A 113,213-nucleotide genomic window follows, 5' to 3' on the forward strand; every position below is an offset into this window, starting at 1 on the left:
AACTCGCCCAGGCGATCAAGCGCGCCCGTTTCCTCGGCCTGCTGCCGTACGTCGTGGCCTAATAGAATATGTGACCCCCGGATTTCTGATCCGGGGGTTGCCTCCCTTCCGCGATGGGCGCGGATCGGAACGGTTAAAACCCATGTTGAGACGTTTCTGAATTCGATTCAGCAACATCCTCTAACTGCTTGATGAAGCAGGACAGCGACCTTGAAACGACTCGATCTTAAAACGCTGCTGACCGGCGCCCTCGCCGGCTTGACCGCTGCCCTGCTGGTGCTGGGTGCAAGCGTGCAGCCGTCGTTTTTCAGTGCGCTCCTCTATACTGCTTCGGCACTGCCGATCCTGCTTGTCGGGCTCGGCTGGGGCAATGTCGCCGCAATTGTGGCCGTCGTTACCGCAGCCGCGCTCGGCGCGGTGTTCATCTCGCCGTCCTTTGCGCTGATCATGACGCTGGTGACGCTGCTGCCGGCCGGCTGGCTCAGCCACCTCGCCAACCTCGCCCGTCCCGCGTCCGAGCTCGGCGGTCCGGACGACCTGCTCGCCTGGTATCCGCTCTCCGATATCCTGCTGCATCTCTGCGGCCTGGTGACGTTCGCCGTCATCGTCATCGGTGTGATAATCGGCTACGGGCCGGAGATCACCGATCCGATTGTCGATCTGCTGATTACCTCTCTCAAGCAGCAGCAGCCGGAATTCATGCCCGATCCGGCGGCGACCGCGCAGACCAAATCGCTGATCCTGCTGATGCTGCCGGCTTTGCAGGGCGGCATGTGGGTGACGATGCTGTTCGCAGCCTATTATTTCGCGGTGCGCATCGTCGCAGCATCCGGCCGCGGCCTTCGTCCCCGCGAGGACATTCCCTCGTCGCTGCGCATGAACCGCAACTCGATCTTCATCTTCCTCGCCGGGCTTGCCGCCTGCTTCTTCGGCGGCGTTCCGGCGCTGATCGGCGCGACCGTGATCGGCACTTTCGGCGCCGGCTTCATGCTCTCCGGCTTCGCCTCGCTGCATTTCCGCACGCGTGGAAAGGACTGGCGTTTGCCGGCCCTCATTCTCTGCTACCTGGCGTCCATGCTCATGCTGCTGCCAGCTCTGCTCATCCTGGTCGTGGGTCTTAGCGATACGCGCAAGGCGATCGCGCTGACCCCGACGAAAGATGCCGATGCCCCCAAACAACCCGATACGAAAATCTGAAACACAAGAAAGGACAAGAAAATGGAAGTCATCCTTCTCGAACGCATCTCCAAGCTCGGCCAGATGGGCGAAACCGTAAAGGTTCGCGACGGTTTTGCCCGTAACTACCTGCTGCCGCTCGGCAAGGCGCTGCGCGCCAACGCCGCCAACAAGACCCGCTTTGAAGCCGAGCGTGCGACGCTCGAAGCCCGCAACCTCGAGCGCAAGTCGGAAGCCCAGAAGGTCGCCGACGTTCTCGACGGCAAGTCGTTCATCGTCGTGCGCTCCGCCGGCGAAACCGGCCAGCTCTACGGCTCGGTCGCTGCCCGCGACGTCGTCGAGATTCTCGCCGCCGAAGGCTTCAACATCGGCCGCAACCAGGTTCACCTGAACACGCCGATCAAGGCAATCGGCCTGCACAAGGTCGAGCTGCAGCTGCATGCCGAAGTCGAAATCAATATCGAGCTGAACGTTGCCCGTTCCGCCGATGAGGCTGAGCGCCAGGCGAAGGGCGAAGAACTCACCTCGGTCGACGCGATCTACGGTGTCGACGAAGACGCACTGCGTCCGGAAGATTTCTTCGATCCGGAAGCCGACGGCATCGACGAAGACGAAGCATAAGTCGCGCCGGACACGATCCGCGTGAGGGAAGCCCGGCCGTTGCGCCGGGCTTTTTCGTTTCATCCGCTTGATGGGAAACAACCGGGGAGATCACCTTTTACCGGGGGATTTCCTGATGTTTTTGCTGCGTGCCCGATGTCGTCGCGCTATCATGTCCATCTCCGGAACGAATGAGCTGAGTCGGCTCCGTGCCGTGTCCTCAGGGTGACACTCCCGGTATTTCTCGCTTGTGTCGCCCCCGGACTGTGGAGAAGTCGAACAACGTGCACAGCGTTCGGGATTTAGGCGATGCGGGCCTCCGCTCCTTTTGCAGCCCCTTGATTTTCTCCATCCGGAACTGCAAATCCGGAGTTGGAAAAAGACAGAACGGATGATGATGAACGACGCCGCTCGAAAGATTGCAGCTGTTGCTCCCTCGGAGCAGCATTATCGCGAAGCACCCAACAACATCGAAGCCGAGCAGGCGCTTCTGGGTGCAATCCTGATGAACAACGACGCCTACTACCGCGTGTCGGATTTCCTCAAGCCGATCCATCTCTACGAACCGCTGCACCGGAAGATCTTCGAGGTCGCCGGCGACATTATCCGCATGGGCAAGATCGCCAACCCAGTAACGATCAAGACCTTCCTCAAGGCCGACGAAAAGGTCGGCGACATGACGGTTTCACAATATCTTGCGAGCCTGGTCAGCAACGCTGTCACCGTCATCAATGCTGAGGATTACGGAAGGGCGATCTATGACCTGGCGCTGCGCCGGGCGCTGATCACGATCGGCGAAGACGTTGTCAACATCGCCTATGACGCACCGCTCGACATGCCGCCGCAGTCGCAGATCGAGGATACCGAACGTCGTCTTTTCGAACTCGCGGAAAACGGGCGCTATGACGGCGGCTTCCAGTCCTTCAACGATGCGGTGGCGCTGGCGATCGACATGGCGGCCGTCGCCAAGGAACGCGATGGCGGCCTTTCCGGCATTTCCACCGGCATCCACTCGCTGGACGCCAAGATGGGCGGCCTGCAGCGTTCGGACTTGATCATCCTCGCCGGACGCCCGGGCATGGGCAAGACCTCGCTTGCCACCAACATCGCCTACAATATCGCCGCCGCCTACGAGGGCGAGGTGCAGTCGGACGGCAGCATGAAAGCCAGGAATGGCGGCGTCGTCGGCTTCTACTCGCTCGAAATGTCGTCCGAACAGCTCGCCACCCGCATCATCTCCGAGCAGACGGAAGTCTCCTCCTCGAAGATACGCCGCGGCGACATCAACGATGCCGATTTCGAAAAGCTCGTCGCCTGCTCGATGATGATGCAGAAGGTGCCGCTCTATATCGACCAGACCGGCGGTATCTCGATCGCCCAGCTTTCGGCGCGCGCGCGCCGGCTCAAGCGCCAGCGCGGCCTCGACGTGCTGGTGGTCGACTACGTGCAGCTGATGACCGGTTCGGGCAAATCGAGCGACAATCGCGTCCAGGAAATCACCCAGATCACCACCGGCCTGAAGGCGCTCGGCAAGGAGCTCAACGTTCCGATCATCGCGCTGTCGCAGTTGTCACGTCAGGTCGAAAGCCGTGACGACAAGCGGCCGCAGCTTTCCGACCTTCGTGAATCCGGTTCGATCGAGCAGGACGCCGACGTCGTGCTCTTCGTGTTCCGCGAGGAATATTACGTCAAGAACCAGGAGCCGCGCGATCCCCACGATCCGAAATATCCGGAATGGGAAGCGCTGTTCGACAAGGTGAAGGGCACGGCCGACGTCATCATCGCCAAGCAGCGCCACGGGCCGACGGGCACGGTGAAGCTCGCCTTCCAGGCGGAATTCACACGCTTCGCCGATCTCGCTGATCCCTCCTTCATCCAGTATGAAGAGCACTGATCGCCGGCGATGCTGCAGCATCGGGCTTTCCCTGGACAAGATCGACCTTTAATCTGGCCGGAGAATCCTTCTCCGGCCTCTTTTCGATGTGGATCATGAGCGAATTTCTCGACGTCCCCGAAGACGACACCTTTGCCTCGGCAGGCCTGCGGCTGACCGTCGACCTGACCGCGCTGACTGAGAACTGGCGCGACATGGCGCATCGTTCGGGCGCTGCGCGCGCCGCAGCCGTCGTCAAGGCCGACGCCTACGGCCTCGGCATCGAGGATGCCGGCGAAGCGCTCTACACGGCAGGCGCACGGGATTTCTTCGTCGCGACCGTAGATGAGGGCGTGACACTTCGCCTCTATACGCCGGATGCGCGCATCTTCGTGCTGTCAGGCATATGGCCGGGCACGGAACGTCGATTCTTCGACAATGACTTGGTGCCAGTGATTTCCTCCGACGAGCAGCTTGCCTTCTGGATGGCGGTGCTTGCCGATTATGGCGATTACCCTTGCGCGCTGCATGTCGACACCGGCTTCAACCGGCTGGGGCTGCATATCGACGATGCGATCGCGCTTGCCGACGACGTCTCGCGGCCAGCAAGCTTCGCACCGGTGCTTGTCATGAGCCACCTCGCCTGCGGCGATGATCCCACTCACGTCATGAACCGGCAACAGCTCGAATCATTCCGCAGGGTTACCGCCGCCTATGAAGGCATCGATTCAAGTCTTGCGGCCTCGGCCGGCATCTTCCTCGGTGAGGATTACCACTTCGACCTGACCCGGCCGGGCATCGCGCTTTACGGCGGCGAAGCGGTCTGCGGCATGGCGAACCCGATGCGGCCGGTCGCCACCGCGGAAGCGCGCATCATCCAGGTGCGAACCGTCGGGGCCGGTGAGACCGTCAGCTACGGTCGGGCGCTGCAGCTTCGCCGCGACAGCCGGCTAGCGATCGTCTCTGCCGGTTACGCCGACGGTTACATGCGCAGCCAGTCGAGCGGCGGCGTGCCGCTGCGCCAAGCCGTGCCGCAGGGCGGGCAATGCTTCATCGCCGGACACAAGGTCCCGGTCGCCGGCCGGATCACCATGGACCTGACGATCTTCGATGTCACCGACCTGCCCGAAAACGCCGTGCGCGCTGGCGACTATGTCGAGCTGTTCGGAAAGAACATGCCGCTCGACGACGTGGCGCGGGCGGCTGGCACGATCGGATACGAGATTCTGACCAGCATGGGGCTACGCCACGAGCGGCGCTACGTCGCCGAAGAATAAAGCTCGCCCCTCAACGGCTGCTTAGCGCAAGGCGGACACCGAGCGCCACAAAAAGCGCGCCGAGACCGCGGTCGAGCCATAGCCCGACCTTTTGATTGTGCCTGAGCGCATCGGCAAGCCGTCCTCCGACAAGGACGAGCGGCGGCTCGATGAATGCGGCCACAACGATGATGAGGCCACCATGCAGCATGAGCTGCGCCCATGCCGACCCCGCCCCCTCTACGACGAATTGCGGCAAGAAGGCCAGGAAGAATATCGCCACTTTCGGATTGAGGAGCGACACCAGGATTCCCTGCCGGTAGATGCTTGCGGTCGGCAATTCTTCACCGGCCGCCTTGATCAGGCCGCTGCCCCCACCGGCGCGCAAAGCCTGGATGCCCAGCCAGACGAGATAGGCAGCGCCGAGCCATTTGACGGTTGAGAAAGCGACGGCAGAGGCGGCAAGCACGGCTGAAAGGCCCAATGCCGCCATCAGCACATGCAGGCAGGCGCCTGACCAGACGCCGAACAATGCGGAAAAACCCGCGCGTTTCCCTCCTCTCATCGTGTGGCCGAGGATGAAGGCGATGTCGGGGCCCGGCGAGAGGTTGAGCAAAACCGCCGCCGATAGAAATGCAAGCCAGTGCGCGCGCGAATAGTCGAACATCTTCCACCATAGCTGTGATCAGAGGTGAAAAGCATAGGCACGGCGAAGGCTGATGGGGAAATCATTAGTTTTGATCCGTCGCGATAGCCATTATCTCAAGCACGACATGATTCGATGAAGCCCTCGAGTGCTTCATTGTAGAACGCGACTGAAAGAAACATTTGATGGCGAAGGCCAGGACACAATTCATCTGCCAGAGTTGCGGCGCGGTGCATAACCGCTGGGCCGGCAAATGCGACAATTGCGGCGAATGGAACACCATCGTCGAGGAAGACCCGATGGGCGGCATCGGCTCCGGCCCCGGCAAGACGCCGAAGAAGGGCCGGCCGGTGGCGCTGACGGCGCTCTCCGGCGAGATCGAGGAGGCGCCGCGCATCCATACCGCCATGTCGGAACTCGACCGCGCGCTCGGCGGCGGCTTCGTGCGCGGCTCGGCGGTGCTGATCGGCGGCGATCCCGGCATTGGCAAATCGACGCTGCTGATGCAAGCGGCCGCGGCCCTTGCGCGGCGCGGCCACAGGATCATCTACGTCTCTGGCGAGGAAGCGGTGGCGCAGGTTCGCCTCAGGGCGCAGCGCCTTGCGGCAGCCGATACCGACGTGATGCTGGCGGCCGAAACCAATGTCGAGGATATTCTGGCGACGCTCGCCGAGGGCAAACGCCCGGATCTCGTCATCATCGATTCCATCCAGACGCTGTGGAGCGAGCTTGCCGAATCCGCGCCGGGAACGGTGACGCAGGTGCGCACCTGCGTACAGTCGATGATCCGTTTCGCCAAGCAGACGGGTGCGGCGATGGTGCTCGTCGGGCATGTGACCAAGGACGGGCAGATCGCGGGGCCGCGCGTCGTCGAGCACATGGTCGACGCCGTGCTCTATTTCGAAGGCGATCGCGGCCATCACTACCGCATCCTGCGCACGGTCAAGAACCGCTTCGGCCCGACCGACGAGATCGGCGTCTTCGAAATGTCCGACAGAGGTTTGCGCGAAGTCGCCAATCCATCCGAACTCTTTCTCGGCGAGCGCAACGAAAAATCGCCGGGTGCGGCCGTCTTCGCCGGCATGGAAGGCACGCGGCCCGTTCTCGTCGAGGTGCAGGCGCTGGTGGCGCCAACCTCGCTCGGCACGCCTCGCCGTGCCGTGGTCGGCTGGGATTCGGCCCGGCTGTCGATGATCCTGGCGGTGCTGGAGGCCCATTGCGGCGTCAGGCTCGGCCAGCACGACGTCTATCTTAACGTCGCCGGCGGCTACCGCATCTCCGAACCGGCGGCCGATCTCGCGGTCGCCTCGGCGCTCGTTTCGTCGCTCGCCGGTATTGCCCTTCCCGCCGATTGCGTCTATTTCGGCGAAGTCAGCCTGTCGGGCGCCATTCGACCGGTTGCGCACACCGCCCAGCGCCTCAAGGAAGCCGAGAAGCTGGGCTTTTCCACAGCGCTGCTTCCTTCCGCCTCCGCCGAGCTGCCGAAGGGTTCCGGCGGGCGATGGAACGAGGTCGAAAGCCTGCCGGATCTGGTCGCGCGCATCGCCGGATCGAAGGGAGCGCTGCGTGTGGAAGACGAGGTTTGATCCTTTCATTGCCGGGAACGGTGATGATATAGGAAGCACACGATAAGGCACGACACGGCCGCCAAGCGGCAGTCCTGGAGTTGATATTACATGCCCATTACGATTTTCGACGGTATTGTCATCGGCGTCGTGCTCTTCTCCGCCGTACTGGCGATGGTCCGCGGCTTCTCCCGCGAGATTCTTTCGATCGCAAGCTGGGGCGGTTCGGCCGCCGCCGCCTACTACCTCTATCCCTACCTGCTGCCCTATGCGCAGAAATACACCGATGACGCCCGCATCGCGATCGCCGGTTCGGCCGCGGTCGTCTTCCTGATCGCCCTCATCGTCATCTCCTTCATCACCATGAAGATCGCCGATTTCATCATCGACAGCCGCATCGGCGCGCTCGACCGCACGCTCGGCTTCCTGTTCGGCGCGGCGCGCGGCCTGCTGCTGATGGTGGTCGCCGTCGCTTTCTGGAACTGGCTCGTCGATGTCGACCACCGCCCGGCCTGGGTCAACGAGGCCAAGTCGAAGCCCTTCCTGGATTCGATGGTGGTGAAGCTGAAGGCGGTTCTGCCGGAGCAATTTGCCCAGATGATCGAGGCAAGCTTCCGTGATAAGATGCAGTCTCCGGCACAGGGCGGCGAAAGCGCCACGCCGCCGACCACCGATCAGGCTCCGGCGGAAGACGCGCCTGCAGCCGGCACACAGCAGCCGGCGAATTGACACAGTGTTCAAGAGCTTGACCCGCCGTCCGGCAATTGCCATTTGAGCGGGACGTGAAATAAAGGTCCGGCCGGGTATTCAGCTCCGCCGGACCTCAGCCGTTTCAGAGCCGGCGAGCGGGCTTTGGCAGCGGATGTCGTTCAGCATGACGTTATCGGAAAGCTGCCAAGTTTCCGATATATGATACTGGAAATGCCGATCCATTCTTGTGAGAGCAGAGGCCCGCAGAAATGAACCAGTCCCATTCCTTCCCGACCGACGATCCGCTCGACGGAGATACGCTGCATGAGGAATGCGGCGTTTTCGGAATTCTGGGACACCCCGATGCCGCCGCCCTCACGGCTCTCGGCCTGCACGCCCTGCAGCATCGCGGACAGGAAGCAGCCGGCATCGTCTCCTTCGACGGCAAGCGCTTCTATCAGGAGCGCCATATGGGCCTCGTCGGCGACCATTATACCAATCCGATGACGCTCGCCCGCCTCCCCGGCAGCATATCGATCGGCCATACGCGCTACTCCACAACCGGCGAAGTGGCCATGCGCAACGTGCAGCCGCTCTTTGCCGAACTTGAGGAAGGCGGTATCGCCATTGCCCATAACGGCAATTTCACCAATGGCCTGACGCTGCGCCGTCAGATCATCGCCACCGGCGCCATCTGTCAGTCGACCTCCGATACGGAAGTCGTCCTTCATCTCATCGCCCGCTCCCGCCACGCGTCCACCTCCGACCGCTTCATCGATGCGATCCGCCAGATGGAAGGCGGCTATTCGATGCTCGCCATGACGCGCACCAAGCTGATTGCCGCGCGCGACCCGACCGGCATCCGCCCGCTCGTCATGGGCGAACTGGACGGCAAGCCGATCTTCTGCTCGGAAACCTGCGCGCTCGACATTATCGGCGCCAAGTTCATCCGCGATGTCGAAAACGGCGAAGTCATCATCTGCGAAATCCAGCCTGACGGCTCGATCAGCATTGATGCGCGCAAGCCCGGCAAGCCGCAGCCGGAGCGCCTCTGCCTGTTCGAATATGTCTATTTCGCCCGGCCGGATTCGGTCGTCGGCGGCCGCAACGTCTATACGACACGCAAGAACATGGGCATGAACCTTGCCAAGGAAGCGCCGGTCGAGGCCGACGTTGTGGTGCCGGTGCCGGACGGCGGCACACCTGCGGCGCTCGGCTATGCGCAGGAAAGCGGCATTCCCTTCGAGTACGGCATCATCCGCAACCATTATGTCGGCCGCACCTTCATCGAGCCGACGCAGCAGATTCGCGCCTTCGGCGTGAAGCTGAAGCATTCCGCCAACCGGGCGATGATCGAAGGCAAGCGCGTCGTGCTGGTCGATGACTCCATCGTGCGCGGCACAACGTCGCTGAAGATCGTGCAGATGATCCGCGAAGCCGGCGCGCGCGAAGTTCATCTCCGCGTCGCAAGCCCGATGATCTTCTTCCCCGATTTCTACGGCATCGACACGCCCGATGCCGACAAGCTGCTCGCCAACCAGTATGCCGATGTCGAAGCCATGGCCAAATATATCGGCGCGGATTCGCTCGCCTTCCTGTCGATCGACGGACTTTATCGCGCCGTCGGCGGCGAGGACCGCAATCCGGCCCGCCCGCAATTCACCGACCACTACTTCACCGGTGACTACCCGACCCGTCTGCTCGACAAGAACGGCGAGTCTATGGGCAACAAGCTTTCGATGCTTGCCAGCAACGGCTGAGCCGCTTGCCACTTTGACTTTCGCTTCCGAGGGGCCTAATTGCGCCCCTCACCTTCGCAAGCCAATCCGGAACCGGACAGATGAACATCAATCTTGAGGGCAAGATCGCACTCGTCACCGGTGCGTCGCGCGGCATCGGCTATTTCACTGCGCTGGAACTTGCCAAAGCCGGCGCCCATGTCATTGCCTGCGCCCGCACGGTCGGCGGGCTCGAGGATCTCGACGATGCGATCAAGGCGGTCGGCGGCAATGCAACGCTGGTGCCCTTCGACCTCGCCGATATGAACGCGATCGATGCGCTCGGCGGCTCGATCTTCGAGCGCTGGGGCAAGCTCGACATCCTCGTCGCCAATGCCGGCGTACTCGGCGTCATCTCGCCGATCGGCCATATCGAGGCGAAGGTGTTCGAAAAGGTCATGACCATCAACGTGACGGCGACATGGCGGCTGATCCGCTCGGTCGATCCGCTGCTCGCCCGCTCCGATGCCGGCCGCGCCGTCATCCTGTCGTCCGGGGCCGCGCACAAATGCCGTCCCTTCTGGAGCGCCTATTCCGCCTCCAAAGCTGCCGTCGAGGCGCTCGCCCGCACCTGGGCCGGCGAGACGCAATCGACGCCGCTGCGCGTCACCAGCGTCGATCCGGGCGCGACCCGCACGGCGATGCGGGCCCAGGCCGTGCCCGGTGAAGATCCCCAGACGCTGCCGCATCCTTCCGAGGTCGCCAAGGCGATCCTGCCGCTGCTCGGTCCCGGCGTGACCGAGACGGGCAAGCTGTTCATTGTCCGCGAGAACAAGCTGGCCGATTACCGCCTGCCGGAATAGACCGACGCCTCAATTGGCAACGGCCGGGAATAAGTGAGCAAAGCCTGCTTCCGACGGGCAGAGCGCATTGAGATCCACCGCCCCCTGAATGCCGTTCACCATGCCGTTGTCGGCAAATTGCCAGATCGACCAACGACCGCAGCCTTCCTGCGCCGGCTCCTTGAATACGCTTCGCAGCCAAAGGTAATGCTCGGGGAAGCGGGCCTCATTGCCTTTCAGATATTGATCGAAGAATTCCTGGGTCACGTAAAAGATCGGCTTTTCCGGAAAGGTGCCTTTCAGCTCGGTGACGAAGGCACTCACTTCCGTCGCCACTTCCTCGAGCGTCGGGACCTTGTTGCAATTGCCGACAAACTCCAGATCAACGGCGATCGGCAGTGTTCCCGGCGCCTTCGGCACGGTCGCCAGGACATTCTGCGCCTGATCCCTGCCCGGGCGGCAGAATGTGAAGAAATGATAGGCGCCTCTGACCACTCCGGCATCTCCGGCATTCTGCCAGTTCTCGGCAAACTTTGAATCCCTGTGATCGCCGCCTTCAGTCGCCTTCATGATCGCGAAACGCACGTTCGGCTGCGCGGCCACCGTCTTCCAATCGATATCGCCCTGGTGATGGCTGACATCGATGCCCTGGATCGGATAACGAGCTAAGGTTGGATTGTTGAAGCGAAGCATGCCGAAATCGTAAGCGAAATATGCGACGGATGCGACCATTAGAATTGCGGTCGCTCCAATCGTCCACCGAACCACGGTCCCCACTCATTCCTCCCATATTTTCAGTAGCTTCCCAGCTGGCTATGCGCGATTTGCGTCGGGAGAATGGCGGCCAAAGCCCGCGCGCTCGTTCTTGCAAAAGGATTACCGACGCGTCGTTCCAGTTGCCGCCGGATCATTCCTCGCCCCCTTGACCAAACGTCATTCGCGCGCCATAAAACGCGGCATGAAAACGGTTATCTGCATTATCTGCGGAAAGATTATTCGCTAGCGCAAGCGCTGGCCTGGCCGTTTTCATCTCCCAAATAGTCAAGATGCGAAACGCCCCGGCCCGCCGGTTGCGATATTTTCTGATCGTGCATCTGGGAGAGTGAAATGGGCGGCACGCCGGAACTGAAGCTGTACAACACGCTGACGCGGGAGAAATCGGTGTTTGCGCCGATCGATGCCGAGAATGTCCGCATGTATGTCTGCGGCCCGACCGTCTATGATTTCGCCCATATCGGCAATGCCCGGCCGGTCATCGTTTTCGACGTGCTGTTCCGGCTGTTGCGCCATGTCTATGGCGAAAACCATGTCACCTATGCCCGCAACATCACCGACGTCGACGACAAGATCAATGCGCGGGCGCTGAGAGATCATCCCGGCCTGCCGCTGAACGATGCGATCCGCGCGGTCACCGAAAAGACCGAGACGCAGTTTCACGCCGACGTCGCTGAGCTCGGCTGCCTGGAGCCGAACGTCGAGCCGCGCGCCACCGACAATATCGCTGAGATGACCGAGATTATCGAGAAGCTGATCTCCAACGGTCATGCCTATGTCGCAGCCGGCGAAGTGCTGTTCGACACCAAATCGATGGCGGATTACGGCCAGCTTTCGAAGCGCCCGCTCGACGAGCAGCAGGCCGGCGCCCGCGTCGCCGTCGACGCGCACAAGAAGAACCCCGGCGATTTCGTGCTCTGGAAACTGTCTAGCCATAACGAGCCCGGCTGGGAGAGCCCCTGGGGCCGCGGCCGGCCCGGCTGGCATATCGAATGCTCGGCGATGAGCCGGCGTTATCTCGGCGATGTCTTCGATATTCACGGCGGCGGGCTGGATCTGATCTTCCCGCACCATGAAAACGAGATCGCCCAGTCGCGCTGCGCCCACGGCACCGAGGTGATGGCGAATGTCTGGATGCATAACGGCTTCGTGCAGGTCGAAGGCCGCAAGATGTCGAAGTCCGAGGGCAATTTCGTCACCATCCACGATCTGCTGCACACTGAGGTCTTCGGCGGCCGCAAATGGCCGGGCGAGGTGCTGCGCCTTGCCATGCTGATGACGCATTACCGCGAGCCGATCGATTTTTCGATCAAGCGGCTGGAAGAGGCCGAACGCCTGCTCGCCAAATGGCCGGCGACGGAGCCCGGCGACGCCAAGCCGGACGAGGCCGTCATGAACGCGCTGGCCGACGATCTCAATACCGTCGCGGCGGTGCAGGCGCTGCATGCGCTGGCGCAGGCCGCCCATACCGATGCCGCCGCCGGCGCCACCTTCGCCGCAACGGCCGCCCTCCTCGGGGTGCTGCCGAAGAAAGCCGAGATTGACGAAGCCGTCGCCGCGGCGGTCGACGCGCTGGTCGCCATGCGTCTTGAAATGCTGAAGGCGAAGAATTTTGCCGAAGCCGACAATATCCGCGACGAACTGACGGCAAAAGGCATCCAGCTGAAGGACGGCAAGGATCCGGTGACCGGCGAGCGGGTGACGACGTGGGAGGTGAAGCGGTGAGAGTGGTGTGTTGGGATAAGACCCCTCCCCAACCCCTCCCCACAAGGGGGAGGGGCTACGGCGCCGCACTGCTCCGAAGCGACTTCACCGCAATTGCAAACATTCGAGACGTAAACGAAGACGGCGCCACGAGAGAGCCCTCCCCCTTGTGGGGAGGGTTGGGAGGGGCTTTCTCTTTCTCATCGACGTCGCTGCAGGAGGACCTGCCATGACCACCTATACCGGCGGCTGCCAATGCGGTGCGATCCGCTTTCGTGTCAGCGGCGAACTCAAGGATTCGTCGATCTGTCATTGCCGCATGTGCCAGAAGGCGTTCGGGGCTTATTATGCGCCGCTCGTCTCGGTGCGCGGCGCCGATTTCCAATGGACACGCGGCGAGCGAAAGAAGTTCCGCTCTTCCAATTTCGTCGAGCGTGGTTTCTGCGGTGACTGCGGCACGCCGCTGACCTATGAAGCGCCAGACGGAATGGCGATTGCGGCGGGCGCCTTCGACGATCCGTCGTGCCTGCCGCCGACCATTCAATGGGGCGTGGAAGGCAAGATCGGCTTCGTCGATCACCTGCACGAACTGCCGGGAGAGCGGACCGAGGCCGATCTGACGGCAGGCTCCTTCCTGCACGAACTCGTTTCCTATCAACATCCCGACCATGACACGCAGGTCTGGCCACCGGAGGATCGCGCTTGAGCGAAATGAAGCAGCAGGCCGGCGGATGCCAATGCGGCGCGGTTCGTTATCGCGCGCGCGGCGAACTCGGCTATCCCCATGTCTGCCATTGCCGCATGTGCCAGAAGGCCGCCGGCAATTATTTCCTGCCGCTTGCCGCCGCCATGCGCGAGGATTTCGAGCTGACGCGCGGCGCACCGAAATGGTTCCGGTCTTCGGATCTGGTGCGGCGCGGCTTCTGCGGCGATTGCGGCACGCCGCTCTTCTACGATATTCCGGAAGCGGATTTCATCAACATCGCGCTGGGCTCACTCGATGATCCCGATGCGGTTCGGCCGGTGATGCAATCCAATACCGGCCGCAAGATGTCCTGGTTTCACACGCTGGACGGCCTGCCGGTGGAGCCGCAGCCTGAAACGCCCGACCGCGAGAACGCGATTGCAGCAAGCAACCATCAGCACCCCGACCACGATACGAAAAGCTGGCCATTCGGAGAACACCTATGACGGATAGGATAAGAACAGGCGGATGCCAGTGCGGCGCCGTGCGCTTCCGCATCTCAGGCAAGCTGGGGCGACCCTCTATCTGCCATTGCCGCATGTGCCAGAAGCAGTTCGGCGGCTTCTTTTCCGCGCTGGTCACCGCACCCGAGGAGGGAATGGAGTGGACCCGCGGCGAGCCGAGCTACTTTCAGTCCTCCGTCAATATAGACCGCGGCTTCTGCAGCGATTGCGGCACGCCGATGACCTATCGTCATCCTGGTGGCCTGGAGCTTGCGATCGGCACCTTCGACGACCGCAGCGATCTCGCGCCGCAAATCCAGGTCAACTACGATGCCCGCCTGCCCTGGGTCGAGACGATCTTCGAAGCCCCAGTGCATAAGGACCCGGATTTCTATACCCGACAGGAGGCGATCATCTCGTTTCAGCATCCCGATCATGACACCCAAGTCTGGCCCGCGAAAGGCGTGAAGATATGACCGAGATACTGCGCACCCTCTATCCCGAAATCGAAGCCTATGCCTCCGGCCATCTCGATGTGGGCGACGGCCATGTGATCTACTGGGAACGTTCGGGAACGCCCGGCGCCAAGCCCGCCGTCTTCCTGCATGGCGGCCCGGGCGGCGGCTTCTCACCCGCCCATCGCCGGTTGTTCGATCCCGCTCTCTACGACGTCTTGCTGTTCGACCAGCGCGGCTGCGGCCGGTCGACGCCGCATGCTGAGCTCAATGCCAATACGACCTGGCACCTCGTCGCCGACATCGAGCGGCTGCGCGAGATGGCCGGCGTCGAGACCTGGCAGGTATTCGGCGGCTCCTGGGGTTCGACGCTGGCGCTCGCCTATGCCGAGACCCATCCCGAGCGGGTGTCCGAGCTCATTGTGCGCGGCATTTATACGCTGACCAAGGCGGAACTCGACTGGTACTATCAGTTCGGCGTCTCGGAGATGTTCCCCGACAAGTGGGAGCGCTTCATCGCTCCGATCCCGCCGGAAGAGCGGCATGAGATGATGCAGGCCTATCATCGCCGCCTGACGCATGCGGACAGAAGCGTGCGCCTTGCGGCCGCGCAGGCCTGGAGCATCTGGGAAGGCGAAACGATCACGCTGCTGCCGGAACCCTCGACGAGCGGCAAGTTCGAGGAGCCGGAATTCGCCTATGCCTTCGCCCGCATCGAGAACCACTTCTTCGTCAATGCCGGCTGGATGGACGAAGGACAGCTGATCCGCGACGCCGGCAAGCTCAAGGATATTCCCGGCGTCATCGTGCATGGCCGCTACGACATGCCCTGCCCAGCCAAATATGCCTGGCTGCTGCACAAGGCCTGGCCAAAGGCGGAGTTCCATCTGATCGAAGGCGCCGGCCATGCCTATTCGGAGCCCGGGATTCTCGATCGGCTGATCCGGGCGACGGACAAGTTTGCAGGGAAGACGGACTGATTGCCCTAACAGGGCAGCCCCTCACCCTAGCCCTCTCCCCGCGCGCGGGGAGAGGGGACGTGCCTTGCGAAACGGTGCGGCATGTCCCTTCTTCCCGTCAGAACGGGGAGAGGTGGCGGCAGCCGGATGAGAGGCAGCATACGCATTCCAACAACGCCCGCCCGCCGGGAGGAAACGACATGAAAGAACGCATCTACCTCTTCGACACGACGCTCCGGGACGGGCAGCAGACGCCTGGCATTGATTTTTCCGTCGAGGACAAGATTGCGATCGCCGCCATGCTGGACGAGTTCGGCTGCGATTATATCGAGGGCGGCTATCCCGGCGCCAATCCGACCGATACCGCCTTTTTCAGCGAGAAGCGCACCAGCCAGGCGAGCTTCGTCGCCTTCGGCATGACGAAGCGGGCGGGCATTTCGGTCTCCAACGATCCGGGCCTTGCCGGGCTGCTGCAGGCGAAATCCGACGCCATCTGTTTCGTCGCCAAGAGCTGGGATTACCATGTCGCGGTGGCGCTCGGCTGCACCAACGAGGAAAATCTCGAATGCATCGCCGAAAGCGTCAAGGCGGCGGTCGGCGCCGGCAAGGAGGCGATCGTCGATTGCGAGCACTTCTTCGATGGTTTCAAGGCCAACCCGGCCTATGCGCTCGCCTGCGCCAAGATCGCCTTTGACAGTGGCGCCCGCTGGGTCGTGCTCTGCGACACCAATGGCGGCACGCAGCCGCCGGAGGTGCGCGCCATCGTCGAGGCGGTGATCGCAGCCGGCGTGCCCGGCCGCTGTCTCGGCATCCATGCCCACAACGACACCGGCCAGGCGGTCGCCAATTCATTGGCTGCGGTCGAAGCCGGCGTCCGGCAGATCCAGGGCACGTTGAACGGCATCGGCGAGCGCTGCGGCAATGCCAATCTGGTGACGCTGATCCCGACCCTGGCACTGAAGAGCGCCTACAACACACGTTTCGAAACGGCGATCGACGAGGAGCGGCTGCTCAACCTCACGCGGCTCTCGCATGCCTTCGACGAGCTGCTCAACCGCTCGCCCGACCACCAGATGCCCTATGTCGGCGCTTCCGCCTTCGCCACCAAGGCCGGCATCCACGCATCGGCGCTGCTGAAGGATCCGAAGACTTATGAACATGTGGCGCCGGAAAGCGTCGGCAATTTCCGCAAGGTCATGGTCTCCGACCAGGGCGGCAAGGCGAACTTCATCAATGCGCTGAAGCGGCGCGGCATCACCGTCGCCAAGGACGATCCGAAGCTCGACCTCTTGATCTCGATCGTCAAGGAACGGGAATCCATCGGCTATGCCTATGAGGGCGCCGATGCGAGCTTCGAGCTGCTGGCGCATCGCACGCTCGGCACCATCCCGGAATTCTTCACCATCGAAGGCTTCCGGGTGATGATCGAGCGCCGCTTCGACAGTCTCGGCCGCGTGAAAATCGTCTCGGAGGCGGTGGTCAAGATCACCATCGACGGCCAGACGCTGATGTCGGTTGCCGATGCCGAAGGCCCGGTCAACGCGCTCGACCTGGCGCTGCGCAAGGATTTCGGCAAATACCAGCACGAGATCGACGATCTGGTGCTTGCCGATTTCAAGGTGCGTATCCTCAACGGCGGCACGGAGGCGATCACCCGCGTGCTGATCGAATCCACCGACAGCGACGGCGTGCGCTGGTGGACGGTCGGCGTCTCGGAGAACATCATCGACGCCTCGTTCCAGGCGCTGATGGATTCCGTCATCTATAAGCTGATGAAGAACCGGCAGCTGGCGGGCAAGATCGCGGCGGAATGAATCTTTTCCGCCGGTTCGGCGGCGCTGCCGGCGCCGCCGGCCTTTCGGCCGCTGAGGTCCGGGCTGATCGTCCGCTCGTGTTCGTCATCGCCTGGTCTTTGCTAAATGCTCTCACCATTCATTCAACGAAATGAATTGGCCTATTCACGGCGCTTAAGCTAGGCCGGATCAGAAGAAGAACAAAGATGGAAACACCCGATGTCGACCGATGCATCCGTTCCCTTGGCCAAGAACGAAGATAGTCCGCGCGGTTTCGCTTTCGCGCTGACAGCCTATCTGCTCTGGGGCTTCCTGCCGTTCTACATGAAGGCGGTGGCGCATATCTCTCCGGCCGAAGTCATCGCCCACCGCATCGTCTGGTCGCTGCCGCTGGCCGGCATCGTGCTGATCGTGCTCGGACGCACCGGAGATATAAGCGCAGCATTGCGTTCGCCGCGCATGCTGGCGATGGCGGCGCTGACGGCGGCGCTGATCACCGTCAACTGGGGCACCTATGTCTGGGCGATCGGCGCCGGCCATTCGCTCGACGCGGCACTCGGCTATTTCATCAATCCGCTGTTCAGCATCTTCCTCGGCGCGGTGTTGCTGAAGGAAAAGCTGCAGCCGCTGCAGATCGCGGCGATCGCGCTTGCCGCACTTGCCGTTGCCATTCTCGCCTTCGACAGCGGCGGCATTCCGTGGGTGGCGCTGACGCTGGCGGTCAGCTGGGGTTTTTACGCCTTGCTCCGCAAGACGTTGCCGCTCGGCCCCAATCAGGGTTTCTTCCTGGAAGTGCTGATCCTGAGCGTGCCCGCCCTCCTCTACATCCTCTATCTCGAACTCGGCAGCGGACAGGGGCACTTCTACCGCACCGGCTTTGCCGACACGACCCTGCTGCTCGGCTGCGGTGTCGTCACTGCCGTGCCGCTGATGATCTATGCCAATGGCGCCAAGCTGCTGAAGCTCTCGACGATCGGTATCATGCAGTATATCGCGCCGACGATGATCTTCCTGATCGCCGTGTTCGCCTTTCAAGAGCCGCTCGGCACGGCGCGCATGATCGCCTTCCCGCTGATCTGGGCGGGGCTGTTCTTCTATAGTTGGTCGATGCTGAAGGCCGGCCGCGGGCGCTAAATCTCGCGCCCCACCTACATCTTCGAGATTACCGCGTCCTCGCCGTCGCGATCGGCGGCGAGCTGGGCCGCCTGGGTCATGATCGCCGGGATGATGCCGGAAACGTCGTCGACAATGAGCGGCTGCACCCGGTGGGCGGTGTGCAGGAAACCTTCGTCGGTCATATGACGCATCAGCTCCATCATCGGGTCCCAGAAACCGTTGATGTTGGCAAAGACCATCGGCTTCTCGTGGCGGCCGAGCTGGGCCCAGGTCATGATCTCGACGATTTCCTCCAGCGTGCCGATGCCGCCCGGCAGCGCGACGAAGGCATCGGAGCGCTCGAACATCGTATGTTTGCGCGCATGCATGTCAGGGGTTACAATGAGTTCGTTGAGCTGACCGAGCGAATGGCGAGTCGCTTCCATATCGATCAGGAACTCCGGGATGATCCCCGTGACCTGACCGCCGCCTGAAAGCACCCCGCTTGCAACCGCGCCCATGATGCCTTTGGTACCCCCGCCATAGACGAGGCGCAGGCCGTATTCGGCGATCTCTCTTCCGAGAGCGCGCCCGGCCGCCATGTGGGAAGGATCGCGTCCCGGCCTCGAGCCGCAGTAAACGCAGATGGATCGAATCGATACAGATTGTTCGGTCATGGAGGCGAAACAACTATTTCATTTCAATGCAGTCAAGAAAATTGACTGAAAAGCAGCATGCCTAGCTTGCCTAATTGCTTTGAATGCTTGTGAAAAGCAACGGGAATCGCTAGCAATTTTCGGTACTACGGCAAATTGCCGCCTTGGGAGACATAATGATGAAGAACCGTGCCGGCTTGCTGGCCCTTGCAGTGCTCGTAATCGCAACCCTACTGATGGTATTCGTAGTCATGCCGCGCATCGGCGGCGATGCATCCAAGGTCGGCGACGCCATCAACCAGGCGAGCACGGAGCTCAAGAACACGGTTAACGAAGCGGCAAAGACCTCGCGCTCCACTGCCGGCGACGCGGCTGCGGTCTCCGATCAGCTGGGCCGTCTTTCGGCCGACGCCGGTGCGGCGCTCGGCGCGCTCAAGGCGCTGTTTGCCGATGGCAAAGGCCCGGCCATCGATGTCTTCACCGCCGCTAAGACGAAGGCCATCAACGCGCTCACCGCAATCGCCGGCTTCACCATTCCCGACGGCGTCGATCCCGCAACGCAAGCCGTTGTCACGAAGGCCAAGGAAGGTGGCGCCAAGGCGCTCGCCATCGTGCAGTCGCTGCCGGAAAGCCGCACCGATGCGCTTGCCGCAATCGCCAGGGCTGAGGCGGCACTGACCGGCGCGCCCGAGCCCGCCGCGGCGGCAGCGAATGCCGGCCCGAAACTTCCCGCCTTCGACGTCCTGCGTGTCGAGCCTGACGGTTCGACCGTTATCGCCGGTTCCGCCGAGCCGAACGGCAAGCTCGAAGTGCTTGACGGCGAAAAGGTGGTGACGACGGCCGATATCGGCCCGAGCGGCGATTTCGCCGCCGTCCTCGACGATCCGCTTCCGGCCGGCGACCACCAGCTCGTGCTCAAGGTGACGGGCAAGGATGGCAAGACTACGCTTTCCGAAGAAGTCGCAACCGTTTCCGTGCCGAAGGATGGCAATGCCGCCAATCTGCTCGCCATGGTCTCCAAGCCCGGCACCGCAAGCCGCATCATCACGGCGCCGACGGGCGGAACCGAAGTCGCCGACGCCTCCAATCCAATGGCGCCGCCTGCCGACACGACCGCGGCCGGCGAAACCGCTGCCGCTGCAGCGGGCGCTCCTACCGCACCAGCTGTAGCGCCGGGTGAGCTGGCGCTGCAGACCCCTGGCCTGCCCGCCGCCGGCGGTGGCACGGATGGGGCGCCGGCCGTTCCGGGTGCGGCCGGAACCGACAAGGCCACTGCGCCCGATGTGATGGTCAACGCCGTCGAAATCGAGGGTAACAAGATATTCATTGCCGGTACGGCGCGCGCCAACGCCAAGGTTCTCGGTTATGCCGACGACAACCTTGTCGGCCAGGATACTGCCGGCCCCGACGGCCATTTCGTCATCGAAGGCGTTGCGACCCTCTCGGTCGGCGACCATAAGATCCGCGTCGACGTCGTCGATCCCACGGGCAAGGTGATTGTGCGCGCCGCGGTGAACTTCAATCGCCCGGCGGGCGACCAGGTGAGGGTTGCCGCTCAAGTCGGCCCCACCGATGCAAATGGCGCTTCTCCGATGGTGCCGCTCGACGAAGGCGAACTCGGCAAGCTCAAGACCGAAGTCGGCAAGGCGTTCGGCCTGCTGAAGGGACTGTTTGCCGATGGCAAGCTGCCCGGCGCCGAACAACTTGCCGCGGCACGCTCGGCAACGGAATTCGCTTTGCGCTCAGTCGCCGACTTCCGCCCGGCGGCCGATGCGTCCGACCCGTTCAAGCAAGCCTCCGGCGCGGCCTCGCAGACTGCTTCCAATGCCTTGAAAATGCTGCAGGGGCTGCCGCAGGACGCGAAGTCGGTCGGCGCCGCGCTCGACGGGCTCGGCGCGCTGATCGCCGAACTCACCACAGCACCCGCGCCGGCTGCACCCGCGTCGACAACACCGGCTGCAAACGAGGCTGCCGGCAACCAGCCGAGGACGATCGAACAGGCGCCGCTGACGGCCAACAACGCGGCGGTCATCATTCGCCGCGGCGACACGCTGTGGCAGATCTCGCGCCGGACCTATGGCCTCGGCGTGCGCTATACGACGATCTACATCGCCAACGAGGACAAGATCATCAATCCCGACCGCATCCGCCCCGGCCAGATTTTCGGCCTGCCGAAGGATGCCTTGCCGAATGCCGAGGAGTTGCACCGCAAACGCCTTTCCAACCGGCAACTCTAAACATCACAGAAGAACCTGATCGGGCCGGGCGGGATAACCGCCCGGCCTCATGCATGTCGCCCGCAAGGGTGCAGTGGTTTCGGGACAACGACATGCATAAAAACAAAGGGCTAAAGCACGTCGCCTGAATCAAATTTGATGCGACGCGCTTTAGCTTTTCCTGAACCCCGCATTTGTTGTATTCATCCGCCCGGCACCCTATCTGGCAGTGATTGGGAAGCGCTCGAGCAAGTCCCATTCGCGCTTTGCCGGCATCGACCCACACGACCGCGGCAATCCCGACCGGGCTGGAGACACGCATGGCAAACGGCAAGACTGTCTCGGAATCCCACCTGCTGCGCACGCTTCTCAACCTCTGGCCCTACATGTGGCCGGCCGGCCGGCCCGACCTCAGGATGCGCGTCGTCTGGGCCTCGGTCTATCTGCTGATCTCCAAATTCGTCCTGCTGCTCGTCCCCTATTTCTTCAAATGGTCGACCGATGCACTGAACGGCAGGATGGATCTGGCCGGTTCGGTGCCGCCGCTGCTTGCCGGCGCCATCGCGCTTGTTATCGCCTATAACGTCACCCGGCTGATCCAGCTCGGCCTCAACCAGCTGCGCGACGCGCTGTTTGCCAGCGTCGGGCAGCATGCGGTTCGTCAGCTCGCCTACAGGACCTTCGTGCACATGCATGAGCTGTCGCTGCGCTTCCATCTGGAACGCAAGACCGGCGGTCTCTCGCGCATCATCGAGCGCGGCACCAAGGGCATAGAGACGATCGTGCGCTTCACGATCCTCAATTCGGTCCCGACCGTCATCGAATTCCTGCTGACTGCCGCGATCTTCTGGTGGGGTTACGGTTTTTCCTATCTCGCCGTCACCGCCTTCACCGTCTGGGCCTATATCTGGTTCACCATCCGTGCATCCGACTGGCGCATCGCCATCCGCCGGTCGATGAACGACAGCGATACCGACGCCAACACCAAGGCGATCGACTCCCTCCTCAATTTCGAAACCGTCAAATATTTCGGCAACGAGGAGATGGAGGCCAAACGCTTCGACAAATCGATGGAGCGCTACGAGAAGGCGGCGACCGATGTCTGGACCTCGCTCGGCTGGCTGAACTTCGGCCAGGGCGTCATCTTCGGTATCGGCACGACGATCATGCTGGTGCTGTCGGCACTGGCCGTGCAGCGCGGCGAGCAGACGGTCGGCGATTTCGTCTTCGTCAATTCGATGCTGCTGCAGCTTTCCGCGCCGCTCAACTTCATCGGCTTCGTCTACCGTGAAATCCGCCAGGGACTGACGGATATCGAGCAGATGTTCGACCTCCTGGAGGTGAAAGCCGAAGTCAAGGACGCGCCCGATGCAACTGAGCTTCGGATCGGCCAGGGCGCTATTGCCTTCAAGGACGTGCACTTCGCCTATGATGCAGCCCGCCCGATCCTCAAGGGTATTTCCTTCGAAGTGCCGGCCGGCAAGACGGTCGCCGTCGTCGGCCCTTCGGGTGCGGGCAAATCGACACTGTCGCGGCTGCTCTATCGTTTCTACGATATTCAGAGCGGCACGATCACGGTCGACGGCCAGGACATCCGCACGGTGACGCAGAAGAGCCTGCGCTCGGTGATAGGCATGGTGCCGCAGGATACCGTGCTCTTCAACGACACCGTCGCCTACAATATCCGCTACGGCCGCACGTCGGCCAGCGACGGCGAGGTCTTTGCCGCGGCCGAGGTGGCGCAGATCGCCCATTTCATCGAAACGCTGCCAGAAGGTTTCGAAACTAAAGTCGGCGAGCGCGGGCTCAAGCTTTCGGGCGGCGAGAAGCAGCGGGTGGCGATCGCCCGCACCATCCTCAAGGCGCCGCCGATCCTGATCCTCGACGAGGCGACATCGGCGCTCGACACGACGACGGAACGGGAAATCCAGACGGCGCTCGATGTGGTTTCAAAGAACCGGACGACGCTGGTCATCGCCCACCGGCTGTCCACCGTCATCGGCGCCGACGAGATCATCGTGCTGAAAAGCGGCGAGATCGCCGAGCGCGGAACGCATGCCGCCTTGCTTGATAAAAACGGTCTCTATGCCTCGATGTGGAACCGCCAGCGCGAGGCTACACAGGCCGAGGAGCTCCTGAAACAGGTGCGCGAAAGCGACGATATGGGCGTGATCGCGCGTCTTGCGCCGGCGAACTGATTGGGGAACCAGACGCCGGTACAGGCTTTTGTTGTTCAGAACCGCGGCGGGCGAACGGGGGCCGAGGCCGCAGCATTGCCCCGGAGGCGGTTTTTCGCTAACCAGCAAAAAACGACAACGCAAGGAGACCGGCAGCCATGAGCCTGTTCAACACGGTTCGCAACACGATCGTCCCCGTGCACAAGGAGGGTTATCCCTTCGTGGCCGCCTTCTTCGTCGCCTCGCTGATCCTCGGATGGATCTTTGAGCCGCTCTTCTGGATCGGCATGATTTTCACGCTGTGGTGCGCCTATTTCTTCCGCGATCCCGAGCGCGTGACCCCGCAGGACGACGATCTGGTGATCTCTCCGGCCGACGGCAGGGTCTCGGCGATCCAGATGGTCACCCCGCCGGCCGAGCTCGACCTCGGCTCCGAGCCGATGCTGCGCATCTCGGTGTTCATGAACGTCTTCAACTGCCATGTGAACCGGGCGCCGATGCGCGGGCGCATCGTCAGCATCAACTATCGCTCCGGCAGCTTCGTCAACGCCGAACTCGACAAGGCGAGCGAAGACAATGAGCGTAACGGGCTGGTGATCGAAACCCGTCACGGCCAGATCGGTGTCGTCCAGATCGCCGGGCTCGTGGCAAGGCGGATCCTCTGCTGGACAAACCCCAACGAGCCGGTCGATGCCGGCGAGCGCTTCGGGCTGATCCGCTTCGGATCTCGACTCGACGTCTTCCTGCCCGCCGGTGCAGCACCGCGGGTCTCGCTCGGCCAGACGGCGATTGCCGGGGAAACTGTCATCGCCGAATTCGCCTCGGCCAAGGGTCCCGTCATCAGCCGCCGCAGCTAGCTCTAGATTGGAACGCGATATGAAAACGCCTTTTCCACCTTTCGAGCCCAATGGTCCGGATGATTCTGCCCGCGGCCCGCGTCTGCGCGAAATCCCGCTCCGCCTCGTCTTTCCGAATCTCATCACCATTCTGGCAATCTGCGCCGGGCTGACCGGCATCCGGCTTGCTTTCGAAAATCGTTATGAGCTCGCCGTCTCCATGGTGCTCGTCGCCGCGTTCCTCGACGGCATCGACGGGCGGGTGGCGCGGCTGATGAAGGCGACCTCGAAGTTTGGCGCACAGATGGATTCGCTTGCCGACATCGTCAATTTCGGCGTCGCACCCGCCCTCGTCGTCTATGTCTTCGCGCTCGACCAGGCGCGCTCGCTCGGCTGGATCGCGGCGCTGATCTATGCGATCGCCGCCGGACTGCGCCTTGCCCGTTTCAATGTCATGGCCGAAAGCGAAAACAAGGCGAGCTGGCAGTCGGAATATTTCGTCGGCGTGCCGGCGCCGGCCGGCGCCATGCTCGTGCTGCTGCCGGTCTATCTCGGCTTCCTTGGGATCGCGACCGACCGCACCTTCGCCTTCGTCTCGTCGATCTACACCGTATTTATCGCCTTCCTGCTGATCAGCCGGCTGCCGGTCTGGTCGGGCAAATCGGAGGGCAACCGGATGCGGCGCGATCTCGTGCTGCCGATGATGCTTGGCGTCGTACTCTATGTGGCTCTGCTGATGAGCTACACCTGGGAGGTGATGGTGTTTACCGTTGCCGCCTATCTCGTGTCGCTTCCCTTCGGCGCGCGGAAATGGCGGCGGAAATATGGGACGCTGACGATCGAGGAGCCCGGCGTCGGCGACGACGATATCGGCCGTCACATCTGACCTCTAAGCATTTCCTGGCCTCTCTCCCCTGGAAGTGCTTCTCCCCTTGTTCTCGCCTATTCCCGGAAAACGTGCGCTTCTTCCGGGAAAGCCATGAGCTTTCCCGGGGAAAACGGCTGCGCAGTTTTTTTGGAACCGCTTCCTTCAGTAAGTATTAACCAACGTAGGCTTCAGTTAAGCCTCGCGAATTATGGTGGGCGTTCACAAATCCTGATAAGCGACGTCGCCGATTTGTCGCTATTTCTAGCGAAACTGCAAAAATAAAATACCCAGGGAAGAACCACGTAAAGGAGAGTATCCGTGACTTCGAAGAATAGCAGTACCGGTGAACAGCAGACGGCCAAGCCGGACCTCGCCGCCAACTATCGCCCCGTCGGCCTGAAGGCCGTTGCCGCGGCATCGCTGATGGCGAAGAACAAGCCCGAGAGCGTCAAGAAATCCGCTTGAAGCGCCGAGCTTCGAACTGCCGTCACCTGCGCTTCACCTTCCAGTTTCCGGCATGCCGTTGGCCCAAGACTGCGGCATGTTTCTAAAGCGTCGTGATCTTGCGGATTCGTTTCTTGCGCTATGGGTCTTGTTCTCAGGCATGTCGTTGCCGCAAAACCGCAACACGCTTTTGCGCGACATGCCCCCGACATCGCGAACGAGCCGAACAGGCCGCCGTGCCATATGCGGCCGATAGCTTTTCAGAAAAAGCTGAGCTGGCCGTCATTCGGCCTTTGCTTCTCGGCTGCCTTGAGCGGCCGCTCGATGACGGCCGGCTCCTGCAGATCGGGCCCCATATTGGCGACCTTGTTGACCTTGTCGGAGACCGGTACGGCCTCGAAGAAATCGTCCTGAACGGGCTGCGTCAGGTCGGCCACCTCACGCGGTTCCTGCGTCCTGCAATCGAGCCAGCGCGAGAAGTCCTCCGGCTTGACGACGACAGGCATGCGGTCGTGGATCGCCGAGATGCCCGCATTGGCCGACGTCGTCAGGATCGCGCCGGTATCGACTTCCGAGCCATCGGCCGAGGACCAGGTTTCCATCAGCCCGGCAAAGGCGACGATCCCGCCGTGGCGCGGCCTGATCCAATAGGCCTGCGGCTTGCCGCCGCTTTCTTTCGGCGGACGATGCCATTCATAAAAACCCGAAGCCGGAATCAGCACGCGGCGGTGACGCATCGCCGCCCGAAACGAGGCTTTGCCGATCGCAGTCTCAGCGCGGGCATTGATCAGCAGCGGAAATTCCTTCGGGTCCTTGACCCAGGCCGGGGTAAAACCCCAGCGCACCAGCACCGCGCGCCGGTCGGCCAGGTTGCTGCCTCGCTCCCTGCCCTCACCTGCGATGACGACGAGGATCGGCTGCGTCGGGGCGATGTTGTAGCGCACCGGAAAATCGTCGAGATCGACACCGGAGAGGAAATTGCGCAGCTCTGCGCTGGAATTTGTCAGGGCGAAACGTCCACACATCGGTCTGTCTTTGCACCCGGTCCGAGTCCGGTCAAGGCACCCTGAGCATGCCGCGCAAAACTGTACAGGGTTTCACGACAAGAACATGCCGCGACCAAAGAGCGACCGCGTTGCGCTTGCGCGACATGCTTCAGCCCCTCGGCCCAAAAAGAATGACGCTCGCCCCGGCAAGGCAGATCAATCCGCCGCCGATATCATAACGATCGGGCACACGGCCCTCGACCAGCCACTGCCAGAAGAGCGAAGCGAGAATATAGATGCCGCCATAGGCCGCAAAGGTTCGGCCGGCGGCGTCGCTCGGGACCAGCGTCAGCAGCCAGGCGAAAATCGCGAGCGAGATCATGCCGGGCGCCAGCCACCAGAGGGGCTTTTCGAGCCTCAGCCACGCCCAGAAGGCGAAGCAGCCGGCAATCTCAAGAACCGCGGCAAAGGCGTAGATGATATAGGTCACGCAAAGGCCTTTCGAAAATCTGAGATCTTTGTTGCACACATGTCGTCACCTCGGGAACCGCGGCACCGGCTTTCGAGCCTTGTCTTCCGAACCGGCCCACACGAAAATTGGGGAAGCCAGGCAGCAGTTGCATGCAACAATCGGTCCAATAGAATGGATCGTCACAACGAGAGCAGTCTAATGATCTCCACCGCCAAAGCCGCCTCCTCCGCCATTCTCGAACGTGACGGACGATTCCTGCTGGTGTTGCGACGCAACCCGCCTTCCGCCGACATGTATGCCTTCCCCGGTGGGCGCGCCGAGCCGGGCGAAACGCCGGAGCAGACGGCGCTGCGGGAATTCCGCGAGGAAACCGGCATCTCGGCGCATAATCCGCAGCTGTTTTCGACCTATGACCTGAAGACCCATGGGCCGGACGGCAGCATCAAGAGCCATTTCTTCCTGTCGGTCTTTCGTGTCGAGGCCGACCGAGACATGGTGGCGGAAGCCGCAGACGATGCAGCGGCGCTGGGCTGGTACACGGTGGATGAGATTCGGCGACTGCCCGTGCCGCAAAGCGTGCTCGAATGCGCGGAACGGCTGGCACAGGATGATTATCGGCTAACCGGCCGATAATCATCCTGTTCGGAATTAAGTTTAGAGGGCGGCGAATAGAAGTGGAAAATTTCAAGCGCGCCTTGTTGCCGTCACGCTCAACGTATCAACTGGAAGCATGATTCCCGTTCGACGCGTTGTCCTGTCCCTGCTCGTGCTCGCCGGCCCCACCATGGCTCAGGGCAAGAACACGCCGCCTCCAGAGGAGGAGGAGATTGCCCCGCCGGCCGCGATCGTACCTTACGACGACAAGCTGGCGCGGCTCGCCGAAGTGCTGGGTTCGGTGCATTATCTGAGGACCCTCTGTAAGGCGGCGGGCGGTGATGAGTGGCGAAAGGGCATGCAGCAGCTGCTCGATTCGGAGGCCGGCAACGAACCGCCACGCAAGGAAAGGCTCACGGCAGCCTTCAATCGCGGCTATCGCGCCTTCGCCTCGGTCTATACGGATTGCACCCCGGCGGCCATCGTGGCAGAAGAGCGCTACCGTAACGAAGGTGCAACACTTGCCACAGAAATTACCTCGCGCTTTGGAAATTGACGTTTAATTAACCTGTTTTCGCATGCGGACGTGTCGTTTTGGGAAAAGGCTGTTAGTGTTGTTAACGGTGCAGTAAGAGATGAGAAGTTCTGAGGAAAAGACAATGGAAGCAAGCCTCAACGAGATCGACGACATGATCGTCCACGAAAAGATGCAGGCGGCTCTGGAGTACCAGAACGAGGCTTGGGCCGACGGCATGGCCGACGGGATCGAGCCTGAGATCATTGCTGATGCCGCCATCGCGCATGCACTGCGCGAGACCATTAGATTGCATGGGGAAAGCAGCGCCGAAGCTCTGCTCGATTCGCTGCGCGACCGTATGCTTGCCGGCGAATTCTCCGCCAACCGCACCCTGCAATAATTATTATCAGAGAGTTCGATGCGCATCGGTAAAGAGAAAGTTTCGCGAATTCCGCTCGCGCCGGTGATGCTTGTATTCAGCCTTGCCGTCGGCAGCCTCGCCCTTGCGCCCTCTGCCTACGCGCTTTCCGAACTGCACAAGATCCCCGGCCGGCCGAACGATCAGGCGGCACAGGGAAGCGCCCAGGGGCAGAGCCAGCCGCAGGGCGGTACCACCCCCGGCGTTCCCATGGCCGACCCGCTGGTCAACAGCCAGAACAGCCAGGGCGTCGACAAAACGCCGGGCACACAGGACAGTTCCAAGCCCGTCGAGGTGATCCACGACATCAGCAAGGCGCCCGAGCCGGTGCGCAAGATGCGCCAGCAGATCGTCGAGGCGGCCGCCTCCGGCGATCTCGAACGGCTGCGGCCGCTGATGGGCGCCGGCGCAGAGCAGACGCAGGTGACCGTCGGCGAGCCTACAGACGATCCGATCGGCACGCTGAAGGATCTTTCCGGCGATCCCGATGGGGACGAAATCCTTGCCATCATGCTCGACATCGTCTCGACAGGCTTCGTGCATGTCGGCCAGGGCACAGCCGAAGAGATGTATGTCTGGCCCTATTTCGCCGAGAAAGACTTGAAGTCGCTGACGCCGCCGGAGCGCGTCGAACTGCTGCGCATCGTCACCGCCGGCGATCTGTCCGACATGCAGGAATTCGGCGGATATAATTTCTACCGCCTCGGCATTACGCCCGACGGCAAATGGAAATTCTTCACGGCAGGCGACTGACGCCTCACGCAAGCCGCATGGCGCTTGCGATCCACCTCCTGAAGTCATACCTCTGAGCGATGATCAACGCGACAGGTTCCGCCATGCCAGCCGTATTCCTGAAAGACCGCTCATTGCTCTCCGTCGGCGGCGCGGACGCTCAATCCTTCCTGCAGAACCTGATCACCACCGATATCACCTCGCTTGCTTCAGACGAGGCGCGGCCCGGGGCGCTGCTGACGCCGCAGGGCAAGATCCTGTTCGACTTCATGATCTGGCAGGACGGCGACGGCTATGTGATCGAGACGAACGCCGACCAGCGCGACGGGCTCTTGAAGCGGCTGACGATGTACAGGCTTCGGGCCGCAGTCACGCTTGCGCTCGTCGCCGAAGAAGGCGTCAGCGTTTGCTGGGGCGAAGATGAGGATGGCATCAGAGACGCCGAGAGCGTTGGGGACAGCCGAGGCGTCCGGGACAGCCGCTTCGCCAAGGCCGGTATTGCGCTGACCCGCCGGCCGGGACGGCATGGTGACGGCGCTGAGGCGCTCTACGACGCGTTGCGAATCGCCCACGGCATTGCGATATCGGGATCGGACTTCGCGCTGCAGGATGCCTTTCCGCATGACGTGCTGTTGGATCTGAACGGCGGCCTCTCCTTCAAGAAAGGCTGCTATGTCGGACAGGAGGTGGTTTCGCGCATGCAGCACCGCGGCACCGCGCGCCGGCGCGTCGTCACGGTATCCGCCGCAGCGGCTCTGCCGGGCACGGGCACCGAGATCACTGCTGCCGGCAAGCCTGTGGGCACACTCGGTTCCGTCGCAGGCGGCAGCGGACTTGCGATCGTGCGAATCGACCGCGCCGGCGCCGCGATGGCGGAAGGCACGCCGCTGCTGGCCGGCGAGACGCCGGTTGCTCTCGCCCTACCGCAATGGTCCGGCCTTGTCTTCCCCACCAGCAGCGACGAGGCCAGCGCTTGACGACTAAGGCTCCGCGCGCCTGGCAACGCATGCTGTCCGGGCGCAGGCTCGACCTGCTCGACCCCTCGCCGCTCGATGTCGAACTCGCCGACATCGCCCATGGGCTCGCGCGCGTCGCCCGCTGGAACGGCCAGACATCGGGCGATCATGCTTTTTCGGTGGCGCAGCACAGTCTCGTCGTCGAAGATATTTTCCGCCGTTTCAACAATGCCCGGCCGGAGGAGTGCCTGATGGCGCTGCTGCACGACGCCCCGGAATATGTGATCGGAGACATGATCTCGCCGTTCAAATCGGTGGTCGGCGGCGGCTACAAGACGGTAGAAATGCGGTTGGAGGCGGCCGTGCACCTGCGCTTCGGCCTGCCGCCGCACCCCACGCGCGACCTCAAGGACCGGATCAAGAGGGCCGACGCGATTGCCGCCTATTTCGAGGCGACGGTGCTTGCCGGTTTCACGCCGGCCGAAGCGCAAAAATTCTTCGGTCAGCCGCGCGGCATCAGCAGGGAAATGCTGATGATCGAACCGCTTCCGGCAGTGGAAGCGCAGCGGCTGTTCTGCGAGCGTTTCGCTGCGATCGAGGCCGAGCGGGAGGTGGGATCGTGAGCATCATCGTCGTCTCGCCGCTGTCACGCATCGCCGAAATGGCGGTGCGCCACAAGGCACGTGACATGATCAGCTTGATCGCCAAAGAACAGGCTTTTCACCGGCCGGGCGTGATCGCGCCCGAGCGTCACCTGACGCTTGCGATGAACGATATCGCGTTCAAGGGCACCGGCGGTCTCGTGGCGCCTGATGAAACGCATGTGCAGGCGCTTATCGAGTTTGCCGCATCGTGGCGGCAGGAGACGCCGCTGCTCATCCATTGCTGGATGGGTGTGTCGCGCTCGCCGGCGGCCGCCTTGATCGCCGCCCTGTCGCTCGCACCGGATCAGAGCGAGGAAGGGCTTGCCCTGCGGCTGCGCGCCGCCTCACCTTTTGCGACCCCGAATACCCGGCTGATCGAGATCGGCGACACCTTGCTTGACCGCCGCGGCCGGCTGGTCGCGGCCGTCCGGGCCATCGGGCGCGGCGCCGACGCCGACGGCAATGCGCCGTTTTTGCTTGCGATTCGGGACGCCGCCTGCGGTTGACGCTGCGGCGGCCTGCTCCATCTTGCCTTGGACCACGCACAATCCGCAGGGCCAAATCATGGAACAACACGCAGCCGACGTCCTTCTTGCCACCCGCACGGCACTCAGCCAGGCAAGCGCGCTCGCCGTCCAGTATTCCTTCTCCATCCTCGGAGCGGTGATCCTGCTCATCGTCGGTTGGACGCTGGCAGGCTTCGTCAGCCGCTGGGCCTATGAAGGCCTGTCGCGCATCCATGGCATCGACGAGACATTGGCGCGCTTCTTCACCAATGTCATCCGCTATGCGCTGCTGATCCTGGTGTTCATCACCGTGCTCGGCCAATTCGGCGTCCAGACCGCCTCGATCATCGCCGCTCTCGGCGCAGCCGGCCTGGCGATCGGGCTGGCGCTGCAAGGGACGCTGCAGAATATTGCGGCCGGCATCATGCTGCTGATCCTCAGACCGTTCCGCGTCGGCGAATATATCGAGACCAGCAGCGTGGCCGGCACGGTGCGCGAGATCGGGCTGTTTGCGACAGAACTCAGAACCGGCGACGGGCTCTATCGGCTGGCGCCGAATTCGACGCTCTGGAATACGCCGATTACCAACTTCAGCCGCGAACCGACGCGGCAGAACGACCTGAAGGTCAGCATTTCTCGGGAGGATGATCTTGATTTGGCGATGGAGTCGTTGATGGGCATTGCCGAAGACAATCCCAGGGTGCTGCCGTCACCGGCACCCAGCGTTTTCATCGACAGCCTCGGTGACAGCACAATATCGGTAACGCTGCGCTACTGGGCAAAGACCGGTGACTGGTGGCAGGTCAGCCGGGACATGGTGAAGCGGGTAAAACTTGCCTTCGACGAAAAGGACGATTCGGCCGCTTTGCGCGACGATGCAAATTCCGCGCCGGGAAAGAGGTCCAACGGCACCGCTCCGGCCGAAAAGCAGACGCGGCAGTGAAACATTGCTGCGCGGGGCGGTCGTCGGCCTATTGAACAACGCCGCAGGCAAGTCTCTCCCCGGCGTCCCCGGAGGGCTGGCTGCGATAATCGTCCGAATTGGCATGCACCATCAATGCGCGGCCGCGGATGCCGTCCTTCTTGCCGTCGAGCGTGACCATGCCGTCGAATATCTGGGCTCTCAACACGCCGTCCTGTCCGACATATTGATTGGGCATATCGCCGGGATGGGGTCCCTTGGCCGCCAGAATCCCGTGCTCGGCCGAGCTCGGGTTGAAATGACCGCCTGCCGATTCGTGATGCGTTGCCGCATCGCAGCGACCGGTCTCGTGAACATGAAAGGCCACCCATTTATTCGCCGGCAGCCCCGATATCTCCACTTCGATCAGCACGCCTCCATTGGCAGCGGCGGTCAGCTGGGCGCGGCCGGTCTCCTTGCCGTCCTTGCCGACGAAATTGGCGACCGCGGTCTGCTTGTCCTGAGCGCCCGCCGGCAAGGCAATCGCAAGCAGGCTCACGGCGGCGATGATGCGCATGGCTTTCATGGAGATCTCCTTCCCTCCGGTTGTCCTTCTGAACGTGCCAGCCCGGAAGGTGTTCCTCTGCGGACCATCCAACGAAAAAGCCGACCAACGGGCCGGCTTGCTGATGATCTGGTTCTAGACACCGTCAGGCGACGGCGTCAAAATCGAACTGGCCGTAGGTGTTGCGGTAAAGATCATCGCCTTGATCGCCGGTGGCAGGCGCGGTCTGCTGCAATGGATAGGGAACGGCGATGCTGCTCGTCGTGGCGGTGTCGCGCGTGTCCATCATCAGCGCAATCAGGCTGCCGGAAAATTTCGGCTGTGTATCGCCGGCCGCGTCGTCTTCCAGCAGCTGCTTGATGATACCGGGCTTGTGGTCGGCGGCACGTTCGCCGCGGCTGAGCACGCCGTCACCATTGGAATCGAGCCGCGAAAGTGTGGCAAGATATGCGTATGAAGTATCTGAAACGGATGTAGTTTGGGTCATACAAACCTCCATTCACCGCCTTTTGCCGGTGGTGTTTGTACGCAATACGAGAGCGAAAGATAACGAGTGACTCGGTGGTTAAACTGATTTGCGCAGTGCGTCAATAAGTTGTTAACTTCTCATTAATGAAGATTGACAGCCATTAACGAATGGCAGCCAACTTGGCTCTTCGCCGGCAGCCTCCGCGATATTTCAGCGGTTTTTGATATAAAAACCCCCGTTCGAGCCGCGTATACGCCTGCTGCACTGCAACCGAATATTAATTCGGCAGCTCCAGAATAATCTGCGGTTTTGCCACCAGCGTTTGTAGAAATCGAATCCATGTTTGTCTTTGAGGGTCCGATATTTTGAGGCACGTACGTCAATGGCGGGCGGTTTTTGCCGTGGCCGTTCTCCAAGACGCTTCCCATGAAAGCTGAAGCGCTCTTCTGGCGGCAATGCACAGAGGCTGTCATGGCCGACGGATCCATCGACGCGCAGCGTCTGATGGAGCTGGTGATCGCAACCTATCGCGGCCATGAAAGCGACTATGACGCAATCGAGAAGGGCGCGGAAAAGCTGCTGAAGGAAAACCAGTCTCTGAGAGGCAATCTTTCGGCCCTCAGCCAGGCGTTCGACGGACAGAAAAAGCTCTTCGAGATCGTCCTCAACAACCTGCCGCTCGGCCTCAGCGTCTTCGACGCCGACCAGCGGCTGACACTCTACAATAGCCGCTTCCACCAGCTCTTCGGGCTGACGCCGGAGGATATCGCGGCGGGCGCAACGATTACCGAGCTTATTGGAAAAATGCGCGGCAGCGAGAGCGCCGTCTCACCCAGCGGCCGGCGAACCGGCCGACGTGCCTCCGCCAAGGCGGGGAGCAGCAGCATCCGCCGGCGCGAATGGCTGATGAATGACGGCCGCATTATTCAAAGCGTGGTGAAGATCCTCTCCGACGGCAGCAACATCGCCATCCATGCCGACGTGACGGAGGATCGAAAGGCAGCAGAGCGTATCGCCTATCTCGCCCATCACGACCTCCTGACGGATCTTCCCAATCGCATCTATTTCCGCGAGCAGGTCGATGCCACGCTTGCGGAACGCAAGCCGGACGAGCAGATTGCCCTCGTCCACCTCAATCTCGACCGCTTCAAATCGATCAATAATACGATCGGGGTGTCGGTTGGCGACAAGATCCTGCAGCAGGTCGCCGAGCGCATCCGAGCCTCGGCCGGCTCGGAAAATACTCTGGCGCGACTCGGCTCAGACGAATTCGCCATCCTGCAGGCGGGTAAGCAGCAGCCCTGGAATGTGACGGCCTTGGCCGACCGGATCCGCCGCGCGCTTTCCGAACCATTCCTGCACGGCGAAAAAAGGGTGGAGCTCAGCGTCTCCATGGGCATCGCAATCGCTCCCAGGGATGGCGAAGAAACGGATATCCTTTTGAAAAATGCCGGCGTGGCGCTGTTGCATGCCAAAGCCGACGGCCGCAAGGGCGAGCGCTTTTTCACCCGCGAGATGGATGCGCAGATGCAGTTGCGCCATGCTCTCGAGGCAGATCTTCGCGCCGCCGTCGAAAAGGAAGAATTCGAGCTGCACTACCAGCCGCTCTACGACCTTTCCAAGCGGCGGATCTGTGGTTTCGAAGCGCTGATCCGCTGGAACCACCCGATCCGCGGCCGCGTATCGCCGATGGATTTCATCCCGCTTGCCGAGGAGGTCGGGCTCGTCGTCGATATTGGCCGCTGGGTTTTGCGCCGGGCCTGCAGCGATGCGGCGCAATGGCCGGAAGGAATCAAGGTGGCGGTCAATGTTTCGGCGATCCAGTTCAGCAGCAGCGATCTGAGGCAGGATGTCAGCGAAGCGCTTGCCGCCGCTGCGCTATCGCCGTCACGGCTCGAACTCGAAATCACCGAGAGCGTGCTGATGGAGAACCTCAGCGAGGTGCTGCCGATCCTGCACGCACTGAAGGAGCGCGGTATCCGCATCTCGATGGACGACTTCGGAACCGGATACTCCTCTCTGAGCTATCTCTCGAGCTTTCCCTTCGACAAGATCAAGATCGACAAATCCTTCGTCAATGACATCGTCGACAATAAGGAAGCGTATGCGATCATGCGCGCAATCATCCTGCTCGGCGATGCGCTCGGCATGCGCGTCACTGTCGAAGGCGTCGAGACGGCCGCCCAGCTGGCGCTGCTCGAATGCGAGGAATGCGACGAGATCCAGGGCTATCACATTAGTCCGCCGCGCCCCGCTCGAGACGTGCCGCACCTTCTCTCCATACCGCCGAAGAGCGACGGTGCGACGGACTTCTCCTGAGGACAGCGCTGAGCTCCTCATGATTGCGACTCGCATGGCAAGCCGCTACACCGGCTCTGTGTTCTGCAACTCTTCGTAGCCGGGCCACGTCCCGGAAGCCGCATCCGCTTTCGGTGCTCTATGGACAATTTTCCCGATAACAGGTGGCGCAATGTTCAAGGCCGAAGCCTTCTCCCCTCATGAGACGCTCGCAGCGGCGCTGATTGCGCACGCAACCGAAGGCGACGACGGCTCACACGATCTCGCCCATATCCTGCGCGTCTTCAGAAACGCCATGCGCATCCATGCGGGCGAAGGCGGAGATGGACGCATCCTCGCTGCTGCGGTGCTGCTGCACGACTGCGTCGCGGTTGAGAAGAATTCGCCCTTGCGGGCCAAAGCATCGGCGCTGGCGGCGGAAAAAGCCTCAGTGATCCTGGCCGAACTCGGCTGGAGTGCAGCGGATATCGGCACCGTCGGCCATGCAATCACCGCTCACAGTTTCTCCGCCGGGGTGACGCCTCGGACGATCGAGGCGAAGATCCTGCAGGATGCCGACCGGCTGGACGCGATCGGCATGGTCGGCGCCGCACGCTGCTTCTATATCGGCGGGCGAATGGGATCCGGGCTCTATGATCCGTTCGACCCGGCGGCAACGAACCGTCCCCTCGACGACAAGCGTTATGCCATTGACCATTTCCAGACGAAGCTGTTCAAACTGGCGGAAGGGTTCCAGACCGAGACCGGCCGCCGGCTGGCGGCCGCGCGTGACAAAAGTCTGCGTGATTTTCTCTCGGCATTCATGGACGAAATTTAGGAGTACGGCATGCGTGTCAGCGACCTCTTCATCTACCCGCTCAAGAGCGCTCGGGCCATTGCGCTGCCCGCCGCCGATATTGACGCCTATGGGCTTCCCGGCGACCGGCGAGCGATGATCACCGACCCGCACGGCCACTTCATCACCCAGCGCGAACTGCCGGACCTCGCGCGCATCGAAATACGGCCGGAGGCCGGCGCCTTTCGGCTGCTGATGCAAGGCAAGCCTGAGATATCGGTGCCGGCACCCCGGCCTGAAATCCGCATGGATGTGAGCGTGTGGAAATCGACCGTCAGCGCCGCCGTCGCCGATGCAGAGAGCAATCGCCAGCTTTCCGAATGGCTCGGCCGCGAGGTGCGGCTGGTATTTTTCGACGGACAGGCACAGCGGACGGCGAATGCCGAATGGGCCGGCGAAGGCACCCCCGTGAGCTTTACCGACGGCTATCAGATCCTGGTGACGACGACCGGTTCGCTGCGGGCGCTGAACGACGATCTCGCCGCCCATGGCGAAGGCAGCGTCGGCATGGAGCGCTTCCGACCGAACATCGTCATAGACACCGACGAGGCCTGGCCGGAGGACCGCTGGGCGGCGATCGAGATCGCCGGCATTCGCTTCGATCTCGTCAAACCCTGCTCGCGCTGCATCATGACGACGCAGGACCAGCTGACCGGGTCACGCGAGCTGGCAAACCCGATGCCGGCTATGGGCCGCATCCGCATGTCGGCCGACCGCCGCGTGCCCGGCCCGTTGTTCGGCTGGAACGTCACGCCACGCGGCAGCGGCAGGATCACGATCGGCGACGCGGTCCGCGTCGTCGAAGAAAGGCCGGAGGCATGGGCGTTGAAGGTTCGTGACCGGCGGTAGGGCGGCCACATCCGCCCTCATTCCTGTGCCTGTCACAGGAATCCAGTGCGCCCAAGTCCTTGGGCGCGGGAGAGTCTTCTTCAAACTCGCATTGGGTAATTCACCGCGCAGAGGAGAGGTGGCTGGATTCCTGTGACGAGCACAGGAATGAGGGAGCTTGGGGAAGTCCCCACCTCTCACGGATGCCCGAGCGCGGCGTCGATCTCCGCCATAACCCCGGCCGACAGCGGGCCCTTTTCCAGGGCGCCGGCATTTTCCTCCACCTGGGCGACGGTGCGGAAGCCCGGAATGGGGAACGTGCGCGGCGACCTTGCCCACAACCAGGCGAGCGCCCCCTGCGTCAGCGTGCGACCGCCTGATTTGAGAAGGTCGCGGACGGCATCGAGCCTTGCGGCAAATTCCGGGGCCATGCGCCCGTCTTTAAAATAGACCATCCAGTCGAGCGCAGCGCCGCGGACATCCTTGGCGCCGACCGCCTTGTCGGCAGTGAACTTGCCGGTCAACAGTCCCATGGCCAGGGGGCCGCGATTGATCGAGATTAGGCCTTTCTGCTCGACCACCGCGATCATCTCCGGCACCGGCTCGAAGACATTCATCGTATGCTGGATCGAGACAAAGCCCTTTCGCCCGGCATGGCGGGCGGCGCGATCGGGATGATCGGTGCTCCAGCCGAAGGCATCGATCTTGCCTTCGGCGCGCAGCGCTTCCAGCGTATCGAAGACGGCATCCGATTGTTCCAGCGGAAAATCATTAAGGTGAAACTGCAGGAGATCCAGGCGGTCGCGCTTGAGACGGCGCAGCGATGTCTCGACGGAGCGGCGGATGAAAGCCTCATCGGCGAAGGCGCCGATTGCCTGCTTCGTATCGGGATCGGTGGCGAAACCGAATTTGGTGGCGACGATGATGTCGCCACGATTGCCGATTGCCCGACCAAGCACCTCCTCCGAATGGCCGGCGCCGTAGTTCGAGGCGGTGTCGAAGAAACGGATGCCAAGCTCGACGGCACGATGAATTGCTTCCACCGATTCGTCGTCATCGACCTCACCCCAGCCAAGCGGCGTGTCGCCGGCGAAGAAAGGGCCGCCGATTGCCCAGCATCCCATGCCGAGGCGCGGAATTTCGCGGCCGTCCCAAAGCGTGATCGTCGTCGGTGATGCGGTCTTGGTCAGCATGAGATTCCTCCATGGTTGGCAGTCTTCAAGACATAGGAAGGGCTCCCAGGCGGGTAAACCACCAAATCCGGAGGATGTTTTGCAGCAGTAAAAAATGAGCTCAGGCCGAGACGCCGTTCGGACCGGAAAGCGTCCGCAGGGTTGGATTGAGCGCCTTGAGGGCGGCCTGGACGAAGCCGTCACGCGCTGCCGCAGCCTCCATGCCGCGCGGTTCATAAACGTGGCGGTGCAGGAAGAACCCCGTCAGACGGAATGCGGCTGCAAGACTGTCGAAGTCGGCCGCGTGATTGCCGTCGACCCCGAGGAAGGGCGGCAGGAGCAGCATCTTGTCCGCCCACGGCGCACCGGCGCTGCGGCTGACGGCGCGGCCGGATTTCGGCGAGACATAGGCGAGATCGGAACGGGCGCCGGTCGCGGCGCATTCGGCAAGGTCGAGACCGAAGCCGAGATCGTTTAGCACCGCCAGTTCGAAACGCACGAAGAGTTCGCCGGCATCGGCTGGATTGTGCAGATGGTCGAGGATGACCTCCAGCGCATCGAAAAGGTGCGGATGCGGGTCGCGCTCCGGCAGCAGGCGCAGCAGCGCACCCATCGCCTGGACGCCATAGACGGCAGTCGCCGTTTCCATCAGGCGCGCGGCGCGCAGCGTCACCGGCTCGACGCGGAACTCACCGAGATGTTCGTCAAGCCGGGCACGCCAAATGACTTCCACCGCATTGCCCGGCTGCAGCACCGGCTGCATGGCGCGAGAGCGGCCGGAACGCACCAGGCCGAGATGGCGGCCGCGATCACGCGTCATAACTTCGACGATGACGCTCGTCTCACCGTGACGCTTGACGCCCAGAATGATCGCGTGGTCCTGCCACTGCATCGAAAAAAGTCCCTGCGGCTGCCGATTCCATCCTACCGCATAATTCCCGACATCGAAATCGAATTAAGGAATCATGCAGTAATTCAGAGCGTTACAGCGTGCTTTCGGCGTCCGGCAGGGTCAAGCCGCAGCCGGAAGAAGCCTCTGCAGGAATTCGCCCATCGCCTTCTCGTCGAAAGGTTTCACCAGAAGCGGTATATGCTGCAGGTCGGGCGGGAAATCGCGTGTATCGGAATAGCCGCTGACGAAGCCGAAGGGGATGCCGACATCGAGAAGATGGCGGGCAAATCCGAAGCTCATGCCCTCGCCGAGATTAACGTCGAGCAGGGCGAAGTCATAGCTTTGCGCAGCAATCGCCGCCCTCGCCTGTTCCAGGCTGCCGACGATATCGATGCCGTCGACGCCGGACAGGCGCAGAATATCCTCCGCCTCCATGGCGATGATCAGACTGTCCTCAAGAACCAGAACACGGTTTGCGCTCATGATTCCATGCCCCTCGTCGGGCGCATGTCGCAGCGCCCCGGCCGTTTCGCCAACATCATTGCCCTCCGGTGCCCCGCATGGCACGCTATCGGTGAATTCCGCCACCATTTCTGAATAAACCATTTTTCTGTCCGGCCAATAAGAATCAAATCGGAGGAAAAGACGACGGCCGACCTTATTTTCCCGGATGCTAATGCGCATTTAAAAAAGACATAGGTGGACAGGCTGTGCGTTTCCGCACGCAACAATGCTGCCATCTGTCGGATTGCAGTGACGCGCAGGCCCGATTTTCAAGTCACTCCTCGCGCGTCTGGTCCTTTGCCCATGTCCCTGTCGCAAAACCACCGCGCACCTTTGCGCAACATGCTTCAGATGAAGGGGCGCTTGCCCTCTCCAAGCCCTTCCCAGCCGGCGATCGCCATCAATTCCTCGCCGTTCAGCACCTCGCAGCCGCGCTCCTGCCAGCGGATCAATCCCCTTTCGCTAAGCTTCCTCAAGGTTTTGTTGGTGTGGACGATCGAAAGCCCGAGGGTGTCGGCGATGTGCTGCTGGGTGATGGGGATGAATTTGCGACCGTTGAAAAGATCGAGCTTCCTGCCGCGCTCATACAGGAATGCGAGCAGATAGGCCGCTCTTTCCAGTGCTGTGCGGCGGCCGATGCTGAGGAGATGTTCATCCAATATCCGCTCCTCGCGCGCGGCGATCCAGGTGATGTCGAAGGCGAGCGAGGGGTGCTTGTTATAGAGCGTCATCAGCCTGTCGCGCTCGAAAACGCAGAGGGAAACCGGCGAAAGCGCTTCGATGGAATGCTGCATCTCGCCGGCGATCGTTCCCTGCAGGCCGATCAGGTCGCCCGGCATGATGTAATTCAAGATCTGGCGGCGGCCGTCTTCCAGCATCTTGTAGCGGAAGCCCCACCCGGAAAGCACGGTGAAAAGATGGGCGCTGTGGGCGCCCTCGACGAGGATGGTGGAACCGGCATCGACCGCTAGCTCTCCGCGCTTGAAGCGGGAGACGAATTCCAGCTCGTCGCGGCTGAACTCCCTGAAATTCGGCAGGGGCCGCAAGGGACACAGCTCGCAAGGGGTTTTGAAGGAATTGATGGGTCTCGACAATGCCATACCTGCCCTCGCGGCCGCGGAAACCGGCCACCCCTCATCGACGCACCGGCGAGCGGGGAATGCGCAAAGCCATGGATTCGTTCCGCAACGAAGCGATTTTTTCCATGGAAACAAAGGGCTGGCTCCTGCCCGACGAAATCCTTGCCGCTGCTATTTCGGAAAATCGAGACCCATTTCACGGAACCGCTCGGGATCATCGCCCCAATTCTCGCGGACCTTGACGAACAGGAAGAGGTGAACCTGCTGTTCGAGAATCTCCGACAACTCCTTGCGGGAGGCCGTCGAGATCGCCTTGATGGTTTCGCCGCCCTTGCCGAGAGCGATCTTCTTCTGGCTGTCGCGCTCGACATAGATCACCTGCTCGATGCGCACCGAGCCGTCCTTACGCTCTTCCCACTTCTCCGTTTCGACATGCGAGGAATAGGGAAGCTCCTGGTGCAGGCGCAGAAACAGCTTTTCGCGGGTGATCTCGGCGGCGAGCTGACGCATCGGCAGATCGGAGATCTGGTCTTCCGGATAGTACCACGGCCCCTCCGGCAGCGTCGCGGCCAGATAGTCCATGACGTCGTCGCAGCCGGAACCGTTTTCGGCCGAGATCATGAAGGTGCGCTCGAAAGCGATCTTGTCGTTGGCGCTCGCGGCCAGCGCCAGCAGATCCTCGCGATTGACGCGGTCGATCTTGTTCAGCACCAGGATTTTCGGCTGCCGGACTTCCTTGAGGCCTTCGAGGATGGCTTCGGCATCGCCGCGCAGGCCGCGTTCGCTGTCGATCAACAGCATGATCAGATCGGCATCCTTGGCGCCGCCCCAGGCCGAGGTCACCATGGCGCGGTCGAGCCGGCGGCGCGGCTTGAAGATGCCCGGGGTATCCATGAAGACGATCTGGGCATTGTCGTGGATGGCAATGCCGCGCACGATCGCGCGCGTCGTCTGCACCTTGTGGCTGACGATCGAGACTTTGGCGCCGACGAGGCGATTGACCAGCGTCGATTTGCCGGCATTGGTAGGGCCGATCAGGGCGACGAAGCCCGAATGCGTCGGACCATGGGTTTCTGCAGCAGCTTCAGCCGCGATATCTTCTTCTTGTGTCATTGTCCCGTCAGTTTCCGGCAGGCGATTGCTGCCAAATGCCTTCGCGCTCGAGCATCTTGGTCGCCGCCACCTGTTCGGCGGCACGCTTCGACCGCTCTACGCCGGTTTCCGGCTTTATGCCAGCAACTTCCACCGTCACCTTGAAGCGCGGATCATGATCCGGTCCGCTGCGTTCATCAACCCGGTAGATCGGCGTAACGCCAAACTTCGCGTGTGACCATTCCTGCAGTTCGGTCTTGGCGTCGCGCTTGGCGCCATCGGCCCTGACCGCCCTGCCCTGCCAATAACGCAGGATGAAACGCCGCGCGACCTCGAGGCCTCCGTCGAGATAGATCGCCGCGATCAGACTTTCGACGACATCGGCGCGCACGTTCATCATGCGCTTGCCGGTCAGTTTCTTCACATCGGCGCCGGTGCGGATATAGAGGTGAAGGTTGAGTTCGTCGGCGACCGCAGCGCAGGTTTCGGCGCTGACGAGCTGGTTGAGACGAACCGAGAGCTCGCCTTCGCCCGCCGTGCCGAAGGTGCGGAACAAGAGTTCGGCAATGCAGAGCCCGAGGACCCTGTCGCCGAGGAACTCCAGCCGTTCGTAATTGCCGCCCTTTTCCGTCCGGGCGCTGGCATGGGTCAGCGCGCGATCCAGGCGTGCCTTTTCGACGAAGTCATAACCGATCAGGCTTTCAAGCTTTGCGCGGTCTGCCGCGGAAAGCGTCGGCGCCTTGCTCATTCAACAACCTTGAAAAGACGGTCCCAGCGCATGTTGGTCGGCCACTTCCAGATTTCGCGGAACGACGTGTCGTTGCCGAGCGAGAAGAAGATGACGCTGGCGCGGCCGACAAGATTTTCAGCCGGCACGAAGCCGACATCAAAGCGGCTGTCGAGCGAATTGTCGCGGTTGTCGCCCATCATGAAATAATGGCCTTCCGGCACGATGAATTCACGGGTGTTGTCACCGCGCGAGACCGGAGACTGGTCGAGCGTGTCGTAGGTCTTGCCGTTATCAAGCGTTTCGCGGAATACCGGCACGTCCTCACCCGGATCTAGCTTGTAATCCGAGGTGAAGGTGCCGTCCGCCACCTTCGGAACCGGCTTGCCGTTGACGTAGAGCACACCGTCGGTGACCTGGATACGGTCGCCGGGCAGGCCGATGCAGCGCTTGATGTAGTCGATATCGGGATTCGGCGGAAAACGGAAGACGACGATATCGCCGCGCTTCGGATCGGATCCGAACAGGCGTCCATTGGAGATATCCGGCGAGAAGGGCAGCGAATATTTCGAATAGCCGTAAGCGAACTTGTTGACGAAGATGTAGTCACCGACGAGCAGCGTCGGCATCATCGAACCGGACGGGATGGTAAAGGGCTGGAACAGCACCGTTCGAATCACCATCGCCAAAATCAGCGCCTGGATGATGACTTTGATATTTTCCCAGAGGGCGTTCGGCTTGGCTTCGACTTTATCGGACACGCAGTCTTATTCCTTTAAGACGCCGCGACGGCGCAATTCTTTATGTGCTTCTCTCTAGCGGCTTCGGCCGGTTGCGGCAATGGCGACAAGATCAAAAGCGACGAGAGGTCGCGATCAAGCGCCCCCGGGGTCACGATCAACATTCCCGAGATCACTATCAGAGGCTCTCGGGCAACGCCTCGATAATAACGAAGGCCTGCGCCAAGGGATAATCATCGGTTATTGTCAAATGAATGGCGGCCCTGTGACCGGCGGGCAGCATCGACTCGAGGATCACGGCGGCCCCACCGGACAGAACCATGGTCGGCTTGCCGCTCGGCAGGTTGACGACGCCCATGTCCTTCCAGAAGACACCCTGGGCAAGGCCGGTGCCGAGTGCCTTGGAACAGGCCTCCTTGGCGGCGAAACGCTTGGCATAGGATTCGGCACGATTTGCCCGGCGGTCGGAACGGGCGCGCTCGATCTCGGTGAAACAGCGATGGGTGAAGCGCTCACCGAAGCGCTCGATCGATTTTTCGACACGGCGAATGTCGATCAGATCGCTGCCAATGCCGATGATCATCCCAGATCCTTCCGTCGCTTAAGCATTCTGCACGGATTTCATACGCTCGGCATGTCGCTGGCCGGCCCCGCCAGACGCAATCGCGCCCGCTCCGTCAGGCGCGTGCGGCGGCGCGTCTGAAACCCCTTCACGGTGTAGAACGTCAGCGCATAGAGCGCAACGGAGGTCACGGCGGCCGGTGGAATGGCGCCGATCAACATCGGCTCCAGCACCGGCTTCCATAATTCGGAGAAGTTCAGCTTGTGAAACAGGGCGGCGAGATCCACCGCCTGCCCCGCCAGATGATCCTCGCGGTTCAACAGCAGATGGCCGATCTCCCAGGTGATGCCCCAGATGAAGGGATAGGTCAGCGGATTGCCGAAGGCGGCGCAGCCGAGGGCGGCGGCCACCATATTGCCGGAGAGGAAATAGCTGATGACGAAAGCCATGATGAAATGCACGCCGACGAACGGCGTCCACGAGACGAAGGCGCCCGCGGCGACGCCGGCTGCAACCGCATGCGGCGAAGCGCTCAGGCGCAGGATGCGCATTGTCAGATAACGGATCGGGCGAAGGAAACCTTTTCGGGGCCATAGAAGCTCCCGCATCTTTTCCTTGAAGCCAGCAGGCTTGCGACGGCGAAACAACATGGCGGCTATTTAGTGCAGCGCACAGCACCGTGACAAGAGCGGCAAATGATACCACCCGAAAAACAACCGCTCAATTTTCTCTGCAGGGCAGCGCCTTCATGCCGAGGGGCGTTCGTAACGCAACGTCCCCCACTCATCCAAGTATAAATATGCTGTTAGCGGCTGCGGAACAGACCGCGATCGACCTGACGCTGACGAAACTCGAGATCGATACGATCGAACGAGCCGTTCAGATAGGCCATTTCACGTTCCTGTGTGGTCGGCGCGCGAAGTGCCCGAGCGATTTTCCTGATAGGATCAAACATTTCTTGTCTCATCTTCTGTTTACGTTTTCGATGACCAGAAGATAGTCCCGACAAAGGTTAATTACCACCACCGCAACATGGAGACAGCCATGCATTGAGCGCATACATTGCCACTTCGATGCGCGATTTCGACCTTGAAACGGTCATAAAATGTGCAATTCCCGGTCAGCTCCGCGACGGCTTGACAACAGCCTACTCGTAGAGCCGCCGGACCGTGGCGATGCAGTCGAGTTCCTTCATCTGGGCGAGCAGCTGGTTGAGCTGACGCAGATCCCAGACCTCGACCTCGAGCATCATTTCGGTGAAATCGGCGGCCACCCGTACGGTGTTCAGCAGGCGGATATTGACGTCAAGACCTGCAACCGTCTGGGCGACCTTGGCAAGCGTGCCGGGCTCGTTCAATCCATTCACCATGATGCGCGCCATGAAGCGAGACTTGTTGGCCTCGTCGAGGTCCCAGCGGACGTCGATCCACCGGTCGGGCTGATCATCGAAACGCTGCAGGCTTGGCGACTGGATCGGATAGATGGTGATACCATTGCTCTGATCCATGATGCCGACGATGCGATCGCCGGGCACGGCGCCGGTGGAGGCGAACTTGACGTCGACATTGCCGGACAGACCGCGGATCGGGCCGATATCGACATCGGCGTCGAGTTCGGAATGGCCGCCCTCGGCTCCGGCCTTGGTCTTGCCGGGGATCTTGAAGATCATGCCGGCGGCACTGCGGACGTTGAACCAGCCGTCGTCGCCGGAAGGCTTGATGGTGACGCGCTCGTCCTGGTGGTCGGGATAGACGGCGCGAAGCACGTCGAGCGAGGACATCTCGCCGCGGCCGACCGCGGCGATCGCGTCCTCGACATCCTTCTGGCCGAGACGGTGCAACGCCGGCTTCATCGCCTCGCGCGAGAAGATTTTGCCGGCTCTGTTGAAGGTGCGCTCGAGAATGCGGTGGCCGAGCCCGGCATATTGCTTGCGGATCGCCATGCGGGTGGCGCGGCGGATGGCGGCGCGCGCCTTGCCGGTGACGACGATTTCTTCCCAGGCGGCCGGCGGAACCTGCACGCCGGAGCGGATGATCTCGACCTCGTCGCCGTTTGCCAGCCGCGTCACCAGCGGCATGATGCGGCCGTTGATCTTGGCGCCGACCGTGGTGTCGCCGATATTGGTGTGCACCGCATAGGCGAAGTCGATCGGCGTGGCGCCGCGCGGCAGAGCAATCAGCTTGCCCTTCGGCGTGAAGCAGAAGACCTGATCCTGGAAAAGCTCGAGCTTGGTGTGCTCCAGAAATTCTTCCGGGCTGTCGCCCTCGGCGAGCGCCTCGATCGTGTGGCGCAGCCAGGAATAGGCGTTGGATTCGCGCGAAAGGATGTCGCCGTCGGCATTGCTGGCGCCGTCCTTATAGAGCGTATGGGCGGCGATGCCGAATTCGGCGATCTCGTGCATGCGCTTGGTGCGGATCTGCAGTTCGATACGCTGGCTGGAGGGACCGACGATTGTGGTGTGCAGCGAGCGGTAGTCGTTCTGCTTGGGCGTCGAGATATAGTCCTTGAAGCGGCCGGGCACGACGCGCCAGCGCGTGTGGACGATGCCGAGCGCACGATAACAGGAGGGAATATCCTCGACGATCAAACGAAAACCGTAGACGTCTGATAGCTGCTCGAAGGACAGCGACTTCGACTGCATCTTGCGAAAGACGGAATAGGGCTTCTTCTGCCGGCCCTTGACATAGGCGGAGGTCAGGCCGCTGGCGACTAGCAGATCGCGCAATTCGGCCTCGATCTTCTTGACGATGCCCTCGTTGCGCTTGGAGAGCTCTTCCAGCCTTTTCGTGACGGTTTCGTAGGCCTCCGGGTTCATGTGCCGGAAGGAAAGCTCCTCCAGTTCCTCGCGCATGTCCTGCATGCCCATGCGGCCGGCGAGCGGCGCATAGATTTCCATCGTCTCCTCGGAGATGCGGGCCCGCTTGTCGGCCGACATGTGATCGAGGGTGCGCATATTGTGCAGACGATCGGCAAGCTTGACGAGCAGCACGCGTACATCGTCGGAAATGGCCAGCAGCAGCTTGCGCAGGTTTTCCGCCTGCTTGGCCTTCTTGGTGACGAGATCGAGCTTCTTGATCTTCGTCAGCCCCTCGACCAGGCGGCCGATATCCTCGCCGAAGAGTTCGTCGATCTCGGCGCGCGTCGCCGTCGTATCCTCGATCGTGTCGTGCAGAAGGGCGACTGCGATCGTCGATTCATCGAGATGCATATCGGTGAGGATGGCGGCGACCTCGAGCGGATGGGAAATATAGGGATCGCCGCTCGCGCGTTTTTGCTGGCCATGCTTCTGCATGGCGTAAACGTAGGCCTTGTTCAGTAGTGCTTCATTGGCATCGGCCTTGTATTGCTGAACCCGCTCCACGAGCTCGTACTGCCGCATCATTCCAAAGCCACTCCGACAAAAATAAAAGCGCGCCAATCAACGATTGGCGCACACGTGGGCAATAATATGCCTAAGCAATAAAGGCGCAAGATTGACGATTGGTAATCGCCGCTCTTTTCCGGATCAGATCCGGCCGACGCGCTTAATAATCGTCGCTCTTTTCCGGCGGCACCAGGCCTTCGATGCCGGCAAGCAGCTCTTCTTCCGACATCTGGTCGAAAGTAATCGTCTCCGGCAGGTCGTCCTGCTCCTCGCTGTCGGCTGCGGCAACACCGTCGGCGGCGATCATGCTGGCCGGATCGGGCTCGGGCTCGTCGACTTCGACATGCTTTTGCAGCGAATGGATCAGATCTTCCTTGAGATCGTCGGGCGAAAGGGTCTCGTCGGCGATTTCGCGCAGGGCGACGACAGGATTCTTGTCATTGTCGCGATCGATGGTGATCGAGGCACCCTGGGAAATCAGCCGGGCGCGGTGGCTGGCGAGCAGAACCAGCTCGAAGCGGTTCTCTACCTTGTCAATGCAATCTTCAACTGTGACACGGGCCATTGCCTGTCCTTTACGGTCGTCATTTCGGGATTAGCACGCCCGATACAATTAAAACCGGGCAAATACAAGTTTTTCGTTCCGGCTCCCTCGTCTTTATCCGGGGCTGAGCTAAATTTCCATGGAGAACGTCACAATTCTACCGACGGTTGCTTGGAATATGACGAATCGTGCCCTAAATCTGTCTTATATGAACAGTTGGTAAAGTAAGGATCAAATCAAAAATCACAATAAGTCACTGTATTTATTGAAATTTGATGCCCTGCGAATTTCTTTTTCTCTCATTAGGAATTGGTAAGCGATGTTTGACCCACGCGAAAAAATTGCACTCTTTATCGACGGCGCCAACCTCTACGCTGCATCCAAGAGCCTCGGTTTCGACATAGATTACCGCAAGCTGTTGAAAGCATTCCAGAAACGTGGCTATCTCCTGCGCGCCTATTATTATACGGCCTTGATCGAGGATCAGGAGTACTCATCGATCCGTCCCCTGATCGACTGGCTCGATTACAACGGCTACAAAGTCGTCACCAAACCCGCCAAGGAATTTACCGATTCCATGGGCAGACGGAAGATCAAGGGCAACATGGACATCGAGCTCGCGATCGACGCCATGGAACAATCCGAAACCGTCGACCACCTCGTCATCTTCTCCGGCGACGGCGACTTCACCAACCTGGTCGAGGCGCTCCAGCGCAGAGGCCGCAAGGTCTCGGTGATCTCGACGATGGCGACCCAGCCGCCGATGATCGCCGACGACCTGCGCCGCCAGGCCGATCATTTCATCGATCTCTTGTCCTTGAAGGCTGAGATCGGTCGCGATCCGTCGGAGCGAGCGCCGCGTCCGGCCGAAGTCGCCCCGGCCAGCGATTTCGAGGAATGATCGCAGGCGCCGCGAGCCGATCAGCTGCGGCGTGGTGGGTTAGCCATTATCCTTCAGCAAACGGCTCTTCTGGCGATTCCAATCGCGCTCCTTCTCGGATTCGCGCTTGTCGTGCAGTTTCTTGCCCTTGGCGAGCGCCAACTCCATCTTCGCCCGACCCCGATCGTTGAAATAGATCTTCAGCGGGATCAGCGTCATGCCCTCGCGGTTGACGGCCGAGCGCAGGCGATGGATTTCACGGCCCGACAGCAAGAGCTTGCGGCGCCGGCGCGGTTCGTGATTGAAGCGGTTGGCCTGCAGATATTCCGGCAGGTAGGAATTGATCAGCCAGATCTCGCCGCCCTCATCCGAGGCATAGGATTCGGCGATATTGGCCTTGCCTTCGCGCAGCGACTTGACCTCGGTGCCCGTCAGCACGAGGCCTGCCTCGTAGGTGTCGATGATCTCGTAGTTGAAGCGGGCCTTGCGGTTTTCGGCCACGACCTTGTTCACCACGCGCTGGCTGCCTTTGGGGGCCATGACGATATTCCCTTCGAGGCGCGCGAAAGGCCGCACCCTCATTGTTTGCCCTTTATGTAGGGGAACGATCCGGCCTTGTGAAGACAGCCGATCTTCTCAGTTGAGCAGCCCCGCATGACGCATGGCGGCATCGATCGCTGCTTCGGTTGCCGGTTCCAGCGTCGACAGCAGCGGCGAACGGACGTTGCGGCTCATGCGGCCGAGCTTGGAGAGGCCGTATTTGGCGCCGCAGAGACCGGGTTCAAGGAAGATCGCCTTGTGCAGCGGCATCAGCCGGTCCTGATATTCCAGCGCTCGGGCGTATTCGCCGGCCAGCGTTGCCGCCTGAAAATCGGCGCAGAGGCGCGGGGCGACATTGGCCGTTACCGAGATGCAGCCGACGCCGCCATGGGCGTTGAAGCCGAGCGCCGTGGCGTCCTCGCCGGACAATTGCCGGAAATCCTTGCCGCAGGTGATGCGCTGCTCGGAGACACGCTCGATCTTGCCCGTCGCATCCTTGACGCCGACGATATTCGAGTGCGCCTTGACGAGCGCGCCCATCGTTTCCGGCGTCATGTCGACCACCGAGCGGCCCGGGATATTGTAGATATAGATCGGCAGGGCGACAGCGTCGGCGATCGCGGAAAAATGCGCGATCAAGCCCTTCTGCGTCGGCTTGTTGTAATAGGGCGTGACGACCAGCACCGCATCGGCGCCGACCTTTTCGGCATGCTGGGCAAGCTCGATCGCCTCACGCGTATTGTTCGAACCGGCGCCGGCCATGACGGGAACGCGTTTTGCGGCCACTTCGATGCAGAGTTCCACGACCCGCTTGTGTTCGGCATGCGACAGCGTCGGCGATTCGCCTGTCGTGCCGACCGGAACGAGACCGCCGCTGCCTTCCTTGATCTGCCAGTCGACATGGGCGGCGAAGCTGTCTTCGTCGATCAGTCCGGCATCGGTGAAGGGGGTGACGAGGGCGGGAATGGACCCATTGAACATGCAAAGCTCCTCACGACCAAATCCTTGCTTCGGCCGCATTCCATGAATAAGAGTTGCGCACCATAGAGCGCCGAAATCATCGCGACAAGCGCGTAGAGTTCGGTTTAGGGGAAATTCCGATAGCAGATGTGAATGAATTTTACCTGGTGCGGTAAGGTTTCGTTAAGATGCCTCCAGCCAAATGGGTAGGGCGTGTTTTCGTTGCGAGATCCCGGATGAAGAAAGCTGTCTTGATTCTGACCGCCTTCGGCTTCGTTGCCGCCGCGTGGGGCAGCGTTGCGTCGCCGCTTGCCGGCGAAAACCCTCCGACGCCCGGCATCAAGCCGATCGGCTTCGTTCCTAAGACATCGATACCGGAGGCGCTGACCACCGGCGCCATCCCGCGCAATCCGGGCGCAGCAACTGTCGCCAGTGATCTGAAAACCGGTCTCGACGCGCTTACCGCCAAAAATCCGCAACTGGCTCTGTCGATCCGCGACAGGATGCCGGAGGGGACGCTCGACCGTCATATCCTCACCTGGGCGATCGCCGTGTCCGGGTTGAAGGGGGTTCCTTCCTATGAGATCGCCGGTGCTGCGCAGGAGCTCAAGGGATGGCCCGGTCTTTCGCGGCTGCGGGCCTATTCCGAACGGGCGCTCTACGACGAAAACCCCGCCCCACCAGCCGTACTTGCCGCCTTCGGCGATACCGCGCCCGAGACGATGCAGGGCGCCGTCATTCTCGGGCGGGCGCTGATTGCCTCAGGCAAGCAGGCGCAGGCAGGAAAATATATCCGCAAGCTCTGGCGCAGCGAGGCGCTCGACAAAGCGAGCGAAGACAAGATCCTCCTCGAGTTTTCCGCCCTGCTGACGCCAGCCGACCACAAGGCGCGCATGGACTACCTGATGTATCGCGGCCGGGTGGCGCAGGCCAAGCGCTTCGGCGACATGGGCGAGGCGCAGTCGCTCTACAAGGCCTGGGCCGCGGTCGACGCCAAGGCCGCCAACGCCGGCGCGCTCATCAATAGCGTCGAGGCGAAATGGCGCGGCGATGCCGGCCTGCTGTTTGCGAAGATCGAATATCTGCGCAAGCAGGATAAATATGCCGAAGCGGCGGCGCTCCTGGAGAAGATGCCGCGTGAGCCGGGAGAACTCGTCAACTCAGCAGAATGGTGGAACGAGCAGCGGATCGTCAGCCGCGGTCTCGTCGATCAGGGACAATTCAAGCCGGCCTACCGCATCGTCGCAAACTCGGCGGCAAGCAGCCCGACAGATATTGTCGAGGCCGAGTTCCATGCCGGATGGTATGCGCTGCGCGGTCTGCGGGATCCGACAACGGCGGAAAGACATTTCCGCAAGATTCTGGCGACGTCGAACGGACCGATCTCGGTGTCCCGCGCCTGGTATTGGCTCGGGCGGGCAGCCGAGGCCGGCGGCCCCGGCAGTTCAGGCGAATTCTACGGCAAGGCCGCGAATTTTCCCGGCACCTTCTACGGCCAGCTCGCGGCAGAAAAGCTGGGACGGAAGACGCTCAATGTCACCTATCCGGCGCCGAGCACGGCCGACCGCCAGCACTTTCAGGCCCGCGAAGCCGTGCAGGCGATCAGCCGGCTCGAGGCGGCAGGTCACGGATGGCGGGCCGACAGTCTCTATCTCGCGCTTGCCGACCAGCTGCAGAGCCCGGGTGAACTAGCGGTCCTCGCCGCACAGGCCGAGCAATCGGGCAATCACCATCTGTCGCTGCAGATCGGCAAGATCGCCTATGGCCGCGGCATCGACGTCGCAGCGCTTGCCTTTCCCGTCGGCGTGATCCCGGCGAATGCCAATATATCAGGCTCCGGCAAGGCGCTCGCCTATGCCATCGCCCGGCAGGAAAGCGCCTTCAACCCCGCCGCCGTTTCGGCAGCGAATGCGCGCGGTCTGCTGCAGCTACTGCCCGGCACGGCCCAGGCGGTGGCCAAGCGCCACAACATCACCTTTTCGAAAGACAAGCTGACGGCTGATGCCGGCTACAACGCAACGCTTGGCGCGCATTATCTCGGCGAGCAGATCGAGGCCTTCGGCGGCTCCTATATCCTCACCTTCATCGCCTATAATGCCGGGCCGAAGCGGGTACCGGAATGGATCGGCCGCTACGGCGACCCACGCGGCAGGTCGATCGACGAGATCGTCGACTGGATCGAGCGCATCCCCTTCCCCGAGACGCGCAACTACGTGCAGCGGGTGATGGAGAATTACGAAGTCTACAAGGCTCGACTCGGCCAGCCGACGGATATCGAGCGCGACCTGATCGGTGGACGCAGCGCCTCCTGAAGCCATTTGGCGCGGCTTCAAATTCAGGCTACATCTGCGGGCTCAGATGGGCCTTGAGGTGCGGTGGCGGACATGGATGCAGACGGGTTCCAGGAACGATATTATTCTTCTGCCGATGGGCTGACGCTTTATGCCCGCGACTACCGGCCCGAGGGGCCGGCCGCCGCCGAACGGCTGCCGGTGATCTGCCTGCCCGGCCTGACCCGCAATAGCCGCGATTTTCACCCGCTTGCGCTGCGTCTCTGCCGCGACGAGACAGGCCCACGCCGGGTGATCGCGCTCGATTCGCGCGGGCGCGGAAACTCCGCATGGGATGAGAACAAGGCCAATTACAATATCGCCGTCGAAGCCGGCGACATTATTGCCGCCTGCGCGGTATTCGGCATCGAGCGGGCGATTTTCATCGGCACATCACGTGGCGGACTGATCCTGCATTTGATCGCAGCGACACGGCCGGATCTTCTCGAAGCCGTGATCTTGAACGACATCGGCCCTGCGATCGAGGCCGGAGGGTTGCTACTCATTCGCGACTATTTGAACAGCGGCAGGAAGCCGGCCGACTGGAGAGAGGCGGCCGATATACTGCAGGAGAATCACGGTGCCTCGTTTACCGCGCTTGCAGGGGAAGACTGGCGCGAGATGGCGCTTGCGCTTTATCGCGACATCGGCGGAAGACCGGTCGCCGACTTCGATCCGGCGATCGCCGAGGCGCTGCGATCGGTAGATTTCAGCCAGCCGCCCCCCGAGCTCTGGGAGCAATTCGAAAGCCTGAGCCGTTTTCCGCTGATGCTGATCCGCGGCGAAAATACCGCTCTGATCTCAAAGGAGACGGTCGAGGAAATGGTCCGCCGGCATCCGAGTCTGATCCTGCATGCTGCTCAGGGACAAGGACACGCGCCCCTGCTCCATCTTGGCAATATCCCTGCTGCAATAGGAGCGTTCCTCGCCAGCTGCCGATAGCTGATGGAGACCTCTCAGCTACAGCCGCACACCTCTAGAGATGCGCAAGGGAGCCACAAGCTTGCAAGCCGACGTGCTTTCCGAAACGGGCTCCGCTTTTCGGGCCGATGCGCCAGCCGCCTCCACGCCATTCGTACAAACACAAAAAGCCCGGCTCGAGAGCCGGGCTTTCCTGATTGACCGAAGTCACATCAGATTAGAACGAGCGCTGCAGGCGGAAGTAGCCAGCCGTCGCGTCGTCGTCGTTTTCCGGATCGAGGTACTGAACCGAAGCCTTGGCGTAGAAGTTGTCGACGATCTGGTAATCAACCGTCAGACCAACCTTCCAAGCGTCGTCATCGCTGAAGTCGTCGCCAGCAACGTAGTAGTTGCTGTAGTACTGGACGCCAGGAGTGATCTTGAGCTTGTCGGTTGCCTTGATAGCGTATTCGGCAGCGATAGCCCATTCAGCCTTGGTGTAGTAGGAGCTCGGGCCGGAAGCGTATACGGCAGCGAGGCCGAGCGTACCGGGACCGATGTCAACCGTACCCATTGCACGGACAGCGCCTTCTTCGTTGTCGACGTCATAGCCGGCAGTGATCTGGTAGCTGAACGCACCAGCCTTGCCGCCGAGACCGACGGCTACGCCGACGTTGTTCGGCTCTTCGTCAGACTTGTAGAACCCGTCTTCGAGTTCGTCGACGCTGATGCCAGCGTAGAAGGTGCCGCTTTCGTACTGATAACGGATGGAGTTATGCAGCGTGACCGGCGAGCCGATATCGTCGGTTTCGCCCGAGAGGCCGTCGTCCCACCAGCTGTAGAACAGACCAGCGCGGAAGCCGGCGATGTCGAGGTAAGCGGAGTCGAGCTTGGCGCTCTGATCCGAAGCGTTGTCAGCATTGAACTGCATGACGATAACGCCGGTCAGCGGACCATATTCGGTGTCGCTCTTGGCCGTGAACTGAACCTGGCCGCGCGTACGAGCATCCCAGTCCGAGTCGTTGCTGTCCGAACCGTTGAGCGGCTGATCACCAACGTCAACCTGGAAACGGATGTAACCGTTGATCTTGAGGCAGGTTTCGGTGCCGGGGATGTAGAAGTAGCCGGTGCCGTAAGCGTCGCAGACGCGAACGTATTCAACCGGTTCCGGCTCGGCAGCAACGATAGCGTCAGCAGCCTGAGCACCGGAAACTACTGCGAGAGCAGCAGCGGAGCCGAGAAGAAGGCTCTTGATGTTCATAAATGACCTCCAATTCAAAGTTTCGATCGGGTTTGGGATCTTTCGCTGAGCAGCGTTCCCTGCCCCATCCCCGTGTTTCAAGAAGTGGACGATCCGTCGCCCTTGCTTCCGAGGGTGAAAATACAAGACGGCGGCCGTCACGCAATCACCAACTTACTCCAAAGAGAGGTTTGGGGGAGCCTTCCCCGCATTCTGTTGCTGAAAGGACACAAGTCGGGCACCCGGCCTCGATTTCCTTTATGCTTTGTTAAGAAAAGTCTTATTTTGCGGGTGCTTAGTAGAGATCGACAAAAGGGCTGGACATGCGCCTTCCGACACATTCGTGACGTTTTTCTGACAAAATCTGATCATTGCGGGAGACATCCGGATCGCTGGAAGCGTAACCGGCCGGTCACCGATCCGCTTTCGCAGGTCGCCGAGACAGGAACGCGGGAAGTGATTCCCCGCCAACGATTCTCTCTTCGAAGGGAAGAGATTTCTCCGCCGCGCGACTGCGAGACATCGCCAATCAGGCGACCACGATTCCCGCCGAAGGGTTAAGACACGACATGCGCTGCGGAAATCGAAATGGCGGAGAAGATGCCCGCCAACATTTTGAATTTACTGTCTTTATTGGCAACATTCCTTGTCTTTTCCAAATCTTGCGGCAATATTTGTAACCATGTTGGCCCTGTCGTCCTTGTTAGCAGCGCGACGGATTAGGAAAACGGTTAGGAAAGAAATGGCGCGCCACAAGCTCACCGAGACAAAGATCAAGGCTGCGCTCAAGGCCGGGAAAACAGACAAGCTAGGTGACGGCGACGGGCTGTGGCTATACGTCCAGGCGGGCGGCACCGCATCTTGGGTGTTCATTTGGATACGGCATAAATTACGTCGCGAACTTGGGCTCGGGTCGTACAGCAGCGGCGTTCGGCATGTCACGCTCGCAGACGCACGGGATAAGGCCGAAGCGGTACGCGGCATTCTCGGGCGCGGCGGTGATCCGTTCAAGGAATTGCCGGAGCGCATCGCCGCTGTGAAACCAAAGACGTTCGGCGAGGTCTGCGACGATCTCCTCGCAGCGAAGGAAACCACCTTCCGCAACGAAAAGCATAGGGCGCAATGGCGGATGACCTTGAAGGTTTACGCAAAGCCGCTGCGCAAGATACCTGTGACCGATGTCTCGACCGACGACGTCGTTCGCGTGCTTCGCCCGTTATGGCAGGAGAAGCATGAAACCGCCTCACGGCTGCGCGGCCGGATCGAGAAGGTTCTCGACTATGCCAAGGCGCTCAAGCTGCGCGATGGCGAGAACCCCGCGCGGTGGAAAGGCCATCTCGACCACATTCTCGGTGCACGGCAAAAACTGAAACGCGGTCACCATGCAGCAATGCCTTTCGCAGACGTGCCGTCATTCGTAGTGAAACTGAGCGAAGCGGAAGGACTCGGCGCTCGTGCGCTGGAACTGTGCATCCTGACAGCGACCCGTTCCGGCGAGGTGCTGAACGCGCGCTGGTCGGAGATCGACTTTGACGCAGCCACTTGGACGGTCCCGGCAGAGCGGATGAAGGCCGGGAAAGAACACGTCGTACCGCTTTCCGCTCGCGCCCTGGCGATATTGAAAGCGCTGCACGAGAGGCGGCTTTCCGATTTCGTATTTCCCGGTCAGGCGCCCCGGAAGCCAATCTCCGGTATGGCAATGGCAATGACCATGCGCCGCTTGGAGGTCGGCAGTTTCACAGTGCACGGCTTCCGATCTGCCTTCCGCGACTGGTGTGGCGACGCGACCAACTTCCCGCGAGACGTGGCCGAGGCTGCGCTGGCGCACGTCATCCAAGGCGTCGAGGCGGCCTATCGGCGCGGTTCGGCATTGGCGAAACGGCGGAAGCTCATGGAAGCATGGGCGGCCTACTGCTCGAACGCCAAGGGCGGCGACAACGTGCTGACGATGAAGCGGCGGAAGGGTGGGGTCGACCGTGACGCAGCCCATTGATGCTGAGAAAGCAATTGAACTGGTGCGGCGGCAACTGGAGCGCCTTTTGCCGCGCGAACTGACGGCGTCGCAACGGGGCCAGGGACGAGAAGACTTGGAAAAATCGCGGCGCTCGGGGATTGTCCAACCGGATGGCAATACCGGCCGGTGGCTTCGGCGCCCGGACAATGGCGACCCCGTCTACTTTCAGGCACGCCTTCTCGATTCGGACAAACTGGACGATCTGTTAAAAGCCGCCGTCGCTGGCGATAAAGAGGCCGATGACCAAGTGACCGCTATTGCCATCTGGCTCCTGGAAACAGGACAACCCTTGCCATCCTCTTTTAGTGAGTTTCTGATCAGCCTGTTGCGCAAGAGGTTGCCGAAGGTGCGTGGAAACCGCGCTCGGGATTTCCAATACTGCATGGCGGTACGCATGTTGCAGGACCACGGTTTCAGCCCGACCAGAAACCGTGCCCTGCATGGTGACCCTGACGCGACCGAATCCGGCTGCTCGATCCTGTCCAAGGCGCTCGCCGGAATGGGAACCCATGTTCCGGAGCGGACGCTTGAGAGGATATGGGAACAATATTCTGACATGCGTTAGACCGTACCCAATTTCGTCAATGCAATTTTGGTACGACTGCCGACTTCGACGGGCATATTTAGTCAGCTGCTAACCCGAGCGGCTTTGTTGAACTAGCCGTTCCAAACGCGGAGTGGCAAAATGGAAAAAGCTCTCAAACGGCACCAAGGCCGGATCGGCGACCTCTGTGCGGACCGAGGCCGCCAAGCCACAAATCTTGGCTTCGGATCCGAAATCGCTAAACTTAAAATCGAGGTCGACAACCTCAAGGCAAACCGTTCGACGGCTCCGCCCACTTTCGACGTGCCTGTCCTGATTTCCCTTAATGACGCCTGCAAGCTGATCAGCCTGTCCCGCACAGCCGTCAATCGGTGGCGCTCGCTCGGGCTGTTTCCCGCTGCCGTCGCCCTCGGCGACAAACGCATCGCGTTTGTCCGCGCTGAGGTCGAACAATGGGTGCGTGATCGAATAGCTGAGCGTGATCAGGCATCACGCACGGCCACCAACTCCGCCACTTAAACAGAGCCGCCACGCTGACGACGCGCGGCGGCTCTATTGGGACTTGCAGGCATCGGAAAGTGCCCCAAAATTTAGTCCCATCGAGTTCAACGCGCAAGATCGCGGCGTCCACCTTGAGGTGAACGTTATGCATCGCGAAATTTCGAAAACCACCGCTCCCAAGCAGCCAGATGACGATGACATCGCGCCGCTCAAGGCGCGGATCGCCGAATTGGAAGCCGAAGTTACCGACCTTGAAGATGAGGTCAGTGATCTGGAGATCGAACTGGAGGCAGTGCCCGATCCCGACTTACTCGCGGATATCCGGTCCGACCTCGAACAGGGCGATGTTGAATATGCGCTGGTCCGGATCGGCCGGGCGATTGGATGGTGCTGACATGGACGCCGACGGCCTCTACGGTCAGACATGCATCCCTCTGCCGGCCTGGCGGCCACCGCACGACACGACGGGTATGTCACATGCCGACGTTGCAGCATGGTGCCTTGAGCACGGCGCGGGCAGGCTGTCCCGCAGCGAGCGCGGAAGCCTCTACGCCCTGTCGAGATTGTCTGACCCGCTAACGCCCAAGCAGCGCGAATGGCTTGCGGACCTCCATGAACGCCTAAGTCAACGGACCTAGCGAGGGGCACGTGATGAAAAAGTTCGCCGCTTGGAAACTTGATTTGCTCGACCGCATGTCGGCCGACCCCCGCTTGTCGCCGACTGATTTCAGAGTAGCTTTTCGCCTGCTCCACTACATGGACGCAGCTACCGGCGATTGCTTTCCTGCGCAACAAACAATCATCGCCGATACCGGACTGGGTGAGCGTGCCGTGCGTTACGCGCTTACGAGCCTATGCGCCTGCGGCTGGTTAAAGATCGAACGAACCGGATCGAGAAGGCGCGGGCGGGCTCAAAACCACTACTGTTTTCCGGGCCGTGACTACCGGCACGCTGATGCCGGTAAAGAGGCGGCGACCACCGGCACACCGGCACGTGACTACCGGCACCCGATTGCCGGTGCCTCCCTTGTTGAACACGTTGGAGTAGAGAACACGGAAAAGAGAGAGGCGCGCAGGCGCACCACCGCCCCCGAGCGCGGCACCCGTCTCCCGGAAAACTTCAGCCCTGATCGTTCTGTAGCCCTGGCCGAAGGCATGACGGTCGAAGAAGCGCAACGAAGCGCCCTCAACTTCCTCGACTACTGGAAAGCCAAGCCGGGTGCCGCAGGCCGGAAACTCGACTGGGGTGCGGCTTGGCGAATTTGGGCCCGGAAGGATGCCGCCGACGGAAAGCGCAAAGGAACAGACCGCCGACAGCGTCCACCCCACATCGCAGAGCAAGCTTTCGAAGAGGCACGCCAGGCCCATGAGAGAGAACAGCAAGGAGGACTTTCCGATGACGGCGTCGAACCTACCGGCATCCCGGCCCGATATATCTCGCGCGGCTTCCGACACTGAAAAGCTTGTCGTGCTGACCCGCCTGCTCGCGGCTTACCCATGCCGCATGCCGAGCGATTTCCGGCTCGTGAGGCCGGCCTACATGCAAGGGCTGGAAGGGGTCGGTAAGTGGGCACTATTCGAGGCCGAACGCCGGATCAATCAGAATGCCTTGGGTCACCCCTTCATGCCGACGCCGGCCGAATTGCGGCGCGAAATCGACCGCGCGATGGAACCGTTTCGCGAAAGAGAGCGGCGGGCCGCCGAAGAAAAGCGGCGCTACAAATGGGACGAGGACGGCAAGCCGCGCGCCCTGCCGGCGCCGAAAGGCGATCCGGAGGCCATTGCCAAGTGGCGCGCCATGCGGAACGCTCAGAAGGCTGAAGCAGCCCTGAAGGCGGAAAGCGCTCCCGTCGATCCGGCACTGTTCGCCGACCGGGACGAACGAAAAAAACGAACATCAGCCGAGGCGGTTTCCGATTTCGTTTCGCGGCAGCATCGACGGCATTTTCATTCCTCGGAGACGGATCAGGAATGACGGATGCGATCAATCAGATCGACCAGCTTATTGAAGCCGCGCGCCGGCACCTCGACGGGCTGCTGGTGCTGCGATCCTCCGTTGCCAGCAAGCCGGGATCAGAGGTGGAATCGTTCACCGACCATGACTTCGCGCCTTGCAATCTGATCGAATTGCCGCTCGCCGCTCAGCGCTTTGAGGTCTCAAAAGACAAGCTGCGGCGATGGTGCCGGGACTACGGCATCGGTGTTCTGCAAGGCGGTCGTTGGCGTGTCTCGATCCCGCGACTTCGACGGCATCTCGACCAGAGCTAGCGCGTCTTTGCGCTCCATCTTCGCGTTGATCCGGCCATCAGCGACGGCGGCGGCGAAGGTGGGGTTATCGAGCTTGGTCAGCTCATAAAGTGAATACCACGACGCCGGTAGGTGTTGAGCATGCTTAACATCTCGGATGCGATCATCGGCAGAAACGGCTTCAGCGCTGCGTGCGCGTTTTGCGCGTTTGGAGGGGTTGGTGATGCGCGTTTCGTTCTGCACCCTTGGCTCAAACGTCGAGGAGTTCGATCATCATGCCGAATCCGCACGCTGAGCACGCCGGCACCATTCTGGCCCTCGTCAGAGCCTTGGCCATCTGCGAGAGGACGGGCGAGCCGCCCGGCGACATAGCAGACCGTCTCCGAATGCCAGCGCCGGCACAACGAATTCTAAAGGCGGCGGTCGGCGCCGGGAGCCTTGGCGATCCGCAGTGGGCCGGGCAACTGGCCGACATGGCCGCTGCGAGCACCGCGTTCTTGCAAGGACTGGGCGGCCGGTCAGCCTTCGCCTCTCTCCTCGACCAAGCCATTCTCACACGCGCGCCGCTTCGGTCCCGCGTCGGCGCGATCAGCGAGGGCGTCGTCGGCGCCGTCAATGGAGAAGGTGAAGCCCGGCCGGTCTCGCGTATGACGCTGAGCGGCGACTCGCTCCTGCCGCAACAGGCCGACGCAATCATCGTCCTGAGCCGGGAGGTGATCGAAAATTCATCGGCCGCGTCTCAGGCGTTCGTCTCCCGGCAGCTCCGCCGCGCGGTCGCAAAGGCGCTTGATGTCGGCTTCTTCGACCGGCTCATCACCAGCAGCACGCCGACGTTCACTGCAACCGACGATCACGCCGCAGACCTGAAACAGATGTTGAACGCGACAAATTCCGGCGAAGGCAGGTTGGCTTGGATCGCCGCGCCCGACGTCGCGAACAGCATTGCCTTGCTCAACGACCCTCGCGGCACGGCGAGCCCGGAAGGCGTAAGCGAATTTTTGGGCCTGCCCCACGCCGTCTCGCCCGGCCTCGCCGCCGGCACGCTCGTTCTCCTCGACGGTGACCGCGTCCTCGCCGACATCGAAAGCCTCGGGGTAGATATCTCGCGCTTCGCGACGCTTCAGATGGACGATGCGCCGACCATGGACGCCGTCACGCCGACGGCAACGGCCACGGTCTCGCTTTGGCAGACGAACACCGTCGGCGTGAAGGTCTCCGCCTTGTTCGGCGCCGTTGCCGGCACGCCGGACGCTATCGCCGTCCTGACGGACATCGAATGGCCGGCGCTGGCGTCGGGTTGATCGGAGGATACGCAGATGAGCTTTGACGGCAAACAATTCGGCGCCGAGATCGTCCAGATCGTGAAGGATCACCTGGAACGGAACCTGTCCCCAATAGCGGCCCGTCTCGACGCGCTGGAAGCCCGCCTCGTGCTTCTTGAAGCTCAGACCGGCACGACCAAGGCCAAGCCGACTATCCGCATCGCAGCAGGCTCGGGGCCGGCGAGATGATGACGGTCGATGACGTCTTGCAGATCGATGTGGTGCTCACCGAGGACCACCTGAATGTCGGCTTCTATGCGTGGGGAGCCGAAGACGAAACGATCTTCTGGTCGATCTCGTTGCCGATGATGGTCGAGGAGGCCGCTTTCGACGACATGGTGCCGGAGTGGGTAGAGCTAGGCTGGTTGCTGCTCAAGCGGCAGACTGATTGAGTCCCAGGCCGGCAAATCGTGCGCATGCGCACCATTTCCGGGGGGGTGTGCAAAGCCAAAATGGCCGCCGTCAAAAGACCCGCGCGCAATCTCACGGCCGGATTTTTTTCTCGCCGGCAGAAATCGTCCACGGAGGTTTTTCCCGCCTGTGATGGAAAACCAGAAACGCAGCCCCGGACGACCTCCGCACATCCCCAGTGCAACCGACCGCCGTGTCGTTGAGCTGCTGGCTTCAAAGGGAGCGCGGCAGGGGGAAATCTGCTACGTCCTCGCCATCAGCGAGAAGACGCTGCGGCGGGCCTACAGAGCGGAGTTACGCCGAGGCGCATCTAAGTTCGAATGCGCGCTCGCTCTGCGGCTCTACGACCTTGCCGGCGGCAACAGCGCCGTTTCCTTGAAAGCGACCTTCTTCCTACTCCGGGCACGGTTCGGGTGGTCACCATATTTGCCACCGCCATCATCACGTAGCTGATGTAGGCGCGTTCTCCATCATAGGAATTCGGGCTGCACTTCAGAAATGGTTTTTAGCGACCAGCATGAGCGACAGCATCGAAGCGGTCACTGACCACAACCGGATAACCCCGAAAAGATGCTGGGACTGATCGATGCGCTGCGATCCAATTTTGATCAGCGGCGACTACGATCCGATCTCCACCTGCATCATGCCACGCGAAGACGCTTCCCCGGCCGCTCGGAAGAGATAGGGACTTTGCCAGCGCGACAGCGGCATCTACGGCCTTGGTTTGGCGGCTATACATGGTGTCCAGACACAATCTCCAAAGACAGCTTATCCATTATCTCGGGCAGAGGTAAAATGAATGATAAGCCTCTTTGTTCATTCCCAGCGAAGACCAAGCCTACCGCAACTTTGTTCCCATTACCATCGTCCGCCACTACCAGCGATCCGGAGTCTCCTGGTTTGGAAAAGGGCTGCTCGTTGCCTCCGATGACGATGTATACGCTCTCGAAGTAGACATTTTTCCGCACCCCGTATTCAGCAACTTGGTAATGCACCGGAACCGGAGAAGCCGACTGCGCGACAATTAGTCCGGACGTCCGACCCGTCGTGCGCCCGACCTTCTCGACTTGCATTCCGGGCAACGGCGCCGCGACGACCGCCGGCGTGTCGAAAGCCATGCCTTGCATGGAGGTTACCTTGGACGCATCAGAAAGCCGAAAGATGCTCACATCCCAGTTGACCTCGATTGCGATGTTCTCCGGAATGCCGTCGTTGATAGGAAGGAGTCGGTGATGACGTCCAATTGTGAATGGATCGCAGGCATCCTCGGTGGCATCAAGCGGGCCTGGGGCTAGGATTGGCAACCCCGGCATCGCATTATTACATGCACCGGCGACGTGATTGTTCGTCATACCGAAAAGATCGCCGTGCTGATCTCTCACGATCAATCCGAAGGTGCCGGCTCCGATACAGTGAGCGGGGAAGATGGAGGAGCCACAGGTATAGCGCCCTTGATGCAGGTTGAATGGCCTCGGCGTCTCCGGAGGGGGTGGGTTCCCTTTAACCCGCGCGATCCCGCCCTGAATGTATTCAATCGTGAAACCAGCCGAATGGAACGGGAGGATTTTCTCATCGGTCTTGCTAACCTTCCCGTTGGTGAAGATTACGACCTTCTTCTGCGGTTCGCTGAATCCGACGAGGTTGATCGCCTTCTTTCGGAGAATTTCCTCAACCGCTTGCGCTCGAAAGGCATCCCCGTTCGCAACAAATTGGACGTCAGCCCCATCAACAGCGTCCTCAAGGGGGACTTTAGTGAATAGATTATGCCGCTTCGCCCACGAAAGTACATTCTCAGCCAATTCTTTGGCCGTCTGCGGAGCAGTGTTGCCCGCCTGAATAATCGCTTGCATTGATTTTCCCTCGCCTGAGTCGCAACGTTGGCGAGATATACAACCAAGTCAAGTATCGGCCGGAGCACTCGGAGCGCAGCCGTGAATTCTTCGGTGGGGACATTGGCGACGCGGATGGCGGTGACCTGTTGGTCTTTCGACATCCCGGCGGCTTCGCCCGCTTCGCGCCGGGAAATCAAAGTGGGTGCATCCCGACTTTGTTTTGCGGCATTGCCCGGTCGAGCGTCGAATTCCTTCAGCAGCTCACCCGCGCGCTTTATGGCTCGCGACCGAATCCGCATCGCGTAGTTTTCAAGCGTCTTGTCGTCGGCTTGCCGGGCATAGGAGGCAAGTGTTCCGGCGGCGGTACAAGGGGCGCCGGTTTGATGAAGGTTCGTGGGGCTTCGTCACTGAAAACATTATCAGTGACCCGCGTCATATCGGCGCGCGCCTTCGTTACGAACGGCTGTGATACTTTGCAACGCCGGGCGATCTCCCGGTCTGACTACTGCCGCCATTCCGCGTCCATGAGCAGGCGCCGAACTGACCGGCAAAACCGAAAGCCTTCGGGATTTACCGCGTGAGGTGCTTTACCCACTGGCCGGCGGATGAGGGCGACAAGGCGCCTCGATCAGATGCGGCAAGCGCAGAAGGAGACGGTCGGGCTCTCGAAAGGTGGCGATCGCGCCGGGCGCGGACGATCGATAGCTGGGGTTTCCGATACCCCACCTATTCGGCCAACGCTCGCCGAAGCCGGGATCGATAAGAACCTCGCCAAAGAAGGCCGGCGAGTTACGGCGGCAAGAGGAAAAGCGCGGCAAAGGTGAAAGATCAAATACCCCCGTTGGGGGACATTTGCCGCCATCAAACGCCGAACGCCGCAAGGAACTCGGCCTATCCAAAAAGCAGGATGAGCGCTGGCAAAAGCTGGCGCTGGTTCCCCAGGAGCAATTCGAAGCGGCCCTCGCCGCGCCCGGCGTGCCCGCAGAAGCACATTCCCCGGCGCCGGGCATTTCTCCCCGGCCTGACCCATGAAGCGCGCTGTCGGCGCGCCCTGGCGGCAGGCGGGGCATCAGCGCCGCGTTGCCAACCGCCAGAGTTCAGCGAGATCGTCCAGCCCCATCCTGAGCATATCCGCCGCTGTGAGCCGTTCCCGTTTTCCTTCGAAAATTTCAGTCAGCGCAAACCCCTCGCCGGCGACGGCGGAGACCAGCCCGTACAAGCGGACGCCGAGGAGAGCCCGACATCGAGCCAGCTCCTTGCCCGCGTTCACCTCCCGCTCGGTGATCGGGTCGGGCGCCTTGCCACCGTCGACATGTTCCCGGCCATAATCGATCGCCGAGGCAACTTTGCCACCCATCGATTCCCAGAGCCGTCGGAACCGATCCGCAGCGGCCACCTGAGCAGCATCGAGAACACCTCTCGCCGCCATCGTCGTGATGGCGCTTTCCCGGACGTTTATCATTGCGACGACGTCGCGAGGGTTCGTCGCATCGGCCGGATGGGCGCGGGAATGAAAGGGATTCGCCACGAGGACGGGGCGGAGCTTTAATTTCTTGGATGGCGCGGGCATGCCGGGGAGAATGCCAGATCGGTGGGAGAACGAAAAGCCGCCATAACATTTTTCGTTAGGAACAAGATTAGGAAAGAAGCGATCAAAACGTGAATTTGTATAATAAATTCAAATAGTTATATGAAGTTAATGGCGGAGAAGATGGGATTCGAACCCACGATACGCTTTTGACGTATACTCCCTTAGCAGGGGAGCGCCTTCGACCACTCGGCCACCTCTCCGGTGCGGCCTAACTATGGTGACCGGTCTGTGAATGCAAGGGCTTTTTGAGTTTTCATCAGAAGAAATGCAGCGGCCGGCATTTCCATCGGGTCGGACAACGGGGCGTTGCTGCCCGCCCATGATCGGCATGATTCGATCGCGCCTCTCTTCAATAGGAGAAAGGCTCTACCGCCAAGCGCTCAGGGAGAGCACCGCCGTTTCTCGTCTCTCCTCTTATGCGCAATCGCGAAACGCATAGCGGCCGCGCGACCGCATTCGTGCCGCTGCAGGGAATAGGCGATAAGCCGATACCAGCTCAGCCAAGCAGGCTCTTGAGATCGGCGGAGGGGTCGGCGAGAATCGATCGGTCGGGGTTGGTTCCGGATTCCAGCAGCTTCTTGCCGGTCACATAGGCTTTCGCGTCGTTGATCGCGTCGACGGCAATCAGCCGGCCTTCCCTGAAATACCAGACCGAATGGGCGCCCTCGCGGGCGCCGGGGCGCAGCAACGTATCGTCATAACCGAGATTAAAGCCGGCGATCTGCAGTTTGACGTCATATTGGTCGGACCAGAACCACGGTTTCGGATCATAAGGCTCGCTGCCGCCGGCGATGACGGCTGCCGCCGCTTCGGCCTGGTCGACAGCATTCTGCACCGATTCAAGCCGGATGCGACCGCCTTGCCAGGGAAGAGCCGCGCAATCGCCAGCCGCAAAAATCGCCGAATCGGAGGTGCGGGCGAATTCATCGACGATGATGCCGTTGGCGACTTCGAGCCCGGCTTCCTTGGCAAGCTGATCGTTCGGCACGACGCCGATGCCGACGACGACGAAATCGACGTCGATGACCGAGCCGTCGGAAAGAGCGGCGCCGGAAACACGGCCATCCTTGCCGATCAGATGCTTGAGCCCGGTCTTCTCGCGAATCACCACGTCGTGACCCTCATGAATCGCGCGCATGATGTCGGCCGTCTCCTTCGCCGCAACGCGCTGCAGAATGCGGTCGGCCATCTCGATAACGGTGACCTCGAGGCCGAGATGGCGGGCAACGGCTGCCGCCTCCAGGCCGATATAACCGCCGCCGATGATGAGGACGCGACGGCCGGGCCGCATCTCGTCGGCGAGCAGGTCGGCGTCGCGCTTGTCGCGGGCGACATAGACGCCTTCGAGATCGCCGCCGATTGCCGCGGGCAGCCGGCGCGGCGTCGAGCCGGTGGTCAGCGCCAGCGTGCCGTAGTCGAGAATAGAGCCGTCCTGCAGCAGCACCTGCTTGCTGTCCGGCTTGATCTCCTCGACCCAGGTGGAAAGGCGAAGGTCGACGTCATTGTCGGCATACCAGTGCTGGTCGCGAAACAGCAGGCGGTCGAAACTCATTTCGCCGAGCAGATATTTCTTCGAAAGCGGCGGGCGCTGATAGGGAGCTACATCCTCGGCGCCGATGAGAGTGATCGGGCGCGGATCCTTCAAAGCGCGCAACTTGGCCGCCAGGGCAAAACCTGCTTGTCCAGCGCCGATGATCACCAATCTGTCCGTCACGATCTCACTCCTGAAACTAGGCTCGACACTCTCGCCAAGGCCTATCCCCTGCCCTATGCGCCGTCAACGGAAGCGGCCTCTTACATAGGGCCGATCTCGATCCAGCGACGCTCGTGGAAGGATTGTGCCATGGCATGCACCGACTTCTCTATCCTGAGACCGTCTTTAAATGTCACGATCGACGACGGTTCGCCCGAGATCGCCCGGATCAGCTCGCGGCATTCGATGATCTTGAGATCATTGAAGCCGAGGCCATGGCCAGGCGCCGGAATAAAGCGATCATACGGCCGATGGGCGGGTGCCGCCAGTATCTTGCGAAAACCCTGTTCGGAGCCGCGGCCACCGGCCTGATAGAGCTCGAATTCGTTCATCCGTTCCTGATCGTAGAGGATCGCGCCTTTCGAGCCGTAAATCTGCAGAGCGATGCGGCCCTTGCGTCCCCAGGCGGCGCGATTGGCCATCAACACGGCAGAGATGCCGCCGCCAAGCCGCATCAGCACGTTGGCCGCGTCGTGATTTTCGACGGCGCGGCGGCCACCGGCGCTGAGCGGACGATCGGCATAGGGCTTGACCATGTCTGTAATGACGGCCTCGACGTGGCCGAAAAGATACCAGAGCAGCGACAGCGGGTGCACGGCGAAATCGTCAAGCGCACCATAGCCGGCGGCAAGCTCGCTCTTCCAATAAAAGAAGACGTCGGGATCAGCCATGAAATCCTCATCCATTTCGACGCGGACATGATTGACCGTACCGATGGCGCCCTCGCCCAGGAGCGTCCTGATGTGCTGCATGACCGGGTTCTGGATATAGTTATAGCCAAGGACGGCAACCTTGCCGGAGCGCTCCGCCGTTTCCAGCATCCGCTCGGCATCGGCATAGGCCGGCGCCATCGGCTTTTCGCACCAGACATGCTTGCCGGCTTCGAGGGCTGCAATCGCCATCTCGGCGTGGAACTGATTGGGAGTGGTGACGGAAACGACGTCGACCTCTGGATCGGCGATCAGCGCCCGCCAGTCTGCGGTCGACTTCTCGAAGCCGAATTCGGAGGCGCGCGCCTCAGCAAGCCCGGCATTGGCTTCAGCCAGATGCACGAGCCGCGGACGCTCGACATCGCCGAACACGGTCTTCACCGCATTCCAGGCCAGCGCGTGGCACTTGCCCATATAACCCGTGCCGATCAAACCGATGCCAAGTGGCTTCATTTCCGTCTCCTCCAGGACTGCGCGCGATTTTTGGAATATTTGGATCATTTTGACAAGAGAGGGTTCACCGGCATTTCCGCATCCCTTCCCTGCCGAATTGTTTAAAAGCCTTGATTTACAGGCGATTAAAAACAATTAGGCGTGTCGCTTGAAATCGTCTATGCTCGACAATATGGAATATTTGTTTCATCCCGTGAGCCGCAAGCATGGATAATGACCCCCAGAGGCAGGCGCGTGTGCCGCGCGATTTCGAAAGCCTGCGCAGCACTATCATTGAGCGCAAGGCGAGCATGCCGAAGCGGCTGGCGCAGGTCGCCGCCTTCGCGCTCGGCAATCCCGACGAAATCGCCTTCGGCACGACGGCCAGCATCGCCGCTGCCTCCGACGTCCAGCCCTCGACGCTAGTGCGCCTGGCGCATCATCTGGGCTATGAAGGCTTTTCCGATCTGCAGAGCATCTTCCGCGAAAGGCTGCGCGACCGGACACTGAGTTATGAAGAACGGCTCGTCACGCTGGAGCAGGCGAGCGGCGACGACGAGGACGCCAATCTGCTGTCCGGCTTCATCGCCGCGGCAAGCCAGTCGGTCAACCGACTGGCGGCGACGGTGCAGAGCGATACGTTCACGAAAGCGGTGGATATTCTGGCCGCCGCCGAAACGATCTATCTGATCGCCAAACGGCGTTCCTACCCGCTGACGGCGCATATGACCTATGCTTTTGCCAAGCTCAACATCCGCCACCAGATCGTCGCCTCCCCGAACGGGGTCGACCCTGAAATGGTGCAGTTCGCAACGCCCAAGGATGCGGCAATCGCCGCGAGCTTCTCTCCTTACGCGGCCGACAGCCTCAGCCAGAGCCAGGAGCTTGCCGACCGCGGCGTCCCGATCATCGCCATCACCGATTCGGCCTTCTCGCCGCTTGCCGCCTGCGCCACGCACTGGTTCGAGGTGGCGGAGGCCGATTTCGCCGGCTTCCGCTCGCTTTCGGCCTCGATGGCGCTCACCATGGCGCTGCCGGTGGCCATCGCCGAGCGGCGACGCAAGCTTCAGCACGCAAAAGCGGGAAAAGCGAAAATGGAATAAACATTCCGAATTGACAAAATATCGGAACCAATGTTTCATTATTGGCAATTCGCAGGCACTGGAAGCCGCGCAAATCTAGCGGGAGGACATCATGGTACAATCGAATCCGGGTTCACAGCCGGAGCCGGCGCTTGATGTAATCACGATCGGCCGTTCCTCGGTCGATCTTTACGGCCAGCAGATCGGGTCACGACTGGAGGATATCGGCTCCTTCGCCAAATCAGTCGGCGGCTGCCCGTCCAACATCGCCATCGGCACGGCGCGGCTCGGTCTCAAATCCGGCCTCATCACCCGCGTCGGCGACGAGCAGATGGGGCGCTTCATCCGCGAGCAGGCGGCCCGCGAAGGTGTCGCGACCGACGGCATCATCACCGACAAGGAGCGGCTGACGGCGCTGGTGCTGCTTGCGGTGGAGGCCGAGGGCGTATCGCCGATGATCTTCTATCGCTCCGACTGCGCCGACATGGCGCTCGACGAAAGCGATATCGACGAGAATTTCATCAGATCGTCGCGCGCCGTCCTGGTGTCCGGCACGCATTTTTCCAGGCCGAACACCGAAGCGGCGCAGCGCAAGGCGATCCGCATCGCCAAGGCAAACGGCCGCAAGGTAATCTTTGACATCGACTACCGGCCGAACCTCTGGGGCCTTGCCGGCCATGCGGAAGGTTTCGAGCGCTATGTGAAATCCGACCGCGTTTCATCGAAGATGAAGGAGACGCTGCCGGATTGCGATCTCATCGTCGGCACCGAAGAGGAAATCCTGATCGCCTCCGGCGCTGACGACGTGCTCGGCGCGCTGAAGGAGATTCGCCGCCTGACGCCGGCGACGATCGTGCTGAAGCGCGGCGCCATGGGCTGCATCGTCTATGACGGGCCGATCGCCGACGACCTAGAAGCCGGCATCGTCGGCCAGGGTTTCCCGATCGAAGTCTTCAATGTGCTCGGCGCCGGCGATGCCTTCATGTCCGGCTTCCTGCGCGGCTTCCTGCGCGACGAACCACTGAAGACCTGCGCCACCTGGGCCAATGCCTGCGGCGCTTTCGCCGTCTCGCGTCTGCTCTGCTCGCCGGAATATCCGACCTGGGCGGAACTCGACTTCTTCCTGAAGACGGGCAGCAAATACCGGGCGCTGCGCAAGGACGAGGCGATCAACCATATTCATTGGGCATCGACCCGGCGCGGCGAAATTCCGCAGCTGATGGCGCTGGCGATCGACCATCGTTCGCAGCTCGTCAGCGTCGCCGATGAGCTCGGCGTCGGCCATGAGAAGATCGTCGCCTTCAAGCGGCTGGCGGTCTCGGCGGCAGCGCGCGTTTCGAACGGCCGTGACGGCTACGGCATGCTGATCGACGAACGTTTCGGCCGCGACGCCTTCTTCGATGCGGCGACTAAGAATTTTTCGTGGATCGGCCGGCCGGTGGAATTGCCGGGCTCGAAGCCGCTGCGCTTCGAATTTAGCCAGGATATCGGCTCCCAGCTGGTGGAATGGCCGCTCGGCCACTGCATTAAGTGCCTGTGCTTCTATCATCCCGACGATCCGGCCGAATTGAAGAGCGAGCAGCAGGAGAAGCTGCGCACGCTGTTCGAAGCCGCCCGCAAGGTCGGCCGCGAGCTGCTGGTGGAGATCATCGCCGGCAAGAACGGACCGCTTACCGACGATACGATCGCAACCGCGCTCGAAGAACTTTATGCGCTCGGCATCAAGCCGGACTGGTGGAAGCTGGAGCCGCAAGCCTCCGGCGAAGCCTGGAAGAAGATCGACGCGGTGATTGCCAAAAATGATCCATGGTGCCGCGGTATCGTGCTGCTCGGGCTCGAGGCACCCGCCGAGGAGCTGATCTCCTGCTTCGAGGCGACGCTGGCGGCTCCTTCGGTGAAGGGCTTCGCCGTCGGCAGGACGATCTTTGCCGACGCGGCGCGCGCCTGGCTTTCGGGTGCCATGAACGACGAGGAGGCGATCGCCGACATGGCCGGCCGCTTCCGGCAACTGACAGAGGCGTGGCTGAAGACGCGCGGGCTGAACTGAGAATTGAGAAGAAGACCCCTCCCCAACCCTCCCCACAAGGGGGAGGGACTTAATCTGAGGCATCGCCTCACACCGTGAGCAACGTCCTGCGGATGAAACCGCGCGGTGTGAATGGAAAGAGCCGAACAGGTTAGTCCCTCTCCCTTGTGGGAGGGCTTGGGGAGGGAAAAAGATAAAGAGTTAAAACTCCGGGAGACCCCGATGGGCAAGACGATTCGGTTGACGATGGCGCAGGCCGTCGCGCATTTCCTCAAAAAGCAGATGACGGTTGTCGACGGCCGGAAGGTACCGATCTTCGGCGGCGTCTGGGCGATCTTCGGTCACGGCAATGTCGCCGGCATCGGCGAGGCGCTTTATCAGGTGCGCGAGGAATTGACGACCTATCGCGCCCATAACGAACAGGGCATGGCGCATGCCGCGATCGCCTATGCCAAGGCGAATTTCCGCACGCGCTTCATGGCCTGCACGACCTCGATCGGTCCCGGCGCGCTGAACATGGTGACGGCGGCCGGTGTCGCGCATGTCAACCGCATTCCGGTTCTCTTGCTGCCCGGCGACGTCTTCGCCAACCGCGCGCCGGATCCCGTGCTGCAGCAGATCGAGGATTTCGGCGACGGCACAGTGTCCGCCAATGACGCCTTCCGACCGGTATCGCGCTATTTCGACCGCATCACCCGGCCCGAGCAAATCATTTCGGCGCTGAAGCGCGCCATGCAGGTGCTGACCGATCCGCTGGATTGCGGTCCGGTGACTTTGTCGCTCTGCCAGGATGTCCAGGCGGAAGCCTTCGATTATCCGGAGAGCCTGTTTGAGGAAAAGGTCTGGACGACCCGCCGGCCGCAGCCAGATGCGGATGAGCTCGCCAATGCGATCGCGCTGATCAAAGCCTCGCAGAAGCCGGTGATCGTTGCCGGCGGCGGTGTGCTTTATTCGCAGGCGACGCAGGAGCTTGCCGCCTTCGCCGAGGCCCACGCCATTCCGGTCGTCGTCACCCAGGCCGGCAAGTCGTCAATCGACGAGACCCATCCGCTGGCGCTCGGCTCGGTCGGAGTCACCGGCACATCGGCAGCGAATGCGATCGCCGAAGAGACGGACCTCGTCATCGCCGTCGGCACACGCTGCCAGGATTTCACCACCGGCTCCTGGGCACTATTCAAGAATGACAGCCTGAAGATGATCGGGCTCAATATCGCCGCCTACGACGCGGTGAAGCATGACAGCCACCCTGTTGTGGCCGATGCCCGCGAAGGGCTGAAGGCGCTTTCGGCGGGCCTTTCCGGCTGGAAAGCACCGGCGGCGTTGGCTGAGAAGGCCGCGGCCGAGAAGAAAATCTGGATGGAAGCTGCGGCGAAGGCGATGGCGACGACCAATGCCGCCCTGCCCTCCGACGCCCAGGTGATCGGCGCGGTGGTGCGCACGATCGGCGGCGAGAATACGACGCTGCTTTGCGCCGCCGGCGGCCTGCCCGGCGAATTGCACAAGCTCTGGCCGGCGACGGCGCCCGGCAGCTATCACATGGAATACGGCTTTTCCTGCATGGGTTACGAGATCGCGGGCGGCCTCGGCGCCAAGATGGCGCGTCCCGAACGCGATGTCGTCGTCATGGTCGGCGACGGCTCCTACATGATGATGAATTCCGAGATCGCAACCTCGGTGATGCTCGGCCTCAAGCTCAACATCGTCGTGCTCGACAATCGCGGCTATGGCTGCATCAACCGGCTGCAGATGGGAACAGGCGGCGCCAACTTCAACAATCTGCTGAAGGACTCCTACCACGAGGTGATGCCGGAGATCGATTTCCGCGCACATGCCGAAAGCATGGGGGCCATCGCCGTCAAGGTCGGCTCAATCGCGGAGCTGGAGCAGGCGATCGCCAGCTCGAAGAAGAACGACCGAACCTCGGTCTTCGTCATCGACACCGATCCCTTGATCACCACGGAAGCCGGCGGCCACTGGTGGGATGTCGCGGTGCCCGAGGTCAGCCCACGCGAAGAGGTCAACAAGGCGCGCAAGGGCTATGTCGAAGCCCGCGCTTCCCAGCGCATCGGTTAACGAGGTTACCGCTATTTTCCGGAGGAGCGCACCCGCTCCTCCCGATGTCATTTAAGGAGAATATGATGAAGGCCAAACTCGGCATGTCGCCCATCGCCTGGTGGAACGACGACCTTCCCGAACTCAGCGACGATGTGTCCCTGGAGGAATGCCTGCGGCAGTCGCGCAGCGCCGGCTTTACCGGCATGGAGCAAGGGCGCCGTTTCCCCAGCAACCCGGAAGAAATGCTGCCCATCCTGCGCGCCGCCGACGTGACGCTGTGCGGCGGCTGGTTCTCCGGCACGCTGGTCGATGAGGAGCTTGCGGCCAACAAGGACCGCATCGCGCCGATGATCGAACTGTTCAAGGCGGTCAATGCGCCCTGCATCGTCTATGGCGAAGTCGGCCGCTCCATCCAGGGCGACCGCTCCAAGCCGCTCGCGACCAAGCCGCGCCTCGCCGACGACGAGATGAAGGCCTATGCGCGCCGGGTCACCGAGTTCGGCGAATGGTGCGCCGAGCAGGGCATGCCTCTTTCCTACCACCACCACATGGCGGCCGTCGTGGAAACCGAGCCGGAACTCGACGCCTTCATGCGCAATTCCGGCGAAGGCATTCCGCTGCTGCTCGATGCCGGGCATCTCGCTTTTGCCGGCGGCGACGTGCTGCGCGCCATCGACAATCACCATGCCCGAATCAATCATGTCCACGTCAAGGACATTCGCCAATCAGTGGTGGATGGGCTCGACCGCAGCCGGCAGTCCTTCCTCGACGCGGTGGCGCTCGGCGCCTTCACCGTGCCGGGCGACGGTTCGCTCGATTTCGGCGCCATCGTCCAGCGATTCGCCGACCACGGCTATGAAGGCTGGTTCGTCGTCGAAGCCGAACAGGATCCGCGCAAGGCGCCGCCGCAGAAGATGGCTGAGATCGGCCATGCCGAACTGATGCGGGTGATGACGGCGGCTGGTTATACCGTGGAGACCGAAGGTTTTCCTAAGGGATAACGGGTGCAAAAGACCCGGGGCTTAAGAGCATCGTCGGGCAAGAAGCCCCCTCATCCGCCCTTCGGGCACCTTCTCCCCGCTGGGGAGAAGGGGAATAGAGACGGCGCGGCATATCCCTTCTCCCCTGGGGGAGAAGGTGGCGGCAGCCGGATGAGGGGGCCGCACCCCACAATTTATGAGGAGAAACACCAATGCCAAACCTCAAGGTGAAACCATCCGGCACGCATGGCCGCGTCACGCATGTCACCCCTGAGAATGCCGGCTGGACCTATGTCGGCTTCGATCTGAATCGCTTGAAGCCGGGCGAGACGGTTTCTGGAGAGACCGGAGATCGGGAAGTGTGCCTCGTCTGGGTCACCGGCAAGGGCCAGGCGTCGGCCGGCACCAGGGATTTCGGCACGCTCGGCGAGCGGATGAGCCCCTTCGACGGCGCGCCGCATGCGCTCTACATCCCGATGGAATCGACATGGTCGGTGACGGCGGAGACCGATCTGGAGCTGGCCGTCTGCTCGGCGCCCGGCGGCGGGACCTACCAGGCGAAGGAAATTCCGCCCGGCACGCATCCGCAGGTGACGCGCGGCAAGGGCACGAATGTACGCTACGTCAACAATATCATGCCTGAAGACGACAATTCGGCGCATTCGCTGCTCGTCGTCGAGGTGATCACGCCGGGCGGCCATACTTCCTCCTATCCGCCGCACAAGCACGATCAGGACGACCTGCCGAACGAAAGCTTTCTGGAAGAGACCTATTATCATCGCCTCAATCCGCCGCAGGGCTTCGGTTTCCAGCGTGTCTACACCGACGACCGCTCGCTCGACGAAGCGATGGCGATCGAGGACGGAGACGTGACGCTGGTGCCGAAAGGCTACCATCCGTGCGCGGCCTGCCATGGCTACGATCTCTATTACCTCAACGTGATGGCCGGGCCGCAACGGATCTGGAAATTCCACAATGCCGTCGAGCACGAGTGGCTAGTGAAGGCGTAAAGCCCCGGGTTCGATCGCTAAATAATCTGGCAGCGCCAAGCCTTTGCCATCTCGGCGCTGCTGCAGTTTGAATCTACATGTCGGCCTTCCAGGAAATAAGAGCAATCAAAGATCGAGCACCAGATGCGGCACGCCGTTCGAGGTTTTCCGCGGCGAGAGGCCGTCGGCATCGATCTGCGCGTTCACACGCTGGCGAAAGGCGGAAAAGCTCTCGAAAGTGACGACATCCACCGGCTCGTCGAAATGGATGGTGATCCTATGGAGATCGCCGCCCGGCAGGGCCGACAGTGCCAAAACCTCGCCGGTGAACGGTTGATTGAGATAACGGCCGCGAATATGGGCGCCGACGAAGAGCGGCGTCTTCGCTCCCGCATCGGGCTTTGCCGCAAGGGCTGAGAGTGTATTCCAATCGCGCGCGCCGTGCTGGCGGGCTATTATTTCCAGCGCCGCACTGTGGGTCAGCGGGGTGCCGCGATCGTTCATCGCCTGGCGCAAGCGCTTGGCCTGGGCCTTCAAGTCTTCAATGGCAGGATAGGTCGTCGTCATGGCGTCAGCCTTTGCAAGGCATGCTCTTCGAGTGCGGGATGGGAGCTCGCATTGCCGCCAGTCAGCATGCACAAAGGGCCGTGACCATGATCGCGAGGGCTTCACCATGGATTTTCATCCGCGAGCGGCCGGTGCCTCGAACCGGCCCTTTCTATGCGCGAAGGCTGCCGACATGTCAAGAATGGCGTATGTGCGCCGGGCAATGAGCAGATTCGGGGCAAATCTGCCCGAAATCGGTGCGATTTTCCGGGAGGTTCCGGCTATGCGCTCAATTCTAACGATGTTCTTCAGCAGTCGTCAGCATTCTTCAGCTAATATCCTGTGGTAGAACAAGCGGAGGCTAAAAGGGCCTTTCAGATGCACCTCGACACAGAACACCGCAAGGCGGAACGTGCTTACAGGGAATTCAACCTCGACAGGCCCGGCAACATCATCTTCGTCGGCCATCACCTCAGCACCGGAACGCAGGTGCGCTGCCTGATCCGAACGATCACGCTGGCCGGCGCGGTGCTCGAAGTCAGCCCGAGCCTGGAGATGCCGAGCCATTTCTTTCTCGAGATCCTCGGCATCCACGACGAGATCGGCGCCACCATGGTCAAGCGCGAAGAGGGACTGGTGACGATCAGCTTCAACATGCTGCTCAATCCGGAATTCCTGCACCACGTGCTGCGACTGAGCTTCGAAACCTGAGGCTTCCTTCAATCCGCGCCTTGTCGCGGCGCGGCCTCATCTCGCCTCTTCTTGAGGAGAGATACGAGAAGATCGGAATGATCCAGAGAAGTCCGCGCCATTCCGGGCCATCGAGCGGATCGGCCATGGGATCGCGGCGCATGCGGCGATTGCGGGTTTCGACTTCCTCGAAGAGAACGAACCAGTTGAGAAGCATTGCCTATCCTCCATCTATTGCTGGAGCACTTGAGCTAGGCCTTCACGCGCTCGCTATGTAGAGGCGCTGGAGAAAGGGGGTTTTCATCCATGAAAGATGCGAGCTGGGACGATCTGCAACTCTTCTTCCATGTCGCGACCGGTGGCGGGCTTTCGGCGGCGGCAACACGTACCGGCCTCAGCGCGCCGACGATCGGTCGGCGCATGCTGGCGCTCGAGAGGGCGACCGGTCGGTCATTGTTCAGCCGCGGCCCTACTGGCTATCTGCTGGCCAGGGATGGTCAGGAACTGCTCGAGCGCGTCCGGCTGATGCAGGATGCGGCGCAGGCGATCTCCGACTGGCGCGGCGAAGTGCTGATGCTGCCGATCGTCTCGACGGCCGCAGACAGCTGGACCCTGCGCTTCATCGCCGACCATCTGGCCGGCGTCTGGACGCCGAAGGACCGTTTCCGCATGTGCTACAAGACCTGTGATGCGGGCGTCGACTTCACCTATCGCGAGGCGCATATCGCCATTCGCCGCAGCCGGCCGGACAGCGGCAACGTCGCGATCCGCCGTTCGGTCAGAGTGGCCCATGCCGCTTACCAGGCGGCCGACTTTTCGCAGACCAATTGCAACTGGATTTCGCTTGGCACCGACACCGCGATCACCCCGGCGGACAAATGGACGTTCGAACAGCCGGATTATTGGATCACCAGCTGGACGAACACGCCGCATATGCTTTTTTACCTGATCCGTGGCGGGGCCGGCCGCGGCGTGCTGCCCTGTTTCATCGGCGATCAGGAACGCAAGCTCGTACGCGCCGGGCCTGTCATCGACGATCTGACCCACGAGATGTGGATCGTCGCGCATGACGATGAGCGGCAACGGCCAGAGGTCAGGACCGTCATCGACCGCCTGGCAGCGCTGTTTGCCGATCATGAAGACCTATTTGCCGGGCAGAGGCCGTCGATGTGAGGCAAAACAAAAACGCGGACCATTCAGGCCCGCGCTCTCCAAGGCTCGGGTTTGATCACGCGGCGAAATGTCGCTCGATTTCGTCGATCGGCAGATTGGTATAGTCCTTCGCCAATTCCGCCGAAATCGCTGCCTGCGTCTCGGCACTGAGTGCCGGCCGCAAGGTCCCGAGCGCCTTCGGCGGCGCGATGAGGACGATGCGATGCGCATCCTTTGCCTGGGTCAGCTCGTCCATTCGTTCCGCCACATGTTTCAGAAATTGCGCTTCGGCCTGCTCCTGCCAGCTGGTCTCTTCGACAGCGCTGCGGCTGAAACCATCGGCGGCATGGCTGCGGCCAGGCTTGTCGGCGCCGACTTCGCGATCGGGCTCGTTCGGCTGCGTCAGGGTTTCCAGCACCTTGAGGTTCATCAGTTGGGCATCGCCGGCATTCTGCATGATCAGAGCCTTGGCTCCGTTGCAGACTACGACCCATGATTTCCCGGGAATTCTGACGTCGGTCATCTTCAACTCCTCGCTGTCGTCATCGAAGCGCGCCATGCTTCATCGATCAAGACAGAACGTACGGCCATTGAAAGAGTTCGAGAAAATTGCGCCGGAAATCGAGTGGAGCTGCGATCCGGCTTCCAGCCGTCGCTGCTTTCCTTCCTTTGCCGACGCGGCGATTTGTGCAAGCGGCGTTGTAGGCATTGCCGACGGGTTCGATATCTTACCGTCAGAAATCTTGCTGAAACTGGTGCTGGAATGACTGCCGACGTCCCGATTGGGAACAAAATTTGAACTCGTTAAAATTGTCGTTTTATCTTTGACGAATGCGCAAAACATTCATGTGACCTTGGCCGGAGCAAGATCAGCTTGCACCAGAGCAGGAACCCCAACTATGCCCTGTCTGACGGAGAATGTAAGATGACTATGCTCCGCGCCACACACCTTGCCACGGTCAAATCCGCCATTTACGACCTGCGCTGGGAAGAGTTCCACGTCAAGCGCCCCGCCCGTATCGTCGCCGTCCGGCCGTGCCTCACAGGGGTTTCGATGCGAAGCGCCGAGATCATCGATATCTCGCAAGGCGGCGCGACCTTCATCGTGTCGACCACCGCCGGTCTGCCGAAACATTATTATCTCAACATCCTCGGCCTCGCCTATCGGATCGGCTGTGCCGAGGTCTACCGCAACAAGGAACGCATCGGCGTGCGGTTCATCAACCTGATGGATCCCGAGGTCCTGCGCCGCGTGGTGCGCACCGATTTCCTCGTCGGCAACATGGAAGCGATCGATGCACGGCGTGCGCCGCTGTTCCGCCCGCAAGCGTCTCCCATTGGTCAGCTGTCGAAATAATCTTGCTTGCCTTGGCCGTACCCCGGCCTATTGTTGCGCCAACCGTCAACATGTCCGGGAAATTGCCTTCGCATGTCCGCCTTTTCGCGCTTCACGCCGCTCATCAGCGCCCTGCCCTCCACTGTTCCCTTCGTTGGCCCCGAGGCCATCGAGCGCCAACGCGGACGTGCAGTCTTGGCACGCATCGGCGCCAACGAGAACGGCTTCGGCCCGGCTCCTTCGGTGCTTGCGGCGATAAGTGAGGAGGCCGGCAATATCTGGAAATACAATGATCCGGAAAATTTCGCGCTGAGGGAAGCGCTCGGCGCCCATCTCGGCATCTCCCCCGCCAATATCGCCATCGGCGGCGGCATCGACGAGTTGCTCGGCCAGATCGTCCGGCTGGTGATCGAAGCCGGCGCGCCTGTGGTGACCTCGCTCGGCGCCTATCCGACCTTCAATTTCCATGTTGCCGGCTTCGGCGGGCGGCTGGTGACCGTGCCCTATGTCAATGACCGCGAGGATCTCGACGGACTGCTCGAAGCCGTCAGGCGCGAGAATGCGCCGCTCGTCTATTTCGCCAATCCCGACAATCCGATGGGAAGCTGGTGGGACGCCGACAGCATCGTCGCTTTCGCCCGGGCACTGCCGGAGACGACGCTGATGGTGCTCGACGAGGCCTATAGCGAGACGGGGCCGGCAAATTCGCTGCCGTCGATCACATCGCTGATCGATCTGCCGAACATCGTGCGCACCCGCACCTTCTCCAAGGCCTATGGCCTTGCCGGCTCCCGCACCGGCTACGTCATCTCGACGCCGGGCACGGCGCAGGCCTTCGACAAGATCCGCAATCATTTCGGCATGAACCGGCTGGCGACGGCTGCCGCGTTCGCCGCCCTCAAGGACCAGGCCTATCTCACCGAGGTGGTCGGCAAGATCCATGCGGCGCGGGAGCGGATCGGCCGCATCGCCCGGGCAAACGGCCTTGAGTCGCTGCCCTCGGCCACGAATTTCGTGGCGATCGACGCCGGCCGCGACGGCGCTTATGCGCGGGCGATCGTCGACGGGCTGATGGAGCATGGCGTCTTCATCCGCATGCCCGGTGTGGCACCGCTCAACCGCTGCATCCGCGTCAGCGTCGGACCGGAGACCGACATGGCGCTGTTCGAGGAAGCGCTGCCGCAGGTGCTGAAGGCGATCGGCTGATAAAGCGTGATGCCGAACGTGTCAGCGGTTTTCGGACGACGTCATACTGATAATTCAACGAAGAACCGCGGCCGGTGGAGGATAGCCGGCCGCGGTGCTCTTCTCCCGGCATCGGCGTTTCAAATCGCCCCGCCAGCCCCTCTTTCGAGGTTGTTATTTCTGTCGAACCGCCAGCAGGAGACGGTTTCAGTGGACCGTCATCCATTCGCGGGCAGCACGCAACGCTTCCACGAGCTGCATCTTGTTCATGGTGGCGGCCACGTCGGCGCGAAGCTCGGCGGCGCGGTCGTTGCCCTTGATCGCGGCAATGTTCAGCCATTTGTGGGCAGCGACGAGATCGACGGCGCAGCCGCGGCCGGTCGCATACATCAGACCCATTTCGCAGAAGACATCGGCGCTGTTGTCGCCACCCATGGTGGCCGTTTCAGCATTGTGCATTTCAAAGCGTGCCATCGGTTTTATCCCTGTTAGCCTGTTGATGACTTACCCTGTTTTACCTCCGGACCTTGCCGTCTATCGCGGCTTGCAGCCCTTCAGTTTCGGCGGGTTTGCCCCGCTCGTTTGATGGCTTCACTATGCCGAACGGCCTTCAAAAAACGCCTAAAATCCATGATTAATTTGAGACAAACAAAGTGCAAACACTTGGTAAAATTGGATTTTTGTTAAACATCGGATACCTTGGAGCTTAGGGGTTTTCGTTCGAATTTTACGAAAGATTCAGATTCGAAAATAAACCGATCGTTCATCATGACATCAGCAGACAACAGTTTAAACGCATCGACCTCTCCGCTTTTTTTCTGCTTTCGGCGATCTCCGGCAATAGCCGATCGCCTGTATTTACCTTTACGTTCGCGTCAGTTATTTTCGCGGCCGGTCAAAAGGACATCAGGGAGGAAAAGATGATCCGCAGCTTCATTTTCGCCGGCGCCATCGCCGTCATCGCGGGCACCGCGCATGCCGAAGAGCCGATCGTCGGCAATTGGAAAACCGCCTCTGGCGAAACGGCGGTGATCGCGGCCTGCGGCGGCAGTTACTGCGTGACGCTGAAAACCGGCAAATACAGCGGCCGGAAGATCGGCACGCTTGCCGGCACCGGCGGCAGCTACGCCGGCGAGATCACCGATCCGGCCGCCGACAAGACCTATAGCGGCTCGGGCAAGGTTTCCGGTAATTCGCTGCGGATGCAGGGCTGCGTCCTGAAAATCCTCTGCAAGTCGCAGACCTGGACGCGGCTCTGATGCGATAAGGCCGACGCAGCAAACATTCAAAACGCCCAAGCATGCCGGCCGAAATGCCGGCATGCTTCGAAAGCTTCTCCGCTCGCCGATTTTCGGACAATCGCCCGACCCTGCCCCGCAAGCTGAACGGTGGATGAACCGGCATCTCAGCACTCGTTCAGCCGCCGCATGACAAAACTCATGTCATGGTTAGGTTGCCGTATCGGGGCATGAGATGAACCTCTACATTCTGGCAAGACGTTTCAGCATCATCACGCTGTTCGCAGCGATCTTCGCGGTCACATTTTCGGCGGTCGTCGTGCATGAGGGCGGCGGCGGCACGCAGTCGCATTTCGGTGCGAGCTATACCTGCCTGGAGAGAAACGGGACCTTCTGCGCGCCGACGGTGCGGTGAGCAGTCCAGACACGGAAGAAGATAAAAAATCGATTTCCGCCGGCGCACGTCGTTTGCTTGTCAAAAACAACTCTCTATAATGCGCCATGAACAAACGAATCTCCCCTTTGTCGCCCCTCGACATTTCCTCTCCCTCTCCTTTCCAGCCGCAGAGCTTCGATGATCCCGCCAAGGCCGTCGAGACGCTGACCGAACTCTACGAGCGCAATACGGCGTTTCTGATCCAGAGCTTCACCGAGCTTGCCCAAGGCGCTCCGATCGCCTCGCGCTACCGCGCCTTCTATCCGCAGGTGAGCATCGAGACGACCAGCTTCGGCCATGTCGATTCGCGCCTCTCCTACGGCCACGTCACGGCGCCCGGCATCTACACGACGACGGTCACCCGGCCGAAGCTCTTCAAGCATTACCTGAAGGAACAGCTGTCGCTGCTGATGAAGAGCCACAATGTTCCGGTGATCGTCTCGGAATCGACGACGCCGATTCCGCTGCACTTTGCTTTTGGCGAGGGCGCGCATGTGGAAGCATCGGCCTCCGCCTTCGTCGATGTCCCGATGCGCGATATCTTCGACACGCCTGATCTCAACACCACCGACGATGAGATCGCCAACGGCGAATATATCCCGCCGCCGGGCGAGCCCTCGCCGCTTGCGCCGTTCACCGCCCAGCGTATCGATTATTCGCTCGCCCGGCTGTCGCATTACACGGCGACGCATGCCGAGCATTTCCAGAACTTCGTGCTGTTCACGAACTACCAGTTCTATATCGACGAATTCTGCAGCTGGGCGCGCAAGCAGATGGCCGAGGGCGGCGACGGTTATACCGCCTTCGTCGAGCCCGGCAATATCGTCACCCTGCCCGGCTCGAGCGGGCCGGAAACGGATGCAACACTTGCCCGCCTGCCGCAAATGCCGGCCTACCATCTGAAGAAGAAGGGCCATGCCGGGATCACCATGATCAATATCGGCGTCGGTCCCTCCAACGCCAAGACGATCACCGACCATGTCGCCGTGCTGCGCCCGCATGCCTGGCTGATGCTCGGCCATTGCGCCGGCCTGCGCAACAGCCAGCGGCTCGGCGATTATGTGCTTGCCCATGCCTATATGCGCGAGGATCATGTGCTCGACGACGACCTGCCGGTCTGGGTGCCGATCCCGGCGCTCGCCGAAGTGCAGGTGGCGCTGGAGGCGGCCGTCGCCGAAATTACCGGCTACGAGGGCTTCGAGCTGAAGCGCATCATGCGCACCGGCACCGTCGGCACGATCGACAACCGCAACTGGGAACTGCGGGACCAGCGCGGGCCGGTGAGGCGGCTATCGCAGGCGCGCGCCATCGCGCTCGACATGGAATCGGCAACGATCGCCGCCAACGGGTTCCGCTTCCGCGTGCCTTACGGCACGCTGCTCTGCGTCTCCGACAAGCCGCTGCACGGCGAATTGAAGCTGCCGGGCATGGCGACGGCCTTCTACCGCACGCAGGTCAACCAGCATCTGCAGATCGGCATCCGCGCCGTGCAGAAGCTGGCCGCCATGCCGAAGGAAGCCCTGCATTCGCGCAAGCTGCGCAGCTTCTTCGAAACGGCCTTTCAATAGGCGGTTTCCTCATCGTCCCGCCACGACAGGCGCCGGCTGCTGCGCAACCACCTGCGGTCGGCCGGCAGCAAGGTTCAGCCCTGCTATCAGCAGGCTGAAGGCGAGGAAGGTGAAAGCGCTGCGCAGAAGAACCTTCAGCGCATCGGCATCGTCGAGCCCCAGTTGGCGCTTCTCATGGCGGCGTGCCCAGATCTGGCTTGCGATCGCGATTTCAAGAATACTCATTGCCGTTCTCCTCGACAGGTTTCGATGAAGCCTTGTCGAGTGCTGCCCTGCGATTTCGACAGCCGGCGGCGACAAATATTTTTTCTGCCGCTGTCGAAATGTGTGAAGCTCGATCGTCCAGAGTCATTGAAACATCGCAAGGAGGCAGTCTGCGATGAAATATCTCTGTCAGGTCTGGTTCGACGGCGCGGTGCTCGACGCGATGACGAAAGAGGAGAAGGCCGCGCTGGACGCGAATTCCTTGAACTACGACAAGGACCTTGCCGAAAGCGGGCACATGATCGTCGCCCAGGCGCTGCAGCCGCCGACATCGGCGGTGACCGTGCGGGTGCGGAGCGGTGAGACATCGGTGACGGACGGTCCCTTCGCTGAGACGAAGGAGGCGCTCGGCGGTTTCATCCTGATCGATGCCAAGGATCTCAACGACGCAATCCGCATCGCCGCCGGCATTCCGCTCGCCAAATTCGGCGCCATCGAGGTGCGGCCAATCCATGAATTGAGAGCCCAATGAGGAGGCGCCAATGAAGTTTCTATGTCAGATCTGGTTCGACACCGAAAAGTGCAAGCTGGTTCCCCAGGCCGAGTGGGATGCCGTCACGCATCGCTGGCGCGACAGCGGTCATCTGCTGGTAGCGCACGCCTTGCATGAACCATCGGCGGCGATCACGCTTCGCCTGCACAATGGCGAAGTCTCCGCAACCGATGGCCCGTTTGCCGAAATCAAAGAGCATCTGGGCGGTTTTGTGCTGCTCGAGGCCGACAATATCGAAGAGGCAAAGACCATCGCGTCCAGTTTCCCGATCCTTAAATATTGCTCGATCGAAGTCCGCCCAGCCTATTCCATCCAAGATGGGAAATAACCATGCGCTACATCTGCCTGATCTATAACAGCACCGACACCGACGGCAGGCTGACACCGGATGAAACCGGCGATCTCATCAAAGCGCACTTTGCCTTCGACGAGGAACTGTGCCGCGACGGCTTCATGATCCATTCCGATGCGCTCGAAATGCCTGACCAGGCGAGCGTGCTGCGGGTTCGAAACAATAGGCTCTCCGTCACCGACGGCCCCTATGTCGAGACGAAGGAGCATCTGGCGGGCTTCTACGTCATCGAGGCGCCTGACATGGCGAAGGCGAAGGAGATCGCCGGGCGAATTCCGTCGGCCCGCTACGGCGCGGTCGAACTGAGACCGGTGCGAACACTCACCCTTCCGAACTGAGGTGCCCCCGTGGAAGCGGTCATCGAGGAGATCTACCGAACCCAATCTCGCCGGGTGCTGGCGACGCTGATCCGATTGCTCGGCGATTTCGACCGTGCGGAGGAAGCGCTTCACGATGCCTTTGCAGCGGCCGCAAGAACATGGCCGGTCGACGGCGTTCCCGCCAACCCCTCCGGCTGGCTTGTGTCGACCGGCCGCTTCAAGGCGATTGATGCGATCCGGCGGCGTGCGCGTTTCGATGCATCGCAGAAGCACATCGAGGACAGCCTCTATAGCGTCGACGAAATGGAGATGGGCGAGATGGAAGCGATCGAGGACGACATGCTGCGGCTGATCTTCACCTGCTGCCATCCGGCTATCCCGGCGGATGCGCAGACGGCGATGGCGCTTCGGGAAATCTGCGGACTGACCACCGAGGAGATCGCCCATGCCTTCCTCGTTCCGGCGCCGACGGTTGCGCAGCGGATTGTGCGCGCCAAAAACAGGATCCGGGCAGCAAACGTCCCCTATGAAGTGCCGGGCCGCGAGGCGCTGCCCGAGCGGCTCGATCGGGTGTTGCACGTCATCTATCTCGTCTTCAACGAGGGCTATTCCACCTCATCGGGAGACGCGGTCGTTCGCGCCGATCTGACGGCAGAGGCCATCCGGCTGGCGCGGCTGCTTCTGGCGCTGCTGCCGCACCCCGACGTTTGCGGGCTTCTGGCGCTGATGCTGCTGCAGGAATCCCGCCGCAACGCCCGCAGCGGCGCGGAGGGAGCCCTCGTGCTGCTTGCCGATCAGGACCGCTCGCTCTGGGACCGCGCCAAAATCTCGGAGGGCCTGGCACTCCTTAGCGAGGCGATGCGGACGGGAGAGGTCGGCACCTATACGGTGCAGGCAGCGATCGCCGCCGAACATGCGAAGGTGCCTGCCGCCGAGCGAACCGACTGGCGCCGGATCGTCTTCTATTACGACCTGCTTCTCGCAGCCCAGTCCTCGCCGGTAGTCGAACTCAACCGCGCTGTGGCGATCGCGATGGCGGAAGGGCCGTCGAAAGGCCTTGAGTTGATCGATGCTGTCCTGAGGCACCGGGAGCTGCAGGCCTATCACCTCGCCCATGCGGCGCGTGCTGATTTCCTGCGCCGCCTCGGCCGGAGAGATGAGGCGATCGCGGCCTATGAAACGGCGCTGTCGCTGTGCCGGCAGGAGCCGGAGCAGGCTTTTCTTCGCAAACGGATTTCAGAGCTTGCCGCGGCGTCCGAGCGGCAGTGAGATCGCGGTTCCTGTCAGCGCCGAGACTATGATCAGCAAATGGGCATTGACGCTAGCCTGCGCGAGCACGGCGAGCGCCGCCCGCTCGCTCGACGCTCCGAGCGCAACGGCGCCGGCGGTAATGCCGGCCGGATAGGTGCCGACCCCGCCAGGCGCGTGCACCGGCAGGACGGAGGAGAGTTCGCCGCCAAGCGCGCCGCCGAAGCTGGCCGCCATGGGAAACACACCCATCAGGCCGAGCGCCCATGCGAGCACGATCACCTTCACCAGCCAGTTGACGATGGTCATCGCCCAGGCGCGCGCAAAGGCGACGGCATTCAGCGGCAAGCCGTTTTCGATCTCGACGACCAATCTCTGCGCCTTTGCAGGCAGCAGCCTGGCGGCGACGCGCAACAGCGGCTTGCGCGCTGCGAAGGCTGCGACCGGCAGCAGCAGGAAGACCGCCCAAAGCGACCATGCAACGAGAGCATCGGCTGCGGCGAGCGCAAAGCCGATGCCGGCAGCCGCCAGCAGGGCGTGCAGGTCGAGCAGCCGCATGACTAGGAGTGCCGAGGTTCCGCGCGTCAGCGGAATGCCGAATTCGGTGCGCATCAACAGGGGAAAACTGGTTTCGCCGGTCCGGAAGGGCAGCATGATGTTCAGGAGATTGTGGATCTGCGTGACCCGAAAGAGGGTCGCAAACCGGCCCGTGGTCTCCTGCGGAAAATAGTCGTAGATGCGCCAGGTGCGCAGGAAATAGGTGCCCGTCAGAGCCACGAGCGCGCCGATGACGGGACCTGCCCCGACATCGGCCCATTGGCTGATGATGACGGGCCAGCCCCAGAACCATTGCACGAAGAGCGCATAGGCTGCGACAATTATGATCGTCAGCGCCGTCATGCGATTGCGCATAAACCAGGACTGCTGGCTTTCAACGATCGAACTCTTCATGTAGTAGGCATTCCTCACTTGGCGTCGCTATGGGCCTCAGCTCCGTCCCGGCGTTTTAGGAGAAATGAAGGTTGCGCACAACGGCGGAGTTGATGGCGGTGGCGGCGGGATCGCCTCAAGCCGACGATCCGCGCGGCAGACCGAAAGATGGCGAGGCCTTGCCGGCTTGACTTGGAGATCGATGTTGGAGCGCATTACCAAAAGCATCAAGAGCGCCAGCATTTTTCTGGCAGTCTATTTCCTGCTGAACATCCTGCTCCGCATCTCATTGCCTCATACGCTCGATCTCGATGAGGCGGAGCAAGCATTCTACTCGCAATATCTTCTGGCCGGTTACGGCCCGCAGCCACCCTTCTACAACTGGATCCAGTATGCCGTCGTCTCGGTGACCGGCATCACGATGTGGGCGCTCTCGGTTCCGAAGAACATCATTCTCTTCGGCTGCTATCTTTTCTACGGTCTGGCCGCCCGCGAGGTGCTGAAGAGCCGTTTGCTCCCGCCCATCGCCATGCTGAGCCTGATTACCCTGCCGCAGGTCGGCCTAATGGCGCAGCGCGAGCTCACCCATACCGTTGCCCTGCTGTTTGCGACCTCGCTCTTCCTCTTCGGCTTCTTCCGGACGTTGCGCCAGCCGACGATCGGCAGTTATCTCGTCATCGGCATTGCCACCGGCATCGGCCTCATCTCCAAGTATAATTTCGCCATCCTGCCTTTTGCCGCCTTCGTCGCCGTGTTGCCGGACTGGAAGTGGCGCAGCCGCCTGTTCGACTGGCGCCTGCTGCCGGTGGCCGTCATCGCCATTCTCATCGTTCTGCCGCATGCGCTCTGGCTGCCCGATAACCTCGTCAGCGCTTCGGCCCCGACGCTGGAGCGGATGACTGCCGAGCATGAGGCCGCGGCCGGCCTCCCCCGCATCGGACAGGGGCTGTTGTCCCTCGTCATCGCCGTGCTCGGTTTCACCGCGTTGCCGATCGTTCTCATCGCAGCTGCCTTCCGGCGGGATTTCTTCCGGGCGCTCTCTTCGTCCAGTCCAATGATCCGGGTGATCGAGCGGATGATGGTTGTCAGCCTGCTCGCCTTCGCCGGCATCGTCGTCTTCGCCGGCGCGAGCGACATCCATGAACGCTGGCTCGACCCGTGCCTTCTCGTCCTGCTGATCTACCTGCTCCTGAAACTGGAAACCGCAGGTTTCGATCTTTCCGCCGGCCTTGCACGCTTTCGGCCGGTGGTGCCGGTTTTCATGATCGTCATCCTGTCGATCCTGTTGCTGCGGATCGTCGCCATTCAATATATCGGCACCTATACGAGAACGAACGTGCCCTTCGCGAACTACGTGACCGAACTGACAGCGACCCGCAAACCGGTTCTCATCGTGGCGGGGACCAAGTTCGTGGCGGGCAATATGAAGCTCGAGTTTCCCGACGTTCCCGTCGTGATCCCGTTCTTCCCCGGTCCCGGGGTTCCGGAATATGCGACAGCGAAGGGACCGGTGCTGGTTGTCTGGCGCGGCGAAACGGCAAACGATCCGACCATTTCGCCGGGCTTCGCCAACGATCTCGTGAAATCGGGTATTCATCTGAAAGAGATAAACACGCTGACGCTGCCCTATCTTTTCGGCGACGGCAAACATACCTTTTCGATTGGCTACTCCTGGGTGGAGGGCGGCGCGCAATAGCGTTGCGGCAGCTGGAGCGAGGGAAACCGGCATTGTCCGCTGGCAACGGACGGACACTTCATGTAGTAGGCTTCCGCATACGCGGTGGCGGCAGTAAGGATTGCCAGGCCGCCGGCCTTTTGGAGATGAAAGTTGCAGACAACGGTAGAACCCATTCGCGGCACGAATGATCCGGTACAATCGCTCGAGCTGTCGCTGGTCGTGCCCGTTTTCAACGAAGAGGAAAGCGTCGGCCCGCTGGTCGAACGTATCCTTGCGGCGATGGCTGAATATCCTTATCGCTGGGAACTGATCCTCGTCGACGACGGCAGCACCGATGCGACGCTCGTCAACGCCCGCAAATTCGTCGGGCGCGAGGGGCTGACGCTGAGAATTGTCGAGCTGCAGCGCAATTTCGGCCAGACCGCCGCCATGCAGGCCGGCATCGACACCGCCAGGGGCCGGCTGATCGCGACGATGGACGGCGACCTGCAGAATGATCCGAAGGATATTCCCCAGATGGTTTTCGAGCTCGAGCGGCGCGAACTCGACCTCCTGGTCGGCTGGCGCAAGAACCGCAAGGACGGTCTGTTCCTGCGCAAGATACCCTCCTGGTGCGCCAACTACCTGATCGGCCGCATCACCGGCGTCAAGCTGCACGATTACGGCTGCAGCCTGAAGATCTACCGTGCCTCGATCATCAAGCAGGTGAAGCTGATGGGCGAAATGCACCGCTTCATCCCGGCCTGGGTGGCCGGCGTCGTGCCGAGCTCGCGCATCGGCGAGATGGCCGTCACCCACCATGCCCGCGAGCACGGCGTTTCCAAATACGGGATTTCGCGCACCTTCCGCGTCATCCTCGACCTGCTGTCGGTGATGTTCTTCATGCGCTACAAGGCGCGGCCGGGACATTTCTTCGGCTCGCTGGGTCTCGGCCTCGGCGCCATCGCCATGCTGATCCTGCTTTACCTCGGCTTCGATAAGTTCATTTTGGGCAATGATATCGGCACGAGGCCGATGCTGATGGTCGGCGTCGTGCTGCTGCTGTCGTCGGTACAGATGATCACCACCGGCATTCTGGCCGAAATGATCGCGCGCACCTATTATCGTGACGACGCCTCTCCGAACTATATCGTGCGGCAGATCTTCGACGATCAAAGCCAAGCCTAAGCCGTCGGCACGATGCTGGAACGCGCGACGAGGACGATCGGAACCGCGGCGCTGCTGCTTGCAGCCTATTTCGTGCTGAACATCGGACTGCGACTTGCGCTTCCGCATTCGCTGGAGCTCGACGAGGCCGAGCAGTCCTTCTTCTCGCAATATCTGCTGGCGGGCTACGGCCCGCAGCCGCCCTTCTACAACTGGATGCAATATGCCATCGTTTCGGTGATGGGCATGTCTATCGGCGCGTTGATCGTGCCGAAGAATATCCTGCTCTTCCTGTGTTACCTCTTCTATGGCCTTGCCGGGCGCGAAGCACTGAAGGACCAGGCGCTCGCCGCCGTCGGCATGCTCGCACTGATCACCCTGCCCCAGGTCTCCTACATGGCCCAGCAGGATCTGACCCACACGACGGCGCTGCTCTTTGCCAGCTCCCTGTTCCTCTATGGCTTCTTCCGCACGCTCGACCGGCCTGGTGTCGGCAGCTATCTCCTGCTCGGGCTTGCAACGGGCATCGGGCTGATCTCGAAGTACAATTTTGCGCTGATGCCGGCGGTCGCGCTGATTGCCATCCTGCCTGACGCCGAATGGCGGCGCAGGGCGCTCGACTGGCGCATGCTGATCGCGGTCGCCGTCGCGCTCGTCATCGTCCTGCCGCACGCGATCTGGCTGCAGGGCAATCTCGCATTCGCCTCCTCCGATACTCTGGTCAAGATGGCCGCCGGCAACGAACCTGCCGGCATCGCCCGGATCGGCAAAGGCTTCCTCGCCTTTCTCATCGCTATCCTCGCCTTTGCAGCGCTGCCGGTCGCAATCTTCGCAGCCGCCTTCCGCCGGGATTTTGTCCGGGCGCTTTCGGCCAGGAACCGCTGGACCGGGATGATGGAGCGGATGATGCTCGCAAGCCTTGCCGGCATCGCTCTGATCGTGCTGTTCACCGGCTCTACCACCGTGCGTGAGCGCTGGCTCGATCCGTTCCTGCTGGTGCTGCCGATCTACTTTCTGGCAAAGATGAAGGCGGCCGGGCTCGATTTTTCCGCCGGGCTGCGCCGCTTCCGGCCGGTCGTGCCGGTGCTGATGGCCTGTGTGCTGGTCGCGCTCGGCTTCCGCGTCGTCGGCGCCGGGCTGATCGGCACTTATAGCCGACCGAATGTGCCGATGGCCGACCTTGTCCGCGAAATGACCCGGCAGGCTGAACCCGCGCTGGTGATTGCCTCGGATCCCTATGTCGCCGGGAATATGCGTCTGCAGCTTCCCCATGTGCCCGTCGTCATCCCCGATTTTCCCGTCGCCGGCATTCCAGCCTACACGACTGCAGGTGGACCGGTGCTGATCGTCTGGCGCGGCAAGAAGACGGCGACCGCTGCGGATGCCGTCATGCCGGAGCGGTTTTCATCGGCGCTGACGGCGGCAGGCATCGCGCCGCAGGAGATCGGCGCCCTGTCGCTCCCCTATTATTTCGGCCGCCAGGGCGATAATTTCGCACTCGGCTATGCCTGGGTTCGGCCGGGGGCCAGATAGAATGATCAAAACCGGTCTTCGCGACGTCAGCTGGATTTTCGTGCTGCTCGCCGTCTATTTCACGCTTCAGATCGGCGTGCGGCTGGCGACCTCGCATTCGCTCGACCTCGACGAGGCCGAACAGGTCTTCCGTTCGCAATGGCTCGCCGCCGGTTACGGCCCGCAGCCGCCGTTCTACAACTGGCTGCAATATGCCGTCTTCCAGTTTGCCGGTGTTTCGCTTGTCGCGCTTTCGGTGATGAAGAATCTCCTGCTGTTCAGCGCCTACCTGCTGTACGGCCTGACCGCGCGTCTCGTTTTGCGCGACAAGGCGCTGGTGGCGATCGCGACGCTCGGATTGCTGACCATCCCGCAAATGGTTTTCGAGATGCAGCGCGACCTCACCCACACGGTCGCGGTCTTCTTCTCGGCCAGCATCTTCTTCTACGGCTTCATCCGCAGTCTGAAACAGCCGAGCCTTGGCTCCTACCTGATAACAGGCATCGGCATCGGTTTCGGGCTGCTCGCCAAATATAATTTCGCCATCCTGCCGGCCGCAGCCTTGATCGGCGCGCTGGCGGATGCGCGCTGGCGGGGGCGGATCTTTGATCGGCGGCTGGCGGTGACCGTTATCGTTGCCCTCGTCATCACCCTGCCGCATCTTTTCTGGCTGAAGGACAATCTCGACTTCGCCACCGCCCGCACCCTGGAAAAGATGACCGCCAGCGACAATGCCGGCTATCCCATGCAGGTGGCCATGGGCGTCGGCTCGCTCGCTCTTGCCATCCTCAGCTTTGCCGGATTGACCGTGGCGGTGTTCGCCGTCGTCTTCGGCAAGACCCTTCGCCCGGCATTGGCCGCTCGGTCGGAATGGACGCGGCTCATCGAGCGGATGATGCTCGTCTTCGTCATCGGCATCCTGTTTTTGATCGTCTTCGGCGGTGCTGCCGGAATCAAGGATCGCTGGCTGGTGCCAATGCTCTTCATCCTGCCGCTCTTTTTCTGCCTGAAGATCGACGCCGCCGGCGTACAGACAGCCCGGGCTTTCCGGCGTTTCATGGCCATCGTCGCCATCATCATGATCGGCGTGCCGGCCGCCCTTTACGGCAGCGTCGCCGCCGCACGCTTCACCGGCCATTATGAACGGCTGAACAGGCCCTATGCCACGATGCTGGAAAGCTTGCGCAAACAGGCCGAACCGGCAGCGATCCTTGCCGGCGACAGCCTGCTCGCCGGCAATCTCAGGCAGGATATTCCCGATGTGCCGGTCCTCTCCGTGGATTATCCCGGCTTCCACCCGGATCTTAGCGGTCGGCAACCGCTGCTTCTCGTGTGGCTGATCCCGCCGAAAGGGGCAAGCGAAGGGCTTCCGCCGGCCATGGCTGAATGGCTCAAGCCCAATCTCGGCGCGTCCGCACCTCAGGCATCGGTGATCGACGTGCCCTATTTCTATCAGCGCGGCGACGACCGCTACCGCTTCGGGTATGCTTGGGTCAAGCAGTCGGACCGAGTGAAATAGGAGTATGACGTCGCGACCGAATGGCCGGAATAGGTGTAGCCGTGATTAAGGTGGCCGACCTCGTTTGATCTGCGCATAGGCTATCGTCCGCCTCTTCACCAAAGTCAGTTTAGGCTGTGACTGGCATTGTCTGGTTTTGCTAGCGAATGCCTCGCTAACACGGGCGCCTGTACTGTGAATGTTTCTCCTGCCCACCCCACTCTCCGTCATGCTCGGCCTTGAGCCGAGCATCCACAACGCACCCATAAGCAGCAGTCGCATGGATCCCAGGCTCAAGGCCTGGGATGACGGAGAGTGGGGTTGGCGTTCTCACTAAACTCGCAGAATATGCTACTCAGGAGGAGACATCGGCCAGGGGCGCAAACCAATTTAGCTTCCGTCAGAAGCGACAATGTAAGATTGTTCGATTTGGCAATAGCTTGACGGCGAGGAACAATTGACATGGCACGCGCAAAGACTTTTTCCCTTGGCGATACCTATGACGGAATCCTGTCGGAGCTTGTCCGTAATGGCCGGTTCGGCACAGAGACTGAGGCCGTGCGGGCGGGCATCCGTATGCTCGCCGACCACGAGCTGAATATAGAGGCCCTGGGTAGAGACATTCAGACGGCCGACTCCGAGATTGAAGCCGGCCTTGGCAAGGAATACGCAACCGGCGCGGATATCCTCAAAGACGTCATGCACGAAAGCTAAAGACCACTTAACCGAAGCGCCTGAGCTCCTTCCAGGCCGCATCCAGCGCCAGCTTGGTAATGCTGGCCATCTCGTCCACCTCCGCGTGGCTGATGACGAGCGGCGGCGAGGCCAGCATGCGGTCGCCAGTGGCGCGCAGCACGAGGCCGTTCGCCAGCGCGTGATTGCGCACCAGCGCGCCGACCTGATCGGGCTTCTCATAACGCGTGCGCGTGCTCTTCTCCGCGGCCAGCTGCAGGCCGCCCATCAGGCCGATGCTGACGGCCTCGCCGACCAGATCATGGTCGGCGAGCGCTGCCCAGGCCTTTCCGAAATAGGGGCCGATATCGTCGCGCACACGTTCGACCAGCCCTTCCGCCTCGATGATGCGCAGGTTTTCGAGGGCGGCGGCGGCGCAGACCGGGTGACCGGAATAGGTGAAGCCGTGGTTGAACTCGCCGACCTCGTTGATCAGCACGTCGGCGATCTTGTCGCTGACGAGCACGCCGCCGATCGGCAGGTAGCCGGAAGAAAGCCCCTTGGCGATCGGCGCGAGATCGGGCTCGACGCCGAAATGCTGGTGGCCGAACCAGGCGCCCAGCCGGCCGAAACCGCAGATCACCTCGTCAGTCACCAGCAGAATATCACGCGCCTTGCAGATGCGGTCGATTTCCGGCCAGTAAGTCTCGGGCGGGATGATGACGCCGGCCGCCCCCTGCACCGGCTCAGCGACGAAGGCGGCGACGTTCTCCTCGCCGAGTTCGTCGATCTTCGCTTCGAGTTCGCGGGCGACCTTCAGCCCGAATTCCTCGGGCGTGAGATCGCCGCCCTCGCCGTACCAATAGGGCTGGCGGATATGGACGATTCCAGGGATCGGCAGGTCGCCCTGCTCATGCATGTATTTCATGCCGCCGAGGCTGGCGCCGGCGACGGTCGAACCGTGATAGCCGTTCTTCCTCGCGATGACGATCTTCTTCGACGGCTTGCCGACGGCGCTCCAGTAGACACGGGCCATGCGGAACCAGGTGTCGTTCGCCTCCGAACCGGAACCGGTAAAGAAGATATGGTTGAAACGCGCGTCCGCATGTGACGTCACCTTCTGCGCCAGCAGCGAAGTCGGCGTCGAGGTGGTACCGAAAAAGGTGTTGTAATAGGGCAGCTCGTTCATCTGCCTTGCAACGGCCTCAGCGATCTCGCGCCGGCCATAGCCGATATTGACGCACCAGAGGCCGGCGAAGCCGTCGAGATATTTCCGGCCGCGATCATCGAAGATATAGACGCCCTCGCCGCGCTGGATGACGCGGGCGCCATCGGCGTTCAGCTTCTTCATGTCGGCGAAGGGGTGCAGATGATGGGCTGCATCAATCGCGGCAAGGTTCGATGGCGGGTAGGTATCGGGCATGGCTGGTAGAAGACCCTCGCGGATTGAAAGGCTGCTATCGATGGGTTAGGAGCTTGGCCTTGTCCCGGAGGATTTTCAAGGTCATGGCGAGCGACAGGATGGACGGCAAGGCCGGCGGCGACCCGCGTTTCGATATCCTGATCGTCGGCATGAACGGCGAGCTACGCGGGAAACAGCTTCCATCCGGCGGCGAAGACAAGGTCTGGGCCGGCGACATCCGCCTGCCGACGTCGACGCAGTCGCTCGATATCTGGGGTGACGACAATGACGACATTACCGGCCTGTCTCTGACGATCGGCGATCCCGACGGCATGGTTGTTCCCGACCGGCGCAGCCTCGCGCCGATGCCCTGGGCGCCGGAGGGTTCGATGCAGGTGCTTGCCACCATGCATGAATTCGACGGCAGCCCGAGCTTCATGGATCCGCGCGCCATCCTCGCTTCCGTAGTCGAGCGCTATCGCAGCCGCGGGTTGACGCCTGTCGTCGCCACCGAGCTGGAATTCTACGTGATGTCGGGCGACTGGCGCGAAACCGGCCGCCCCTCCCCGCCCGAAAGCCTCACCTATCGCGGCGAGCCGAATGGTTTCCAGCTCTACGATATGAGCGCCGTCGACGCGCTCGACGACTATCTCGGGACCCTGAGGGCCTATGCGAAGGCGCAGGGATTGCCGGCGGATGCGACGACGGCAGAATTCGGCCCCGGCCAGTTCGAAGTCAATCTGCTGCACCGCGCCGATGCGCTCGCCGCCGCCGACGATTGCCTCTATTTGAAGCGCATCGCCGAACAGGCGGCGCGCCGACACGGGCTGAAATCGACCTGCATGGCAAAACCCTATTCCGAACATGCCGGCTCCGGCCTGCATGTACATGTGAGCATCGTCGATCGGCAAGGCCGCAACATCCTCGATGCCAAGGGCGGCGAGCCCAAGCTGCTGAAATCGGTCACGGCAGGCCTGCTCGAGACCATGCGCGCGGCGCAGCTTATCTTCGCCCCCTTCGCCAACTCCTACCGGCGGTTCCAGCCGGGCTCGTTCGCGCCGGTCGACCTCACCTGGGGCAGCGGCCATCGCGGAACCGCGATCCGCATACCCGACAAAGACGGACCGGCCGCCCGTATCGAGCACCGCGTCGCCGGCGCCGACGCCAATCCCTATCTGCTGCTGGCGGCGATACTCGGCGGCATGCTCATCGGTCTCGACGGCGAGCTCGACCCCGGCGAGGAAACGACACCCTCCTACACGCCTGCCAATACGACGCGGCTGACGCATGATTTCCTGAGCGCGGTCGAAACCTTTCGCGCCTCGCCCTTCATCGCCGATATCTTCGGCACGCGTTATCAGGCGCTTTACGGCGACACCAAGCGCAAGGAAGCGCTCGCGCATCTGCGCACCGTCTCGGATTTCGACTATCGCACCTATCTGCCGCGGCTCTGAAGCCTTCCGGCCTCAGGCTGCAGGCTCGCGGCGTTCGTCCTCATTCACCTGAGCGGCGAGCCCCTGCTTGACGAGGACCTTCAGCTCGCCGGGATGCAGCCGGATCGAAACATCACGTTGGAGCGGCAATAATTCGCCGTCCATGACGCAATTGGCCTTGCGGCGCAGTTTCGGGAAATGCAGGTGTACCTCGGCCGGATGCATCACCATGACGTCGGCATTCTCACGGACCTTGCCACGCAGCATGTCGATGGCTAGGCGGGCGACGCCGAGCGGATTCAAAGGATTTGCCGTATAGAAGCCGAGTTCGCCGCTTCTGAGGTTATCGGCATAGAGCAGCGCATTTTCGCCGAAGGGATTGTTGGAAACCGAAATCGCCGAGACCCAGCGGCGCTCCCGCATGCCGGCCGCCTCGAACTCGACCTCGAATTCCGGGGGATTGAAGATCACGCCAAGAGCGGCCTTGGTGCTTGCCCGGATTTTGCCGAGCCGCGAGCGATAGCTGTAGGCGTTGCGGTAGCGCACCATACGGGCATGCAGACCGGCCGAAAACTGATGGATGAAAGGCCGGCCGTTGGCGCTGGCAATATCGACATTATCGATCTCACCTGAAGCCAATACGTCGAGCGCCTGCCAGATATCGAGCGGCACGCGCAGCGAGCGGGCAAAAAGGTTCATGGTGCCGGCCGGCACGACGCCGAGCGCGATGCCGTTTTTCCAGGCGATCGACGCCGCGGCCGAAACCGTGCCGTCGCCACCGCCGGCGACGATGCCGTCGATATCGTCGCGCTTGGCCGCCCGTTCCATCGCGGGAATGATTTCCTTGCCGGAGAAAACGATGGCATCGAAATCATGCCCGGCATCCCGAAAGGCCGCCTCCGCCCTCTTTTCGTAGGCCACCATGTCGGTGGTCCTGAAGGTGCCGCCGTCGCGATTGAAAAAGCCTACAAGCTTCATAGGGGCTCCCGTCCCTGGCGCGGAAATGCTCCTGCCTTTGCCCTGAAATGGTTGCGGCACTGGCGATTTCAAGCGCGCCCATCTCTCCGCAAAAACAACAGAAATGCAAATATTGCAACGGACATATGCACATAGCAGGACGCTGCACTGCGTAAAATGCACTCGACGCCCGCCGGTACATGACGGATAGATCAGATATCGGAGAGATCGTCTCCACTTCCCGCCATCTATCACGTTCGCCTCGCGCCGCACTTGCGCCAGAGGCATTGCCAAGCAGAAAACCTTCCCGAGGAGCTCTCATGAGTGAGATCGCCATCAATGAGTCCGTCGGAACCCAGCCCGAGGACGAGCTGCCGTCGGCAACGACCGTCGCCTTGGTCCAACTGGCGCTCGCCTGCGGCGGCTTCGGCATCGGCACCGGCGAGTTCGCGATCATGGGACTGCTGCCCAATGTCGCCGAGACTTTCTCAGTCACGACACCACAGGCCGGCTATGTCATCAGCGCCTATGCGCTTGGTGTCGTCGTCGGTGCGCCCGTCATTGCTGTGCTCGCCGCGAGGATGGCGCGCCGCACGCTGCTTTTGACACTGATGCTGGTCTTTGCCGTCGGCAATATCCTCAGCGCCATGGCGCCGACCTTCGAATCCTTCACATTCCTGCGCTTCGTCACCGGCCTGCCGCATGGAGCCTATTTCGGCGTCGCCGCGCTTGTCGCGGCCTCGATGGTGCCGGTTTATCGGCGGGCACGCGCCGTTGGACGCGTCATGCTCGGGCTCACAGTCGCGACGCTTCTCGGCACGCCGCTGACGACGTTTTTCGGCCAGTCGCTCGACTGGCAGGTGGCGTTTTGGTCGGTCGGCATCGTCGGCCTGCTGACGGTGGTGTTGATCTGGTTCTACGTTCCGAAGGACAGGGTTTCCGAAGAGGCAAGCTTCCTGCGCGAGCTCGGCGCGTTCCGCCGGCCGCAGGTCTGGTTGACGCTCGGCATCGCCGCCGTCGGCTATGGCGGCATGTTCGCCATGTTCAGCTATATCGCCTCGACCACGACTGAGGTGGCGATGCTGCCGGAAAGCGCGGTTCCGATCATGTTGGTGTTGTTCGGCGTCGGCATGAATGCGGGCAATTTCATCGGCTCGTGGCTGGCGGACAAATCGCTGCTCGGCACGATCGGCGGCTCGCTCATCTATAATATCGTCGTGCTGACCACCTTCGCGCTGACCGCCGCCAACCCCTATATGCTCGGCCTCTCGGTCTTCCTCGTCGGCTGCGGTTTCGCCGCCGGCCCGGCGCTGCAGACGCGGCTGATGGATGTCGCCGCCGATGCGCAGACGCTGGCGGCCGCCTCCAACCATTCCGCCTTCAACATCGCCAATGCGATCGGCGCTTGGCTCGGCGGCCTGGTCATCGCCTGGGGCTACGGTTTTGCCGCAACCGGCTATGTCGGCGCAGCACTCTCCTTCCTCGGTCTCTTCGTCTTTGCAGCGTCCTTCCACCTGGAACGTCGCAACCGGAGCGCACAAACCATTTGAGGTCGTCAACAATGCGCGCATCGCAGGGTGCGACATTGTGGCGTTAAGCATTTACCTCGCTTGACTTTTTCCGCGTTCGGGACCACCTACAAAAACGTGGCCGACACCCGTTAGCCACGGATTTCAACGGAGCCATCTTCACGATGCCAAGCGACAGTAGCAGTCGATTGCCTTTGCCGTACGCGACCCTCGTGCGCTGACCGACTCCTGTCGGCTCGCCCGTTCGGGACGCTACGGCGGATCGACGGAAAGGCGAGCCTCACATGAATATCAATCGCTTCCCTCTTCGGGCAGGCCATGCCGCCCGTGCCTTCATCAACAACAGCCGCGGCGCAACGATCGCCGAACGGGTCGAATCCCTGAACGCGCTGAGCATCCAGGAGGCCGGCCGCGTACTGACGGGCATGCCGCTCGACTATGCCGTCAACATTCTCGACCGGCCGGAGCTTCGCAACGCCGCCGAGATCCTGGCGCTGATCAGCGCCGAGGATGCAGCACGGCTGCTGCACGGCATGTCCAACGACCGGGTCGCCGACGTGCTGCTCGAACTCGACCGCGAGACCCGCGCCCGGCTGTTTGCCAGCCTCGACGAGCCGGTGCGCATCGCGATCCAGCACCTGATGGGCTATCCGCCACGCACCGCCGGCGGCATCATGACGACCGAGTTCGTCAGCGTGCCGGTCTCCTGGACCGTCGCCCAGACGCTCGATCATGTGCGCCAGGTCGAACGCTCGCGCGAGACCGTCTATGCCATCTATGTGCTCGACGAGCTCAGCCATGCGCTCATGCATGTGGTGACGCTGCGCCGCCTCATCACCGGCGAGCCGGATGCTTCCATCCTCTCTGTGGCGCAGAAGGGCAACCCGGTTTCGGCCGATCCGCTGATGAAGCAGGAGGATGTCGCCCGGCTGATCCGCAAGCACGACCTGCTCGCCCTGCCGGTCACCGACGAACATGGGCACGTGCTCGGCATCGTCACCGTCGACGACGTGATCGACACGATGATCTCCGACACGACGGAAGCGGCCCAGAGGTTTGGCGGCATGGAGGCGCTCGGACGGCCCTATATGAAGATCGGCTTTGCCGGCATGATCCGCAAGCGCGCCGGCTGGCTCGCCGCCCTCTTCCTCGGCGAGATGCTGACGGCAAGCGCCATGCAGCATTTCGAAGGCGAACTGGAAAAGGCCGTCGTGCTGACCCTGTTCATCCCGCTGATCATGAGCTCGGGCGGCAATTCCGGGTCGCAGGCGACATCGCTGATCATCCGGGCCCTGGCGCTCGGCGAGCTGAAGCTTTCGGACTGGTGGAAAGTGCTCTTCCGCGAACTTCCCACAGGCATCGTGCTCGGCGCGATCCTCGGCCTCGTCGGCTTCATCCGCATCGTTTTCTGGCAGACCGCCGGGCTCTACGACTACGGCCCGCACTGGCAGATGGTCGCCGTCACGGTGTTTGCCGCCCTGATCGGGATCGTCACCTTCGGCTCGATCTGCGGCTCGATGCTGCCCTTCCTGCTGCAGAAGCTGAGGCTCGATCCGGCCAGCGCCTCGGCCCCCTTCGTCGCCACGCTTGTCGACGTCACCGGGCTCGTCATCTACTTCTCGGTGGCGCTGCTCATCCTCAGCGGGACGCTGCTGTAGCGCCTGGAATTTGCCCCTCACCCTAGCCCTCTCCCCGTAAAACGGGGAGAGGGGACGTGCCAAACGCAGCGTCGAGGGTACAGAACCGGTGCGGCTTGCCCCCTTCGCCCCGCGTGCGGGGAGAAGGTGCCGGCAGGCGGATGAGGGGCGGGTTCCGAGCACAAAGCCGGGGAATCATTTCCCCTCGGGCAGCTTCAGCGGCCCATGCGTCTTGATGCTGCGGATGGCGAAGTTCGAGCGGATGTCACTGACGTTGGGCAGCGTCAACAGCGTTTCCGTCAGCAGCCGCTCATAAGCGGCGAGGTCCTCGACCACCACTTCGGCGAGGAAATCGGCCGTGCCTGAGATCAGGAAGCAGGAGACGATCTCGGGGATCGCGAGCAGCGTCTGCTGCTGCGCCTCGGAATTTTCGCGGCTGTGGTGGGCAACCTTGAATTCGACGAAGACGGTCAGGCCGAGACCAACCTCCTTGCGGTCGATATCGGCGGTGTAACCGCGGATGATGCCGGACCGTTCGAGGTTGCGGATACGGCGCAGGCAGGGCGACGGCGAAAGGTTCACCTTTTCGGCAATCTCGACATTGGTGGCGCGCGCATCCTCCTGCAGGCACTTCAGGATAGCGATATCGAATTTATCGAGATTTGGCATTTTCGAGAATCCAGGTGGCGTCACTTGGCAGAAGATTGCGTTTAGCGTGATTTTCAAGCCATAGATAGCAAGGACATGCCCTGCCCTCTGGGGCTAATCTTTTCCTCAACCGGACAGGCTCCGGACGGAGGAAAGGATAGGACGATGACCACTATTGCTTTTTCGGACGACAAGTCACCCTCGCAGGCGCTGGGTTATGCAGGCGGCGCGATTACTGTCTTGATCTGGGCAACCTGGTTTCTTGTAACCCGCCACAGTGCTGCGACGCCGCTCGGATCGATCGACATCGGGCTGATCCGCTTCGGCATTCCGGCACTTGCGCTTTCGCCGGTCTGGCTCAGGACAGGACTGCTGCCGAAAGGCCTGCCGCTTCATCTGCTGGCAATCATGGTCTGCGGTTCCGGCGCGGTCTTCTTCCTGCTGACCACGCTGGCGATCCATTCGATGCCAGCCGCCTCGTCGGGCATTCTGCTTGGCGGCTCGATGCCGCTCGCCACGGCGTTGATCGGAGTGGCGCTGTTTGGGGAAAGACCTGATGGCACGCGTATCGCCGGGCTCGTGGCGATCGTCGCGGGCGTGCTGATCCTGCTCACGCACAGCCTTGCGGACGCCTCGCTGCCATGGACCAGCTTCGTGCTGCTGCCTGCCGGCGCTTTGCTGTGGGCAAGCTATACGCATGCCTTCCGCCGCTCCGGCCTCACGGCCGTGCAGGCGAGCGCCCTGATCGCGGTCTGGTCCTTCCTAATCATGGGAACGCTTGCGCTCGTCTTCGGCATTTCGCTGCCGCAAGCATCGCTGCCGGAAATCGGCCTGCAGGCGCTAAGCCAGGGTCTTCTTTCCGGTCTCGTCGCCATGGTCGCCTACGGAACGGCCGTGAGACGACTGGGCGGCACCCAGGCCGCCGCCTTCACGGCGCTGACGCCGGTGTTGGCAACGCTGGGCGGCGGTTTCCTGCTCGGCGAAGCAATCGGCATCGTCGAGATCAGCGCCGCTGTGATCACCGGTATTGGCGTGGCGCTTTCCACCGGCATTGCCGCGCGTCGTTGAGCACCGGCTGCGACCAACAATAGCGAAGCCGCCGGCAGCAATCGCTGCGGCGGCTTTTTCTATGGGGCTAGTGTTGACCACTCAAGCCTGGATGACGACGACCCTGGCGCCGACTTCGACGCGGCTATAGAGGTCGATCACGTCATGGTTCATCATGCGGATACAGCCGCTCGACATGGCAAGACCAATCGATTCCGGCTGGTTTGTGCCGTGAATGCGGAAATGGGTGTCGTTGCCGCCGCGATAGAGATACATGGCGCGCGCGCCGAGCGGATTGTTCGGGCCGCCCGGCATGCCGCCGGCGAGCCTGCGGTAGCGCTCTTCGCGGCGCTGCATGTTTTCGGTGGGCGTCCAGCTCGGCCATTCCGCCTTGCGCCCGACATAGGCACCCCCGGCAAATGCCAGCCCCTCGCGACCGACACCCACGCCGTAGCGCATCGCCCGGCCGTTCCCAAGCACATAATAGGCTCGACGCGCCGGCGTATCGACGACGATCGTGCCCGCAGCATACGCGGTCTCGTAAGCAACTTCCTGACGGCGAAGCTCCGGCTTGATCTTGTCGATCGGCACCTGCTTCAGCGGAAACTTTTCATCGGGAAGCGCTGCGTAATTCGTCTGACTGTTGAGACCGGTGGAAGAGCAGCCGGCCACAAAAAGAGGCAGAGCAATCAGAAAGCCCCGGCGGGAGATCGACATGAATGTGTCCTTAGTGCGTCGAGAAGATGTCGCAAGCTAAGGAATTTATGGTTAACGAATGGCTAAGAGCCGCCGCCGGCGGCCGATCACGAAGACGTCAGCAGGTGAAATCGTCAGCTGCGATGCCGATCCGCCTCACATATTCGGATAGACCGGCCCCTCGCCGCCCTGCGGTGGCACCCAGTTGATGTTCTGGTTGGGGTCCTTGATGTCGCAGGTCTTGCAGTGCACGCAGTTCTGAGCGTTGATGACGAAGCTCTTGTCGCCGTCCTTCTCCACCCATTCATAGACGCCTGCCGGACAGTAGCGCGTCGACGGGCCGGCATAGATGCCGAGCTCGGAGCTCTTCTGCAGCGCCATGTCCTTGACCTGCAGATGCACCGGCTGGTCTTCCTCGTGATTGGTGTTCGACAGGAACACCGAGGACAGCCGGTCGAAGGTCAGGACGCCATCGGGCTTCGGATAGGCGATCGGCGTGTGCTGCGAGGCCGGCTCCAGCGAGGCCGCATCGGTCTTGCCGTGACCAAGCGTGCCGAAGAAGGAGAAGCCGAACAGCGTGTTGGTCCACATGTCGAGACCGCCGAGCGCCACGCCAAGCGCGGTGCCGAACTTCGACCACAGCGGCTTGACGTTGCGCACCCGCTTCAGATCGCGGCCGATGTCACCCTTGCGCCAGTCGGTCTCGATCTCGACGACCTCGTCATGGCTGCGGCCTGATACAATCGCCGCCGCCAGCTTCTCGGCCGCCAGCATGCCCGACAGCACCGCATTGTGGCTGCCCTTGATGCGCGGCACGTTGACCAGACCGGCGGAACAGCCGATCAGCGCCCCGCCGGGGAAGGTGAGCTTCGGCACCGACTGGTAACCGCCCTCGGTGATGGCGCGCGCGCCATAGGACAGCCGCTTGCCGCCCTCGAAGGTGCCGCGGATCGCCGGATGCGTCTTGAAGCGCTGGAATTCCTCGAACGGATAGAGATAGGGGTTCTTGTAGTTCAGGTGGACGACGAAGCCGACCGCCACCAGATTGTCCTCGAGATGATAGAGGAAGGAGCCGCCGCCGGTCTTCATGCCGAGCGGCCAGCCGAAGGAGTGCTGCACCAGGCCCTGTTTGTGGTTCTCCGGCTTGACCTGCCAGAGCTCCTTGATGCCGATGCCGAATTTCTGCGGCTCGCGGTCCTTCTGCAGATCGAACTTGGCGATCAGCTGCTTGGCGAGCGAACCGCGCACGCCCTCGCCGATCAGCGTATATTTGCCGCGCAATTCCATGCCGCGGGTATAGTTGGGGCCAGGCTCGCCGTTCTTCTCGATGCCCATATCGCCGGTGGCAACGCCGATCACCGCACCCTTGTCGTCATAGAGCACTTCGGTGGCGGCAAAGCCCGGATAGATCTCGACGCCGAGCTCTTCCGCCTTGGTCGCCAGCCAGCGACAGACATTGCCGAGCGAGACGATGTAGTTGCCGTGATTGTTCATCAACGGCGGCATCATGACATTCGGCAGGCGGATCGAGCCGGCCGGCCCGAGCAGCAGAAAATGGTCTGATGTGACCTCGGTCTTGAAGGGATGATCGGCCTCATCGCGCCAGCCGGGCAGCAGCCGGTCAATGCCGATGGGATCGACGACGGCGCCGGAGAGAATATGGGCGCCGACTTCCGAGCCCTTCTCCAGCACGACGACCGACAGTTCCGGATCGACCTGCTTCAGCCGGATCGCCGCGGAAAGACCGGCAGGGCCGGCGCCGACGATCACGACGTCGAATTCCATGCTCTCGCGTTCGGGCAGCTCAGTCGTCTCGGTCATTCACTCGTCTCCGCTTGGCCGCCTACGGCCATCATCCCATGGGTGACTTTCTTGTCAAAACAGCGCCGCATTGTCGAGCCGGGATGCGACAGCCAATCCTCAATTTCGCACAATGATACGTCTGCCGATCCGAGATTTACGATAACGCTTACGTTAACGTCAATTGCGAAATCCGATGCGGCCCTTCCCTCTCTTTCCTTTTTCCTCGCCTGCGCCTTATACATCGCTCAAAGACATCGGAGAAAATCATGGATCTCGGCATCAAGGGCAAAAGGGCGCTCGTTCTCGCCTCCTCACGCGGGCTTGGCCTCGGCATCGCCACTGCACTGGCGCGCGAAGGCGCAAACGTGCTGCTCTCAGGGCGCAGCGGCGAACAGCTGGAGGCCAATTGCAATGCGATCAACAGCGAAGGCCATGGCCGGGCCGACTGGATCTGGGCCGACCTCAGCGATGAACGTTTCGTCGAGACGGTGACGACGGCGGTGAAGGAGAAATTCGGCGGGCTCGATATCCTCGTCAACAATACCGGCGGGCCGACGCCCGGCACGACCGAGGACATGACGGGTGAAAAGCTCGAAACCTATTTCCTCTCCATGGTCGCCCGGGTGATCACCCTGACCAATGCCCTACTGCCCGGCATGAAGGCGCAAGGCTGGGGCCGCATCCTGACGGTCGCCTCCTCGGGCGTAATCGAGCCGATCGCCAATCTGGCGCTGTCGAATACGCTGCGCCCGGCCCTTGCCGGCTGGAGCAAGACGCTTGCCTCCGAAGTGGCGAGTTTCGGCATCACCACCAACCTGCTCCTGCCGGGCAGCATTCTGACGGCGCGGCTCGACGATCTCGATGGCGCAGCGGCAAAACGGACGGGCAAAAGCCTCGAGGAAATCCGCACCGACAAGGAGGCGCGCATTCCAGTCGGCCGCTACGGTAAGGTGGAGGAGTTTGCCGCAACGGCGGCCTTCCTGTGCAGCCAGCCGGCAAGCTACATCACCGGCTCGCTCATCCGCTGCGACGGCGGCGCGGCACGATCCGTCTGAGGTATCCGTTAAGCAGCGCGGGTGGCCGAGGCCGCCCATGCCGCTGCGCTGCGGATCATCTGTTCCACATTGGCCGGATCGTCGGCAAGTTCGGCGAGCTCGGAAAGCCGATGGAACCCAGTCAGGACCGCGATGCGCCGCCGGTCAAGCCGTCGGCCGGTCAGGATTTCATAGGCCGAGACGATGCGTGCGGTCAGATCGGGCGAGATGAAGTTCGAATAGATGAACTCCTGGTGCAACGGCCCGAAACCGGAATCGGCGAAATCGTAAATACCATTGAGCCTGCCCTGCCGAAAATCGAAGGCCATGTTCCAGCCGTGGCCGTCGAAAAAGCCGTAGACCTTGCCGTAGGGATCCGGCGGCAGGAATTCGAAATCCGAAACAACGGTCTCTGCAAAGCGCTGGATATCAGCGGGCAGCAGCGGCAAGGCCTTAGCTCGCACCACGTCCGGCGATTGCCACGGCTGGATCGCCGCTGCGCCGGCCGCACGCAGGCGGTCGGCGTCAAGCGCGTGAAGCTCGGCGTAAAAACGCGCGAGATCATCCGCCAGGCGCTGCCGTTCGCTCTCCCCGAGCGCATCGTAATCTTCGGTAATGAGATGTTCGCCCTCCAGCTTGGCGTGACTGGAGAAGATCGGCGGCCCGTCGTGAATGCGCATATCGGGAACCGCCATCGACAGCGACGGCCTGATGATGTCGAGCAAGGCCGCTTCCTTCACCAGCGCCCTTTCGGCGCCGAGATGGCGGGGAAACTTGAAGATCAGCGTGTCATCGACATCAACCGCCATCGAATCCCAACCCTTCGCCGCCAGCTTGAAGACGGAGGCCGTCAGGTGGGGAAACACGCTTGTGATGAGGGTGCGAAATTCGCGGGCTTCCAACTCAGTCATGACGAACTGCCTTCTCTGTTTTCCGCTATTCCTTGTGTGCAGCGACCCGCATGCGGGAGCGGCTTCGGCCTGCCGCAGTCTAGCGGCAATGCCGCTGCGTAGCCACGTCAGGCGCACTCCTACTATATTAGTATAGTTTGAATATTACGGAATATTCATTACAAAAATTTAAGCCCTTATAACCACTTAGTGATCGCGACCCGGGAATTATGTCTTTTTTGCGCCGCAATATACGCGGCTCAATCAAGCATAAATTCGCAACCCTGCTCAACCGGTCTCGCCATGAAGAAATTTTGGATCACCGTCAGTATTATCGCCGCTGCTGCCGTCGGCCTCTGGCAATTCGGCAACCTGATCCCCTATGCCTCGCGCATCCCCTACTTCTCGCAGCTGACCAGGCAGGCGGCCGGCGGCAATGGCGGCGGCCAACAGGCTCAGGGCGGCCAGGCACAGGCCGATCCATCGCAAGATGGCGGTCAACATCAGGGCGGCGGCCGCAGGCGCGGCGGCGGCGGCCCGACCGTCGTCAAGACCGTCGCAGCGGTCAAAACGACGCTGCCCATGGATGTGACGGCGACCGGCTGGGCCGACGCGGATGACAACACCACCATCGCCGCACAGGAACAGGGGCTGATCGTCAGCATCGCGGCGCAGGACGGGGCGACCGTCAAGGCCGGCGACCTGATCGCCAAGCTGGACGACCGGACGGCCAAGGCGGCCGTCGACAAGGACAATGCGATGATCGTGCGCGACACGGCGACGCTTTCGGAAGCCGAGACCGCGCTGGTGCGCGCGCAGGACCTGTTCGACCAGAAAGCCGGCACCCAGCAGAGCCTGGATCAGGCGAGAGCCGCCCGCGATACCGCCGCAGCGACGGTCGATGCTGATAAGGCGACGCTCGCCTCCGATCAGATCCTGCTCGAGCATACCGATATCCGCGCGCCATTCGACGGCCGGCTTGGCGATATCGCGGTCAGTAAAGGCGCCTTCCTCAATGCCGGCGCGGCGATCGTCACCATCGCCAAATACGATCCGATCTATGTGAAATTCCACCTGCAGGAGCGCTATTTGCGCGAGCTGAAGAAGGCATTGGCAGCCGGTCCGGTCGAGGTCAGCACAGCCCCCAGTTCCACCAAGGGCCAGGTCCGCAAGGGCGAGATCAGCTTCTACGACAACACGGTCGATACCGCCTCGGGCACCATCCTCGCCAAGGCGAAATTCGAAAACGCCTCCGGCGCCCTCTGGCCCGGCCAGTCGGTGAATATCGTCGTGCATTTCAACAACAACGAACAGCAGGTGGTGGTGCCGACGGTCGCCGTCAGTCCCGGCCCGGACGGTTTCTTCGCCTTTGTCGCCAAGGACGGCAAATCGCGGCTGACACCGGTGACCGTCGCTCGCGCCAATGGCGGCTTCACCGCCATCGAATCTGGCCTTTCAGAAGGCGACCATGTGGTCGTCGAGGGCCAGGGCCAGCTCAGCGACCAGCAGGCGATCAAGGAGCAGTTCGACGAAAAGGCGCTCGATCTCGCGTCCGCCGACGCGCCCCGGCAGCCGCAGAAGTCCGAGACGATCACCGTGGGAGCTCAGCAATGATCCCCAATTTCTGTATTCAGCGCCCCGTCGCGACGACGCTGCTTGCCATCGGCGTCATTCTGGCCGGTCTTGCCGGTTACCGGCTCGTGCCAGTTGCGGCCCTGCCCCAGGTCGATTTTCCGACGATCAACGTTTCGGCGCAGCTGAGCGGCGCCTCACCGCAGACGATGGCGACGTCGGTCGCCACGCCGCTGATCAAGCAGTTCGAGACCATTCCCGGCATCAGCGAGATCAGCGCCTCGAGCTCGCTCGGCAGCACCAGCATCGTGCTGCAGTTCGACCTCAACCGTGATATCGACGCGGCCGCGGCCGACGTGCAGGCTGCAATCTCACATGCGACCCGGCAGCTGCCCGACAATTTGACGACGCCGCCGAGCTACCGCAAGACCAACCCGGCCGATGCGCCGGTCATGCTGCTCTCCGTGCAGAGCAACACCATGCCGCGCAGCAAGCTCGACGAGATCGCCGAAGACATCATCTCGCCGTCGCTTTCCACCCTCCCCGGCGTCGCTCAGGTCAGCGTCTATGGTGCCCAGACCTATGCTGTGCGTGTCGAAGTCGATCCCAACAAGTTGCTCACCCGCGGCATCGGCATCGACACCGTCAACAAGGCGCTTTCTGCCGCCAACAGCCAGCAGCCCGTGGGGACGCTGCAGAACAATGCGCAGAGCATGACCATCACGGCGAACACGCAGCGCACCAATGCCGACCAGTTCCGCTCGCTCGTCATTGCCAATCCGAACGGCGCGCCGATCCATCTCGGCGATGTCGCCGATGTGCAGGACAGCGTCGAGAACCAGTATACTGGCAGCTGGTATGACGGCCAGCGCGGCATCATCCTCGCCATCCAGCGCCAGCCGGATGCCAACACTGTCGACGTCGTCGATGCGATCAACGCCAAGCTGCCGCAGCTTCACGCTGAAATTCCGGCTTCGGTCACGACCGTGGTCATGAACGACGCCGCAAAACCCATTCGCGCCGCCATCGCCGACGTGAAGTTCACGCTGTTCCTGACGATCGGCCTCGTCGTCCTCGTCATCTACCTCTTCACCGGCCACGCGACGGCGACGATCATTCCAGGGCTTGCCGTTCCGCTGTCGCTGATCTCGACCTTCGGCATGATGTATGTGCTCGGCTACAGCATCGACAACATATCGCTGCTGGGGCTGACGCTCGCAGTGGGGCTGGTGGTGGACGATGCCATCGTCATGCTCGAAAACATTCTGCGCCATGTCGAGGAAGGCATGCCGGTGCGCGAAGCGGCGATCAAGGGTGCCGGCGAAGTCAGCTACACCATCATCTCCATGTCGGTTTCGCTGATCGCGGTGTTCATCCCGATCCTGCTGATGGGCGGCGTCGTCGGCCGCGTCTTCAACGAATTCGGCATGGTGGTGGCCATCGCCATCATCTCGTCGGCGATAGTCTCGCTAACCGTGACGCCGATGCTCGGCTCGCGTCTGTCCAACAACCACAGCCGGCCGCCGCTGCTCATCCGCCTCTTCGATGCCGGCTTCGAGCGGACGCTCAATGGCTATGACAGAGCAGTCGGCTGGTGCTTGCGTCATCGCATCACGATCCTCGGCGTGTTCCTCGGTTCGGTGGCGCTGACGGTCTATTTCTTCATGACGCTGCCGACGAGCTTCTTCCCGCAGGAGGATATCGGCCGCCTGACGATCAGCACCCAGGCCCGCCAGGACATTTCCTATTCCGCCATGGAGGCGCTGCAGCAGCAGGCGGCAGCCGCCGTCAAGGCGAACCCGGCGGTCAACCACGTGATGTCGACGATCGGCGGCAACCCCAACAAACCGCAGAACAATGGCTCGATGTTCGTCGAGCTCAAGGACAAGAAGGAGCGTCCGCCGCTTGACCAGACGCTGCGCGAGCTGCGCACGGCGATCAACAAGATCCCCGGATTGCAGGCCTTCGTGACGCCGAACCAGAGCCTGCGCTTCGGCGGCCGCCAGACCGCCAGCCAGTATCAGCTGGTCATTCAGGCGCTGAGCGCCGACCAGACCAACCTCTGGGCCGGCAAGATCCAGGCGGCGATGCGCAAGGATCGGCTGTTCACCGACGTCACCTCGGACGCCCAGAACAACGCCCTGCAGGCGAATATCGTCATCGATACCGAGCGCGCGGCCGCCTACGGGATCGACAACGATACCCTGCGCACGACGCTGCAGGAATCCTTCAGCGGCTATACGGCGGCCGAGATCCAGTCGACCGGCGACAGCTACGACGTCATCGTCGAATACGATACGAGTAAACCCTGGGACGACCAGAAACTGGCCGAAATCCGCGTCGCCTCGTCGAATGGCAGCCTGGTGCCGCTGTCGAATTTCGCGCATGTCGAGCGCACCACTGGCCCGGTCACCATCAATCAGACCGGCCAGCTCGTCTCGACCACCGTCTCCTTCAACCTGCCGGAGGGCGTCTCGCTCAGTGACGCGACGGCGGCGATCGACCAGATCAAGAAGGAGATCAGCCTGCCGACCGATGTCTTCACCTCCTATGGCGGTACGGCGGAAATCTTCCAGCAGTCGCAGGGCAATACGCCTTACCTGATCCTGGCGGCCGTTTTGACCATCTATGTCGTGCTCGGCGTGCTCTATGAAAGCTTCATCCATCCGCTGACCATTCTCTCAGGCCTGCCGGCCGCGGCCTTCGGCGCGCTGCTGGCGTTGAAGATCATGGGCTTCGATCTGTCGATCATCGCCCTTATCGGCCTGCTGATGCTGATCGGCATCGTCAAGAAGAACGCGATCATGATGATCGACGTGGCGATGGAGACGATGCGCACGACGGGCGAAAAGGCGACGGCGGCGATCCACGAGGCCTGCGTGCGGCGCTTCCGCCCGATCATGATGACGACCTTCTGCGCCCTGCTCGGCGCCTTGCCGATCGCGCTCGGCACCGGCGCGAGCTCCGAGCTGCGCCAGCCGCTTGGCATCGCCGTCGTCGGCGGTCTTGTCGTCTCGCAGCTGCTGACGCTGTTCATCACGCCGGTCATCTTCGTCGAGATGGACCGCTTCGGAAACTTCCTGGGCCGGTTGATGGGCCAGAAGAAGGTCGAGGCGCCGGTGATGCAGGAGACAAGGGCAATGGCTGCCGAATGATGATGGCCCTCTGACTTCCGCGTCGCCATCAGCCCTTGCGGCGCACGTCTTCTTCCGCAGGGAGAACTCTTCTTCCCCAGGAAGAATACGTGCGCCCTTGATCACATCAACTTTCGATCCTCTTGAATGTGTCACGCCTCTGTGGCATCACCCGCCCTCCTTGATCCGGGCGTCCTTCGCCCTTCACGGAGCGACGCTCCGTCTCCAATAACAATCGGCATGAAGGAGTGCGGGCATGGCTCAGGCGCTGGGTTTCGACTTCGGCACGACGAATACGGTTCTCGCCATGGCGGACGGCGGGACAACCGGCTCGATGACGTTCACGAGCACGGCGGGCACGGCCGACAGCATGCGCACCGCGCTGTCCTTCATGAAGGATGCCCAGCTCGGCGCTTCGGCGCTGAAGGTGGAGGCCGGCCATGCGGCGATCCGGCAATTCATCGACAACCCCGGCGAATGCCGCTTCCTGCAGTCGATCAAGACCTTTGCGGCGAGCGCGCTGTTCCAGGGCACGCTGATCTTCGCCAAGCGGCATAATTTCGAAGATCTGATGGAGATCTTCGTGCGGCGCCTGCGCAACTATGCCGGCGACAACTGGCCCTCAGATGTCAGCCGCATCGTCACCGGCCGGCCGGTGCATTTCGCCGGCGCCAGCCCTGATCCGGTGCTTGCCACCGAACGCTATAACGAGGCTCTGTCGCGCTTCGGCTTTCCCGAAATCCACTATGTCTACGAGCCGGTCGCCGCCGCTTTCTATTTCGCGCAGAACCTGAAGCGGGATGCGACCGTGCTGGTCGCCGATTTCGGCGGCGGCACAACCGACTATTCGCTGATCCGCTTCGAAACCGTCGCCGGCAGGCTGACGGCAACGCCGATCGGCCATTCCGGCGTCGGCGTCGCCGGCGACCATTTCGACTACAGGATGATCGACAACATCGTCGCGCCGCAAATCGGCAAGGGCAGCCATTTCAAAAGCTTCGACAAGATCCTTGAAGTGCCGTCCAACTATTATTCCAGCTTCGGCCGCTGGAACCAGCTGTCGATCTTCAAGACCACGCGCGAATTCGAGGATTTGAAGAAGCTGGTGCGCACCAGCCTGGAACCGGAAAAGCTCGAGATCTTCATCGACCTCATCGACCATGACGAGGGTTACCCGCTCTACCAGGCGGTATCGGCAACGAAGATGGCGCTGTCGGCCGCCGACGAGGCGCCTTTCGACTTCGCGCCGCTTGGCCGCGGCGGACACCGCAGCATCAAGCGCAGCGACTTCGAAGGCTGGATCGCCGAGGATCTCGCCCGCATCGAAGGCGCGCTCGACGAGGTGCTCGACAAGACCGAGACGAAGCCGGCGGAGATCGACAAAGTGTTCCTGACCGGCGGCACCTCCTTCGTGCCGGCGGTGCGCCGCATCTTCACGGAGCGTTTCGACCGCGACCGGATCGAAAGCGGCGGCGAACTGCTGTCGATCGCCCACGGCCTGGCACTGATCGGCGAACGCGACGACATCACGCAATGGACTGTGCAATAGATCAGGACGGAGCGGCCAATGTGCAGCCTGCCCTTTCAATGCCCATTTCTCTCCGTTAAACTTGCCGCATGATCTCCGCCAACGACCTCTCCCCTGCCGAGCTTGCAGCGCTTCTGCATTTCCATGCGGATGCCGGCGTGGAGTGGCTGCTGGAGGAAGAGGCGGTCGACCGCTTCGCCGAGTTCGAAGCGATGAAGGCGGCGCGCCGCCCGGGATCGGCGCAGCAGGACCGTCCTGCGGCCGGGGAGCGTCCAAGCGTCGGGGAGCGTCAGACATCGCCGCGCCCGACTGCGGCAGCACGTCCAGCCCCAGCCTCCGGCCCGCAACCGGCGATCCCGGATGGCGAGGCGG

Annotated in this window: 114 protein-coding genes and 1 tRNA gene (2 of these 115 cut by a window edge); 76 read left to right on the forward strand and 39 right to left on the reverse strand. The window is 61.7% G+C overall.

The genetic code is table 11. The annotated features are described in order from the left end of the window. The 5 genes from rpsR to alr form a co-directional block, all read left to right on the forward strand. A protein-coding gene (gene rpsR / locus C4N04_RS01420; protein ID WP_004680498.1) for a 30S ribosomal protein S18 crosses the window boundary here: on the forward strand, positions 1-62 show its end. Its footprint begins 187 nt before the window's first position; 62 of the gene's 249 nt are visible here — the last part of the coding sequence; the start codon falls outside the window, past its left edge; it ends in the stop codon at positions 60-62. Positions 63-210: 148 nt separating this feature from the next. Next, positions 211-1,197, forward strand: a complete 987-nt coding sequence (locus C4N04_RS01425) for a DUF2232 domain-containing protein (RefSeq protein ID WP_077993190.1) — start codon at positions 211-213, stop codon at positions 1,195-1,197. Positions 1,198-1,218: 21 nt separating this feature from the next. Further along, on the forward strand, positions 1,219-1,797 hold the full coding sequence (gene rplI, locus C4N04_RS01430; RefSeq protein WP_064682097.1) for a 50S ribosomal protein L9: 579 nt from the start codon (positions 1,219-1,221) through the stop codon (positions 1,795-1,797). Positions 1,798-2,173: 376 nt separating this feature from the next. Beyond that, positions 2,174-3,670: a replicative DNA helicase gene (locus C4N04_RS01435; protein WP_012483300.1), complete on the forward strand. Its 1,497-nt coding sequence runs from the start codon at positions 2,174-2,176 to the stop codon at positions 3,668-3,670. Positions 3,671-3,765: 95 nt separating this feature from the next. Then, positions 3,766-4,926 carry an alanine racemase gene (gene alr / locus C4N04_RS01440; RefSeq protein ID WP_106795388.1) on the forward strand — a complete coding sequence of 387 codons (1,161 nt, stop codon included), beginning with the start codon at positions 3,766-3,768 and terminating at the stop codon, positions 4,924-4,926. A gap of 10 nt (positions 4,927-4,936) precedes the next feature. On the opposite strand, the gene C4N04_RS01445 is transcribed toward alr, so the two are convergent. After that, positions 4,937-5,572 (reverse strand): LysE family translocator, encoded by a 636-nt coding sequence (locus C4N04_RS01445; protein WP_106795276.1) that lies wholly within the window; start codon positions 5,570-5,572, stop codon positions 4,937-4,939. Between the two features lie 164 nt (positions 5,573-5,736). Here C4N04_RS01445 and radA point away from each other — a divergent pair, with 164 nt between their 5' ends. The 4 genes from radA to C4N04_RS01465 all read left to right on the forward strand — a co-directional run bounded on the left by radA (position 5,737) and on the right by C4N04_RS01465 (position 10,387). Continuing rightward, positions 5,737-7,137: a DNA repair protein RadA gene (gene radA / locus C4N04_RS01450; RefSeq protein ID WP_106795277.1), complete on the forward strand. Its 1,401-nt coding sequence runs from the start codon at positions 5,737-5,739 to the stop codon at positions 7,135-7,137. A 90-nt stretch (positions 7,138-7,227) separates the two neighbouring features. Then, positions 7,228-7,845: a CvpA family protein gene (locus C4N04_RS01455; protein ID WP_106795278.1), complete on the forward strand. Its 618-nt coding sequence runs from the start codon at positions 7,228-7,230 to the stop codon at positions 7,843-7,845. Between the two features lie 230 nt (positions 7,846-8,075). Further along, positions 8,076-9,566: an amidophosphoribosyltransferase gene (gene purF, locus C4N04_RS01460; protein ID WP_038687987.1), complete on the forward strand. Its 1,491-nt coding sequence runs from the start codon at positions 8,076-8,078 to the stop codon at positions 9,564-9,566. Between the two features lie 80 nt (positions 9,567-9,646). Continuing rightward, positions 9,647-10,387, forward strand: a complete 741-nt coding sequence (locus C4N04_RS01465) for an SDR family NAD(P)-dependent oxidoreductase (protein WP_077993180.1) — start codon at positions 9,647-9,649, stop codon at positions 10,385-10,387. A 9-nt stretch (positions 10,388-10,396) separates the two neighbouring features. Here C4N04_RS01465 and C4N04_RS01470 read toward each other — a convergent pair whose 3' ends face one another. Then, positions 10,397-11,098, reverse strand: coding sequence for a GH25 family lysozyme (locus C4N04_RS01470; RefSeq protein ID WP_164519051.1), 702 nt, complete (start codon positions 11,096-11,098; stop codon positions 10,397-10,399). Between the two features lie 375 nt (positions 11,099-11,473). On the opposite strand from C4N04_RS01470, the gene cysS reads away from it, so the two are divergent. From cysS to rarD, 7 genes are all read left to right on the forward strand, one after another. After that, positions 11,474-12,865: a cysteine--tRNA ligase gene (gene cysS / locus C4N04_RS01475; RefSeq protein WP_077993177.1), complete on the forward strand. Its 1,392-nt coding sequence runs from the start codon at positions 11,474-11,476 to the stop codon at positions 12,863-12,865. 208 nt (positions 12,866-13,073) lie between these two features. Then, positions 13,074-13,550, forward strand: a complete 477-nt coding sequence (locus tag C4N04_RS01485) for a GFA family protein (protein ID WP_077993174.1) — start codon at positions 13,074-13,076, stop codon at positions 13,548-13,550. Positions 13,551-13,555: 5 nt separating this feature from the next. Then, positions 13,556-14,035: a GFA family protein gene (locus C4N04_RS01490; RefSeq protein WP_077993418.1), complete on the forward strand. Its 480-nt coding sequence runs from the start codon at positions 13,556-13,558 to the stop codon at positions 14,033-14,035. Beyond that, a complete protein-coding gene (locus C4N04_RS01495) occupies positions 14,032-14,508 on the forward strand; it encodes a GFA family protein (RefSeq protein WP_077993173.1) in 477 nt (158 codons plus the stop codon). The genes C4N04_RS01490 and C4N04_RS01495 overlap by 4 nt, the downstream gene beginning before the upstream one ends. After that, complete coding sequence (gene pip / locus C4N04_RS01500) at positions 14,505-15,467, forward strand: prolyl aminopeptidase (protein WP_077993171.1); 963 nt, start codon at positions 14,505-14,507, stop codon at positions 15,465-15,467. The genes C4N04_RS01495 and pip overlap by 4 nt, the downstream gene beginning before the upstream one ends. A gap of 179 nt (positions 15,468-15,646) precedes the next feature. Then, positions 15,647-17,260, forward strand: a complete 1,614-nt coding sequence (gene cimA / locus C4N04_RS01505; protein ID WP_077993170.1) for a citramalate synthase — start codon at positions 15,647-15,649, stop codon at positions 17,258-17,260. Between the two features lie 198 nt (positions 17,261-17,458). Then, on the forward strand, positions 17,459-18,373 hold the full coding sequence (gene rarD, locus C4N04_RS01510; RefSeq protein ID WP_077993169.1) for an EamA family transporter RarD: 915 nt from the start codon (positions 17,459-17,461) through the stop codon (positions 18,371-18,373). A 14-nt stretch (positions 18,374-18,387) separates the two neighbouring features. Here the strand turns inward: rarD and C4N04_RS01515 are convergent, their stop codons facing one another. Further along, the gene (locus C4N04_RS01515; protein WP_106795279.1) at positions 18,388-19,011 is read right to left on the reverse strand and encodes a TIGR00730 family Rossman fold protein; all 624 of its coding nucleotides are present in this window, start codon (positions 19,009-19,011) and stop codon (positions 18,388-18,390) included. Positions 19,012-19,166: 155 nt separating this feature from the next. On the opposite strand from C4N04_RS01515, the gene C4N04_RS01520 reads away from it, so the two are divergent. The 5 genes from C4N04_RS01520 to C4N04_RS31715 all read left to right on the forward strand — a co-directional run bounded on the left by C4N04_RS01520 (position 19,167) and on the right by C4N04_RS31715 (position 25,552). Continuing rightward, on the forward strand, positions 19,167-21,227 hold the full coding sequence (locus tag C4N04_RS01520; RefSeq protein WP_106795280.1) for a LysM peptidoglycan-binding domain-containing protein: 2,061 nt from the start codon (positions 19,167-19,169) through the stop codon (positions 21,225-21,227). Positions 21,228-21,526: 299 nt separating this feature from the next. After that, on the forward strand, positions 21,527-23,404 hold the full coding sequence (locus C4N04_RS01525) for an ABC transporter ATP-binding protein/permease (RefSeq protein WP_106795281.1): 1,878 nt from the start codon (positions 21,527-21,529) through the stop codon (positions 23,402-23,404). 137 nt (positions 23,405-23,541) lie between these two features. Beyond that, positions 23,542-24,240: a phosphatidylserine decarboxylase gene (locus C4N04_RS01530; protein WP_038687955.1), complete on the forward strand. Its 699-nt coding sequence runs from the start codon at positions 23,542-23,544 to the stop codon at positions 24,238-24,240. Between the two features lie 19 nt (positions 24,241-24,259). Further along, positions 24,260-25,105, forward strand: coding sequence for a CDP-diacylglycerol--serine O-phosphatidyltransferase (pssA, locus tag C4N04_RS01535; RefSeq protein WP_106795282.1), 846 nt, complete (start codon positions 24,260-24,262; stop codon positions 25,103-25,105). A gap of 300 nt (positions 25,106-25,405) precedes the next feature. Then, positions 25,406-25,552 (forward strand): hypothetical protein, encoded by a 147-nt coding sequence (locus C4N04_RS31715; RefSeq protein WP_009986385.1) that lies wholly within the window; start codon positions 25,406-25,408, stop codon positions 25,550-25,552. A gap of 239 nt (positions 25,553-25,791) precedes the next feature. Here C4N04_RS31715 and C4N04_RS01540 read toward each other — a convergent pair whose 3' ends face one another. Both C4N04_RS01540 and C4N04_RS01545 read right to left on the reverse strand, forming a co-directional pair. Beyond that, positions 25,792-26,556 carry an SOS response-associated peptidase gene (locus tag C4N04_RS01540; RefSeq protein WP_106795283.1) on the reverse strand — a complete coding sequence of 255 codons (765 nt, stop codon included), beginning with the start codon at positions 26,554-26,556 and terminating at the stop codon, positions 25,792-25,794. A 130-nt stretch (positions 26,557-26,686) separates the two neighbouring features. Then, a complete protein-coding gene (locus tag C4N04_RS01545; protein WP_077993415.1) occupies positions 26,687-27,007 on the reverse strand; it encodes a YnfA family protein in 321 nt (106 codons plus the stop codon). 180 nt (positions 27,008-27,187) lie between these two features. Between C4N04_RS01545 and C4N04_RS01550 the strand changes: the two genes are divergently transcribed. From C4N04_RS01550 to C4N04_RS01585, 8 genes are all read left to right on the forward strand, one after another. After that, the gene (locus C4N04_RS01550) at positions 27,188-27,622 is read left to right on the forward strand and encodes an NUDIX domain-containing protein (protein WP_106795284.1); all 435 of its coding nucleotides are present in this window, start codon (positions 27,188-27,190) and stop codon (positions 27,620-27,622) included. A 97-nt stretch (positions 27,623-27,719) separates the two neighbouring features. Next, the gene (locus C4N04_RS01555) at positions 27,720-28,139 is read left to right on the forward strand and encodes a TIGR02301 family protein (protein ID WP_038692399.1); all 420 of its coding nucleotides are present in this window, start codon (positions 27,720-27,722) and stop codon (positions 28,137-28,139) included. Between the two features lie 103 nt (positions 28,140-28,242). Next, positions 28,243-28,500, forward strand: coding sequence for a hypothetical protein (locus tag C4N04_RS01560; protein ID WP_004675135.1), 258 nt, complete (start codon positions 28,243-28,245; stop codon positions 28,498-28,500). Between the two features lie 18 nt (positions 28,501-28,518). Beyond that, entirely contained in the window at positions 28,519-29,271 is a 753-nt protein-coding gene (locus C4N04_RS01565) for a hypothetical protein (RefSeq protein ID WP_106795285.1), read from the forward strand. Between the two features lie 83 nt (positions 29,272-29,354). Beyond that, entirely contained in the window at positions 29,355-30,227 is an 873-nt protein-coding gene (locus C4N04_RS01570; RefSeq protein ID WP_106795286.1) for a folate-binding protein YgfZ, read from the forward strand. A 29-nt stretch (positions 30,228-30,256) separates the two neighbouring features. Then, on the forward strand, positions 30,257-30,829 hold the full coding sequence (locus C4N04_RS01575) for an HD family hydrolase (protein WP_051649839.1): 573 nt from the start codon (positions 30,257-30,259) through the stop codon (positions 30,827-30,829). Continuing rightward, positions 30,826-31,356, forward strand: a complete 531-nt coding sequence (locus C4N04_RS01580) for a tyrosine phosphatase family protein (protein WP_077993160.1) — start codon at positions 30,826-30,828, stop codon at positions 31,354-31,356. The genes C4N04_RS01575 and C4N04_RS01580 overlap by 4 nt, the downstream gene beginning before the upstream one ends. A 58-nt stretch (positions 31,357-31,414) precedes the next feature. Then, positions 31,415-32,299, forward strand: a complete 885-nt coding sequence (locus C4N04_RS01585) for a mechanosensitive ion channel domain-containing protein (protein ID WP_077993159.1) — start codon at positions 31,415-31,417, stop codon at positions 32,297-32,299. 28 nt (positions 32,300-32,327) lie between these two features. Here the strand turns inward: C4N04_RS01585 and C4N04_RS01590 are convergent, their stop codons facing one another. Both C4N04_RS01590 and C4N04_RS01595 read right to left on the reverse strand, forming a co-directional pair. Continuing rightward, on the reverse strand, positions 32,328-32,843 hold the full coding sequence (locus C4N04_RS01590; RefSeq protein WP_096762199.1) for a superoxide dismutase family protein: 516 nt from the start codon (positions 32,841-32,843) through the stop codon (positions 32,328-32,330). 124 nt (positions 32,844-32,967) lie between these two features. Continuing rightward, positions 32,968-33,321 (reverse strand): hypothetical protein, encoded by a 354-nt coding sequence (locus tag C4N04_RS01595; protein WP_199852435.1) that lies wholly within the window; start codon positions 33,319-33,321, stop codon positions 32,968-32,970. Between the two features lie 396 nt (positions 33,322-33,717). Between C4N04_RS01595 and C4N04_RS01600 the strand changes: the two genes are divergently transcribed. The 3 genes from C4N04_RS01600 (at position 33,718) to C4N04_RS01610 (ending at position 37,273) form a co-directional block, all read left to right on the forward strand. Next, positions 33,718-35,610, forward strand: coding sequence for an EAL domain-containing protein (locus tag C4N04_RS01600; protein ID WP_106795288.1), 1,893 nt, complete (start codon positions 33,718-33,720; stop codon positions 35,608-35,610). A gap of 151 nt (positions 35,611-35,761) precedes the next feature. After that, entirely contained in the window at positions 35,762-36,406 is a 645-nt protein-coding gene (locus C4N04_RS01605; protein WP_106795289.1) for an HD domain-containing protein, read from the forward strand. 9 nt (positions 36,407-36,415) lie between these two features. Next, on the forward strand, positions 36,416-37,273 hold the full coding sequence (locus tag C4N04_RS01610; RefSeq protein ID WP_038687936.1) for an MOSC domain-containing protein: 858 nt from the start codon (positions 36,416-36,418) through the stop codon (positions 37,271-37,273). Positions 37,274-37,449: 176 nt separating this feature from the next. On the opposite strand, the gene C4N04_RS01620 is transcribed toward C4N04_RS01610, so the two are convergent. The 12 genes from C4N04_RS01620 to rpoZ form a co-directional block, all read right to left on the reverse strand. Next, positions 37,450-38,445, reverse strand: a complete 996-nt coding sequence (locus tag C4N04_RS01620) for an aldo/keto reductase (RefSeq protein WP_106795290.1) — start codon at positions 38,443-38,445, stop codon at positions 37,450-37,452. A 100-nt stretch (positions 38,446-38,545) separates the two neighbouring features. After that, positions 38,546-39,316 carry a DNA repair protein RecO gene (gene recO / locus C4N04_RS01625; RefSeq protein ID WP_039618849.1) on the reverse strand — a complete coding sequence of 257 codons (771 nt, stop codon included), beginning with the start codon at positions 39,314-39,316 and terminating at the stop codon, positions 38,546-38,548. Positions 39,317-39,436: 120 nt separating this feature from the next. Further along, positions 39,437-39,922 carry a response regulator gene (locus tag C4N04_RS01630; RefSeq protein ID WP_106795389.1) on the reverse strand — a complete coding sequence of 162 codons (486 nt, stop codon included), beginning with the start codon at positions 39,920-39,922 and terminating at the stop codon, positions 39,437-39,439. 245 nt (positions 39,923-40,167) lie between these two features. Further along, the gene (locus C4N04_RS01635; protein ID WP_039618847.1) at positions 40,168-40,920 is read right to left on the reverse strand and encodes a Crp/Fnr family transcriptional regulator; all 753 of its coding nucleotides are present in this window, start codon (positions 40,918-40,920) and stop codon (positions 40,168-40,170) included. A 150-nt stretch (positions 40,921-41,070) separates the two neighbouring features. After that, positions 41,071-42,012: a GTPase Era gene (gene era / locus C4N04_RS01640; protein WP_009995497.1), complete on the reverse strand. Its 942-nt coding sequence runs from the start codon at positions 42,010-42,012 to the stop codon at positions 41,071-41,073. Between the two features lie 7 nt (positions 42,013-42,019). Next, positions 42,020-42,739 carry a ribonuclease III gene (gene rnc, locus C4N04_RS01645; RefSeq protein ID WP_038687928.1) on the reverse strand — a complete coding sequence of 240 codons (720 nt, stop codon included), beginning with the start codon at positions 42,737-42,739 and terminating at the stop codon, positions 42,020-42,022. Then, positions 42,736-43,479, reverse strand: coding sequence for a signal peptidase I (lepB, locus tag C4N04_RS01650; RefSeq protein ID WP_038687925.1), 744 nt, complete (start codon positions 43,477-43,479; stop codon positions 42,736-42,738). Before lepB ends, rnc begins: the two co-directional genes overlap by 4 nt. A gap of 157 nt (positions 43,480-43,636) precedes the next feature. After that, entirely contained in the window at positions 43,637-44,041 is a 405-nt protein-coding gene (gene acpS, locus C4N04_RS01655) for a holo-ACP synthase (RefSeq protein WP_004675052.1), read from the reverse strand. A gap of 38 nt (positions 44,042-44,079) precedes the next feature. Next, entirely contained in the window at positions 44,080-44,670 is a 591-nt protein-coding gene (locus tag C4N04_RS01660; protein WP_106795291.1) for a DUF2062 domain-containing protein, read from the reverse strand. Positions 44,671-44,825: 155 nt separating this feature from the next. Next, a complete protein-coding gene (locus C4N04_RS01665; RefSeq protein WP_004675049.1) occupies positions 44,826-44,975 on the reverse strand; it encodes a DUF3563 family protein in 150 nt (49 codons plus the stop codon). A gap of 192 nt (positions 44,976-45,167) precedes the next feature. Continuing rightward, entirely contained in the window at positions 45,168-47,402 is a 2,235-nt protein-coding gene (locus C4N04_RS01670) for a bifunctional (p)ppGpp synthetase/guanosine-3',5'-bis(diphosphate) 3'-pyrophosphohydrolase (protein ID WP_038687917.1), read from the reverse strand. A 142-nt stretch (positions 47,403-47,544) separates the two neighbouring features. After that, entirely contained in the window at positions 47,545-47,949 is a 405-nt protein-coding gene (gene rpoZ, locus C4N04_RS01675; protein ID WP_106795292.1) for a DNA-directed RNA polymerase subunit omega, read from the reverse strand. 298 nt (positions 47,950-48,247) lie between these two features. Between rpoZ and C4N04_RS01680 the strand changes: the two genes are divergently transcribed. Next, positions 48,248-48,829, forward strand: a complete 582-nt coding sequence (locus C4N04_RS01680; RefSeq protein WP_038687915.1) for an NYN domain-containing protein — start codon at positions 48,248-48,250, stop codon at positions 48,827-48,829. A 39-nt stretch (positions 48,830-48,868) separates the two neighbouring features. On the opposite strand, the gene smpB is transcribed toward C4N04_RS01680, so the two are convergent. Together smpB and dapA are read right to left on the reverse strand one after the other, a co-directional pair. Then, positions 48,869-49,348, reverse strand: a complete 480-nt coding sequence (gene smpB / locus C4N04_RS01685) for an SsrA-binding protein SmpB (protein ID WP_038692393.1) — start codon at positions 49,346-49,348, stop codon at positions 48,869-48,871. Between the two features lie 96 nt (positions 49,349-49,444). Continuing rightward, positions 49,445-50,329, reverse strand: coding sequence for a 4-hydroxy-tetrahydrodipicolinate synthase (gene dapA, locus C4N04_RS01690; RefSeq protein WP_038687913.1), 885 nt, complete (start codon positions 50,327-50,329; stop codon positions 49,445-49,447). Between the two features lie 215 nt (positions 50,330-50,544). Here dapA and C4N04_RS01695 point away from each other — a divergent pair, with 215 nt between their 5' ends. Both C4N04_RS01695 and C4N04_RS01700 read left to right on the forward strand, forming a co-directional pair. Beyond that, positions 50,545-52,620 (forward strand): lytic transglycosylase domain-containing protein, encoded by a 2,076-nt coding sequence (locus C4N04_RS01695; RefSeq protein ID WP_106795293.1) that lies wholly within the window; start codon positions 50,545-50,547, stop codon positions 52,618-52,620. A gap of 63 nt (positions 52,621-52,683) precedes the next feature. Next, on the forward strand, positions 52,684-53,580 hold the full coding sequence (locus C4N04_RS01700) for an alpha/beta hydrolase (protein ID WP_106795294.1): 897 nt from the start codon (positions 52,684-52,686) through the stop codon (positions 53,578-53,580). Between the two features lie 196 nt (positions 53,581-53,776). Here C4N04_RS01700 and C4N04_RS01705 read toward each other — a convergent pair whose 3' ends face one another. After that, on the reverse strand, positions 53,777-54,799 hold the full coding sequence (locus C4N04_RS01705; RefSeq protein ID WP_106795295.1) for a porin: 1,023 nt from the start codon (positions 54,797-54,799) through the stop codon (positions 53,777-53,779). 721 nt (positions 54,800-55,520) lie between these two features. Between C4N04_RS01705 and C4N04_RS01710 the strand changes: the two genes are divergently transcribed. The 10 genes from C4N04_RS01710 (at position 55,521) to C4N04_RS01755 (ending at position 61,798) form a co-directional block, all read left to right on the forward strand. Continuing rightward, positions 55,521-56,771 (forward strand): integrase arm-type DNA-binding domain-containing protein, encoded by a 1,251-nt coding sequence (locus C4N04_RS01710; protein ID WP_106795296.1) that lies wholly within the window; start codon positions 55,521-55,523, stop codon positions 56,769-56,771. Next, positions 56,755-57,357, forward strand: coding sequence for a hypothetical protein (locus C4N04_RS01715; RefSeq protein ID WP_106795297.1), 603 nt, complete (start codon positions 56,755-56,757; stop codon positions 57,355-57,357). The genes C4N04_RS01710 and C4N04_RS01715 overlap by 17 nt, the downstream gene beginning before the upstream one ends. Positions 57,358-57,477: 120 nt before the next feature. Beyond that, entirely contained in the window at positions 57,478-57,855 is a 378-nt protein-coding gene (locus C4N04_RS01720) for an AlpA family phage regulatory protein (RefSeq protein WP_106795298.1), read from the forward strand. Positions 57,856-57,982: 127 nt separating this feature from the next. Next, complete coding sequence (locus C4N04_RS01725) at positions 57,983-58,231, forward strand: hypothetical protein (RefSeq protein ID WP_106795299.1); 249 nt, start codon at positions 57,983-57,985, stop codon at positions 58,229-58,231. A gap of 257 nt (positions 58,232-58,488) precedes the next feature. Next, positions 58,489-59,295 carry a helix-turn-helix domain-containing protein gene (locus tag C4N04_RS01730; RefSeq protein WP_106795300.1) on the forward strand — a complete coding sequence of 269 codons (807 nt, stop codon included), beginning with the start codon at positions 58,489-58,491 and terminating at the stop codon, positions 59,293-59,295. Next, positions 59,234-59,812, forward strand: a complete 579-nt coding sequence (locus C4N04_RS01735) for a hypothetical protein (RefSeq protein WP_106795301.1) — start codon at positions 59,234-59,236, stop codon at positions 59,810-59,812. The genes C4N04_RS01730 and C4N04_RS01735 overlap by 62 nt, the downstream gene beginning before the upstream one ends. Next, on the forward strand, positions 59,809-60,105 hold the full coding sequence (locus C4N04_RS01740) for a hypothetical protein (protein WP_106795302.1): 297 nt from the start codon (positions 59,809-59,811) through the stop codon (positions 60,103-60,105). Before C4N04_RS01735 ends, C4N04_RS01740 begins: the two co-directional genes overlap by 4 nt. A gap of 254 nt (positions 60,106-60,359) precedes the next feature. Further along, on the forward strand, positions 60,360-61,385 hold the full coding sequence (locus C4N04_RS01745; protein WP_106795303.1) for a phage major capsid protein: 1,026 nt from the start codon (positions 60,360-60,362) through the stop codon (positions 61,383-61,385). 15 nt (positions 61,386-61,400) lie between these two features. Then, on the forward strand, positions 61,401-61,595 hold the full coding sequence (locus C4N04_RS01750) for a hypothetical protein (protein WP_106795304.1): 195 nt from the start codon (positions 61,401-61,403) through the stop codon (positions 61,593-61,595). Further along, positions 61,592-61,798, forward strand: a complete 207-nt coding sequence (locus tag C4N04_RS01755; protein WP_106795305.1) for a hypothetical protein — start codon at positions 61,592-61,594, stop codon at positions 61,796-61,798. The genes C4N04_RS01750 and C4N04_RS01755 overlap by 4 nt, the downstream gene beginning before the upstream one ends. Before the next feature lie 750 nt (positions 61,799-62,548). Here the strand turns inward: C4N04_RS01755 and C4N04_RS01765 are convergent. The 5 genes from C4N04_RS01765 to C4N04_RS01795 form a co-directional block, all read right to left on the reverse strand. After that, a complete protein-coding gene (locus C4N04_RS01765) occupies positions 62,549-63,667 on the reverse strand; it encodes a hypothetical protein (protein ID WP_106795307.1) in 1,119 nt (372 codons plus the stop codon). Positions 63,668-64,718: 1,051 nt separating this feature from the next. Further along, positions 64,719-65,006, reverse strand: coding sequence for a hypothetical protein (locus C4N04_RS32560; protein WP_348628306.1), 288 nt, complete (start codon positions 65,004-65,006; stop codon positions 64,719-64,721). Positions 65,007-65,349: 343 nt separating this feature from the next. After that, positions 65,350-65,440: transfer RNA gene (locus C4N04_RS01785), tRNA-Ser, on the reverse strand. 296 nt (positions 65,441-65,736) lie between these two features. Then, on the reverse strand, positions 65,737-66,954 hold the full coding sequence (locus C4N04_RS01790) for an FAD-dependent oxidoreductase (protein WP_096762209.1): 1,218 nt from the start codon (positions 66,952-66,954) through the stop codon (positions 65,737-65,739). Between the two features lie 80 nt (positions 66,955-67,034). Then, complete coding sequence (locus C4N04_RS01795; RefSeq protein WP_106795390.1) at positions 67,035-68,156, reverse strand: Gfo/Idh/MocA family oxidoreductase; 1,122 nt, start codon at positions 68,154-68,156, stop codon at positions 67,035-67,037. A 206-nt stretch (positions 68,157-68,362) separates the two neighbouring features. Between C4N04_RS01795 and C4N04_RS01800 the strand changes: the two genes are divergently transcribed. From C4N04_RS01800 to iolB, 5 genes are all read left to right on the forward strand, one after another. After that, positions 68,363-69,238: a MurR/RpiR family transcriptional regulator gene (locus tag C4N04_RS01800; protein WP_038687902.1), complete on the forward strand. Its 876-nt coding sequence runs from the start codon at positions 68,363-68,365 to the stop codon at positions 69,236-69,238. Between the two features lie 91 nt (positions 69,239-69,329). Continuing rightward, a complete protein-coding gene (gene iolC, locus C4N04_RS01805; RefSeq protein WP_106795309.1) occupies positions 69,330-71,264 on the forward strand; it encodes a 5-dehydro-2-deoxygluconokinase in 1,935 nt (644 codons plus the stop codon). 201 nt (positions 71,265-71,465) lie between these two features. Further along, complete coding sequence (gene iolD / locus C4N04_RS01810) at positions 71,466-73,316, forward strand: 3D-(3,5/4)-trihydroxycyclohexane-1,2-dione acylhydrolase (decyclizing) (protein WP_106795310.1); 1,851 nt, start codon at positions 71,466-71,468, stop codon at positions 73,314-73,316. 65 nt (positions 73,317-73,381) lie between these two features. Then, positions 73,382-74,299: a myo-inosose-2 dehydratase gene (gene iolE, locus C4N04_RS01815; protein WP_106795311.1), complete on the forward strand. Its 918-nt coding sequence runs from the start codon at positions 73,382-73,384 to the stop codon at positions 74,297-74,299. Positions 74,300-74,490: 191 nt separating this feature from the next. Further along, a complete protein-coding gene (gene iolB, locus C4N04_RS01825) occupies positions 74,491-75,288 on the forward strand; it encodes a 5-deoxy-glucuronate isomerase (RefSeq protein ID WP_009996048.1) in 798 nt (265 codons plus the stop codon). A gap of 105 nt (positions 75,289-75,393) precedes the next feature. Here the strand turns inward: iolB and C4N04_RS01830 are convergent, their stop codons facing one another. Further along, complete coding sequence (locus C4N04_RS01830) at positions 75,394-75,834, reverse strand: glyoxalase superfamily protein (protein WP_106795313.1); 441 nt, start codon at positions 75,832-75,834, stop codon at positions 75,394-75,396. 357 nt (positions 75,835-76,191) lie between these two features. Here C4N04_RS01830 and C4N04_RS01835 point away from each other — a divergent pair, with 357 nt between their 5' ends. Then, positions 76,192-76,524, forward strand: a complete 333-nt coding sequence (locus tag C4N04_RS01835) for a hypothetical protein (RefSeq protein WP_077993137.1) — start codon at positions 76,192-76,194, stop codon at positions 76,522-76,524. Here the strand turns inward: C4N04_RS01835 and C4N04_RS32045 are convergent. Next, positions 76,475-76,720, reverse strand: coding sequence for a hypothetical protein (locus C4N04_RS32045; protein WP_106795314.1), 246 nt, complete (start codon positions 76,718-76,720; stop codon positions 76,475-76,477). The genes C4N04_RS01835 and C4N04_RS32045 overlap by 50 nt on opposite strands. Before the next feature lie 89 nt (positions 76,721-76,809). Between C4N04_RS32045 and C4N04_RS01845 the strand changes: the two genes are divergently transcribed. Continuing rightward, complete coding sequence (locus tag C4N04_RS01845) at positions 76,810-77,676, forward strand: LysR family transcriptional regulator (protein WP_106795315.1); 867 nt, start codon at positions 76,810-76,812, stop codon at positions 77,674-77,676. Positions 77,677-77,731: 55 nt separating this feature from the next. Here C4N04_RS01845 and C4N04_RS01850 read toward each other — a convergent pair whose 3' ends face one another. Beyond that, positions 77,732-78,178 (reverse strand): host attachment family protein, encoded by a 447-nt coding sequence (locus tag C4N04_RS01850; protein WP_106795391.1) that lies wholly within the window; start codon positions 78,176-78,178, stop codon positions 77,732-77,734. Positions 78,179-78,245: 67 nt separating this feature from the next. Between C4N04_RS01850 and C4N04_RS31505 the strand changes: the two genes are divergently transcribed. The 3 genes from C4N04_RS31505 (at position 78,246) to C4N04_RS01860 (ending at position 80,197) form a co-directional block, all read left to right on the forward strand. Further along, entirely contained in the window at positions 78,246-78,422 is a 177-nt protein-coding gene (locus tag C4N04_RS31505; RefSeq protein WP_158775524.1) for a hypothetical protein, read from the forward strand. 158 nt (positions 78,423-78,580) lie between these two features. Continuing rightward, positions 78,581-79,012 carry a pilus assembly protein PilZ gene (locus C4N04_RS01855; protein ID WP_039618820.1) on the forward strand — a complete coding sequence of 144 codons (432 nt, stop codon included), beginning with the start codon at positions 78,581-78,583 and terminating at the stop codon, positions 79,010-79,012. Positions 79,013-79,084: 72 nt separating this feature from the next. Beyond that, positions 79,085-80,197, forward strand: coding sequence for a pyridoxal phosphate-dependent aminotransferase (locus tag C4N04_RS01860; protein ID WP_106795316.1), 1,113 nt, complete (start codon positions 79,085-79,087; stop codon positions 80,195-80,197). A 186-nt stretch (positions 80,198-80,383) separates the two neighbouring features. Here C4N04_RS01860 and C4N04_RS01865 read toward each other — a convergent pair whose 3' ends face one another. Then, positions 80,384-80,650: a sel1 repeat family protein gene (locus C4N04_RS01865; protein WP_038687885.1), complete on the reverse strand. Its 267-nt coding sequence runs from the start codon at positions 80,648-80,650 to the stop codon at positions 80,384-80,386. Between the two features lie 446 nt (positions 80,651-81,096). On the opposite strand from C4N04_RS01865, the gene C4N04_RS01870 reads away from it, so the two are divergent. From C4N04_RS01870 to C4N04_RS01880, 3 genes are all read left to right on the forward strand, one after another. After that, on the forward strand, positions 81,097-81,435 hold the full coding sequence (locus C4N04_RS01870) for a DUF2147 domain-containing protein (RefSeq protein ID WP_038687883.1): 339 nt from the start codon (positions 81,097-81,099) through the stop codon (positions 81,433-81,435). A 214-nt stretch (positions 81,436-81,649) separates the two neighbouring features. Further along, positions 81,650-81,829, forward strand: a complete 180-nt coding sequence (locus C4N04_RS01875; RefSeq protein ID WP_009995126.1) for a hypothetical protein — start codon at positions 81,650-81,652, stop codon at positions 81,827-81,829. 86 nt (positions 81,830-81,915) lie between these two features. After that, on the forward strand, positions 81,916-83,418 hold the full coding sequence (locus tag C4N04_RS01880; RefSeq protein WP_038687881.1) for an AMP nucleosidase: 1,503 nt from the start codon (positions 81,916-81,918) through the stop codon (positions 83,416-83,418). 9 nt (positions 83,419-83,427) lie between these two features. Here the strand turns inward: C4N04_RS01880 and C4N04_RS01885 are convergent, their stop codons facing one another. After that, positions 83,428-83,643, reverse strand: coding sequence for a hypothetical protein (locus C4N04_RS01885; protein ID WP_245317009.1), 216 nt, complete (start codon positions 83,641-83,643; stop codon positions 83,428-83,430). 154 nt (positions 83,644-83,797) lie between these two features. Between C4N04_RS01885 and C4N04_RS01890 the strand changes: the two genes are divergently transcribed. The 4 genes from C4N04_RS01890 to C4N04_RS01905 are packed head-to-tail and all read left to right on the forward strand — an operon-like array spanning position 83,798 to position 86,116. Then, positions 83,798-84,154: a YciI family protein gene (locus C4N04_RS01890; protein ID WP_106795318.1), complete on the forward strand. Its 357-nt coding sequence runs from the start codon at positions 83,798-83,800 to the stop codon at positions 84,152-84,154. A gap of 10 nt (positions 84,155-84,164) precedes the next feature. Beyond that, on the forward strand, positions 84,165-84,503 hold the full coding sequence (locus C4N04_RS01895) for a YciI family protein (protein WP_106795319.1): 339 nt from the start codon (positions 84,165-84,167) through the stop codon (positions 84,501-84,503). A 2-nt stretch (positions 84,504-84,505) separates the two neighbouring features. Further along, positions 84,506-84,865 carry a YciI family protein gene (locus tag C4N04_RS01900; RefSeq protein WP_039618806.1) on the forward strand — a complete coding sequence of 120 codons (360 nt, stop codon included), beginning with the start codon at positions 84,506-84,508 and terminating at the stop codon, positions 84,863-84,865. A gap of 9 nt (positions 84,866-84,874) precedes the next feature. Then, positions 84,875-86,116: an RNA polymerase sigma factor gene (locus C4N04_RS01905; RefSeq protein WP_106795320.1), complete on the forward strand. Its 1,242-nt coding sequence runs from the start codon at positions 84,875-84,877 to the stop codon at positions 86,114-86,116. Here the strand turns inward: C4N04_RS01905 and C4N04_RS01910 are convergent. Beyond that, entirely contained in the window at positions 86,084-87,046 is a 963-nt protein-coding gene (locus C4N04_RS01910) for a lysylphosphatidylglycerol synthase domain-containing protein (RefSeq protein ID WP_106795321.1), read from the reverse strand. The genes C4N04_RS01905 and C4N04_RS01910 overlap by 33 nt on opposite strands. Positions 87,047-87,227: 181 nt before the next feature. Here C4N04_RS01910 and C4N04_RS01915 point away from each other — a divergent pair, with 181 nt between their 5' ends. The 5 genes from C4N04_RS01915 to C4N04_RS01935 all read left to right on the forward strand — a co-directional run bounded on the left by C4N04_RS01915 (position 87,228) and on the right by C4N04_RS01935 (position 93,573). Then, complete coding sequence (locus C4N04_RS01915; RefSeq protein ID WP_106795392.1) at positions 87,228-88,721, forward strand: glycosyltransferase family 39 protein; 1,494 nt, start codon at positions 87,228-87,230, stop codon at positions 88,719-88,721. Positions 88,722-88,853: 132 nt separating this feature from the next. Further along, positions 88,854-89,870 carry a glycosyltransferase family 2 protein gene (locus C4N04_RS01920; protein ID WP_106795322.1) on the forward strand — a complete coding sequence of 339 codons (1,017 nt, stop codon included), beginning with the start codon at positions 88,854-88,856 and terminating at the stop codon, positions 89,868-89,870. A 12-nt stretch (positions 89,871-89,882) separates the two neighbouring features. After that, positions 89,883-91,382, forward strand: coding sequence for a glycosyltransferase family 39 protein (locus tag C4N04_RS01925; protein ID WP_106795323.1), 1,500 nt, complete (start codon positions 89,883-89,885; stop codon positions 91,380-91,382). Position 91,383: 1 nt separating this feature from the next. Continuing rightward, positions 91,384-92,880: a glycosyltransferase family 39 protein gene (locus C4N04_RS01930; RefSeq protein ID WP_106795324.1), complete on the forward strand. Its 1,497-nt coding sequence runs from the start codon at positions 91,384-91,386 to the stop codon at positions 92,878-92,880. A 441-nt stretch (positions 92,881-93,321) separates the two neighbouring features. Further along, entirely contained in the window at positions 93,322-93,573 is a 252-nt protein-coding gene (locus tag C4N04_RS01935; protein WP_009994488.1) for a type II toxin-antitoxin system ParD family antitoxin, read from the forward strand. 7 nt (positions 93,574-93,580) lie between these two features. Here the strand turns inward: C4N04_RS01935 and C4N04_RS01940 are convergent, their stop codons facing one another. Next, on the reverse strand, positions 93,581-94,954 hold the full coding sequence (locus tag C4N04_RS01940; RefSeq protein ID WP_106795325.1) for an aspartate aminotransferase family protein: 1,374 nt from the start codon (positions 94,952-94,954) through the stop codon (positions 93,581-93,583). Between the two features lie 83 nt (positions 94,955-95,037). Between C4N04_RS01940 and C4N04_RS01945 the strand changes: the two genes are divergently transcribed. Further along, the gene (locus C4N04_RS01945) at positions 95,038-96,387 is read left to right on the forward strand and encodes a glutamine synthetase family protein (RefSeq protein ID WP_106795326.1); all 1,350 of its coding nucleotides are present in this window, start codon (positions 95,038-95,040) and stop codon (positions 96,385-96,387) included. A 12-nt stretch (positions 96,388-96,399) separates the two neighbouring features. On the opposite strand, the gene C4N04_RS01950 is transcribed toward C4N04_RS01945, so the two are convergent. After that, positions 96,400-97,344 (reverse strand): diacylglycerol kinase family protein, encoded by a 945-nt coding sequence (locus C4N04_RS01950; protein ID WP_038687860.1) that lies wholly within the window; start codon positions 97,342-97,344, stop codon positions 96,400-96,402. A 299-nt stretch (positions 97,345-97,643) separates the two neighbouring features. On the opposite strand from C4N04_RS01950, the gene C4N04_RS01955 reads away from it, so the two are divergent. Together C4N04_RS01955 and mgtE are read left to right on the forward strand one after the other, a co-directional pair. After that, positions 97,644-98,873: an MFS transporter gene (locus C4N04_RS01955; RefSeq protein WP_106795327.1), complete on the forward strand. Its 1,230-nt coding sequence runs from the start codon at positions 97,644-97,646 to the stop codon at positions 98,871-98,873. Positions 98,874-99,136: 263 nt separating this feature from the next. After that, positions 99,137-100,510, forward strand: coding sequence for a magnesium transporter (gene mgtE / locus C4N04_RS01960; protein ID WP_106795328.1), 1,374 nt, complete (start codon positions 99,137-99,139; stop codon positions 100,508-100,510). 174 nt (positions 100,511-100,684) lie between these two features. On the opposite strand, the gene C4N04_RS01965 is transcribed toward mgtE, so the two are convergent. Then, positions 100,685-101,158, reverse strand: a complete 474-nt coding sequence (locus C4N04_RS01965; protein ID WP_009994929.1) for an Lrp/AsnC family transcriptional regulator — start codon at positions 101,156-101,158, stop codon at positions 100,685-100,687. 144 nt (positions 101,159-101,302) lie between these two features. Here C4N04_RS01965 and C4N04_RS01970 point away from each other — a divergent pair, with 144 nt between their 5' ends. After that, on the forward strand, positions 101,303-102,205 hold the full coding sequence (locus tag C4N04_RS01970) for a DMT family transporter (RefSeq protein ID WP_096762222.1): 903 nt from the start codon (positions 101,303-101,305) through the stop codon (positions 102,203-102,205). Between the two features lie 81 nt (positions 102,206-102,286). Here the strand turns inward: C4N04_RS01970 and C4N04_RS01975 are convergent, their stop codons facing one another. Together C4N04_RS01975 and C4N04_RS01980 are read right to left on the reverse strand one after the other, a co-directional pair. Further along, positions 102,287-102,901, reverse strand: coding sequence for a L,D-transpeptidase (locus C4N04_RS01975; RefSeq protein ID WP_009992680.1), 615 nt, complete (start codon positions 102,899-102,901; stop codon positions 102,287-102,289). Between the two features lie 135 nt (positions 102,902-103,036). Next, complete coding sequence (locus C4N04_RS01980) at positions 103,037-104,701, reverse strand: electron transfer flavoprotein-ubiquinone oxidoreductase (protein ID WP_106795329.1); 1,665 nt, start codon at positions 104,699-104,701, stop codon at positions 103,037-103,039. A 248-nt stretch (positions 104,702-104,949) separates the two neighbouring features. Between C4N04_RS01980 and C4N04_RS01990 the strand changes: the two genes are divergently transcribed. Then, positions 104,950-105,738: an SDR family oxidoreductase gene (locus tag C4N04_RS01990; RefSeq protein WP_106795330.1), complete on the forward strand. Its 789-nt coding sequence runs from the start codon at positions 104,950-104,952 to the stop codon at positions 105,736-105,738. Between the two features lie 8 nt (positions 105,739-105,746). Here the strand turns inward: C4N04_RS01990 and C4N04_RS01995 are convergent, their stop codons facing one another. Continuing rightward, a complete protein-coding gene (locus C4N04_RS01995) occupies positions 105,747-106,628 on the reverse strand; it encodes an aminoglycoside phosphotransferase family protein (protein ID WP_106795331.1) in 882 nt (293 codons plus the stop codon). A 282-nt stretch (positions 106,629-106,910) separates the two neighbouring features. On the opposite strand from C4N04_RS01995, the gene C4N04_RS02000 reads away from it, so the two are divergent. From C4N04_RS02000 to C4N04_RS02015, 4 genes are all read left to right on the forward strand, one after another. Continuing rightward, the gene (locus C4N04_RS02000) at positions 106,911-108,221 is read left to right on the forward strand and encodes an efflux RND transporter periplasmic adaptor subunit (RefSeq protein ID WP_077994848.1); all 1,311 of its coding nucleotides are present in this window, start codon (positions 106,911-106,913) and stop codon (positions 108,219-108,221) included. Beyond that, entirely contained in the window at positions 108,218-111,334 is a 3,117-nt protein-coding gene (locus tag C4N04_RS02005) for an efflux RND transporter permease subunit (protein WP_077994847.1), read from the forward strand. Before C4N04_RS02000 ends, C4N04_RS02005 begins: the two co-directional genes overlap by 4 nt. Before the next feature lie 235 nt (positions 111,335-111,569). Beyond that, positions 111,570-112,862, forward strand: coding sequence for an Hsp70 family protein (locus tag C4N04_RS02010; RefSeq protein ID WP_077994846.1), 1,293 nt, complete (start codon positions 111,570-111,572; stop codon positions 112,860-112,862). 68 nt (positions 112,863-112,930) lie between these two features. Continuing rightward, positions 112,931-113,213 carry the start of a uracil-DNA glycosylase gene (locus C4N04_RS02015; protein ID WP_077994845.1) on the forward strand. It continues 608 nt past the right edge of the window, so 283 of the gene's 891 nt are visible here — the first part of the coding sequence; it begins with the start codon at positions 112,931-112,933; the stop codon falls past the right edge of the window.

This window comes from Rhizobium sp. H4 (assembly GCF_003013335.1).
Taxonomy (GTDB): Bacteria; Pseudomonadota; Alphaproteobacteria; order Rhizobiales; family Rhizobiaceae; genus Rhizobium; species Rhizobium sophoriradicis.

Coding starts and splice junctions, on each gene's coding strand:
- C4N04_RS01705 (WP_106795295.1), bottom strand. CDS start 54,799: ATGAACATCAAGAGCCTTCTTCTCGGCTCCGCTGCTGCTCTCGCAGTA.
- C4N04_RS01855 (WP_039618820.1), top strand. CDS start 78,581: ATGACTATGCTCCGCGCCACACACCTTGCCACGGTCAAATCCGCCATT.
- cimA (WP_077993170.1), top strand. CDS start 15,647: ATGAAAGAACGCATCTACCTCTTCGACACGACGCTCCGGGACGGGCAG.
- C4N04_RS01910 (WP_106795321.1), bottom strand. CDS start 87,046: ATGAAGAGTTCGATCGTTGAAAGCCAGCAGTCCTGGTTTATGCGCAAT.
- C4N04_RS01955 (WP_106795327.1), top strand. CDS start 97,644: ATGAGTGAGATCGCCATCAATGAGTCCGTCGGAACCCAGCCCGAGGAC.
- C4N04_RS01725 (WP_106795299.1), top strand. CDS start 57,983: ATGCATCGCGAAATTTCGAAAACCACCGCTCCCAAGCAGCCAGATGAC.
- C4N04_RS01435 (WP_012483300.1), top strand. CDS start 2,174: ATGAACGACGCCGCTCGAAAGATTGCAGCTGTTGCTCCCTCGGAGCAG.
- C4N04_RS32560 (WP_348628306.1), bottom strand. CDS start 65,006: ATGGGTGGCAAAGTTGCCTCGGCGATCGATTATGGCCGGGAACATGTC.
- C4N04_RS01880 (WP_038687881.1), top strand. CDS start 81,916: ATGAACAAACGAATCTCCCCTTTGTCGCCCCTCGACATTTCCTCTCCC.
- C4N04_RS01995 (WP_106795331.1), bottom strand. CDS start 106,628: ATGACTGAGTTGGAAGCCCGCGAATTTCGCACCCTCATCACAAGCGTG.
- acpS (WP_004675052.1), bottom strand. CDS start 44,041: ATGATCATCGGCATTGGCAGCGATCTGATCGACATTCGCCGTGTCGAA.
- C4N04_RS01445 (WP_106795276.1), bottom strand. CDS start 5,572: ATGTTCGACTATTCGCGCGCGCACTGGCTTGCATTTCTATCGGCGGCG.
- C4N04_RS01875 (WP_009995126.1), top strand. CDS start 81,650: ATGAACCTCTACATTCTGGCAAGACGTTTCAGCATCATCACGCTGTTC.
- recO (WP_039618849.1), bottom strand. CDS start 39,316: ATGCAGTGGCAGGACCACGCGATCATTCTGGGCGTCAAGCGTCACGGT.
- C4N04_RS01520 (WP_106795280.1), top strand. CDS start 19,167: ATGATGAAGAACCGTGCCGGCTTGCTGGCCCTTGCAGTGCTCGTAATC.
- C4N04_RS01850 (WP_106795391.1), bottom strand. CDS start 78,178: ATGACCGACGTCAGAATTCCCGGGAAATCATGGGTCGTAGTCTGCAAC.
- C4N04_RS01945 (WP_106795326.1), top strand. CDS start 95,038: ATGGCGAGCGACAGGATGGACGGCAAGGCCGGCGGCGACCCGCGTTTC.
- C4N04_RS01540 (WP_106795283.1), bottom strand. CDS start 26,556: ATGTGTGGACGTTTCGCCCTGACAAATTCCAGCGCAGAGCTGCGCAAT.
- C4N04_RS01980 (WP_106795329.1), bottom strand. CDS start 104,701: ATGACCGAGACGACTGAGCTGCCCGAACGCGAGAGCATGGAATTCGAC.
- C4N04_RS01860 (WP_106795316.1), top strand. CDS start 79,085: ATGTCCGCCTTTTCGCGCTTCACGCCGCTCATCAGCGCCCTGCCCTCC.
- C4N04_RS01755 (WP_106795305.1), top strand. CDS start 61,592: ATGATGACGGTCGATGACGTCTTGCAGATCGATGTGGTGCTCACCGAG.
- C4N04_RS01900 (WP_039618806.1), top strand. CDS start 84,506: ATGCGCTACATCTGCCTGATCTATAACAGCACCGACACCGACGGCAGG.
- C4N04_RS01975 (WP_009992680.1), bottom strand. CDS start 102,901: ATGTCGATCTCCCGCCGGGGCTTTCTGATTGCTCTGCCTCTTTTTGTG.
- C4N04_RS01555 (WP_038692399.1), top strand. CDS start 27,720: ATGATTCCCGTTCGACGCGTTGTCCTGTCCCTGCTCGTGCTCGCCGGC.
- C4N04_RS01620 (WP_106795290.1), bottom strand. CDS start 38,445: ATGCTGACCAAGACCGCATCACCGACGACGATCACGCTTTGGGACGGC.
- C4N04_RS01610 (WP_038687936.1), top strand. CDS start 36,416: ATGCGTGTCAGCGACCTCTTCATCTACCCGCTCAAGAGCGCTCGGGCC.
- C4N04_RS01470 (WP_164519051.1), bottom strand. CDS start 11,098: ATGGTCGCATCCGTCGCATATTTCGCTTACGATTTCGGCATGCTTCGC.
- C4N04_RS02005 (WP_077994847.1), top strand. CDS start 108,218: ATGATCCCCAATTTCTGTATTCAGCGCCCCGTCGCGACGACGCTGCTT.
- C4N04_RS01680 (WP_038687915.1), top strand. CDS start 48,248: ATGTTTGACCCACGCGAAAAAATTGCACTCTTTATCGACGGCGCCAAC.
- radA (WP_106795277.1), top strand. CDS start 5,737: ATGGCGAAGGCCAGGACACAATTCATCTGCCAGAGTTGCGGCGCGGTG.
- C4N04_RS01660 (WP_106795291.1), bottom strand. CDS start 44,670: ATGTTGTTTCGCCGTCGCAAGCCTGCTGGCTTCAAGGAAAAGATGCGG.
- iolB (WP_009996048.1), top strand. CDS start 74,491: ATGCCAAACCTCAAGGTGAAACCATCCGGCACGCATGGCCGCGTCACG.
- C4N04_RS01585 (WP_077993159.1), top strand. CDS start 31,415: ATGGAACAACACGCAGCCGACGTCCTTCTTGCCACCCGCACGGCACTC.
- iolC (WP_106795309.1), top strand. CDS start 69,330: ATGGTACAATCGAATCCGGGTTCACAGCCGGAGCCGGCGCTTGATGTA.
- C4N04_RS01865 (WP_038687885.1), bottom strand. CDS start 80,650: ATGGCACGCTTTGAAATGCACAATGCTGAAACGGCCACCATGGGTGGC.
- C4N04_RS01735 (WP_106795301.1), top strand. CDS start 59,234: ATGACGGCGTCGAACCTACCGGCATCCCGGCCCGATATATCTCGCGCG.
- C4N04_RS01490 (WP_077993418.1), top strand. CDS start 13,556: ATGAAGCAGCAGGCCGGCGGATGCCAATGCGGCGCGGTTCGTTATCGC.
- C4N04_RS01970 (WP_096762222.1), top strand. CDS start 101,303: ATGACCACTATTGCTTTTTCGGACGACAAGTCACCCTCGCAGGCGCTG.
- iolD (WP_106795310.1), top strand. CDS start 71,466: ATGGGCAAGACGATTCGGTTGACGATGGCGCAGGCCGTCGCGCATTTC.
- C4N04_RS01670 (WP_038687917.1), bottom strand. CDS start 47,402: ATGATGCGGCAGTACGAGCTCGTGGAGCGGGTTCAGCAATACAAGGCC.
- C4N04_RS01845 (WP_106795315.1), top strand. CDS start 76,810: ATGAAAGATGCGAGCTGGGACGATCTGCAACTCTTCTTCCATGTCGCG.
- C4N04_RS01600 (WP_106795288.1), top strand. CDS start 33,718: ATGAAAGCTGAAGCGCTCTTCTGGCGGCAATGCACAGAGGCTGTCATG.
- C4N04_RS01720 (WP_106795298.1), top strand. CDS start 57,478: ATGGAAAAAGCTCTCAAACGGCACCAAGGCCGGATCGGCGACCTCTGT.
- C4N04_RS01835 (WP_077993137.1), top strand. CDS start 76,192: ATGCACCTCGACACAGAACACCGCAAGGCGGAACGTGCTTACAGGGAA.
- C4N04_RS01795 (WP_106795390.1), bottom strand. CDS start 68,156: ATGAAGCCACTTGGCATCGGTTTGATCGGCACGGGTTATATGGGCAAG.
- C4N04_RS01710 (WP_106795296.1), top strand. CDS start 55,521: ATGGCGCGCCACAAGCTCACCGAGACAAAGATCAAGGCTGCGCTCAAG.
- C4N04_RS02000 (WP_077994848.1), top strand. CDS start 106,911: ATGAAGAAATTTTGGATCACCGTCAGTATTATCGCCGCTGCTGCCGTC.
- C4N04_RS01940 (WP_106795325.1), bottom strand. CDS start 94,954: ATGCCCGATACCTACCCGCCATCGAACCTTGCCGCGATTGATGCAGCC.
- C4N04_RS01525 (WP_106795281.1), top strand. CDS start 21,527: ATGGCAAACGGCAAGACTGTCTCGGAATCCCACCTGCTGCGCACGCTT.
- rpoZ (WP_106795292.1), bottom strand. CDS start 47,949: ATGGCCCGTGTCACAGTTGAAGATTGCATTGACAAGGTAGAGAACCGC.
- C4N04_RS01590 (WP_096762199.1), bottom strand. CDS start 32,843: ATGAAAGCCATGCGCATCATCGCCGCCGTGAGCCTGCTTGCGATTGCC.
- C4N04_RS01915 (WP_106795392.1), top strand. CDS start 87,228: ATGTTGGAGCGCATTACCAAAAGCATCAAGAGCGCCAGCATTTTTCTG.
- C4N04_RS01750 (WP_106795304.1), top strand. CDS start 61,401: ATGAGCTTTGACGGCAAACAATTCGGCGCCGAGATCGTCCAGATCGTG.
- pssA (WP_106795282.1), top strand. CDS start 24,260: ATGAAAACGCCTTTTCCACCTTTCGAGCCCAATGGTCCGGATGATTCT.
- cysS (WP_077993177.1), top strand. CDS start 11,474: ATGGGCGGCACGCCGGAACTGAAGCTGTACAACACGCTGACGCGGGAG.
- C4N04_RS01530 (WP_038687955.1), top strand. CDS start 23,542: ATGAGCCTGTTCAACACGGTTCGCAACACGATCGTCCCCGTGCACAAG.
- rnc (WP_038687928.1), bottom strand. CDS start 42,739: ATGAGCAAGGCGCCGACGCTTTCCGCGGCAGACCGCGCAAAGCTTGAA.
- rarD (WP_077993169.1), top strand. CDS start 17,459: ATGTCGACCGATGCATCCGTTCCCTTGGCCAAGAACGAAGATAGTCCG.
- C4N04_RS01485 (WP_077993174.1), top strand. CDS start 13,074: ATGACCACCTATACCGGCGGCTGCCAATGCGGTGCGATCCGCTTTCGT.
- C4N04_RS01745 (WP_106795303.1), top strand. CDS start 60,360: ATGCCGAATCCGCACGCTGAGCACGCCGGCACCATTCTGGCCCTCGTC.
- C4N04_RS01560 (WP_004675135.1), top strand. CDS start 28,243: ATGGAAGCAAGCCTCAACGAGATCGACGACATGATCGTCCACGAAAAG.
- C4N04_RS01950 (WP_038687860.1), bottom strand. CDS start 97,344: ATGAAGCTTGTAGGCTTTTTCAATCGCGACGGCGGCACCTTCAGGACC.
- C4N04_RS01635 (WP_039618847.1), bottom strand. CDS start 40,920: ATGGCATTGTCGAGACCCATCAATTCCTTCAAAACCCCTTGCGAGCTG.
- iolE (WP_106795311.1), top strand. CDS start 73,382: ATGAAGGCCAAACTCGGCATGTCGCCCATCGCCTGGTGGAACGACGAC.
- C4N04_RS01515 (WP_106795279.1), bottom strand. CDS start 19,011: ATGACCGAACAATCTGTATCGATTCGATCCATCTGCGTTTACTGCGGC.
- purF (WP_038687987.1), top strand. CDS start 8,076: ATGAACCAGTCCCATTCCTTCCCGACCGACGATCCGCTCGACGGAGAT.
- rplI (WP_064682097.1), top strand. CDS start 1,219: ATGGAAGTCATCCTTCTCGAACGCATCTCCAAGCTCGGCCAGATGGGC.
- C4N04_RS02010 (WP_077994846.1), top strand. CDS start 111,570: ATGGCTCAGGCGCTGGGTTTCGACTTCGGCACGACGAATACGGTTCTC.
- C4N04_RS01665 (WP_004675049.1), bottom strand. CDS start 44,975: ATGTTTGATCCTATCAGGAAAATCGCTCGGGCACTTCGCGCGCCGACC.
- dapA (WP_038687913.1), bottom strand. CDS start 50,329: ATGTTCAATGGGTCCATTCCCGCCCTCGTCACCCCCTTCACCGATGCC.
- C4N04_RS01930 (WP_106795324.1), top strand. CDS start 91,384: ATGATCAAAACCGGTCTTCGCGACGTCAGCTGGATTTTCGTGCTGCTC.
- C4N04_RS01965 (WP_009994929.1), bottom strand. CDS start 101,158: ATGCCAAATCTCGATAAATTCGATATCGCTATCCTGAAGTGCCTGCAG.
- pip (WP_077993171.1), top strand. CDS start 14,505: ATGACCGAGATACTGCGCACCCTCTATCCCGAAATCGAAGCCTATGCC.
- C4N04_RS01800 (WP_038687902.1), top strand. CDS start 68,363: ATGGATAATGACCCCCAGAGGCAGGCGCGTGTGCCGCGCGATTTCGAA.
- C4N04_RS01550 (WP_106795284.1), top strand. CDS start 27,188: ATGATCTCCACCGCCAAAGCCGCCTCCTCCGCCATTCTCGAACGTGAC.
- era (WP_009995497.1), bottom strand. CDS start 42,012: ATGACACAAGAAGAAGATATCGCGGCTGAAGCTGCTGCAGAAACCCAT.
- C4N04_RS01695 (WP_106795293.1), top strand. CDS start 50,545: ATGAAGAAAGCTGTCTTGATTCTGACCGCCTTCGGCTTCGTTGCCGCC.
- C4N04_RS01935 (WP_009994488.1), top strand. CDS start 93,322: ATGGCACGCGCAAAGACTTTTTCCCTTGGCGATACCTATGACGGAATC.
- C4N04_RS32045 (WP_106795314.1), bottom strand. CDS start 76,720: ATGCTTCTCAACTGGTTCGTTCTCTTCGAGGAAGTCGAAACCCGCAAT.
- C4N04_RS01730 (WP_106795300.1), top strand. CDS start 58,489: ATGAAAAAGTTCGCCGCTTGGAAACTTGATTTGCTCGACCGCATGTCG.
- C4N04_RS01990 (WP_106795330.1), top strand. CDS start 104,950: ATGGATCTCGGCATCAAGGGCAAAAGGGCGCTCGTTCTCGCCTCCTCA.
- C4N04_RS01455 (WP_106795278.1), top strand. CDS start 7,228: ATGCCCATTACGATTTTCGACGGTATTGTCATCGGCGTCGTGCTCTTC.
- mgtE (WP_106795328.1), top strand. CDS start 99,137: ATGAATATCAATCGCTTCCCTCTTCGGGCAGGCCATGCCGCCCGTGCC.
- C4N04_RS01890 (WP_106795318.1), top strand. CDS start 83,798: ATGAAATATCTCTGTCAGGTCTGGTTCGACGGCGCGGTGCTCGACGCG.
- C4N04_RS01740 (WP_106795302.1), top strand. CDS start 59,809: ATGACGGATGCGATCAATCAGATCGACCAGCTTATTGAAGCCGCGCGC.
- C4N04_RS01465 (WP_077993180.1), top strand. CDS start 9,647: ATGAACATCAATCTTGAGGGCAAGATCGCACTCGTCACCGGTGCGTCG.
- C4N04_RS01765 (WP_106795307.1), bottom strand. CDS start 63,667: ATGCAAGCGATTATTCAGGCGGGCAACACTGCTCCGCAGACGGCCAAA.
- C4N04_RS01565 (WP_106795285.1), top strand. CDS start 28,519: ATGCGCATCGGTAAAGAGAAAGTTTCGCGAATTCCGCTCGCGCCGGTG.
- C4N04_RS01925 (WP_106795323.1), top strand. CDS start 89,883: ATGCTGGAACGCGCGACGAGGACGATCGGAACCGCGGCGCTGCTGCTT.
- C4N04_RS01870 (WP_038687883.1), top strand. CDS start 81,097: ATGATCCGCAGCTTCATTTTCGCCGGCGCCATCGCCGTCATCGCGGGC.
- C4N04_RS01575 (WP_051649839.1), top strand. CDS start 30,257: ATGCTGTCCGGGCGCAGGCTCGACCTGCTCGACCCCTCGCCGCTCGAT.
- alr (WP_106795388.1), top strand. CDS start 3,766: ATGAGCGAATTTCTCGACGTCCCCGAAGACGACACCTTTGCCTCGGCA.
- smpB (WP_038692393.1), bottom strand. CDS start 49,348: ATGGCCCCCAAAGGCAGCCAGCGCGTGGTGAACAAGGTCGTGGCCGAA.
- C4N04_RS01495 (WP_077993173.1), top strand. CDS start 14,032: ATGACGGATAGGATAAGAACAGGCGGATGCCAGTGCGGCGCCGTGCGC.
- C4N04_RS01570 (WP_106795286.1), top strand. CDS start 29,355: ATGCCAGCCGTATTCCTGAAAGACCGCTCATTGCTCTCCGTCGGCGGC.
- C4N04_RS01630 (WP_106795389.1), bottom strand. CDS start 39,922: ATGGTTTATTCAGAAATGGTGGCGGAATTCACCGATAGCGTGCCATGC.
- C4N04_RS01895 (WP_106795319.1), top strand. CDS start 84,165: ATGAAGTTTCTATGTCAGATCTGGTTCGACACCGAAAAGTGCAAGCTG.
- C4N04_RS01830 (WP_106795313.1), bottom strand. CDS start 75,834: ATGACGACGACCTATCCTGCCATTGAAGACTTGAAGGCCCAGGCCAAG.
- C4N04_RS01885 (WP_245317009.1), bottom strand. CDS start 83,643: ATGAGTATTCTTGAAATCGCGATCGCAAGCCAGATCTGGGCACGCCGC.
- C4N04_RS01595 (WP_199852435.1), bottom strand. CDS start 33,321: ATGGAGGTTTGTATGACCCAAACTACATCCGTTTCAGATACTTCATAC.
- C4N04_RS01605 (WP_106795289.1), top strand. CDS start 35,762: ATGTTCAAGGCCGAAGCCTTCTCCCCTCATGAGACGCTCGCAGCGGCG.